The organism is Neobacillus sp. SM06 (assembly GCF_050496765.1).
GTDB lineage: Bacteria > Bacillota > Bacilli > Bacillales > Cytobacillaceae > JAEVLT01.
Genome location: NZ_JBNWEO010000015.1, coordinates 227,458 through 342,800 on the forward strand (window position 1 = coordinate 227,458; position 115,343 = coordinate 342,800).

The following is a 115,343-nucleotide window of genomic DNA, read 5'->3' on the forward strand; positions in this document are numbered from 1 at the left end:
GTAAAAATTTCATGTGATCAATAAAACAAAAGACAGGGATTCCCTGTCTTTTGTTTGCTAATCAGAATTTATAATCCATAAATTCTGATTAGCACGAAGGGCAACTATGCCTCATGAACCGCCAAGGCTCGTCAATCGGCTAGTTTTCTTTCAATTCTGCTTCATCTTTATGTTGCAAGCAGTAATCCCGTACGTACTGTTCTTCCTCGTCTTCAAGAGCAAAATCAAGGACTTTTTCGGTTTCTTTTTCGTAGAAATGGTAATGGGAAAGCTTAGTCTCATTTTGATCGATTACAAAAATAACTTTTAAGCCAATGCCGTCTGCTGAATAAAGTTCATCATCCTCATCCACTTCAATGTCAAGAAAATACTCAAACCGCTCACCCGCTAACAGTCCAAACGGATCTTCTAATTTCTCGACTGTATGTCCTGTAATATTCATCCAATCATCCTTTTTGTATAGTTTTCCTTTTCTTATTATACTCATTTAGGTAATGATTCACTGCTATTTGATGAGAAACAATCTGAACGAGTAAAGGTTACAGAATAAAATAAAAATCCGCTTTTTTAAGCGGATAAATAAACGTTTTATGTATGGCGGAGAAGGTGAGATTCGAACTCACGCGACGGTTGCCCGCCCTAACGCATTTCGAGTGCGCCCCCTTATAACCACTTGGGTACTTCTCCAACATGGAGCGGGTGAGGGGAATCGAACCCCCGCCGTCAGCTTGGGAAGCTGAAATTCTACCATTAAACCACACCCGCGTATATGTAATTGAAACGAGATCGGGAAGACAGGATTTGAACCTGCGACCCCCACGTCCCGAACGTGGTGCTCTACCAAGCTGAGCTACTTCCCGTAGGACAAAGTGCGGATGAGAGGACTTGAACCTCCACGGGGTTGCCCCCACTAGAACCTGAATCTAGCGCGTCTGCCATTCCGCCACACCCGCATATATAATATCGAACGACCTTTTCTAATATAACATATTTTAAATCATTTTTCACTATAAAAATAAAATTTTTTTGATTAATTTTTCTGGAAGGATTATTATCAAGCGGGATACGATCTCTAATGGGTTGAAAGAGTAAATAAAGAGTTCTACTCATACATTGCTTTTCTTTTTTATAGAACGATGGAGGACATCTTAAAAAAGTAAATTTCCAGAAAAGTAGATAAAGTTCCAAAAACGTTCAAAATTAATCATAATTTAATAGAAAATGAAAGAAAATGATTGATTTTTGCAATCGGTTTCAGTAAGATGGATTCAGAAACAAAAATTAAAGGTAGTGGTAAATTGTTAACGCCAGAGCGTCATCAATTAATTTTACAGCTTTTAAAAGAAAGAAATATTATCAAGATTCAGGATTTGGTAGAACTGACAAATGCTTCCGAATCAACAATTCGAAGAGATCTTTCCCAATTGGAAGAGGGGAAATACTTAAAGCGGATTCATGGAGGTGCATCCAGACTACAGGGAAAGCTCGATGAACCGAGCATGGTAGTGAAAGCTTCCAAAAACCTTCAGGAAAAAAGACTAATCGCTCAATATGCTGCAAGTTTAGTGGAAGAAGGCGACAGCATTTATCTTGATGCAGGGTCAACAATTAAAGAAATGATCAATTTTCTAACTGTAAAAGATATCGTTGTCGTTACAAACGGATTAACACATGTAACACCATTGATTAATAAAGGCATCCCTACGTATCTGATTGGCGGATTTGCAAAACATATTACAAAAGCACTCATCGGACGAGGTGCATTGGCCAGCCTTGACCAATATCGTTTTGATAAATGCTTTATGGGTGTGAATGGTATTCACCCTGAATTTGGTTTTACCACACCTGACCAAGAAGAGGCATATGTGAAACAAAAAGCAATGCAGCTTTCGCGTGAAGTATTTGTATTAGCGGATGAATCAAAATTCAATGAAATTGCTTTTGCAAAAATCGCCGATATAAAAGAAGCAGTAATCATAACGAATCAACTAGCAGATGAAATTCGGCATCAGTATGAAACAAGAACGACAGTAAAGGTAGTGACAACATGATCTATACTTTGACTTTAAATCCTTCTGTAGATTATATCGTGAAACTTGATGTGTTTCAGCTTGGAAGTTTAAACCGCACCATTGATGAGGAAAAATTTCCGGGGGGAAAAGGAATCAATGTTTCAAGAGTTTTGCAGCAATTGGGGGTGGCAAGCAAAGCGCTTGGATTTAATGGCGGATTTACCGGAAGTTATATAGATGAATATTTGCGAAGTGAAACGATTGAGACCGACTTTATTAAGGTTTCCGGCGACTCACGGATTAATATTAAATTAAAAACAGGTGAGGAAACAGAAATAAATGCAAATGGCCCGAAGATCACTGAAGCAGATTTTGAACTGTTAAAAGAAAAAATTCACCAATTAACAGTTGACGATCTATTGGTTTTAGCTGGAAGCATCCCTTCAAGCCTTCCGTCAAATACCTATGAAAAACTTGTAAAAATCTGCAATCAACAAAATGCAAGATTTGTGGCGGATGCTGAAGGAGAGCTGTTAAAAAAAGTTTTGCCATTCCGGCCATTTCTTGTTAAACCTAATCACCATGAACTAGGTGAGTTGTTTGATGCCGTTATTACCAGTCCTGAAGAGGTGATTCCTTACGCAATCCAGCTAATTGAAATGGGGGCAGAAAATGTCATTGTTTCACTAGCGGGAGAAGGAGCCGTATTTGTTAATCACAATTTCGCTTACATTGCTTCTGTACCAAAAGGAGAAGTGAAGAATTCAGTTGGGGCAGGAGATTCGATGGTCGCAGGTTTTTTGGCAGAGTATCAAAATGACGAAAATTACAAACAAGCTTTCCGGTATAGTGTCGCTGCGGGAAGCGCGACCGCATTTTCATTGGGACTTTGTACCCGTAAGAAAGTTGAGGAGCTATTGCCTCAAGTGAATATTAAAGAAATAAATCTGGGGGGGAATTGATATGAAAATTACAGAATTATTAACAAAAGATACGATTTTGCTGGATTTAAAAGGGAATCAAAAGCCCGAAGCGATTGATCAATTAGTCAATACCTTGTATCAAGCTGGAAAGATTACGAATCAAGCTGATTTTAAGGCGGCAATTGTAAAACGCGAGGAGCAAAGCACGACAGGAATTGGCGACGGGATCGCGATTCCTCACGCTAAAGTGAAAGCGGTTAAAAAAGCAGCAATTGCCTTTGGTAAATCTGAAGGCGGGGTCGATTATCAGTCATTGGATGGCCAGCCTGCCCATTTGTTCTTTATGATCGCCGCACCGGAAGGAGCTAATAATACCCATTTGGAAGCCCTTGCAAGGCTATCCGGATTGCTGATTAACAAGGAAGTACGCGAACAATTAATGGCTGCAAGATCAGCCGATGATGTCATAACGGTGTTTGACAAGTATGACCATGAAGAGGTTGAACAGCAGGATGTTTCTGCAAAACAAAATTTGATTGTTGCGGTAACAGGCTGCCCTACAGGGATTGCCCATACGTATATGGCCGCGGATTCCTTAAAGGCGAAGGCAGCGGAGATGGGCATACCGATTAAGGTGGAAACAAATGGTTCCGGTGGGGCAAAGAATGTGCTCACAACTGAAGAGATTGAAAATGCTGTAGCAGTTATCATTGCTGCCGATATCAATGTCCAAATGGATCGCTTTAAAGGAAAGCACGTGATTCAGGCGGCAGTTGCTGACGGGATTCGCAAACCGGAACAGTTAATCCATCGCGCAGTAAAACAGGATGCACCAATATATCAAGGAAGCAGTGAACAGGGAGAGTCAGGGAAAGAAAAAGAAACACGAACTGGTTTCTATAAACATTTGATGAATGGTGTTTCCAACATGCTGCCATTTGTCGTTGGCGGTGGTATCCTTATTGCGATCTCCTTTATGTTTGGCTATAATTCAGCAAAGCCTGGAGATCCTTCCTATAATCCGATTGCTGCTGCCCTCATGACCATCGGCGGCGGTAATGCGTTTGCGTTGATTGTCCCTGTGTTAGCAGGATTCATTGCGATGAGTATTGCAGACCGCCCTGGTTTTGCACCCGGTATGGTTGGCGGGATGTTGGCAGCAAGCGGCGGCGCCGGTTTCCTTGGCGGATTGATTGCCGGATTTCTTGCTGGTTACATTGTAAATCTTTTGAAAAGGACTTTTGCAAATCTGCCTCGGTCATTGGAAGGAATAAAGGCCGTTCTATTGTTTCCGTTACTCGGTATTGCGCTTACCGGATTTATTATGCACTTTGTTGTCAACCAGCCGGTTGCACTGTTAAACAAAGCAATCGCCAGTTGGCTAACCGGGCTTGGTACAGGAAATGCGATCCTTTTAGGAATTATTTTAGGCTTAATGATGGCTTTTGATATGGGTGGTCCAGTAAATAAAGCGGCATATGTTTTTGGAACAGGTTTGCTTGCTAGCGGAGTTTATCAGCCGATGGCTGCAATTATGGCTGCTGGAATGGTTCCGCCACTTGGCATTGCAATTGCAACAACTTTGTTTAAAAATAAATTCTCGAAAGAAGATCGTGATGCAGGCAAAGCATGCTATGTAATGGGGCTTTCTTTTATAACAGAAGGTGCAATTCCGTTTGCTGCAGCTGATCCGCTTCGCGTAATCCCTTCGATCATGATAGGTTCAGCCGTTTCAGGTGCTTTATCCATGGCATTCGGAATTGGACTCCGGGCACCACACGGTGGAATTTTCGTTGTACCGCTTGTTCAGGGCGGCGTCCTGCAATATGCGCTAGCCATTTTAATCGGATCCATTGTAACAGCGTTACTATTGGGATTCTTAAAAAAACCTGTTAAGTAAAAAAGTAAGAGCCGGAAAACGTCTTTAGTTTTCCGGCTTTTGCTTTTGCTGCTGCATACCGGGGTGAACGGCCAGAAGGGTAACGATGCCGGCCACAACAGAGACACTGCTGAGAATCACAAAGATCCAATGAAAAGGATAGTTCATTAACAAGGCAATAACGGGAGGTCCGGCAGCGACACCAATAAATCGCATCGAACTATAAATAGACGTAACAGTTCCCCGTTCTTCTTTTTCAATGCCTTCCGTAATTAATGAATCAAGGCAGGGCAGGCCGATTCCGATTCCGACCGCGGCAATTAAAAACATGGAAATAATAAACCAAAGTTTGATCGAGAAATACAGGCTTGCAATTGCTGAAGCAGTCAAAACAATTCCAGCCAATACTAGCCATTTCATTAAAATTTTGTTTTTCTTGATCATTTTCCCTGTTATATAGGAGGCAAGACAAAGTGCCCCTAAAGGCAAGGCTAAAAAAAAGCCTTTTTTCAGATCTTTAATTCCGTATTCTGTTTCAAAAATCTCCGATAAGTAGAAAAGAACACCAAAAAGGACAAACATAAGGATTCCGCCAATAAAAAAGATGGCGTATAGCCAATGTCCTTTTTGCTTAAAAATCGTTTTTAAATTTGCGAGAAATTGTTTAAATGGCAATGGTTTTTCAGCAGTTTTCGGACATTTGACAAGAAAGATTACCAATAGAGTCGAAATCGCACAGAAAATAGGAATCGAAAAAAACGGCAAAAACCAACTATAACCGGCCAAAAATGCTCCTAATACGGGACTTAGCACTTTGCCAAATGTATTGGACGTTTCGATCAATCCAAGTGTGCTGCTGACATCATCTTCGTTTTGAAACAGATCACCAACAAGTGGAAGAACAATCGGAAAAGCTCCCGAAGCCCCGACACCTTGCAAAGCTCTCCCAATTAAAATCACCACGTATGCGTCATTCATTTTCCAAGCTGCAAGACCGGAGATAAGCCCCCCGATCCCCGAAATGATTAGACTTGGGATAATAACTTTTTTTCTACCCAAATGGTCTGAGAGATAGCCGGCCAATGGAATAAGCAGGATGGCGACAATGGAATAGACCGTAATGATCATGCTTGTTTGAAACGATGAAATCGATAGCTTTCTTTCCATTGATGGCAATACGGGAATTAACATGGAATTCCCCAATGTCATGACAAGCGGAATCGAAGACAAGGATAGGATCGCCCATTTTTGCTTTGCGATTTCTCCAGACTTATTTTTCCCTTTTGTTCCCTGCTTTTTTGCAGTCACTGAACTCGAACATAATTGTTCAATATTTTCCATCGGAAAAATTTCACCGCTTTCTTTCGTTTTGCTAATGTTAATATTGGCTGTTTTATTTTAAAATAACAAAAGAGAACGAATCCTTTTAATGGAAGCAGGGGAGATTAAATGACAACACCGGAAATAGTTAATTTGGCAGTTGGAAAACCTCGCGAATTTGTATGGGGAAAAAACATTGAACGCTCTGGAATCGGAAAACAAACTGTTTTTTCAGCGGAATTGAAAAAAGACGGATTTATTGGTGATGGTGTAGAAAATGTGGAATTTCATGGCGGTGTCGACCGTGCCGTTTGCTTCTATCCGTTTGAACACTATTCCTTTTGGAATAAACAGTTCGGCAAGCTTTTAACACCTCCCGCACTTGGGGAAAATATTACGGCATCCGGGTTGATGGAAAAGGATGTATGCATCGGCGATATTTTTCAGATCGGTACTGCAGTTATCCAAGTAACACAAGGGAGAATCCCGTGCTTGACCATTTCAAAATTCAACTTCGAGGAGAACTTTTTAAATCGGCTAGTTGAAACAGGTTACACGGGTTATTTCTTACGGGTTCTGGAAGAAGGGAGAATAAACGCTGATTCGAAAATTGAATGGCTTGAAAAAGAGCCGAACCGGGTTTCTGTCCTATTTGCAAACCACATTCTCTTTCATGATCAAAAAAATACCGCAGGTGTGGAAAAAATCTTATCGGTTGAGGCACTTGCCGATGTATGGAGGCAAAAACTATTGAAACTACTATGATTGTTTCGAAAATTTGAAAATTAGTCTTGACAGATATCAGAATGTATTTTAAGATAAACTCATTCAGGAAGTGAATAAAAGCGTTGATGAAGAGTAGTAGCTTTCGCGAATACGAAAAGAGAGCTGATGGTTGGTGTGAATCAGTGTAGACGTGATGGTGAATGGACTTCGGAGCTCCAAACCGAACCCCCGTTTAGGCAAGTAGGCTTTGGCGAAAATCTCATCGTTACATGAGACAGGTATTCAAGCAAACAGCTTTGATACTGGTAGAGTGAGCCGTATTACGGCTAATGAAGGTGGCACCACGGGTCTTCCGTCCTTTTTGGATGGAGGGCTCTTTCTGTTTTATACGGGAAATATAAACAGTGTCCTCAGGAAACAGAGACAAAAAATGGATAACAATAAAACGTTGCGCAAGAAGAGTACACTTATTCAATCATTACAGAGAGCCGGTGATGGTGGAAATCCGGTATGAAAGAATTTGAGGAATGGGCTTGCAAGTGGCAGTTTGAACTTTTAGTAGGACTGCACGGGTCTCCGCCGTTAAAAGGATAGGACATCGGACGAAAAGCTCCCGTGTCCGAAAAAGGAAACAGGAATTCCTGCTTCGAAAAGAGGTGGCACCGCGATCAAGAATCGCCCTCTATATGCATAATTGCACTATGCATATAGAGGGCGATTTTTCTTTTATCCCAAGTAACAATCAGTGGAAAATGGAAGTAAATCCACACTGATTGAAGTTTTACTTTATAAGGAGAGCTAAGAGATGAAAACAAAAACCGATTACCTGATCAGAGAATTAAAAGGGGATACGTTGACACCCATTGCCATATTGCAAAAAATTTCCGGTGAAAAGAAATTCCTGCTGGAAAGCTCGCATAAATACAGCGAGTCCGGCCGCTTTTCCTTTATTGGCTCTAATCCGGCAAAGGAATTCTTTTCAAATGGCGATAGCTGTGAAATCGTAACTCGCTCAGGGGAACGAACAAAAGTAAAGGGAAATCCGCTAGAAATCCTTCAAAGCCTCTTGTCTTTCCGAAATTTGGATGAACTTCCAATTCCATTTCTGAGCGGTGCAGTTGGCTATATCGGATATGATGTGATTCGCCAGTTTGAACAAATTGGTGAACTTCTCCCAGATGAATTAAACATGCCGGATACCCACTTAATGATCTATGAAGAAGTAATTGTATTTGATCACCTAGAGGAAAAAGTTTTTATTGTTGCTGCTAGTGAAAACGATGAAAGTGAATCCCGGCTGGAGGCAAAGGTTCAAAAAAGGCTTGATGAATTAAAACAGCCGCTTCAACACTGTGAGCTGGAGGACGTTTCTTTTGCCGAATTTGAACCGGAAACAACCAAGGAAGAATTTATGAACGATGTTGTAAAAGCGAAGGAACATATCGTTGCCGGAGACATCTTTCAAGTTGTCTTGTCGCAGCGGATGAAATCAGCTTTTTCCGGATCGCCATTGTCTTTATACCGTAAGCATCGTGCCAATAACCCAACGCCATATATGTTTTACATTGATTTTAAAGAGTATACCGTTATTGGTTCCTCACCGGAGAGCCTTGTAAAGACTAGAGGGAAAACCGTGATCGCCAACCCCATTGCCGGAACAAGAAGACGGGGGAAGACTTGCGAAGAAGATGGCTTTTTGGAAAATGAACTGCAGAATGATGAAAAAGAATTGGCTGAACATAAAATGCTTGTTGATTTGGGACGAAATGATCTTGGTCGTGTCTGCCAATTCGGCACGGTTGCGGTTGAAAAATACAAAACAATTGAAAAGTTTCGCCATGTCATGCATCTTGTATCAGAAATCAGCGGAACGCTTTCCGATGGCAAAACGGCATTGGACGCACTAGCTGCCTGCATTCCAGCTGGAACAGTTTCCGGAGCGCCAAAGATTCGTGCAATGGAAATTATTAATCATTTAGAAAAGAAAAAACGCGGGTTGTATTCAGGCGCTATCGGCTATCTTTCTTCCAATGGGAATATGGATTTTGCACTCGCGATCCGGACGATGATTTTAAAACAAGGCACTGCTTATATTCAGGCCGGCGCCGGAATCGTTTATGACTCAAACCCGGAAATGGAATATGAAGAAACAATAAATAAAATGCGATCCTTTTTGGAGGGTGGAAAATGATTTTACTAATTGATAATTTTGATTCCTTTACCTTCAACCTTTATCAATATTTAGGAGAATTAGGCGAAGAAGTGAAGGTGTTTCGCAACAATCAAGTAACAATTGAGCAGATTAAAGAGCTAAAACCAGCAGCAATTATTCTCTCCCCGGGTCCCGGAAGACCGGAAGATGCCGGAATTTGTGTAGAAGTGATTCGAACTTTTTACAAAGAAATTCCCATACTGGGTATTTGCCTCGGACACCAGGCCATTGCATACGCGTTTGGAGCAAAAATTAAGCAAGCTTCCACAATAAAACACGGAAAAACATCTTTCATTACCCACTCTGGTCGTATGTTTGATTATTTAACAAGCCCTTTAGAAGTGATGCGCTATCATTCGCTGTCAGTCGAAAAGAGCAGTCTGCCGGAACAGTTGCAATGTACGGCGCTTTCAATGGACGACCGTGAAGTGATGGCGATTGAGCACTTGACTTACCCTGTATATGGTCTTCAGTTTCACCCGGAATCGATTGGAACTCCAACAGGAAAGCAAATGTTAAAAAACTTTATTCAATTAGCAGAAAGGATGAAGAACAATGAAGGAATATCTACTTCGATTAGCTGATCAACAATCGCTTACCGAAAACGAAATGAAAGAGGCAGTTAAAGTCATTTTGCAAGAGGATGTTTCAGAAAGTGAAATTGCCGCTTTTTTAATGGGATTGAAGGCAAAAGGGGAAACAGTCGAAGAAATTGCCGGAATTGTCCGTGCACTGAAAGAAAATACATTAAAATTTAAGAATAAGTTTCCGAATGTTCTGGATAATTGCGGAACAGGAGGGGATGGCTCCTCGAGTTTTAATATTAGCACGACATCCGCTTTTGTCATCGCGGGGGCAGGCATTCCGATAGCAAAGCATGGAAATCGAAGCATTTCAAGTAAAACGGGGAGCGCGGATGTCCTTGAATTCCTTGGCGTAAACCTAAGCTTGCCAGCAGAGGAAACAGAGGAAATTTTACAGGACATCGGAGTTGCGTTTTTATATGCCCCTCATGTTCATCCGAAATTGAAAAAAGTAATGACAGTTCGAAAACAATTAAAAATTCCAACAATCTTTAATTTTATCGGTCCACTGACAAATCCGATTGACCTTGACTATCAATTGCTTGGTGTTTACCGCCGTGATTTGCTTGAACCATTTGCTGAAGTCCTGCGAACTCTAGGACGAAAGCGGGCAACGGTGATCAACGGCGCCGGCTATATGGATGAAGCATCCCTGCAAGGTGAAAACCATCTTGCGATTTTAGACAATCAGACAATTCAATTGCGCTCTTTTTATCCTGAGGAAGTTGGTCTTTCCCGGTATAACAACGAAGCCATTAAAGGCGGGAATGCCGAAGATAATGCCAAAATTTTATTATCAGTTTTAAAAGGAGAAAAGGGTGCATATCTTGATACGGTTTTGTTAAATGCTGGAATTGGTATTTTTACAGCAATGAAGGCAGAAACGATTCAGGAGGGAATAAAAATCGCAAACGAAAGCATTGAGTCCGGTGCTGCCTATGAAAAACTCCAGCGATTGATTGAAAAATCCCAAGGACACAAAAAGGAGGCAATGTAAGTGGAGACAATCCTTGAAAAAATACTGAATGAAAAAAGAAAAGAAGTGCAGCTTTTGAAGAAAAAGAATGGATCAACTCCGCAAGCGAAAGCCGAAAAAAGATCGCTTATTAAAAAGCTGGAGGAGCCGGAAGCGTTCGGGATCATTGCGGAATTCAAGCGCGCTTCCCCTTCCAAGGGAGTCATCAACAACGAAGCGAATCCGGTTGAACAGGCGCGAAAATACGAAGAAAATGGGGCGGCAGCGATTTCCGTATTAACAGACGCCACCTTTTTCAAAGGCTCGTTTGCGGATTTAAAAGCGGTTAAAACCGCTGTTTCCCTTCCCGTATTATGCAAGGATTTTATTATTGATCCGGTGCAAATCGATGCTGCGTCTGCAAATGGAGCCGATTTGATTTTATTGATTGTTGCGGCGCTCGATGACAATCTGCTTAAAGAACTTTACAATTATGCAAAAAAGCTTGGACTTGAAGTTTTAGTTGAAGTCCATAATGAGGCAGAAGCGAAACGGGCGATCCAAACAGGTGCAAAACTAATCGGCGTTAACAATCGTGATTTGAAGACGTTTCATGTATCGCTTGAAACGGTTGAAAACGTTGCTCCTATTATTAAAGAAAGCGGCTCAATACTTATTAGCGAAAGTGGAATTCATCATCGAGAAGACGTATTTCGAGTCAAAAAAGCAGGGGCCAATGGCATTGTAGTCGGAGAAGCATTGATGAAAAGCGCAAAACTTGGCGAGCTCCTTGGCTCCTTTCGCAACTTGAACGTAAAGGAGCAGGTGAAATGAAGGTGAAAATTTGCGGAATCACAGACAGGGAAACAGCACTTGCTGCAGTCGAACAGGGTGCAGATGCTCTTGGCTTTGTGTTTGCTGACAGCAAGCGAAAAGTGGACCGCGATACAGCAAAGTCAATCATCGACCAGCTGCCGGCAAAGATTATGAAGGTTGGCGTCTTTGTAAATGAAATGAAAGAACAAATTGAGAGCACTGCAGCATCTGTTGGTTTGACCCATATTCAGCTGCACGGGGAAGAGTCGCCGGCATTTTGCAACTCCCTTTCCTTTCCGGTAATCAAAGCTTTAAGTATTGAAAAAATGGAAGACTTCAAACAGGTGAACCGATTTGATTGTTCCTTTATATTGCTGGATGGGCCAAAGGGAAAATATCGCGGTGGAAACGGCACAGCTTTCGATTGGATGATGGCCGGCCAGGCAGAACTTTCATCCAAAAAAATAATCCTTGCAGGTGGCCTGGATGAAACCAATGTCGTTTCGGCAATCGAACAGGTCCATCCGTACATGGTTGATGTCAGCAGCGGGGTAGAAACAAACGGAAAAAAAGACTTAGCTAAAATCAAACAGTTTATCGAAGCTGTTAAGGCAGTAAAATAGGAGGAAATTGAAATGAGTGCATATACATTACCGGATTCAAAAGGCCACTTTGGCATCTTTGGCGGCAGGTACGTTCCGGAAACATTAATGCGGGCAGTAACAGAACTTGAAGAAGCTTACAAAAGCGCCCGAAAGGATCCAGCCTTCCAAGCCGAGTTTGAGCGATTACTAAAAGAGTATGTTGGCCGGGAAACACCGCTTTACTTTGCTGAAAATCTGACAAAATTCGCAAACGGTGCAAAAATTTATTTAAAAAGAGAGGATTTAAACCATACAGGCGCCCACAAAATTAACAATGCGATTGGGCAGGCACTGCTTGCCGTCCGGATGGGTAAACGAAAAATTGTGGCGGAAACCGGTGCTGGCCAACACGGTGTTGCAACTGCCACTGTGTGCGCCCTGCTAAATCTTGAATGTATTATTTTTATGGGCGAGGAAGACATTAAACGGCAGGCATTGAATGTCTTTCGGATGGAACTCCTTGGAGCAAAAGTTGTAGGAGTAACAACAGGAAGCGCAACCTTAAAAGATGCAGTAAATGAGGCACTTCGCTACTGGGTTGCAAATGTGGATGATACCCACTATTTATTGGGATCGGTAATGGGTCCCCATCCGTTTCCTATGATCGTTCGCGATTTTCAAAGTGTGATCGGTAACGAAACGAAAGAGCAGTTTTATGAAAGAGAAGGCAGGCTTCCGGATGCTCTTGTTGCTTGTATTGGCGGCGGCAGCAACTCGATGGGAATGTTTTACCCATTTGTCGATGACAACGACGTGAAACTGTACGGCGTGGAGGCTGCCGGCCAAGGGATCGAAACAAATTTCCATGCAGCGTCTTTGACAAAAGGGAGTCCGGGTGTACTGCACGGCGCATTGATGTATCTTTTGCAGAATGAAGACGGGCAAGTGATGGAAGCCCACTCGATTTCCGCCGGGCTTGACTATCCGGGAGTTGGGCCAGAGCATAGCTATTTTAAAGAAATTGGCCGTGCTATTTATACCTCGGTTACTGATCAGGAGGCGCTCGAAGCATTTCAGCTTTTAACAAAACTTGAAGGTATTATCCCTGCACTTGAAAGTGCACACGCCATAGCCTATGCTACTAAGCTTGCAGCGCAAATGAAAGAATCAGAGAGCATTGTTGTCTGCCTTTCCGGAAGAGGAGATAAGGACGTCGATACCGTCAGAGCAGTGCTGGAAGGAGAGAAAACAAATGGTCAATAAACTAACGGAAACATTCGCTCAATTGAAACGAAACCAGCAAAAGGCTTTTGTTCCTTATATCATGGCCGGAGATGGGGGTCTTGACTGTCTAATTGACCGATTGGTTCTGCTGCAAAAAATGGGAGCAACGGCAATTGAAGTGGGGATTCCTTTCTCAGATCCGGTGGCAGATGGGCCGACCATTCAGAGCGCGGGCATTCGTGCACTAAAAGCAGGAACAAGCTTAAGGAACACTTTAAACGAATTGGAGAAAGGAAAAGATTTAGTAACGGTTCCAATTATTGTCATGACCTATATGAATCCGGTTTATCGTTATGGTGCAAGTTCCTTCGTTCAGGATTTGCAGAAGGCCGGAGTTGCAGCATGTATTATTCCGGATCTGCCAATTGAGGAAGAGGATTTGATCGTTTCGGAACTAACAGAAGCAAATATTGAATTGATCCGCCTCGTCACAATGACAACACCTAAAGAAAGGATCGCACAAATTGCAAACAGGGGAAACGGATTTTTGTATACCGTAACGGTAAAGGGAATTACAGGTGTACGAAATTCGTATGATGAAGAATTGATTCAATTTTTAAAAATGGTAAAGGAAGTTAGCCCGCTGCCTGTTCTTGCCGGGTTTGGGATTTCAAGTGAAAATCAAATTATTGAACTAACAAACTATTGTGACGGCGTAATTGTCGGAAGCAAAATTGTTGAGCTGTTTGCGAAAAATGATTTTGAAACAATGGAAAAACTGCTGTCCGTGTTGCAATCTGTGCCTAGATAAAAAGATTTTCAGCCACTTTCGTTTTTTCGACGAAAAGTGGTTTTTTTATGGAATAACGTGCGAATTGTTACAGCGGAATAGATGTTGGTTTTGTATAATTTGGTTATTGGCATGATCGTGCTTCCTAAATCGGTATCAAAATAAGGGTGATGAATTATGAAAGATTTTGAAACAATTATTTCAATTCTAGAAGACAATGGATCGATGACGATTTCATCAATTTGTGCTGAAGTGAATCGCAGACTTTCATCCGATCTTGAAAACCTTTTATTACCCGTACATATTCAATCAATTATCAATCGAAAAAAGGATTTATTTCAGATTCAAGAGGGAGAGATTTCAATTGCTCCTGACAAAAAGCCCTTTTTTTTAGTGGCTACTCTTGAAGTGGAGCAGGGTATCTGTTACCAAGTCAATGTCAACTTTACGAAAAAAAGATTTACCTACTTTGAATGGAGAAACCTTCCGAGGCAAGAAGGAAAAAATTCATTTTTACCAAAAAATCCAGGGGATTTTAATGAATTCAAAAGTGAAATTTTCAATATGAAAATTTGGGAATGGCAGCCATTGTATGCCACATCAGAAGGAATTCATCTTGGGGATACGAACTGGACGGTGAAATTAGTAACAAGCGAGAAAATTTATTACAGTGAGGGAACGGATTGCTATCCAGCAGAGTGGAGACGATTTTGCCGGGCGATCGAAAAATTAACCGGAGCCAATTTTGCAGCAAAAACAAAAAAAGATTAAATCTAAAGCTTAAAAAGAAAAAAATGGGAAATTCTTAATTGTAGACAGATATAAAGAAAAAGGTCTTGAAGTACAAAAATACGTTTCATTATATTATAATAAGAATTATCGATAAACAACTTCCAACAATGGAAGTTTTCTTTGTTTTAAAATAAGTAATCAAAAATGAGGAGCGTTATTTAAATTGAAAGATATAACGATTGAAGAACTTTACCAATTAGATCAGCCCGTCATTATCGATGTACGCTCTCCAATTGAATTTAAAGATGGGTCGATTCCCGGTGCGATGAATATACCATTATTTACGGATGAAGAAAGGCAAGAAATCGGTACAATCTATAAACAAGTCGGTCAAGAGGCAGCCAAATGGAGAGCGATGGAGTTTGTTTCGCCAAAAATCCCCAACATGCTGCAAACGATTAAAGACACAGGATCCAATTCTGGTGATCAGCCGATTATCCACTGCTGGCGAGGAGGAATGCGAAGCAAAGCAGTCGTCACATTTCTCGAATTTGCCGGTATTCGTGCAAAGCGCTTAGCTGGGGGATACAAAGCCTATCGCCAATACATTCTTCAAGAAATCCCGCGCATGCTGCCTGAGCGTGCGATTGTTCTTCACGGGCTTACCGGTGTGGGGAAAACGGAAATTTTAAAATTGCTGAATACGATGGGCTATCCTGTCTTAGACTTGGAAGAAATGGCAGCACACCGTGGCTCGATCTTCGGAACGGTGGGGCTTGGAGAAGGCCACAATCAAAAAACATTTGATTCGCTCTTATTTAAACGGCTGAAAGAAATCGAGGGGGCTCCATATTTTCTAATGGAAGCAGAAAGCAAGAGAATTGGTAAGGCAACACAGCCGGAAGAGCTAATGACGAAAAAATTTCACGGCATCCATATTTATTTGCAAACTTCCATGGAGGCAAGAGTACAGCATATCGCAAACGAATATATTTATCCATACGAACAGGCTCCATGGTATTATAATGAAATGAAACAAAACTTGGACCGAATCTTCCCAAGAATGAAAGATCGTGAATTGGTTCAAAAACTTCTAACCTATCTTGAAAATCGGGAATACACGAACATGATAAAAATTCTGTTGGAAGATTATTATGATCCAAAATATGATCATAAGCGTCAGGAATATGTTGGAGACTTTATCCACATATATGCTGATACGCATGAAGAGGCTGCTAAAAAGGTTGCAGAACAATTGGAGATCTTATCGATCCGTCCACAATTCGTTTGAAGACCATTTCTAATCAAATTTTAATCTGGTTCTCATTGTTCTCTTTGTAAAGGTTGCTAACATGAAGACATAGTTAAGAAGGCTTGATCATCGAGGACGGACGGCCCAATCGATTTCATTATTGCTCAGATGCCGGATTTTGTTGCTGCTATAAATCCATCTGACCAATAATGAACAGCTTTCTTTTTGAAACACATGCACTCCCTGCATGTGTTTTTCTTATTTACTATATTTGAGCTTTTATTAAATTCTCACTTGCTTTTCATTCAAACTTAATCATTTCATCTTACAATAATAGGTAAGACCAATAATGTCCGATGCAGTATTGACAGATCATTCATCCCATGATTTTACCGATGCTGGCAAAAAATCTAAAGGAGGAATGGAAAATGTTATGGGGACGATTACTAATGGTAGGCTTTTTTTCGGTAACAGCAATATCTTTGCTTTCGTTTCAATCGATTGAGATTGTTCATGCATTGTTGTCTTTGATTCAAGATAGACATCAGTTAAAATAAAGATAGTAAATTTGAGGATGAGAGTGAGCCTTATGCCGAAAGTTTTGATTATAGAGGATGAAAAAAATTTAGCAAGATTTATTGAATTGGAACTGAAGTATGAAGGGTACGATGCAAGTGTTTTTGGTGATGGCAGAAATGGTCTTAATGCAGCCTTATCAGAAAACTGGGATGCTATTCTGCTTGATCTGATGCTGCCGGAATTAAATGGTTTGGAAGTATGTCGAAGGATACGCCAAGTAAATAAAATGGTGCCGATTATCATGATTACCGCTCGGGATACTGTGCTAGACAGAGTATCCGGGCTGGATAGCGGTGCAGATGATTATATTATCAAACCGTTTGCGATTGAAGAGCTGCTCGCAAGATTAAGGTCGCTCCTCAGAAGGGTTGATGCACTGACTGGAAACCACCTTACTGTCTTGACATTTAAAGATCTATCCGTTGAGTTGGAATCGTGCATCGTTACAAAGGGAGAAAAGCAGATCGCACTAACAAAGCGGGAATATGATTTGCTTGTCGTCTTTATGAGCAATATTAATATTGTGCTATCTCGTGAAGTCCTGCTCAACAAGGTATGGGGCTATCAGACCGGTGTCGAAACAAACGTTGTCGATGTATATGTGCGCTATTTGCGTAATAAAATTGATGAACAGAACGAAGGAAGTTATATTCAAACTGTTCGCGGCACTGGATATGTGATGAGATGAAAAACCATTTATCCAACCGGTCACAAGCGATGCGTTGGCAGACAAAACTCATTTTAAGCAGCTCAACTGCCATCTTTTTAACGTTTTTTTTATTTAGTTTTCTAGAATACAATTCAGTATCGAAACTGATGATGAAACGGGAAGAACAAGTTGTTAACCGGACAATGACGGATATTGCGACATATTATAAGGATCGCGAAGACAAGCTGACTGCAACAGAGATAGTCAAAAGTGAAGATTTTTTAAGAAAAATGAATGATAAAGATCAGCTGATCCGCATTTATGACCAAAAAGGCACCGTCATTGTTTCGGACAAAAATGGTCATTTTTCTGTTCTTGAACCGGAACCTGTTACCAAAAGCAGTCTCGAGAAAATATCAACAGGGGAATATGAAGCGATTGTTGAAAAAAAACCGCTAAAGACGGTTCATTTCCAAGGTACAATTGAAATCGTCAGGGAATTGAATTCGTATCAGAAAATGATGGATCATCTTTTCTGGATTATGAGCATTTTTGGATTAGCAGCAATTCTCTTAAGTGCGATCAGTGGCTTTTTCTTGGCAAAACAACTGTTAAAGCCAGTACGCGAGTTAGCGAAAGCAATGAAAAAAATTAAAGAAAATGGGTTTCAGGAAAGAATGGTTGTTTACAAACAGAAGGATGAATTGACAGATCTTTCAAACCTCTTTAATGAAATGATGGATGAACTTGAAGCTGCGTTTACCCAGCAAAAGCAGTTCATTGAAGATGCTTCCCATGAGCTGAGAACACCTGTTTCTATTTTGGAAGGACACCTGTCGCTATTAAACCGATGGGGAAAAAAGGATCCGGCAATTCTTGATGAATCGCTTGAAGCTTCGCTGCAAGAGGTGGCAAGATTAAAGAAATTGGTTGTCGATTTACTGGATTTAACACGAGCGGAGAATGCCCGAAGTTCTCTATCCCAAGAAATGGTTGATGTCAAATCGATCCTTGAGCAGTTAGTGAAAAATCTTGATATTCTCCATCCCGATTTTCAATTTGTACTTCAGTTTTCTGATCAACTGAAACCGATTTGGATGTCGGAACAGTATTTTCAGCAAATTTTAATCATTTTGCTCGATAATGCAATTAACTATTCCGAAGATAAAAAGAAAATCGTGATCCAGGCGAACCAAACAGAAAAAGGAACTGTGATTTCCGTACAAGATCAAGGTATTGGTATTCCGTCTGAACATCTTTCCAATGTTTTTAATCGTTTTTACCGGATTGATAAAGCCAGAAGCAGGGGAAAAGGGGGAACCGGGCTTGGCCTCGCGATTGCCAAGCAGCTTATCGATAAAGCAAATGGGTCAATCAAGATTGAAAGTGAAGAAGGACGCGGAACAAAAGTAACCCTCTTTTTTCCCTATATTGGTTAAATAAAAACCAACAACGAATTCGTTGTTGGTTTTTATTTATAAATTTATTGCCTCTTTTTAAAAGGCGTTAATCCTCTTCGTTGAATTTCATCCTTTAATAGCTTAATCCATTCTTTTTCATTTCCAGACTTCAATGCATCGCGATACGTGACCACCAATTGCTCGTTTGACATAATTTTCACTTCTTGCATGCCTCCCCGGAAAATGGATTAAATATTCAGTTTTTAATATTATAATGTTTTTTGGTGTACTTGAAAAGGGAAACCACTAAATTTTTTTCTAAAAATTTATTTCGAGGTTTGAAACAACTCTGCATGGTGGTAAAGAAAAACTGCCATCATAACAGAAAGAAGGGTTTACAATGGAAATATTGATGGAAGAAGGATGTTTTGAACTTTTTTATGACAATCATTTTTACGATAATCTTGAATTCATGCGGATGGATGCAATTTGTGGCAGCACGTATATAACCATGAAGAACATTCTTACTGGAGAGTTCCTGACATTTGAACAAAACAAAATTACCTCTGTAAGAAAAAAAGCGAAGCTTACCATTGTTCCTCGGCACCCGCTGAATATGGTTGATGAAACCCAAGTTTCTTTATTATAATAAAAATGAACATGTGCTGAAAGGATGAAAAGAATGATCCATTTATCGTGGCAGGAGCGGAAAACAGCAAAAGTAGTGACCTGCGTCCATACGAATGCCAAAAAATATATCGTCGATCGCGCCTTGACTGTAGGGAAAAACTATGAAGTTAAAAATGAAACAGATGAATTTTATTTCATCATTGATAACACCGGAAAAGTGGGCGGATACTACAAGGAGTATTTTCAAGAAGCCCAAAACTAAGGAATGCCTGGCTTTTGCCAGGCATTCCTTCTATTTAGCTAATCAGAATTTATATCCATAAATTCTGAACGCACGACGGGTCCTTAGAGACTCGCCAGTCGGTTTTGTTTTCATTTATTTTACATCTGGGAAAACACGTTGAATGGTTCGGGTGAATTCATTGAAAAATCCTGAAACAGGCTTTCCTGCACGAATATCGTTACCATATGCGGTCATCCGCTTATAAAAGTCAGGATTTGCCGAAATATATACCCGATCTATATCGCGGTCAACCGATTTAACGCGGTTGGACATTGTTTTTTCCAAGCGATTGGATAATTTCTCTCCGGATGCAAGCTTCACAGCAACAAATGCATTGTTATCGGTAACAATGACATTGGCCGTATCAACTTCAGGAAGGTCGGCTAATTTCTTTGCTGCAATGTCCGCAACTTTAACACGGGGTGTGCGTGTTCCGGTATTGTTTATATTCCGGGTGTCATAGCGGACATCGGTAACATTCGGATTCGACATGTTTGGACTATACCGCCCGTCATAGCTGTCAGTCGGCGGATTATAATTAACCCTTGCAGGCTCGTTCACATTCCGGTTACGATATGCCGTATTGTCATTTACATTATTTCTTGCGCAGCCTGTTAAATAAAGGCTTACCCCAAGTGAAGCAACAAGAAGTACTTTCAAATTCATTGATGTCCATCTCCTTTTTCATAGTTGTTCACTCCTATCATTCCATATGCCGAAAAAAATATTCAAATGTAAATAGGTGTCTGTAGTCAGCTTGGTGTCTTAGGGGTTAATGCTTGAAGAGGGATAAAAAGAAGCATCCGACTAAGGATGCTTCTTGATCAGCTTATTGGTATTTTTTACTTTTGCTGCACTTTTACTTCCTCATTTTTTTGATACATTCTTCTGCTGAGCATTTGCTGAAAGATCAGAAAGGTTCCGCCGACAGCCCAATAAACCGGCAGGGCTGCTGGAGCACTTAATGAAAAGATAACAATCATGATGGGTGAAAGAAGTCCCATATATTTCATTTGTTCTTGCTGTTGGGTTGGCATTGTTGATTGTGATACTTTAAATTGTAAGTAATAAACAATTCCGGCAATCAGCGTAATCGCGATATCCGGGTGTCCCAAATTGAACCATAAAAACTTATGGGTTGCAATTTCTTTTGAGCCGCGGATCGCATAATAGAACCCGGTTAAAATAGGCATTTGGATCAAAATCGGCAGACAGCCCATGTTTAATGGATTCACACCGTGTTTTTGATAGAGGGCCATCATTTCCTGCTGGAGCTCTTGTTTCTTCTTTGCGTCTTTTTCCGTTTTTATTTTCTTTTGGATGGCATCCATTTCGGGTTTAAGAGCATCCATTTTTTCTTTCATTGCCATTTGATTTTTATATTGTTTCAACATTAAAGGCATTAAGGCAAGCCGAATGATGAGTGTAATGAGGATAATGGAAAGCCCGTAGCTGCCATTGAAAACTTTCGCAAGTGCCTGAATCGAGATCGCAAACGGATTTACAAAGTATTGGTAAAAAAATCCGCTGTTGCTCCCATTTTGCGCAGAACAAGCTGATAAAAATAAAGTACTAACAATTAATAACAATACGAGTAGAACTGAAGAACGTTTGATTTTCATATTTCCTCCTAAAAAAATAAAATAATCATGTCTAAATGAATAAGAAGGAAATAGGTTCTTCCGCATCATCCTGGGTGCACTTTTTTCTTCTAATATACATAACAATTCGAATGAGGATTACATTTGCGTTTAAGCGGCTTTTCTTTTTGTATAAAAAGTGGGGTTGAATCACATTTGCATTTGCCGGATTGGATATCGACCCGATAAAGGTGTCCTCAACGCTCCATGCCCATATATATTTGAGAGAGATCCCGATTGAGATACTTATATATAAAGCATTCAAGGCATTAATATCAGAAAAGTCAATAATCATTTGAAACAAACGAACCACCTCTCATTTATACCACTGTTAAGTATAAATGAGTTAACAGGGAGAATCAATTTATTCATTGAAAAATAGCCGTAATTTTTAGGATTCTTACAATGAAGACCGCTCCACTATTTGAAAAAGTACTGGGAGGTGCATTGCTACCAATAGGTGATTGTGTCAAGAACACCCACTAAAAGGAGCAGCACCCCTGCCGTTTTTTGGACGATTGCTCCCATTTTCTTGCTCTTTTTTACTAACGCTCCGTCGATCCCAAGATACCAAATGATGAACAGAAACAATAAAAGCGGAAACGATGTACCAATAGCGAAGATCGTAGGCAAAATGGCTCCATACGAAGAACTTAGCACAATCGGCATAAGCGTAAGGAAAAACAGTACAAACATTGTAGGGCAAAAAGCGATGGAAAAGCTGACCCCCATCAAAAAGGAGCCCCAGCGTCCTCCTTTCGTAAACAAAGGAATCCGGGAAAATAACCGGTTCACCCAATTCATTTTAAATATTCCGAGCAAAAAAAGGCCTAGAAAGATAATGAAAGGGCCGATCAATTGGCGAGAGGCGGCGAAAAAGCTTGTCATGACGGTTTGAAATTCTCTGCCGATAAGCCATACTGCAAGTCCAAGGCTGGAAAATACGAAAATTTTCCCAAGAATAAATAGCAGAGCTTCTACCCATTGCTCTCTCGATTGAAGGGTTTTATTCCCATAAAACGTAATTGCGCTTAAATTGCCTGTTAGCTGGCAAGGGGCAAGGGCTCCAACCAGTCCGAGCAAAAATGCGGCAAGCAGGGGAATTTGTCTGGAGTCATTTAAGATTGCCAAAAAAGGTGCACTTAAAAAATTGCTGATCGAACTTAAAATCGCATACACTATACTGCCCCCTTCCGTTCCATTTTTAAAAGAAAAGACATAAACATTTGCTTCAATTTATCAAAAAAATGTGCAGAAATGATGAAAAAAGAAAAAACACTGTGAATTCATCAGTGTTTTTAAGGGAAAACGATTATACTTTTCAGGTTTTGAATGGATGCAAATGAGATGAAAGCAGCGCGTAGGCTTCTGTTACTTGTTTTTCTGTAGGCGGTTCAGTATCCTTGAGCGGGTATTCATACCCAAGGTTTTCCCATTTATAGACACCCAGTTTATGATACGGCAGGATTTCGATTTTTTGAATATTCGTTAGTGTTCCGATAAATTCACCGAGTTTTTGTAAGTCCTCACCGTCGTCTGTCGTATTTGGAACAAGTACATGGCGGATCCAGACTGGTACCCTCCGGTCGGATAAAAACTTGGCAAATTCTAAAATATGCTCGTTGGTCATACCGGTCAGTTTGATATGCTTTTTACTATCGATATGTTTTAGGTCAAGTAAAATTAAATCCGTATACATTAATACTTCCTCAAGCATGTCTTGAAAATGCTTTGCTTTTGAAAAACATCCTCCAGAAGAGTCAATGGTTGTGTGGATGCCCCTTTTCTTACATTCTTTAAACAGTTCAAGCAGGAAGGGGAGCTGGAGAAGCGGTTCACCACCACTTACTGTTATACCCCCGCCCGAAGCCTGAATGAAAGGGAGATAGTCCATTAAATCGTTAATGATTTCGTGAACGGTCATTTCTTGCCCGCTGCCAATCTCCCACGTATCGGCATTATGGCAGAACTGACAGCGCAGCAGACAGCCCTGGGTAAAAATAACATACCGAATTCCCGGCCCATCGACTGTTCCGAACGTTTCGATCGAGTGAATTTTTCCGAACATTTTGGTGTTCCCCTTTCATTTACAGGCAAGGTTCCCAACTAAACGGGAGCCCGGATCTGCCGTTTTTCTTTTTATAGTGATTCGTGGAAGGTACGGTTAATTACGTCCAACTGCTGTTCTTTTGTTAATTTAATAAAGTTTACTGCATAGCCGGAAACCCGGATTGTTAATTGTGGATAAAGTTCTGGATGTTCCATTGCATCAAGCAATGTTTCTTTATTAAAGACGTTTACGTTTAAATGATGGCCGGATTTTACGGCATAGCCGTCCAGGATGGAAACAAGGTTTTGGACTCTCGTTTCTTCTTCTCTCCCCAATGCTTTCGGTACAATCGAGAACGTGTTGGAAATTCCATCCATTGCGTAGCTGTATGGCAGTTTGGCGACGGATGAAAGGGAAGCAAGCGTTCCTTTTGTATCACGGCCATGCATCGGATTTGCACCAGGGGCGAACGGTTCTCCCGCGCGGCGTCCGTCTGGCGTATTACCGGTTTTTTTGCCATAGACGACATTGGAAGTAATCGTTAAGATCGACATCGTGTGCAATGAATCGCGATACGTTTGATGTTTGCGCAGTTTTTTCATAAAGCGCTCAACGATGTCAATAGCAATGCTGTCCACACGGTCATCGTTGTTTCCGTATTTAGGGAAGTCTCCAATTGTTTCAAAATCAATCGCTATTCCGTTTTCATCACGTATTGCTTTAACGGTTGCATATTTAATTGCGCTTAATGAATCGGCTGCAACACTTAAACCGGCAATTCCAGTTGCCATCGTCCGCAGTATGGTTGTGTCGTGAAGTGCCATCTCTAATCGCTCGTAGCTGTATTTGTCATGCATATAATGGATGATGTTGAGTGTGTTAATATAAAGTCCGGCAAGCCAATCCATCATTTGGTCAAATTTTGCCATAACCTCTTCATAATCCAATTTTTCAGATGTTACCGGCTGATACTGCGGACCAACCTGGATTTTTAATCTTTCATCCACACCGCCATTAATCGCATATAGAAGTGTTTTCGCCAAATTTGCCCGGGCACCGAAAAATTGCATTTGCTTGCCGATTTCCATCGCCGAAACACAGCAGGCAATCCCGTAATCATCACCATACTCAGGACGCATAATTTCATCGTTCTCATATTGAATTGCACTGGATTTAATCGACATTTTCGCCGCATATTTCTTAAAGTTCTCAGGAAGTTGTTTAGACCATAAAATCGTTAAATTTGGTTCAGGCGCAGGTCCTAAATTGTCTAATGTATGCAAGAAGCGAAAAGAGTTTTTCGTGACAAGTGAACGTCCGTCCATTGCCATTCCGCCGATTGATTCCGTTACCCATGTTGGATCTCCGCTGAAAAGTTCATTGTAATCCGGGGTGCGTGCAAATTTTACTAAGCGAAGCTTCATAACGAAATGATCAACAAGCTCTTGGGCTTCTTGCTCCGTTAAAAATCCTTGTTTTAAATCGCGTTCAATGTAAATGTCAAGGAAAGTAGAAACGCGGCCAAGGCTCATTGCAGCGCCATTTTGTTCTTTAATCGCTGCCAAATAACCAAAGTAGAGCCATTGGAACGCTTCAGCTGCATTGCTTGCCGGCTTGGAAATGTCATACCCGTAACCCTCTGCCAGTTCTTTTAATTCTTTTAAAGCGCGGATTTGTTCAGAAATTTCTTCCCTGAGACGCATATTTGCTTCCGTCATAATCGCACTTGTATTTTGCAGATCTTTTTTTCTTTCATTAATTAGGAAATCGACACCGTATAATGCTACTCTGCGGTAGTCCCCAATGATCCGGCCGCGACCATATGCGTCAGGAAGGCCGGTAATGATTGCAGCTTTTCTCGCCAGTTTCATTTCATCCGTATAGGCATCGAATACTCCTTGGTTATGTGTTTTTCTGTAGTCGGTAAAAATTCTTTCAATCTCTGAATTTAAAGTATAGCCATATGCTTCGCATGATTGTTTTGCCATCCGGATACCGCCGAAAGGCTGGAGCGACCGCTTAAATGGTTGATCTGTTTGAAAGCCGACCACTTTTTCAAGCTGTTTGTTCAGATATCCAGGTCCATGGGATGTAATCGTTGAGACGGTTTCAGTATCCATATCCAACACGCCGCCATTTTCCCGTTCCTGTTTTGCCAACTCCATTACTTGCTCCCAAAGGCTGTTTGTTGCATCAGTTGCTGGAGTTAAAAAGGATTCATCACCGACATATTCCGAGTAATTTTTCAAAATAAAATCCCGTACATTTACTTCTCTCGTCCAAGCACCTTTCTCAAAACCAAACCATTGTTCCATCCTTTTTCACCTCGAATAATCATTGAACTTATATAACAGATTTTTGTTTATTGCATAATTAAAGTATAACAGGAAATGTAACGTGGAAAGATTGCATTTGTTAACATATTGTGAATTGTTGAGCATAATGGGTTTTTTGTGGAATCTTTATGAACAAATATTTTGATCAAAAGATCTGTACTATAAAAAATAAATAAAATAGGATTGCTGTTATATAAGAAAAACATTTTCAATAAACTGAATGATTGTAATGCGATTGTGCAACACTGCTCGTTAGCAGATTTTGTTTGCTCTTTTAGCGGAGTCACACGGAATCCGGGGTTCTATGGTTGAATTGGTTGAATTCTGTCAACACTAGTAAAGTTTTTAACAAGGATTCGAAAAATTATTTTCTTTGTTTTTCCTGAGGAAAAGGCTATATTTAAAACAGTAAAGAAAATTTAGGTGGTTATATTGTTGGGGATAAAAAAAGAAAGAATTTTTACGATAGTAAAGTTTGTTTTCCCACTTTTTTTATTAATACTTGCCATTTTCGAAATGAGGAAATTTGCCCGCGGTTTAAATGTCAATTTACTCAATCAGGAGCTAAACAACTTACAGCCGGGAACACTTGTGATTATTTTATTGATTACGCTTGTCGCCGTGTTTCCAATGTTTTTCTATGACATTATTTTAGTTCAAATTTTAGGTTTTCGCGTTCCAAAAAAAGAACTATTGGAGTATTCTTTTATCGCAAATTCATTTTCCAATCTTATTGGCTTTGGCGGCTTAATCGGGGCAATGCTTCGTACGTACTTTTATCATACATATGATCCGGATAAAAAGAGACTAGTTGGTGGGATTGCTTCTGTATCATTGTTCTATTTAACCGGAATCTCGCTTTTTTCATGGATTGTTGTTCTTTTCTACCGTCGTTTTCCACTGTTTATTGAGGAAAAGTGGCTATATTTTGCTGTTATTGGGATCAGTCTTTATTTGCCTGTTTTTATTTTGGTTCATTGGATAAAAAGCAAAAAAGAAGAACAAAATTTGATTACGTTTTCTGTCGGCAAAAAGCTTGTTCTTGTTTCACTGATGGAATGGTCGGCAATTTTTGCTGTTATTTTGCTTTTAAGCAAACTGCTAGGTATTTCAATTCAAGTGCAATCGCTTTTTCCTGTTTTTATTATTGCTTCGTGTGCCGGGATTATTAGTATGATCCCGGGAGGACTAGGTTCATTTGATTTGATTTTTATATGGGGGATGCAAGGACTGCATGCCCCTGCTGAAAAAATCCTTGTGCTGCTATTGTTTTATCGGATTGGCTATTATGTGCTTCCGTTCTTAATTAGTCTTGTTCTTTTTGTCCTTTCATTCTGGCAGAAATGGAACAAATCATGGAACAATTTGCCGAAAGCAATTTTGCAAGGATTCAGTCATATTTTGTTGACAGCCCTTGTTTTTATAGCCGGTCTGATTTTGCTCCTTTCTGCGAGTGTTCCAGGTATTTTATCAAGACTCAAAATTGCTCAGGAGTTTTTGTCGTTGCCAATCATGAATTTATCTCATCAGCTTTCCGTTGCTGCCGGCTTTCTGCTCTTAGGCTTGTCACGGGGGATCGAATACAGCGTAAAAAGGACATATGCCTTAACAATGGGTGCCCTTGTTTTAGCAGCGCTATTTTCGATTTTTAAAGGCATTGATTATGAAGAAGCAGCATTTCTTATTACAGTTGCGATTATTTTACGGCTGTCAAAAGGGCAATTTTATCGGGAGAGTTATGTAATGACATGGGGAAAGACTGTCTTTGATGTTTTGCTTGTGGTGATCATTACCTCCATGTACCTTTTGATTGGATATTCGAATTTGCCTTCTGCACGGTTTAATATGCCCCGTACTATACAGCCATATATCATTTTGGATTATCGCGATTTGTTTAACAGCGCAATCATTGGTCTGGCGATTGCATTCATTATTATGCTGTTTGGCTATTTGATCAGTCGTCCGAGGAAATGGACAATGATTCATTCCCATGGCCATGAAGTGGAAATATTGAAACATTTTAGTCATTATAAGACAGGGCAGTTGGCACATTTAGTCTTTTTACATGATAAATATATTTATTGGAACCGGAAAAAAAACGTCATTTTCATGTACAAACCATATGCAGACAAGCTTGTCGTGCTTGGTGATCCAATAGGGGAAAAAGCAGAAATCGCCAGTGCCATCCAGGAATTTCATGAGGTTGCGGATATTCACGGGTATACACCTGTTTTCTACCAAGTATCGGATGAGATGTTTGCCTATTTGCACGGCAATGGTTATGCATTTTTTAAATTGGGTGAGGAAGCTTCTGTTGACCTTGAGAAATTTCATTTATCAATAGAAAAAAAGAGGGATTCAAATCCAGTGGGCTTGAATTTTTCTTCACAAGGGTATGAGTTTGAAGTGATCAAACCGCCGTATACGAAACAACTGATAGCGGAACTGGAGGAAATTTCTGCTTCATGGCTTGAAGGAAGAATGGAAAAAGGATTCTCTGTCGGCTTTTTCGATGAATCCTATATGAACCGCGGGAATTTGGCAATTGTGAAAAATAGTGACAATAAATTGATTGCTTTTGCCGCCATTTTGCCGAATCAAGATCTACAGCGTACAGTTTCTGCAGAATTATTGCGTTTTCTCCCGTCTGTTTCCAGTGAAGCTGTCGAATGGCTATTTTTGTCTCTTTGTGCATGGGCACGAAAGCATGGATATCGCCGCTTTAATTTGGGAATGATTCCCCTTGAAAATGTTGGTTTGTCGCGCTTTTCATTTTTAAGCGAACGAATTGCAGCGCAAATTTTTTTGCATGGACATTTTATTGACCAGTCACGAAAGCTTACTGAAAAGTTTGCAGATAGATGGGAACCCAAATACTTGGCATATCGCAGAAAATCGTCATTGCCCTTAACGATGCTGCAAATTACATTATTGATTTCAAAGAAAAGGACGTAAAAACCGGTCAGCAGTAAGGATGGCCGGTTTTTAGCTAATTTATAGGTTGATTCTTTTTTGTGAAAGTGCCCCCTTTATCGTTAAGAGTATTTCTATTAACGGATTCTAAGGTTTTTCAGCGCAAAACGGTCGTTAGTGGCTATCCTAATGCCCAATCCTCCTATTTTTCAGCGCAAAACACTAGGAGCTTCCCGAATATCCGATTCTCCTATTTTTTATTGCTAATAAAATCCTTTTTCTTTACGTTTTGGTAACAGTGATGGACGGCGGCTTTAAATCTGCTAAAATCAGAGTGGGTGAAGTGAAAATTTCAATCAATGGGGATTTTGACTTCCCATAATGAGAGATAAAAGTATAGAGTAAGGTGTTGAAATGTGTTGAAATCTTTCTTTTCATTGCTGCTTATGATTCTTGTTTTTTCTTACCAGTCAACAAGTTTTGCCGCTTCAGCCACCTCGAAGATCGATGTGAAAAGTGAGGCTGCCGTACTGCTGGATTCGGATACAGGCGCGGTTCTTTTTGCAAAAAACCCAGATGAAAAAATGTACCCGGCCAGTTTAACAAAGATCGCTACAGCTATTTATGCAATCGAAAAAGGGAATTTAAATGATATCGTAACCGTCAGTGCAAATGCTGTTCGACAAGAGGGGACGAAAGTCTACTTAAATAAAGGAGAACAAGTCCCATTGAAGAAACTGCTCCAAGGGATGATCATCAATTCCGGCAATGATGCAGCAGTTGCCGTTGCGGAGCATCTTGATGGGAATGTGGATCAATTCGCCAAAAATTTAAATGCCTTTTTGAAGACGAAAATTGGAGTGAAAAACACCCATTTTACAAATCCCAATGGATTATTTAACCCAGACCATTACACAACAGCTATGGACTTAGCTTTAATAACAAATTATGCAATGAAAAATCCTGTTTTTGCAGAAATTTTTGGTACAAAAGAATTAAAGTGGAATGGGCAATCATGGAATACGACTTTAATCACCCATCATCGAATGCTTAAAGGCGAAATTCCATACCCGGGAATAACCGGCGGAAAAACAGGTTATGTGGATGAGTCGAAACAAACACTTGCAACGACAGCAAACAATGGAAAAATAAAATTAACAGCCATTGAATTAAAAGGAAAAAATAAAAAAGAAATTTATAATGATACGATCCATTTGCTTGACTATGGGTTTTCCCAGTTTCAGCACGAAACATTAACCAAAGATGATGTCTTTCAATCTGGAAAACAAACGTTTCTTCCTTCGAGTGATCTTATCATTACTGAACCGAGTCAAGGAGCAAAAAAAGTTATCAACAAAAATGGCCTGCTTTCCATTAATAATAAGGATGGACAAACGATCCAAACCATCCAGCTCTCAAAAAAGCCGGAAAAGCCAACAATGAATAGCAAATCAAATCCGACTAAAGGACCTGAGTATCATTTAAGCGCCTTTTATGGAATTGCCATTTTTGCGCTGGCGGGAATTGTCATTAGCCTTCGAAGAAAATGGAGCAGCGATCTAAATGAAAACTCGCCGACTGGCAAGTCCTTTGGACGAAGACAGAGGCGTGGTTGAATTTACCACGATCGTATACCTCCACATCCTGTGGCACTCGCCTGACTAGGACGTGTCCATCGTCCGTTCAGAATTTATATGTTGATCCTTTTTTACGATTTATGGGAAATTATGACATATAGTCTATTCGAAGGAATTTATGCCATAAGTAGGGTGTTTCCTGGCTGACTGTTTGATTTCCACTTCAGGCGGCTTCGCTTTCCGCGGGCGTGCCGGGGAGCCTCCTCAGCGCTTTTGGCGCCTGCGGGGTCTCCCCTGCCCCGTACTCCCGCAGGACATTGAACAAGCTTCTTGAATCATCACCGCACGAAGGAAATGCGATAGCATTTTCGAGGAGTCTTCGCCGCCTTCCGCTCCAATCCAAAAAGTGAGCGGAATCTACCATAAGTAAAATATAGCGATTCATTGTCAATTTTCTACGATAATAAACTTTTTGGATTGCCAAATAGGCATGTATCAGGTCTTTTCAGGCTATTCACATGCACGGTTTAGGTTAAAAATATGAGATATGCTTGCGTAAATGTCTTAAACGAAGGTCTACGTTTTCCAAACTTCAACGATTTCAATCTTGCGTGCTTCACCATTTTGTATAACGGTCTTTCTCCTTCTGCGAATTTTTTTCAACAGAGATTCCTCAGCCTTTAGCGTTTCATGACCAGCATAAGATATACAAAAGTGGTGGCATATCCGTCGTCACCATTGTAAGTACGGCTGACGATTCCTTCTTGGTATTAGAGTTATCAAATAACGAGTTTCAAAAGAGAGTTTGGAGTTAAGGAATAAAGGACCAAACTGGTAAAGACCCGATGGCCTGATCAAAGTGTTTATGTTTGTAAGAGTACAAGGGATAATGCGTATTTCGTCATTTCCAAATAAATGGAAATAAGGAAAGAAATATTTTGCAAAGGAGTACATGGCGTAGTGTACAAACTATCCGATGTCCTCTAGCAAAAGATAGCTTCGAATCCTAGGGTTCATTCGTTTAGGGCACTCTGTTGATTGGAGCGGAAGGCGCCGACTCCTGGGGGATTAGCGTTACAGGCGAGACCCCGCAGGAGCGTTAGCGACGAGGAGGCTTGGCGAACGCCCCCCGGAAAGCGAGTGCCTGGAGCGGAAATCAACAGACTCCGTTTATCAGCCAAACTAAAAAGGACCGGGCGGTTCTTGCCCGGTTTTTTTTGCTTATTTTTGTAGCAAAGTGAAGTCGGCAGAATCATAGAATGAAAATAAGGTGCCATATTTGGGCAAATGCCTGGAGTTTTTAGGAAGATAAAAAGCGGGGTGATTGTTTGGATCATGATCAATTTAAACAATGGCTTGAAATTGCTCAAAATATGAATGGCAATGATTTTTGGCACAATATATTTGACAAGGAATTTGCCCAGCAATTTATAAATGAGAAGCCTTTGCAAGAGAATCAGCAACAAGCGAGCCCACAGCATGAAAAAGCGGGAACGTTTCCGTTAATCGATATAATCGAAGGTAAGCAGAAAGTGATTATTTTAGTTGAATTGCCAGGGGTTAAAAGGGAAAATGTGGAGCTTGGATTAAAAGAGAATGTCTTGGTAGTCAAAGGGAAAGTCGAATCTTTGCATCCCAATCTTACATTAATCCACTCTGAGAGATTTCACGGTGAGTTTCAAAGAGAGATCCCATTGCCGGATAAACTCCATTCCCGTGATTTACATGCCCAATTCTGGAAAGGAATACTATTTGTCAGTTACAAACGCCAACTTGAAAAAAAGTCTGACATTCCAATTGAATAGCTTACGAAAAGAGAATGAATATAAAAAAGACTAAAGTGAAGCATCCTTTAGTCTTTGTTTCATCCATAAGTGAACCTGCCTTGCAGCAGGTTGGTCAAGGGTTACGATCCTAGTCTGTTTTCGAGTTCGTTTACCACCTGGTCAGCAGTCATCCCATCAGCATCAATGACAGAGCCGTTCGTTATTTTATCCTGCATCCCCATCACATTTGAATCCAGTCCTGTTACGACACAGCAATCACAGCCCCGGGCATCTGACTCTTGCTTTAATTCAACAACCTCATATCCTTTTTCGCGCAAAGCTTGCTGAACATTCGTAAGAGATTCTTCAACTCCAATTTTAGCCATATAAAACACCTCCTCCTAATCACTAGCATGCCAATATCGTTTTGAATTATACGGAGGCAACAGTTGAATAGGAAAGACGGGAAATTCAAAAACTAAAATTGGAGGTGGGAAAATGGGCAAACGAAAAAAGATCCATCGACAATTGGGTTAAATTCTGCGCAAGTAGAAGGACAAGGGACAACGACAACAGAAACGGGCAGTCAGATGAAATCATCTACCCGCAAAAAACAAAAACAAATTTAAGGGAAGAAACAGGGGCACATTAGCTGTGCCCCTAAAATCATTTTAGTTGGTTTATCTGTACATTTCAGCGACTTGTTTTTGCAGCTCAGCATCCTCAAGATATTCATCGTAAGTCATTTGTTTATCAACCAGACCGGCAGGTGTTAGCTCAAAAATTCGATTTGCAATTGTTTGGATGAATTGATGATCATGTGATGCAAAAATCATGGATCCTTTAAAATTCACTAAGCCATTGTTTAAGGCCGTAATTGACTCCAAGTCAAGATGATTGGTGGGTTCGTCCAACAATAACACATTTGCACCGCTTAACATCATTTTCGAAAGCATGCAGCGAACCTTTTCACCTCCGGACAGAACACTCGCTTTTTTCATTACTTCTTCTCCTGAGAAAAGCATCCGTCCCAAGAAACCTCGCAGGAAACTTTCACTTTGGTCGTTCGGGGAAAACTGCCGGAGCCAGTCAACAAGATTGAGATCGCAGTTTTCAAAATACTCTGCGTTGTCTTTAGGAAAATAGGCTTGGGAAGTAGTAATTCCCCATTTAAATATCCCGCTGTCCGCTTCCAGTTCACCTGTTAAAATTTTAAATAAGGTTGTCTTCGCTAATTCATTTGAACCAACAAGAGCAATTTTATCGTCCTTATTCATTGTAAAGCTAATATTGTCGAGAACTTTTTCACCATCAATCGTTTTTGTTAATCCTTCAACACGAAGTAAATCATTGCCAATTTCCCGCTCTGGGGTAAATCCGACATATGGATAACGGCGGGAAGATGGTTTAATATCCTCAAGGGTAATTTTTTCAAGCAATTTTTTTCGCGATGTCGCTTGTTTTGATTTCGAAGCATTGGCGCTGAAGCGGGCAATAAAGTTTTGAAGTTCCTTTATTTTTTCTTCCTTCTTTTTATTAGCATCTTGTGCCATTTTAAGCGCCAATTGGCTTGATTCATACCAGAAATCGTAGTTGCCTACATAAAGCTGAATTTTTCCAAAGTCTAAATCCGCAATATGGGTGCAGACTTTGTTAAGAAAGTGACGGTCGTGGGAAACAACAATCACCGTATTTTCAAAATTGATCAGGAATTCCTCAAGCCACTGAATCGCCTTAATATCCAGATGGTTTGTAGGCTCATCGAGCAAAAGAACATCAGGTCTACCAAACAATGCTTGAGCAAGTAGAACTTTCACTTTATCCGATCCGGATAATTCTGCCATTTTCTTATCATGCAATTCTTCCCCGATCCCTAGTCCTTTCAGAAGAATTGCAGCCTCTGACTCTGCTTCCCATCCATTTAACTCGGCAAATTCCCCTTCTAGCTCTGCTGCTTTCATTCCATCTTCATCGGTGAAATTTTCCTTCATATATATAGCATCTTTTTCTTGCATAACTTGATAAAGTCTTGCGTGCCCCATAATGACCGTTTTCAAGACTTCAACTTCTTCGTATTCAAAATGGTTTTGTTTTAAAACGGCAAGCCGTTCGTTTGGCCCTAATTGGACACTGCCAGTTTGCGGTTCAATTTCTCCTGATAAAATTTTTAAAAAAGTCGATTTCCCTGCTCCATTGGCACCAATTAAACCGTAGCAATTACCAGGTGTGAATTTGATATTGACATCTTCAAAAAGCTTTCGTTCCCCATATCGTAAACCTACATTGCTAACCGTGATCATTTATTATCCTCCATAAACAAAATATGTACAAAATTATATCATTTGCAATGGAAAAGGGCGAATGATTTCTTCAAATTCCGTTGATTCCCATTCGGTTTTTTACAATGGGGACAAAAAAGATCGAGCTGTTTGTGTTTATTTGTCAAAACAACGGGTATTGATCTATATGTTCCACATCCCCTCTATAGGCTTTTGTTCCTAATTAGGGATGTTCATAAAAATATTTTTTGGAATTAACAATTTATTCATAAATTTAATGTAAAATGGGTTTAGTCAAGCAAATAAAGAAGGTGAAATGAATGGCTAAAAAACAAATTGCCGAACTCGTAAGCAAGTTGAAAAAAGCCGGAATTAAAGCGAGTTTAACAAAACCAAAGTCAAATTACCTTTTATCTTTGCAACAAATCAAAAAATGCCCGCCAACCGTGAATTAAACCCAAAACAAAAAGCGATGATCCAAATGGATGAACCGCTTTTTTTATTTCCTATGCATCGATAAAAAGGCTTTTTTCTTCTTCCTCATTGTGAAGGAGGAAGAGAACGAGAAGGGCATCGAAACCTCGTATTGCGTTTTCCGTGACTCCTTCACTGGCAATCGATTGTTTGATTTGTTCAATGATCATTTTCATCAACTGATGATCTCTTTTTAATTTAATGATCATTTCCTCAAGCTCCGGCTCTGCCGCTAATTTTTCCACGAAAAAACCTTCTTCTTCTGCCACTGCATGGGCAAGGGTTCTCGTTTCCCAATGTTCAATTAGCGCCTCTGTTAGCTCATTGAGATGTTCAAATTGATTCTCGCTGATGACTTTTTTCAATAGGTTGGTTAAATCTCTTGCCTCTGTATAAATTCCATCATGTATGGAATGGTGTGCTTTCTTTTTTCGTAAAGATGGTCCGCTCATTCGGACTTCCTCCTTAACCATTTACTCTCTCAAGTCATTTCCATTATTAAGCCATTTTAACCAACCGTTGTATTTAGCATGATCTTTTTGTATAGATTACTAAATTATGGAGAGATTACTAATTAGCAAAAAATACAAGGCTGGTGAGGAAATGAATCGGAAGAAAACACCGTTAATGAAAAAAATAAACTTTTTTGGAAAATCCAAAGGTTTGGCTGACCATGCCGAATTGTCGCCAATGGACCGTGATACGGAAAAAATTTATCGCAGAAAGTGGCAGCACGATAAAACGGTCCGTACCACTCATGGAGTAAATTGCACGGGTTCGTGCAGCTGGAAAGTCCATGTGAAAGATGGAATTATTGCATGGGAAACACAGCAGACTGATTATCCCTCAACAGGGCCGAATATGCCTGAATACGAACCGAGAGGCTGTCCGCGCGGTGCCAGTTTTTCTTGGTACACCTACAGCCCGCTTAGGGTACGCTATCCGTATATTCGCAGTGCCCTGCTAAAACTATGGCGGAAAGAGATGGAGGAAACAAAGGATCCAGTTAAAACATGGCAGGAAATTGTCTCCAATCCGGAAAAAGTTAAACAATACAAGCAAGCGAGAGGAAAGGGAGGGATGGTTCGGGCAAACTGGGATGAGTTGAACACGATCATCTCTGCAGCACTAATTTACTCCATCAAGGAATTTGGGCCTGATCGTATTTTTGGTTTTTCGCCGATTCCGGCAATGTCGATGGTCAGCTATGCGAGCGGGGGCAGATTTTTGTCGCTGATTGGAGGATCACTTTTAAGCTTTTATGATTGGTATGCAGACTTGCCGCCAGCATCACCGCAAGTTTGGGGCGAACAGACCGATGTTCCGGAAAGTTCGGACTGGTTTAATTCATCTTATTTACTGATTTGGGGTTCCAATTTGCCGCAAACGAGGACGCCTGATGCTCATTTTATGGTCGAAGCCAGGTACCGGGGGACAAAAGTTGTTGCAGTAAGCCCCGATTATGCGGAATTTGTAAAATTTGCTGACAACTGGCTTCCGGTTCAAGCCGGGATGGACGGCGCGCTTGCAATGGCGATGACTCATGTTATTTTGAAAGAGTTTTATGTTGACAACGAAACAGAGTATTTTACCGATTATGCGAAGAAATTTACCGATCTTCCGTTTCTTGTAAAATTAAAGCCTCATGGCAAGAGTTTCCTATCCAGCACATTTTTACGGGCAAGTGAACTAAATCCATCCATTTCAAATGGTGAGTGGAAGACCGTGCTCTGGGATCAAAAAACAAACAAACCGGCAGTTCCGAACGGGTCGATTGGCCATCGTTGGGAAAATGATGGCAACTGGAATCTTCATTTAGTCGATTCGGCACAAAATTTCGAGGAAATCGAGCCGCTGCTGACTTTTTTGGGAAGTGAAGATCGTAAAGTGATGGTTGAATTCTCCCATTTCGAGGTTGAGAAGCGGGAAATTCTTAAAAGGGAAGTGCCTGTAAAGGAGATTCAGTTAGGAGAAGAAACAGTTTACGTAACGACTGTTTTTGATTTAATGCTTTCAAAATATGGAGTTTCCCGCGGTCTTACGGGAGATTTTCCTCAAGATTATAATGATCTAAAGCCATATACCCCTGCATGGCAGGAGGGGCTTACAGGGGTAGACCGAAATCTTTGCGCACAAATTGCCCGCGAGTTCGCGCAAAACGCGATCGACTCAAAAGGGCGCTCAATGATTGTAATGGGTTCCGGAATAAACCAATGGTACCATGCCGATACAACCTATCGCACTGTCTTAAACCTGATTTTGTTAACCGGGTCACAAGGAGTAAACGGCGGGGGCTGGGCTCATTATGTCGGCCAAGAAAAGGTACGTCCGCTTGAAGGTTTCCAAACGCTAGCGATGGCAAGAGACTGGGGAGGACCGCCTAGATTGCATGCGGCAACGCCGTTCTTTTATTTCACAACAGGGCAGTGGAAATACGATGACCAATCGGTTGAAGATCAAATCTCACCGCTTGTAGAAAAAGCACACTATAAACATGCAGGAGATTATTATTACTTAGCTGCCCGGCTAGGCTGGACACCGGCATACCCGCAATTTAACAAAAATCCGATCAAGTTGCTTGAGAATGCAGGGACAAGCGATAAAGACAAAGCCATTCAATCGCTTGTTGACGACATCAAACAAGGGAAAACAAAGTTTGCGATTGAAAACCCGGATGACTCAAGTTCCTTTCCAAAGGTCATGTTTGTATGGAGAGGGAATTTAATTGGCAGTTCATCGAAAGGGCATGAATATTTTCTCAAGCATTTACTTGGAACTCACCATGGAAATTTAAGCGAACCAACCGAGACGTTTCAAACAGAAGAAGTTGATTGGGGCGGAAAGGAAGCAGAAGGCAAACTTGATTTATTAGTTGGAATTGATTTTCGAATGGTGAGCACGGGACTCTATTCGGACATTTTATTGCCTGCCGCAACTTGGTATGAAAAATATGATATTTCAAGCACGGATATGCATCCATTCATCCATCCGTTTAATCCTGCGATTGCACCGCCATGGGAATCAAGATCTGATTGGGATACGTTCAGAAGCTTGGCAAAGACTTTTTCAAAAATGGCCGAGCAATATTTTAGCGGTCCTGTTCAAGATGTTGTTGCAAGCCCTCTTTTGCATGACTCAAGGGATGAGATTTCTGAAGCATGTGCCTTCGGAAAAATCCCGGATTGGTTAGACGGAAAACAGGATCCTGTACCAGGTCAAAACTTCCCGCGTCTTCATATCGTTGAGCGTGATTATACAAAAGTATACGATAAATATATTTCATTAGGTCCGTCTGTGAAAAAGCAAATCGGCGCCAAAGGGATTGGATGGGATGCAAAAGAGGAATATGAAAAACTGAAAAAGATTCTTGGACCGGCGACATTGACAAAGGAGTATAAAGATTTTCCTAGCATTTATACCGATCGAGATGCAGCCGAAGCGATTTTATCATTGTCAAGTTCGACAAATGGCTCCCTTGCAATGAAAGGCTGGGAGGCACTTGAGCGCCGAACCGGACAAAAGCTGAAAGACCTCGCGGAAGAACGGGCTGAAGAGCATTTCTCTTTTAACGAAATAACCGCCCAGCCCCGACAGGTCATTTCGACTCCTGTTTTTAGCGGAACCGAAACAGGAAACCGCCGCTATTCACCGTTTACAACGAATGTTGAACGGCTTATTCCATGGCGAACATTAACCGGACGGCAGCACTTTTATCTCGATCATGAAATCATGATGGAGTTTGGCGAGGAATTTCCAGTGTTCAAAGCACCGCTCCGCAAAGTGTCTTTTCAATCCCACGACCGCAGGCCTGAAGGATTAGGAAAAGAGATTGACCTGCGCTATTTAACGCCGCATTTCAAGTGGTCCTACCATAGTACGTATTTTGACAATTTGCTGATGCTGACCTTGTTCCGCGGGGGACCCACTGTCTGGATGAATCTGGAGGATGCTAAAGAAGTTGGGATTGAAGATAATGATTGGCTGCAATTGTATAACCGCAACGGTGCAGTGGTAGCAAGAGCAGTCGTCACGCACCGGCTGCCAAGAGGGGTTGCCTATATGTATCATGTTCAAGAGCGTCACATAAACGTCCCTGGTTCCACGATCACGAAAGAAAGGGGCGGGACGTTTAACAGCCCGACGCGGATTCAAATGAAGCCAACCCACATGATCGGGGGCTATGCGCAATTAAGTTTCGGCTTTAATTACTACGGTCCATGCGGAAGTCAGAGGGACGAAAGGGTTGTGATTAGCAAATTGGATCGAAACGAGGTGGACTGGCTTGAGGATTAAAGCACAATTTGGTATGGTGATGAATCTGGATAAATGCATTGGCTGCCACACATGCAGTGTTACCTGCAATAATACATGGACGAACCGTCCCGGAGCGGAGTACATGTGGTGGAATAATGTTGAAACGAAACCAGGGGTCGGATATCCAATTGAATGGGAAAACCAAGAAAAACAGCGGGGCGGATGGCAGCTTCGCAATGGAAAATTGGAATTAAAAGCCGGTGGACGCGTTTCGAAGTTGCTCAATATTTTTTACAATCCTGATTTAGTAAAAATTGACGATTATTATGAACCATGGACATATGATTATGAAAACTTGATCAACAGTCCGGAAAGAAATCACCAGCCAGTTGCCCGGCCAAAGTCTCAGCTAACAGGAGATTATATGGAGATTAAATGGGGGCCGAACTGGGAGGACGACCTTGCAGGGGTCTATAAGACAGGGAAAAACGATCCGAACTTAAAGGGTATCGAGGAAAAAGTAAAATTTGATTTTGAACAGACGTTTATGATGTACTTACCGCGAATTTGTGAACATTGTCTGAACCCTACCTGTGTGTCTTCTTGTCCATCCGGTGCGATTTATAAGCGGGAAGAGGACGGGATTGTCTTAGTTGACCAGGATGCTTGCCGCAGCTGGCGATTTTGTGTAACAGGCTGTCCATACAAAAAAGTGTACTTTAATTGGAAAACGCATAAGGCAGAAAAGTGCACGTTCTGTTTCCCGAGGATAGAGGCCGGGATGCCAACGGTTTGTTCGGAAACGTGTGTCGGCAGACTGAGATACATCGGTGTAGTGTTTTATGATTTGGATAAAGTTGAAGCTGCTGCTGCAATGACAGATGAAAAAGATCTCTATGAGGCACAGCTAGGGATTTTCTTAAACCCGCATGATCCCGAGGTAATAAAAGAGGCACGCAAAGCCGGGTACCGTGAGGATTGGATTGAAGCAGCGCAAAGATCACCGATTTATAAATTGGCTGTTGAACAGCGAATTGCCTTGCCCCTTCATCCAGAATTCCGGACATTGCCAATGGTATGGTATATTCCGCCACTCAGTCCGATTATGAGTGCATTTAATGGCGGTTTGGACGGCATTAACCCACATGTGATTTTCCCGGCGATTGATGAGCTCCGAATTCCAATCGAATATTTAGCCAATTTACTTAGTGCTGGTGATTCGGGAGTGATTCGCAAAGTGTTAAAGAAAATGGTCGCCATGCGTAGTTACATGCGCTCAATTAATCTTGGAAATCAGCCGGACACAACCATTTTGACTGCTGTTGGAATGACGGAAGAAACAATGCATGAAATGTATGAATTAGCGGCGATTGCTAAATATGATGACCGTTATGTAATCCCATCCTCTCACAGGGAAGATGCAGCCAATATGTACCTCGCCCAAGGTACTGCTGGATTTGATTTTATGGAAGCGTGTTCAGGTTGTTCGGTTAATCCGCATATTCCAGAGGATTATAAATTTGGTGATGATTACTGGGGTGAAATCAATGGATGAGCATCAAAGAATTTTTAAACTTGCATCGATCCTGCTGCAGCATCCCGATGAAGAATGGTTTGAATCTGGTGAACTAACCGAAGAAATTGCGAAAGTGAACGATAAGCTTACGAGTCTGTTGTTTAAACAATTTCTTCAAGAAGTAAAAGCAATAACGTTTATAGAACTCTGTGAAAAGTATGTTCGCACATTTGATTTCAATGAAAAAACAACTCTTTATTTGACGTATCCTCTTTTCGCAGAAACTCCGGACAGGGGAAAAGGGCTTGTAAAGTTAAAGGAAGAATATTTAAAAGCCGGCTTTCCGTTAGAAAGTGATGAGCTTCCTGACTATTTGCCATTGCTTTTAGAGTTTTGTTCCTTTGCCCCATTAAATGCAGTCAAAAAAATGATTCTAATTCACCGAAAATCAATGGATCTTTTAGTAAAAGAACTTGCTCTTGTTAATAGTCCGTACCAGTTAATTGTTCAAGCGTGCATTCAAACAGCGGAAAATCTTTTAAGCAAACAGAAAGCTTCATAGGGGGAATTCGATGACGTTTTTAGAAATCTTTTTATGGGTCGTTTTTCCATATATAATGCTGACAATGTTTATTGTTGGGCATATTTATCGATACAATGTTGATCAATTCGGCTGGTCCGCAAAATCAAGTGAGATTCTTGAAAAAAAGCAATTGAAATGGGGAAGCATATTGTTTCACTATGGGATCATTTTTGTTTTTTTCGGACATGTTGCAGGCATTTTAATTCCGAAAGCTTTTTATGATACTGTCGGAATTACGACCGAAATGTACCATTTTGGAGCTGTCTGGATTGGGGGGATAGCCGGGCTGGCTACCATTATCGGTATCCTGCTGCTAATGGTTCGCCGATTTACTGTGAAGCGCATCTTTATTCACAGCACCTATCGCGACATTCTCGTTCTGATACTGCTCACTCTCACAACTGTTACGGGTTTTGTCAATACGGTTTGGTATACGGGGCGCGGTGTTGCCTTTGAATACCGTGAAACGATTAGTCCGTGGTTTCGGGGTATTCTTGGCTTTCGCCCAATGCCCGAATTAATGGACGGTGCGCCGTTAGGATTTCAGATTCATATTGTGTCTGCCTTTTTGCTGTTCGGAATTTGGCCTTTTACAAGGCTTGTTCACGTGTGGAGTTTGCCGTTGGAGTATTTGAACCGCCGCTTTGTTGTCTACCGGGCAGTTTTAGCAAGAAAATCATTACATTTTTCTTCTAATCGTCTGAAAAAATAATTGGCTAAACATTCGCTTGAATGGTAAGGTTAATCCATTTTCGCTAAAAAAAGAAAGGTGGAGATCCCTATTTTTTATGGTAAAAGAGCAAATGATGACAAAATTGAAACCATTATGATGGATACGGAAGTATATTCTTGCAGTTCTGACAATTGCAATGGATGGATGCGCAAAGATTTTGCCACTGCCGACTTGCATTGCCCAATTTGCGGTCATGAAACCGTAAAAGAAATCCGCGCCCTGCCGAAAATATAAAAAGAATCAAACCCAGCTAAACTGAAACGGAATAGGAACAAAAAGACTGCGAAATTTGCAGTCTTTTTGTTTAAAGGTTTTTGTTTTGCTGGCGTATTTCATCTCCGGCAATAAGAGCATTTGCTTCTTCCAAATATTTATGTTCTTCAACTGAATCACCAGGCAGATGCTTTTGATTGGGATACGCTCCGCCAGTTTGAATGGTGATTTCTGTTTGCTTTGGAGCATTTGTCAGATAATTGTCTTTTTTGCCCATTGGCACACCTCCCGTTTTTATCGTTTGTTACAAGTTGAAACTTTATCCCTGCTTAACACAAAAGCCCCTTCCGTTGCCGGGAGGGGCTTTTCAGGGCTGACCAAGGTGCTTCCGCTTTTTGTTCTTCTATTCTTCTTTTTTTGCTAGACAGCGGTCGCATTCCATCATATAAGACTCAGCCTGTTCCTGCATTTGTTCGCCACATTCTGGACATACTTTCTTTGGCATATTACGGAAAAATTCAACTGGACTCATTAACATTTAAAACGCCTCCTTATTTAATACAGTTTATTTTAATTGGTTCTGTTATAATACAGTATAATCGAAGAAAGTAAATTTGTATAGACTTTTTTGAAAAATAAAGTGAAATTTCAATCAGTGGGGTCTTACTGCCCGTTAATGCGGGATAAATTTTTTATTTTTAGACATTGGTGAGGGAGTTAAAATCAACAGGACTAAATTCATTGATCGAAACTTAAATCATGATTGCCAACAATTAATGCTTTTCAATAAGAAGACTTTCCATTACAATCATAGTAGAAATATATAGAAATACTGGGAGGGACGTTCTAATGAGTGAACTGGTCAGCTCCTTTCAGCCTATTTTCATTTTGATTGCTATAGGATTAACCATTATGGCTTCCTATACAGCATTGGACATGTTTATCCTGGTAAAAACCGCAGAGCGCCGCAAACAACTTTTGTTTATTGGCGGAAGCTTTTCAATGGGAATTGGCATGTGGGTCATGAATTTTATAGGGCTGATCTCTGTTGACATAAGCCGGTTTGCCCAATACCAAATACCAATGACAATCCTTTCAATCGTAATTGGGGTTGTTTTTTCGGCCATGGCATTTTTAGGTATGATCGGTAAATCAGTTCGTTTGTATCAAATGCTTCTCGGCAGTTTGATCCTTACGATTGCAGTCATTTCAATAAATATCGTAAGTATCAATGCAATGAATTTGACTGTTCATTTACACTATGGCCTGCTTGCATTCTCAGGATTGCTTATGACGGCATCTTTCTTCTTTTCCTTGTGGCTGCTCTTTTACTCGAAAAACTTCACATACAGCCAGCATATTTGGCTCAAACCGCTAAGTGCATTGATCATTACAGGCGCAATTGTTGAGGGTCATTTTTTGTTAAAAAGGGCCGCAATCCTATCAACTGCAAGTGATAGCATCAGTGCTTCCGATTCAATGGATATTTTTGTGATTTATCTTGTTTTGTTTGTCTCTGTTGTGATTTCAGCAGGGCTGATTGGCTCAAGTGCGTTGATCAGCAAAAAACTAGCCATATCTGACACGAATTTAAAAGATATTAAGTCGGCATTGGACGAATCAGCGATTGTTGCGATCACTGACCCAAAAGGTAACATCGTTTATGTAAATGACAAATTTGAGAAAATTTCCAAATACAAACGGGAAGAAATCATTGGAGAAAATCATCGAATATTAAATTCAGGCTATCATCCGCCGGAGTTTTTTCAAAATATGTGGAAAACCATCTATTCCGGACAAGTTTGGACAGGCGAAATTCGAAACAAAGCAAAGGATGGCAGCTTTTATTGGGTAGACACAACGATTGTTCCGTTTCTAAATAAAGCAGGAAAACCGACGCAATTTATTGCGATTCGATCGGATATTTCGAAACGAAAAAAAGCGGAACAGGATCTTCTTGCCTCAATCAAGGAAAATCAGGATATTAAGTTTGCACTCGATCAATCATCGATCGTTGCCATTACTGATCAAAGAGGGATCATCACGAGTGTGAACGAAAAGTTTTGCGAAATCTCAAAGTACAGCCGCGAAGAATTACTAGGTAGGGATCACCGAATCGTAAACTCGGGCGTCCATTCGAAGGAGTTCTTCAAGGATTTGTGGAGAACGATTGGGGAAGGGAAGGTTTGGAAGGGAGAAATTTGCAATCGGACAAAAGATGATGCGCACTATTGGGTTCACACAACGATTGTTCCGTTTCTAAACGCGAAAGGAAAACCTTACCAATATGTTGCCATCCGTACAGATATTACCCAGCGGAAACGTGCCGAAGAAGAATTGAAACAAACATTGAAAGAAAATGCAGATATACGGTTTGCCCTTGACCAGTCAACGATTGTTGCTTTTACAGATGCAAAAGGCATTATTACGGGTGTAAATGAAAAATTCTGTGAGATTTCTAAATACAGCCGCGAGGAAATTATCGGAAAAACGCATCGAGTATTGAATTCCGGCCATCATTCCAAGGAATTTTTCCGCCAGCTTTGGAAAACGATTGAGGAAGGAAAAGTATGGAAAGGGGAAATTCAAAACAAAGCCAAGGATGGCACCCTTTATTGGGTAGATACCACGATTGTTCCTTTCCTGGATGAACATGGGGTTCCGTATCAATATTTGGCGATTCGAAACGATATTACGGAGCGCAAAAAAACAGAGGAAATCTTGCATCGTCAAGATAAACTAGCGGCAGTTGGCCAATTGGCAGCAGGCGTTGCCCATGAAATTCGCAATCCGCTTACCTCAATGAAAGGATATACCGAGTTCCTGCAATTGGACGAAAAAGACCCGGAAAGACAAGAGTTTTTAAACATCATTTTAGATGAAATTGAACGAGTAAATGGAATCGTTGAAGACTTTATGGTGCTTGCGAAGCCAAAAGCGGTCGAGCTAGAAGAGAAGAATGTCGTTCCGGTAATGATGAATGTTCTTTCCTTGCTGGAATTTGAAGCAAGGAAAAAAAATGTTCACCTGCATTTTGACTGTGAGCAAGAAATTATTCAAATTGAGTGCGATGAGAATCGCTTAAAGCAAGTGTTTCTTAATTTTATTAAAAATGGTATTGAAGCCATGCCAAATGGCGGCGACCTTACTGTGTCAATTGAAATTCGGGAGAACAATGTGCATATTTCCATTCAAGACACAGGAGTCGGGATTCCCGCTGAAAAACTGGAAAAACTGGGTGAACCTTTTTTTACTACAAAGAAAAATGGCAACGGCCTCGGATTGATGGTCAGCTTTAAGATCATTGAGAGCCATAATGGCAAAGTATATGTTGAAAGTGAGCCGAATAAGGGAACCACGTTTAATATTCTCTTACCAGCCAAAACGGCTTAAAGCAAAACCTGAATTTTACACAGTGTAAAATTCAGGTTTTTATTTTTCAAAAAATAGACACACTTTTTTGTAAATAGTCGTCAATCATTTATGTCGGATCGTTTAATATATTTATATAGGCAATATGTTTTTAAAGGGAGGGGAAAAAATGGCTGAGACAAGTTATGTAAAGACAGTCTGCGGTTATTGCGGAACGGGCTGCGGACTGATTTTGGAAGTAAAAGACAATCGTATTGTCAAAATTCGCGGGGATAAAGAAGCTCCAGTCAACAAAGGCCAGACATGTGTGAAGGGGGCGTTTGCCTATGAATATGTCCATGCCGAAAAAAGGTTAACAACACCAATGATCCGCAAAGCAGGAAAATTGGTTGAATCAACATGGGATGAGGCTTATACGTTTATGGCAGAAAAATTGGCTGCAATCAGGAATACCTTTGGTCCAAACGCGATTTCCATGTTTGCCTGTGCCCGGACGACAAATGAATCAAACTATATCACCCAGAAATTTATGCGTACAGCAATTGGCAGCAACAATATTGACGGCTGCAACCGAACGTGACACGCTCCAAGTGTTGCCGGTCTGGCAACTGTTTTTGGAAGCGGTTTCCCAACGAATACGCTTGATGATTTTGACAAAGCAGAAGTATTGCTGCTAATGGGCTCTAATACATCAGAAGCCCATCCAATTATCGCCAACAGAATTAAGAAAGCAGCTAAGTCGGGTTTGAAAGTAATTGTGATTGATCCGAGAAAAATTGAGATGGCAAAAATTGCTCACCGTCATTTGCAAATTAATATAGGAACAGATATTGCTCTGATCAATGCAATGATTCGCGTCATTTTAAAAGAAGGCTTGTACAGACATGAGTTTATCAGTCAGTTTACGCATGATTTTGACGCACTTGAAAAGCAAGTCGATCCATTTACGCCGGAAGTTGCTGCCGGAATTACTGGGATAGCAGCTGAGGATATTATTGAAACAGCCCGTGAGTATGCAAATGCAAGTGCTGCAATGATTGCCTATACCCTTGGTATCACGGAACACCATTGCGGTGTTAACAATGTTTTTGATATAGCAAACTTGGCTTTATTAACAGGAAATATCGGTAAAGAAGGTTCAGGAATCATGCCTTTGCGCGGTCAAAACAATGTGCAAGGTGCAGGGGATATGGGCTGTCTGCCGAATCAGCTGCCAGGAGCAATGAGCCTAGTAAAGGCTGAATACCGCAGCCGTTTTGAAAAGGCATGGAATGTTAGCCTAAACCCGGAAAGTGGAGACACTCAGACGCGAACTTTCGACCGTATTGAGGAAGAAAAAGTAAAAGCACTTTATGTCATTGGCGAAAACCCCCTGCTTGCGGATGTTCACATGAATCATACAAGAAAACTGCTAGAAAAGCTTGATCTATTGATTGTTCAGGATATTTTTCTGACGGAAATGGCTGAAATGGCTGACGTCGTACTCCCCGCAAGATCATGGGGTGAAGTAGACGGCACGTATACGAACACAGACAGAAGAATTCAGCGCGTCCGTACGGCAGTAAAGGCTCACCCGAATACGAAAGAAGATTGGGAGATTCTGTGTGAACTGTCGACAAAGATGGGGTATAAAATGAGCTATCAAAGCAGTGAGGAAATTTGGGATGAAGTCCGAACCATCGCCTGGGAGATGTATGGCGGGATGTCATATCAGCGACTTGAGAAAGAGTATAGCTTGCACTACCCTTGTCCTAATGAAAGCCATCAAGGTACTTTTATCTTGCATGACCGTTTTCATCAGCCTGCCGAAAAGAAGGGAATGTCCAAGTCTCCGTTCATTCCTGTTGATTATACGCCTCCGCTGGAACGGCCAGATGCCGAGTACCCGTTTATGTTAACGACAGGAAGGCGATATGAATCCTATAATACTCATACTCAAACAAGATACTATGCGCCTGGCGTAAAAATTAAACAAACGGAAGAAACGATCGATCTTCATCCGGAGGATGCCCTAATGCTCGGCATAGCTGACGGCGAACGGGTGCAGGTTCGTTCACGGAGAGGTGAATTGACAGTAAAAGCAAAAATTACGGAACAGGTTGTGCCAGGACTAGTTTTTATGAGCTTTCATTGGAGTGAGGTTCCAACGAATGTTTTGACATTAAATGAATTTGATCCTATTTCGGGAACAGCCGAATTCAAAGCGTGCGCCGTCGCCATTTCGAAACTGAACTAGTGTGAAAAGAGCCGCCAAATCACCAAGATGATTTGGCGGCTCGCTTTATTTTTACCCGATACATCGTGTTCATTTAGGTCGAAAGCGAGTATATAATAGTCAAATACTTCTGTCTATTAGTCATCTTCTCGTAATATGAATGCATTATCTGTAAAGGATTATTAATCTCCCTGTTCTTTCGATTGAGAGAATTCATGTTATGATTGTTTCTGTTAGCTGCTAAGAGAACATGGGAGGTAGAACAATGATCAAAACGATTAAAACTTTGCTTGCAGTTGCTGCACTCTCAGGAACTGTAGGTGCTAATGTACAGGCGGCAGAAATTACAGTACAAAAAGGTGATACGCTCTGGAATCTATCACAAGTACATAATACGTCTGTAGAAAACTTAAAAAATTGGAATAAACTTACAACCGATGTCATTCACCCTGGGGATGTGTTAACGGTCCAAGAAGAATCCCATTATACAGTAAAACAGGGTGACACTTTATGGGCGATAGCGGAAAACTATAACGTAACTGTTGCTCAATTAAAAGAGTGGAATCGACTTCATTCAGACTTAATTCGTCCAGGTTTAAATCTTGTCATTCTTGATCATAAAGTTGCAAACAATTTAACAAGCCAATCCGAACGTAAAACGGAATCCGCAATCAGTACAAGTGCCAACACTCAAAGCCGAGCGGAGGTTCAAACTGTCCCAGCTGTGGCACCTAGCCAGTCAGAGGTGAAAGCACAAAGCAAGACTGTACAACCAATTCCAGTAAACAATCAAATCAGCTCAAAAGAAATGACGGTAAAAGCTACAGCTTACACAGCTTCATGTGCCGGATGCTCGGGCGTAACAGCAACCGGCGTCAACCTGAAAGCAAACCCCGATGCAAAAGTTATATCGGTTGATCCATCGGTCATTCCACTTGGATCGAAAGTATATGTGGAAGGATATGGTGTTGCCACAGCAGCTGACACTGGCGGCAGCATTAAGGGAAATCGAATCGATGTCTTTATTTCCTCAAAACAGGATGCTATTAACTGGGGAACAAAAGAAGTTAAAGTAAAAATATTAAACTAAAAAACAAGCTGGATATTATCCAGCTTGTTTTATGTTTTCAGGTATTACCGTTGTTTTCCGTTGATAATAAAACCAATTTAGTAGGATAGAAACAAAATAAAACGCAATAAAGAAATAAAAAGCGGTAACGGGTGTTCCAGTAGCTTTTACAGACCAGCCGAAAAGCTTAGGAATAAAAAAAGAACCGTAGGCTGCAAATGCGGCGGAAAAACCGATTACAGGTGCAGCTTCTTTTGGAATAAAGATGGTTGGAATCATTTGGAACGTTGATCCGGAACCAACACCTGAAGCTAAAAATAGGACAAGGAATGCTGCTAAGAAACCAGCAAACTGTTTGCTGCTTAGAAAGAAGATGACTCCGCCGGCACCGATTCCCATAATGACCAGGACATAGGCCGTAATTTTTGCCCCACCAATTTTATCGGAAAGCCAGCCGCCGACAGGACGGGCAGCAGCGGCAACAAGCGCACCTAAAAAGGCCAATGAAATATGTTCCGGAAATTGCGATTTTAGTAAAAGCGGGAAGGCTGCCGAATAGCCAATAAATGAACCGAACGTTGCAACATACAGTACGGTCATGATCCACGTATGTTTTCTTTTGACGATTACAAATTGATCAGCAACAGATTGTTTTGCATTTGGAACATTGTCCATCCCAAATAAGGCAAGAATCGTCAGAATAGCAATTGGAATAACCCATATGAACGCAGCATTTTGCAGCCAGATTTTTTGGCCGTTCGCTATAACTTGATTTCCGCCAATGAATGCAAAAGTTCCAGAAGTAATAATTAACGGTGTAACAAATTGAACAACAGACACGCCCATATTTCCTAAACCGCCATTAATCCCAAGCGCTGTTCCTTTTTCTTTTTTTGGAAAAAAGAAACTGATATTTGCAGATGAAGAGGAGAAGTTGCCTCCGCCTAATCCGCAAAGGGCTGCAAGCAAAAGCATTACCGAAAAAGGCGTTTCAGGATTTTGAACAGCAAAGCCTATTCCGATCGCCGGAATCGCCAAAATGGCAGTTGAAATCACTGTCCAGTTTTTTCCCCCGATTGTTCCAACTGCAAAAGTATAGACAAAACGCAAGGTTGCGCCAACGAGACCGGGAATTGCTGCTAGGGTAAATAATTGCTCTTCGGAAAAATGGAAGCCGATATCATTCAACCGAACTGCGACAACTGACCAGATTTGCCAAACGACAAAAGCCAACATCAGGCTTGGAACAGAAATCCATAGATTCCGATTGGCATGTTTTTTCCCTTCTTTATTCCAGAACTTTTCATCCTCTGGATTCCAATAACTTAGTCTTGCCATATTGTTTCCTCCAAATTTTTAAAGTATCAAATGATTCGCGATTTACATTGTTAATCTTAAAAGAGAGAAACACTGAAAGATTGTGAGGTACGTCACATTTTAAGTGAACGAACTGTGAACGGAGAGAAATGGACATAAAGTTGTAAAAATATCTTCTCAGAGGGATGGATCAATTAAAAAAAGGTCCTCAAGAAGAAGACCTTTTTGCAGATGGTTTTAAATCCTTTACTACGTCTTGTTTTAACTCATTAAACATACCCACAAAATTTTTAGTTTCGCCTGCATCATTTTTAATAGCGGAAATGGTTAACCATTCTAAATAAACGTCTTGATTTTTTCGCTTATTCCAAATTGGTCCTTGCCATGAGCCATTGCTTCGTAAATTTTCCCACATTTTGTGATAAAACTCATTAGTATGCTCACCTGACTGAAGAACGCTTGGCGTTTTTCCTACAACCTCATCCTGCGAGTAGCCGGTAATTTTAGAAAATGCAGGATTGACCATTTGAATGACACCGTTAGCATCTGTGACGATAATTCCTTCTGTGGTTGATTTAATAATTTTTGCTGAGATTTCAAGCTTTTCCTGATAAAACAGCCATACAACCAAAATTAAACTTGCGAGGGAAAACTCTGACAATGACATAAACCCTATCGCATAATGACCAGTTAAATTAAATAGGATGGTCAGAATCAATGGCGGGAAGAATCCGCCCAACCCTCCCATTGCAGCAACGATTCCGTTAACAATTCCTGCTTGTTTCGTAAAATAAAAAGGTACCAATTTAAAAATCGCCCCATTGCCGATTCCTGCACAAAAAGAAACGAGCAGGCTGCCGAACGAATAAATGGGCAGGGAAGGTGTAAAGGATAACAAAAATCCTGCAAAAGTCAGCCCAAAAAAGACGCCTATTAATATAAGAAAAGGGTTAATTTTGTCCCCAAGCCAGCCCCCGACTGGACGGAATAGTGTCGCGACAACGATAAATCCCGCAGTCCGCAGCCCGGCATCGACTTTTGACAATTCAAAATGATTCACCAAGAAAGACGGCAGATAAATCGTGAATGCAACAAATGCTCCAAAAGTAATGAAGTAAAACAAGCTTAAAAACCACAGTTTTGGATTTTTGTATACCTCTTTTATTTGCTCTGTTAATGGATTATTGACTTTTTTCTCATGCCGGTCTCCGAAAAGAAAATTTATAAGAGCAAAAACAAGAACAAGAACAAGAAAAATTTTAATCGTTGATCTCCATCCGAAAGCATTTGCGATAACAGGTGCGGCAAACGAGGTTACAGCTGTACCGATATTTCCGGCACCGTAAATGCCATTAATGAAACCATGCCTTTCTTTCGGGTAGTATTTAGGCAAGGAAGTTACCCCGACCGAAAAGATTGCACCGCCGACACCCAGAAGAAATCCCCCTAGCAATAGCAAAAGTAAAGTGTTGGCGAAGCTAATGATAAAAATGGGGGCAAGCATAACTAAAAAGCTGATTGTAAATAATGTACGCGCCCCAAAGCGGTTAGTCCAGTACCCGATTGGCACTCGAAGAATGGAACCGAGAATGACTGGAACTGCTGTCACCCAAGCTTGCTGGGGAGATGTTAACTGGATATCCGATTTTATAAAAGGCATTAATGAAGACAGAAGCACCCAAACCATAAATCCTGCAATTAGACTCGATGTTTGAATGACTAATTGTTTTGTTCCTTGATTCATGAAAATCCTCCTTTTAACCCGATTAATCGTAGATTGCCCAATCAAAAAGGGATCATCCAATGCTTGAAGGTGATTTTATTATAAAGAGAAAACCAAATGGAAAGATGTGAAGTATGATACAAATTTGTACACATTGCCGCTATTTACATTCGGCGCTATTAAAATTTTGGTCAACACAGTCTTTGTATAAATCATATAGGTAGAGCGGAAAAAATTTTTTCAATAAATAAGGCTTTAATGTGTGAAGGGATTGTTTACATTCGTTCATTGGAGTAGTATATTTTTCCTTGTACATATGAAATGATCGCTGAATCAAATTTGAGCGGGGGAACCACATTGGCTAATTTTTAGCCGGTTTGGGGCGAATCCTTTTTAAGGTAGGGTTTGTTGAGAATCCGAGTCCGTCAGCTAACCTCGTAAGCGCAGGGAAATGGTTTTCTTAGTTTTAGACACTAAGGGGTTCCCTAGTGTTTTTTTGCTTTATGGATGGAAAGAATACAACTTCCTAGAACAGCAAGATTTAGAAACAGGAGTGAAATGAATGGGAACACAGGAACTAATTGCTTTAGTCATTTTTCTATTTACTTATGCCATGATCATTTCAGAACAAATTCATCGAACGACGATTGCGATGCTCGGTGGCTTGCTAATGGTTGCACTAGGAATTCTTGATCAAAAAGCAGCCATTCACTATATTGATTTCAATACAATTGGCTTGCTTGTCGGAATGATGGTGATCGTTGGAATAACCGCTCAAACTGGCGTTTTTGAGTATATCGCCATCTGGTCAGCACAAAAAGTGAAGGGGGATCCAATTAAAATTTTAGTGGCATTAAGTGTTTTTACAGCTATTGCTTCCGCCTTTTTAGACAATGTAACAACGGTTTTACTTGTTGTCCCGGTGACATTAAGCATTACAAACCAACTGAAAGTAGGTCCGATTCCGTATTTGTTATCGGAAGTATTTGCGTCAAATATTGGTGGAACGGCGACTATGATTGGCGATCCGCCTAATATTATGATCGGCAGTGCGGTAAAGGGACTAACATTTAATGCGTTTATCAAGAATTTAACGCTCATTAATCTATTGATCTTGATTGTCACGATCGCTCTTTTAGTTGTTTTTTATCGCAAACAGCTGCGTACAACAATGAAGTACAAAGAAGAGCTACTAAAAAAAGATGCCCACAAAGAATTAAAGGATCCGGTTTTGCTGAAAAAAAGTTTGCTCATTATTTTTCTAACGTTGGTCGGATTTTTTAGCCACCAGTTTACCCATCTGGAAACGGCGACCATTGCGTTAATTGGCGCATTTTTATTACTCCTTGTCACCGGTGACAAATATTTGGCAGTTGCCTTGGAAAAAATAGAATGGACGACCCTTTTCTTTTTTATTGGATTGTTTGTGATTGTAGGGGGACTCGTCGAAACCGGTTTAATTGGGGCGCTGGCGAAAAAAGCGATGTCCTTAACAGGTGGAGAATTAAAATCGACCACTTTTCTTGTACTGTGGATGAGCGCGCTCATTTCTGCTTTTGTCGACAATATTCCATTTGTCGCTACAATGATACCGCTCATAAAAGAAATGGGGACTCTAGGAATTACGAATTTGGATCCGCTTTGGTGGAGTTTGTCCCTTGGTGCGTGCTTGGGCGGGAATGGCACATTAATCGGCGCCAGCGCCAATCTAGTTGTTGCTGGGATTGCTTCAAAGAATGGCCATCATATTTCATTTATGCGATTTTTGGTGATCGGTTTTCCAATCATGATTGTTTCCATTTTAATTTCAACGGTTTATGTTTATTTTCGTTATTTGATGTAAATGTATAGGGTAAATGAAAATTGCTGGGAGGAAAAATAGTGAGGAAAAAATTTTATTTTGACCCTCCTAAAATACTCGTTTTGGGATTTGGTGCGATTATTCTTATAGGTGCAACCTTGTTAACTTTGCCGATATCGACAGTAGATGGCAAAGGCTTATCATTTTTAAATGCGCTTTTTACAGCAACCTCTGCCACTTGTGTTACAGGGCTCGTTGTTGTCGATACTGGATCAACGTTTACCATCTTCGGCCAAGTGGTTATTTTATCGATGATTCAAATAGGCGGACTTGGATTTATGACATTTGCCACTTTGTTTGCTTTCCTTTTGGGAAAAAGAATTTCCTTAAAAGAAAGAATCCTGCTGCAAGAGTCATTGAATAATTTGTCCATGGAAGGCGTGGTTCGATTAGCAAGACGGATTCTAATTTTTACTGCGGTTATTGAACTTACTGGAGCCATGTTGCTTTCTATTCGTTTTTCTTTTGATATGCCCATTGGAAAAGCAATCTATTTTGGCATTTTCCACTCAATCTCACTTTTTAACAATGCCGGTTTTGATATTATGGGTGACTTTCGCAGTTTAACAGGTTATGTTCAAGACCCGGTCGTTAACTTAACAGTTGATGCATTGATTGTTCTTGGCGGAATTGGGTTTATTGTTTTGAACGAATTATTTGAGTACAGGCAAGTGCGGAAATTATCGCTGCATACGAAAGTAGTACTGCTGACGACAGCTGTGTTAATCATTGCAGGAACAATTGGCATTTTTGCACTGGAATACATGAATCCCAAAACATTAAAGCCATTGTCCTTTTTAGGAAAAATTCTTGCATCCTCTTTTCAAGCTATCACACCGAGAACTGCGGGTGCCAATACACTGAATATTGGAGACATGACGCAATCATCACTCTTTTTAATCATTTTTTTAATGTTTGTCGGTGCATCACCTGGTTCGACAGGCGGCGGTATCAAAACAACGACTTTTATTACGTTAATTGGTGCAGTATGGTCGCAAATTCGAGGAAAAGAAGATGTCATTTTCTACCGCCAGCGAATTGTCTATGAGACCATTTACAAAGCGTTAACTGTTACGATCAGCGGATTATTTATTGTCATGCTGGTAACGATGTTATTGACAATTACCGAACATGGGAAAGATTTTTTAATGATCTTATTTGAAGCGACATCTGCTTTTGGAACAGTGGGGCTATCGATGGGATTGACACCAGATCTATCGCCGATTGGCAGGCTACTCATTATCTTTGCAATGTTTGCTGGACGAGTAGGTCCTTTAACCATCGCGTTTGCGGTAACCATTCGCCGAAATCCAGATGCATTCCGCTATCCTAAAGGCAAAATCATGATTGGTTAATGAAACGGAAAGAAAGGTGAAAATATAGTGGTAACAACTTATGCAATAATTGGCCTTGGCCGCTTTGGATTAAGCTTGGCCTCAAAGTTATTTGAAGCAGGACAGGAAGTTTTGGGTGTCGATATGAATGAAGAAAGGGTGGAGGACGCCCATCCATATGTCACCCATGCCTTAATTGCGGATTCAACGGATGCCGAAGCGTTAAAATCGATTGCGATTCGGAATATCGATACAGTCATTGTGGCAATTGGAAACGACATTCAAGCAAGTATTTTAACGGTACTATTATTAAAAGAACTCGGCGTTCGTAAGGTAATTGCGAAAGCTGTCAACAAGCTTCACGGACAAGTTTTATATAAAGTTGGGGCTGATTGGGTCATCCACCCTGAGAGGGATATGGGAATCCGTGTAGCCCATCAGCTTCTATCTCCCAATGTGCTTAATTTTATTGAGTTATCGAAAGATTATAGTGTTGAAGAAATAAAAATTCCTGATAATATGACCAAGAAATCATTAAGGGAAATTGATCTTCGAGCCCGATTTAATTTAAGTGTCATTGCCATTCGACGTAATCATGATATTAATATATCGCCTTCGCCAGACGAAACAATGGATAAAGGGGATGTATTGGTTGTAATTGGTAAAAATAAAGATTTAGAGCGTTTCGCAAATGTAGATAGTCTCATGAAATGAGTGTAATTCCAACCAGCTGTTGTTCAATCAGCTGGTTGGTTGATTTTTTGGGTCTAATGAACTAATTTTTAATTTTAATGATTTTCGAAAAAAGATTATTTTTTTCTATGCTACAATATATCCAATGCACTCTCACATAATGAGTCGTTGTTATCGCACCATGAAAGCATGAAAGAGGGTAATTGGATGGGAGACGGTTATGTAAATGTGATGGAGGAAATTGTCTCAACGATTGTGACTGTATGGCTAAATAGTCCTGATTACCAGACCTTTTGCCAATGTAAGAAATGCAGGAACGATATTATCGCATTAAGTCTAAATCACCTGCCGTGTCATTATGTAACAACGGAAGAGGGGAGAAAGCGTGTTTTTGAGCATCTAAATACGAGTGAAAATCGCAAATGGATCAATAAGCGAATTATCACTGCTATTCATACAGTAGGCAAATATCCAAAACATTAATACGAAGGAACCCCAATGGGTTTCTTTTTTTATAACTTTAGGAATAGCGGGTATCGGATGGCAAAAAAGGCTTGAAATTTTTTAAAAAATTGTTATTCTATATTTAGATAATTAACTAAATAATAAAGAAGGGAAGAATATGAACGAAGTTTTTAAAGCACTTGCAGATCCAACAAGACGGAAGATCCTTGATCTTTTAAAGGATCAGGATTTAACTGCCGGAGAAATCGCCAGCAATTTTGATATGAGCAAACCGTCCATCAGCAATCACTTGAAAATTTTAAAATCTGCAGATCTGGTACTTGATGAAAAAAAAGGCCAATATATTTACTATTCGCTCAATTCAACTATTTTTCAGGATGTTATCAAATGGCTGCTAGACAAAAAAAAATAGGGGGAAATTTTTTATGAAAAAAAAGCTTTTTTATGTTTCGCTGAGTATTGCTATTCTTGTAATGCTGATTAATTTGATTGCCTTTCCATATTTGCCAAACAAAATTCCTGTGCATTGGGGATTAAATGGTGAAGTGGATCGCTACGGATCGAAGCTTGAACAACTGTTGATGAGTGCGCTTCCGATTGTCTTATTATTTGTATTTTACTATGTTCCGTCCATTGATCCAAAAAAAGAATCTTTTCGCAAGCATTCGAAAGCATACTCAACGATAAATCTGATGATTATTGTATTTTTATCGGGCATTAACCTCATTGCACTAATCAATGCACTTGGGGTACCTATCCAATTTTCAATTGTGTTGCCTGTTCTTCTTGGAATTTTGTTCATCGGCATTGGCAACTATACGTCACAAATCCGGCCGAATTATTTTGTTGGATTTCGGACACCATGGGCGCTTGCTTCAGAACATGTTTGGCGGAAAACACACCGTTTTGGTGGATATGTGTTTATTATCTCAGGCCTCGTTCCTTTCTTATCGATTATCATCGGAGGCAAGGCAATGATCTTGTTTTTGGTGGTATTGTTTATCGGAATTGCCAGTATTTATCTGTACTCCTACTGGGTATTCAAAACGAATAAATAGAAAAAACCGGGTGAATTTGCCCGGTTTTTTAGCGGAGAAAGGGGTAATCGATGGTATTTCCATTGATGGTTCCGGCTGCTGTTTCGTCTTGGAGCGCTTGCAAATATTGCTCCAATTCTGTCTGCATTTCCTTTGGTGCGCCCTCCTTTAAATGCCAATTACCAGGTTCATCAACAAAATATGGACTACTCATAAAATTTGGCCGAATACGCGGCATATCAACCATTCCTTTCTAACAATTTATGATCGATTTTTTTTAAAAAAAGATCTTGCGATCGGAAAATTTCCGGTTTAATATAGCAAAAGAAAGGGTAGTAACTGCATTAGTCACTGCTAATTACCTTCTGAAAGAAGATGAGCGAGTGCTGGTTGATCAACAAACAAACCAACTAAATGAAAAATACAGTATTAAAAATGGAATTGCAGCCACGATGGTTTTAAACATGAGCACAAATTACTTTCCTTTGTTTGCGATCGGTGTTTTAAGTGCATCCAATTATCAAGTTAGCTTGATTAGTTCGCTTCCGCAATTTGTCGGGATGTTTGCAGTCATTCTCGGCTCTATTTTTTTAAATCAACAAAACAACAAAAAGAAATTCACTGCCTATTCTATTTTTTATACAAGGCTTTTTTTGGTTTTTATGCTTTTTTCTCTATTCGTGCCAAAAGACTACCGAAGCTGGGTTTTTGTTATTCTCGTTGGACTCATGAATTTTCCTGGTTCTTTTGCAAACCTGAGCTGGCAGGCATTTATCGGCGACCTGATACCCGAACAGAGAAGAAGTCTTTTTTTTAGCGAACGCAATAAAGTCCTAACGATTGTTGGTGTGGTGACGACGTTTTTAATAGGTCTTATCTTACAGCAATTTCATAAGGATAACCCGCTTCCATATGAATTTTTGTTTGCTTTTTCATTTGCTGCAGGAATAATGGAAGTCTTTTATTTAATGAAGCATGTTGAGCCAGAGAAAAAGAAGGAACTCAAACAAAAGAAGCTATTTTCACGTGCGAATTGGCAAATCTTTCGTGATAAGCCATTTCGTTACTTTCTTTTTTGCGGCTTGTTTTTTAATTTTGCCTGGCAAATGTCATGGCCTTTATTCAGTATCTACCAAATTCGCGATGCACATGCAAATGGATTGTGGATTAGTTTATTTTCAGTTGCGAATCAGATTGCCCAAATTATTAGTTTTAAATGGTGGGGGAAAATGGCTGATAAACATGGAAATGCAAAAATGATGATTTTAGTGTCTATCGGTATGGCCACAACACCGGTTTTAACGGTGCTATCCAGCAATCTGATTTATTTAACAATTGTCAACGCCTCATCTGGTTTATTTGTTTCTGGAACCGTGCTTTTACTATTTAATCAGCTGCTTGAGGTAACAAATGAAAAAACCCGCAGCACGTATATTTCCAGTTATAATATCTTTTTGGCGATTGTTGGCTTTGTTTCACCCCAGTTCGGAGTGTATTTGCTTGATCAAACAAACATGAATCTATCCATGTCCATTTCAACCTTGTTGCGCTTCGTCAGCGGATTGATGTTCTTCTTTTTATATCGCTATTTGAAAAGGAGCAAGATTGAACAGCCGGCTGCTTTGAAAAAAGACATTAAAAACAGTTTGATGCAGTTGTAAAAATTTTCTTATATCTTGTGGGAAACAGCGGTTTTTTATTTTCATAAAAAATTTGAAACTTTTTCTGTATATGCTCGTCTAGTACAGAGTAAGTTTTGATATATTCAAAAACTTTTTTCATACTGATCAGGAAAATGGCAGGATCGAGTGAAGGAAATTAAAGGAAAACTGTCAGGTTCACCATGAATTGGAACGATTTTTGTTTTAACTTTTTAAAAAAATATGGTATAGTAAATGATGTTCGTTTACCGCAGTTTTTTGGTAAGTGAGAGGAGAATTAAAAGATGGAGAAACTTAGACTGTCACAGAGATTGAGCAACAATTACCTTGCATTTTTTGCGATTGCAATTGTTCTATTTTGGATCAAAACGTATGTAACGTACCAAACCGTATTTAAGCTGGGAATTGATAATAGCATGCAGAAATTTTTGCTTGCCATCAATCCAGTCAGCTCTGCCTTATTCTTTTTTGGTTTTGCATTGCTTTTTAAAAAACGGACAAAACTTGCCTTAATTCTGATCAACTTCGTTTTATCATTCTTGCTTTATGCAAACGTCGTTTATTACCGGTTCTTTAATGATTTTATTACGGTTCCTGTTCTGATGCAGGCCAAAATGAATACAGGGCAGTTAGGTGACAGCGTCATTTCGTTAATGTCGCCGACAGATATTTTCTTTTTTACCGATACCATTATTCTCATTATTCTTGCTTTAAAAGTTTTTAATAAGGTAACGGAAACAAACCGGAAATCGTTCAAAATAGTCCTGCTGTTTGCAATCACAACCTTCCTATTTAATCTTGGCTTGGCAGAGAAGGATCGTCCGCAGCTGTTGTCCCGGACGTTTGACCGAAATTACCTTGTTAAATATCTTGGAGCATATAACTTCACGATATATGATATCATTCAAAATATTAAATCTTCGAGTCAGCGGGCTCTTGCTGATAGCAGTGATGTTACCGATGTAGAAAACTACCGGAAAGCAAACTACGCTAGTCCGAATCCTGAATATTTTGGTAAAGCAAGAGGTATGAACGTTATTTATGTATCACTGGAATCTTTCCAAAATTTCATGATTGGCTACAAGTTGAACGGCCAGGAAGTAACACCGTTTTTAAATTCGTTAACCCGAGACCCGAATACATTCTATTTTGATAACTTTTATCACCAAACAGGACAGGGGAAAACATCGGATGCTGAATTCCTAATGGAAAATTCACTATATCCATTGTCACAAGGCGCTGTTTTTGTGAACAAAGCACAGAATACGTATCAAGCAGCACCGGCAATTTTAAAGGGATATGGATATACTTCTGCAGTTTTCCATGGAAACTACAAAACATTCTGGAATCGAAATGTCATGTACAAAGCTCTTGGCTATGATCAATTTTTTGATGCAGAGTATTATGACATGTCTTCGGCAAATACGAAAAACTATGGTATGAAAGATAAGCCGTTCTGGGAAGAATCAATGCCGCTTCTAAAAAGCTTGAAGCAGCCGTTCTATACGAAGTTTATTACATTATCGAACCATTTCCCATTTGAAATGGATCCGGGAGATACCCCTTTTCCTGCAGGAGATTTTGGAGACACCGTTGTCAATCAGTATTTCCAATCAGCCAATTATATGGATCAGGCATTGGAGCAGTTCTTTAATTACTTGAAGGAATCTGGATTGTATGATAACACTGTAATTGTATTGTATGGTGACCATTACGGAATTTCAGAAAACCATAATGAAGCAATGAAAAAGGTATTGGGTGTGCCGGAAATTACACCAACGATTAACGCTGAACTACAAGAAGTGCCACTGTTCATTCGTGTTCCGGGCGTTAAAGGCGGCGTTCAGCATCAATACGGTGGTGAAGTAGATGTTCGTCCAACTCTGCTCCATTTGCTCGGAATTGATACGAAGGATTATATCGAATTTGGTTCAGATTTGCTTTCAAAAGATCATCGTAATTGGGTCGCGTTTAGAAATGGAGATTTCGTGTCACCAACCGTTACGTCTGTAAATGGTAAATACTACACAACCGGAACAAACAACCTTGTAACAGATCCGAGTGTTGGCAAAGAAATCGAGAACAAAGTGAAAACCGAATTAACGATGTCCGACGAAGTCGTGACCAAAGATCTGCTGCGATTCTATAAGCCTGCTGGTTACAAGCCAATCAATCCGGATGATTACGAATACCTTGGTCCAAAAGCTTCTAAATCAAAAGCAGCGAAAACAACGAATACAAACCAATGAAGCAGAAAAAGAGTGAAGTTTATCTTCACTCTTTTTTGTGTCATTAAATCTGGTGTTCATCAATAGAAACCAATGTAAGCAGATCCAACAATGATCAATAAGATGAACAGAACGACGATTAATGCGAAGCCATTATTTCCTCCTTGACCCATGGAAAACACCTCCTTTGCAATCCTACATTACTATATGAATACATCTGTCTATCAGTATGGACGAATTCCCAAAGCCCTTTTTTCCAAAGGAAAAAAGGGCATCGCCCTAAAGAAAATGTTCTTTTGACTTCTTTTATAAACAGATAGTAAATTCCCCTAATCAGGGATACGGTATAAATGATTAAAAAAACTGGTAAATCGTATACTACCCCCATAAGAAAACCAACATTGCCGAACGGTTATAGTAAGATGAGCCAACCATCAATTCATAGGGAGGTTGAACAGGATGACAATTGATATCGATCGGCTGCTTGAAGCAACTATTGAACTGAAAATAGAACAAATTGATTTTCCTTTGAAAAAAATCGAAATTGACACATTTCTTGAAAATACTCGCGAGATACCAAAAATAAGAAATTAAAACATCCTGTAAAAAATGAACAGGATGTTTTTTTATTCTGCATTATTATTTTTCTAAAATAGTATTGACTTTTTAAGTATAAAAATACTAATATAATTTTCAAATATATAAAATTTTTTGACTCCTTTTTCTCTTTAAAGCAGATTAGTGGTAAAATGGTCTTAGCGACTAAACCAAATTGAAAAGGAAGAAAGGAATCGAGTATTTACTTTATTTTAGGGGGATTTTGGTCTATGAAGAAACTTGCGAAAATGGGATCAATTTTGCTCGCCGGAGCGATTTTACTTGCGGGATGTGCAAGCAAAGACACTTCGGGAAGTGGGCAGAAAGCAGGAGAGAAAAAAGAGTTTAAAATCGGAATTACTCAGTTTGCTGTTCATCCATCGTTAGATGCGGCTACAAAAGGGTTTAAACAGGCACTAAAAGATAAAGGCATCATTGCTAAATACGATGAGCAAAACGCACAGGCAGATATGAATAATACACAAACGATTGCGAAAAATTTTGTTGGCAATAAGGTAGATCTTATTTTTGCAAATGCTACGCCAAGCGCTGTTGCCGCATTAAATGCAACAAAAGAAATTCCGATTGTTTTCACTTCAGTGACCGATCCAGTTGGCGCCGGTCTTGTGAAATCGTTTGACAAACCTGGAAAAAATATAACAGGTACAACAGATAACCATCCAGATGCTACAGGAAAAACGATTGGCTTTATAACCGATGAGGTAAAGGCGAAAAAGATTGGGGTAATCTACAATTCCGGTGAGCAAAATTCAGTCGTACAGGTAAAACAAGTTAAGTCATTGGTGGAGAAAAAGAATGCTCAACTTGTTGAAGTTTCCGTTTCCACATCTGCAGAAGTGAAGCAGGCAGCCGAGTCGCTTGTCGGGCGGGTCGATGCGATTTACATTCCAACAGACAACACGGTCGTTTCGGCTCTTGAATCGGTTATTTCGGTCGCCAATAGCAAAAAGATACCTCTTTTTGTTGGGGAACTGGATTCAATGAAAAAAGGCGCTGTTGCCGCAAGCGGTTTTAACTACTATGATATTGGCTATCAATCCGGTGTTATGGCGGCAGATATTTTAACAGGCAAGAAGAAACCATCGGAAATTCCGGTTGAGTTGCCAAAAACCTTAAAGCTTGTGATCAATAAAAAAGCTGCCGAGGCTCAAGGACTTAAGGTAAATCCAGATTGGGAAAAGCTCGGAGAATTTTATAATGGAAAATAAGTTGAACTAAAAGGAACGGAGGGAGGGAATCACGATATTCCTTCTTCCCAGCTCTTTATCTTTGGTAAAATTGATTTTAGAAAGGATGAAGGTATTGTTTACCTCGATATTTGGATCATTTGAATCGGGGATTATTTATGCGATCATGGCACTGGGTGTTTACTTGTCCTTTCGCATTTTGGATTTTCCCGACCTAACGGTTGATGGCAGTTTTGTAACAGGTGCAGCGATATCTGCAACAATCATTGCGGGCGGTGGCAATCCAATTGTTGCAACAATGGCTGCGCTGATTGCCGGCTTTATTGCAGGTGGGTTAACAGGAATCATTCATACAGCGGGCAAAATTAATAACTTGCTGTCGGGAATTTTAATGATGATTACGCTTTACTCGATCAATCTTCGTATAATGGGAAAATCAAATATACCGCTATTAAATACCGATACAATTTTTACAAAAATTTCACAAATATCACAGCAAAGCGGAATTGATTCGTTTCTCAATTCGCTTTTGGATGCAATTGGTTTAACCGATAGCCATCCGGATACATGGGGAATCCTCCTGTTTATGATTGCTGTTACCTTTGTGTTCAAGCTGTTGACAGATTGGTTTTTGAAAACGGAAATTGGTTTAGCTTTAAGAGCAACTGGCGACAATCAGCGAATGATTCGCAGTTTATCAGCCAATACGAATCTTCTCATTGTTCTTGGTCTTGGTCTTTCAAACGCATTGGTTGCTTTTGCCGGCGCTTTGATTGCCCAACAAGGGGGTTTTGCAGATGTGGGCATGGGGATAGGAATGATCATTATTGGTCTCGCATCCGTTATTATTGGTGAGGCAATCTTCGGTACAAAAACAATTGCGCGAACAACTCTCGCTGTCATCGGCGGATCCATTATTTATCGGCTTGTTGTCACGCTTGCATTACGAGTAGAATTTTTGGAACCCGGCGATATGAAACTAATAACGGCTGTTATCGTCATTCTTGCACTCACTATGCCGAAAATATGGAACAGCTCGCGTGAAAAAAAGGTAAAGGCACGCAAAAAGGCAGAAAGAAAGCAAAACATTTTATTATCGGCACAACGAAAGGGTGAAAGCCATGCTGCAATTAAATCAGATTCATAAAGTGTTTAATGAAGGAACGCCGGATGAAAAAACGGCAATCGATCATGTGCAATTAACCCTTAAGCCGGGCGATTTTGTTACGGTAATTGGCAGTAATGGAGCCGGAAAATCCACATTAATGAATATTATATCCGGTGTCCTTTTACCTGATGATGGTGAAATTTATTTGGATGGCAAAAATGTGACTCAGCTTCCCGAGTTTAAACGCTCGAGGATGATCGGCCGCGTCTTCCAAGATCCTATGGCTGGAACTGCTCCCTCCATGACGATTGAAGAGAATTTAGCAATGGCCTATTCCCGCAATCAAGTGAGAGGTCTCGGTAGAGGGGTAACAAAAAAGCGGCGCGAATATTTTCGTGAGGTGCTTGAATCATTGCACCTTGGTTTAGAGGATCGTCTAAGTGCAAAGGTGGGTCTTTTATCCGGCGGAGAGCGTCAGGCTCTTTCGTTGCTGATGGCGACCTTCACAGAACCGTCCATCCTGCTTTTGGATGAACATACAGCGGCGCTTGATCCTGCAAGAGCAGAGCTGATTACGGAATTGACGAAAAATATTGTTGCAAACTTTCAGTTGACGACCTTAATGGTTACGCACAATATGCAACAGGCGATCGATTTAGGCAACCGATTAATTATGATGGATAAAGGCCAAATTATTCTGGAAGTGGATGAGACTGAGAAGAAAAAACTGACGATTGAAAGCTTGCTTTCAGAGTTTCAGAGAATTCGCGGCACCCAAATGGCCAGTGATCGAGCTCTTTTATCCTAATCGTTTTATAGATCATTTCGAACGGAGATGGTCTTTTTCTATTTTAAAAAAAATCATATAGTGAAGGTGATATGGGTATGGTAAACCGAGGTTTAACCAGTTTGCTAGGGGTCAACTATCCGGTTATTCAGGCGCCGATGGCTGGGGGACCGACAACCACTGAGTTGGTTGCAGCCGTTTCCAACGCTGGCGGTTTAGGAATGATTGGAGCGGGATATTTGAAACCCGATCAAATTCGGGAACAAATTCGCGAAATCAAACAGTTAACTGGCCAGCCATTTGGCGTCAATTTGTTTGTTCCCACTCCGTACAAGAATGATGAGACCGTTTTAGAAAAGGCAAGGCATTGGTTGGAGCCGTTTAAAGAACTGTTAAAAGTACAAGTAGATGATTTGCAAATTCCAAATTATCAGCATGATTTGGCGATTTTTGCCCAGCAGATTGAGGTAATAATGGAAGAGAGAATCTCAGTCTGTTCATTTACCTTTGGGATCCCTTCGGCAAACATCCTTTCTTCACTGAAACAAAACTCCATTTTTACCATTGGTACGGCAACGACAGTCACAGAAGCAACCCTTATTGAAGCGGCCGGTTTTGATGCAGTTGTTCTTCAAGGAAGTGAAGCAGGGGGACATCGCGGCACTTTTCTTAAAGGGGAATCGGAAAGTTTGATTGGACTGATGTCTTTGATTCCTCAGGCAGCAGATCAAATCCACATCCCAATTATTGCAGCTGGGGGGATCATGGATGGAAGGGGATTGATTGCAGCACAGTCACTTGGAGCACAAGCAGTTCAAATGGGGACAGCTTTTCTTGTTTGTGAGGAAAGCGGTGCGAGCCAGGAATATAAATTGGCTATTTTGGAAGCTGGAGATGATCAAACGGAACTAACAAAAGCTTTTTCCGGTAAACTGGCGCGGGGAATCCGCAATAAATTGATCACCGGAATGAAAGCGGTTGAATATCAGCTTCCGCCGTATCCCGTTCAAAATGAATTGACAAAAGGAATTCGAAAAGAAGCAGCCCGTCAAAAGAATCGCGAATATATGTCACTTTGGTCTGGCCAAAGCCCAAGATTGTCTAACCATCAATCCGTTCAAGAACTGATGGTTAAAATAATCCGCGAAGCAGCACAAACAAAAGCTCTGCTCTTCAAACAGCAATGATAACTTTCGTAAGTTTAAAAAAATATTTAGTTGGATTGAACTTTTTTCTCTTTTCTCAGTCTTTTCTATTAGATTCACTAATTCGGCAACGTTGTAGTGTTTCGAAAAGAAATTGGATGAAAAGGGTGTTCATATGTTTTTTCAATGGGATTTTAAAATGTTTCAATTGATTAACCATCTTGCGATTTCAGATGCTGTTCTAAATCCGGTAATGAAGTTTTTGTCCGAAGATGGGGCATATCTTTTTTACCTTGCTGTCATTGTTTACTGGTTCATTCGGACGAAATCCAACCGCAGAATGGTTGTTGAGAGTTTAGCCGCGGCCAGCGTCGCTCTAGGGATCAATGCGATCGTCGGGTTGGTGCTTTATCGCAATCGTCCATTTGTGGATCATCACGTTATCCAATTAATACAGCATGCTGCAAATGCTTCGTTTCCAAGCGACCATGCGACAGGCGCGTTTGTCATTGCCACCTCGATTTGGATTTGGCGAAAACGTGATGGCTGGTTTTGGCTTTTGTTAGCAGCAGCGATATCACTGTCACGTGTTTGGACTGGTGTTCATTATCCTTCAGATGTCATTGCAGGTTTGATAATTGGAATTTCCATTGCCTTTTTGGTTCACGCCGTTTTAACGCGCTGGAAGCTTGCGGATCAAATTGTTAATTCGTTGGTTGGATTCTATGAAAAAATCGAGAGTAAAGTGTGGAGAAGAAACAGCGCCTCCCGCTTTTAAAGAATAATGAATAAATGGATAAAAAAATACGCCGCGGATCCTCGGGGTCCGCTCGACTATTTTTTCTTTTATGGATTATGAACCTAAACGAAAAATCGCCCGAACTGTAGGGCGATTTTTTTGTGAAAAAATCCCCTTGGATAAGGATTGCCCAAGGGGATTGATTTAATAAGATAGTACAGCCTCATTTTTCATGTAGGTAGATTCTACATTTAAGATAAATTGCAAGATATCTTCTGCTGCATGTGCATTGATAAATTTGCGCTGGCTATTTATAATATGGTTTAACTTTTCACTGTTGTTTTCCAGTAAACCATTGATGGTTTTTACAATATCCTCTGGATGCTTGCAAACGACACCCAGATTGTACTTTTCAGCAAATGCGGGGTTGCTTTCTTCTTGACCCGGCAATGCACCTGTAATGATAATTGGCAGGTTGGCAGCAACGGCTTCAAACATGACATTGGGACTTCCTCTTGTAAAGGCGATATCGGACGCAAGCATAAGATCTTGAATGTCTTTTGTAAAACCATAAATTTCAACTTTATCACCATATTTATCTTGAAGGGATTTTTCTAGTGCTGCTTTTAGTTTGGCATTTCTGCCTGCAACAATTTTGATTCTGCATTCAAAATGTTCAAGCAGATTCTCGGCAATTTCTTTCATGTTTCCGACTCCTTCACCGCCGCTCATGATCAGACATTTTAAAGGAGCATCCTCGGGATAGTGGAAAGCCTCTTTTTTATTTTGCGGTTTACGGTAGAAACGCGAGCGGACAGGAAAGCCCAGCACTTTGATTTTTTCACTTGGGATTCCATATTGCAAACACTTTTCTCTCGCTTCCATGGTCGGACTTATAATATAATCAGCCCTGTGGTCTACCCAAAGAGGATAAATATTAACAATATCCGCAATTAAAATGACAAAAGAAATATTTAGTCCGTGTTTTTCTAAAATATTTAGAACAGGACCGTTAAAATTTGGATGAACGGATAAAATTAAATCAGGTTTAAATTCATCAACAAGTTTTAAAAAATTTTTTTTAATCAAAATTTCAATCATATCATTTACAATTGATGGTTTAACAGCAGATAAATTCCAGATCACTTTCCATAAATTTTCTGCTTTACGAGTGATTGGACCGTAGGACTTTCCGATATTCAGAAGGACTTGTCCTCCTAGTGAAAAGCCATCCACTACATGGATATTTACATCGTGTTTCGTGCCAATCTTTTCGTATATTGCTTCTGTTATACTTTTATGACCATGACCAGTATTATCAGAAGAAATAACAAGTATATTTTTACTCATCCTACAATTACCAAGCCTTTCTTGAGTACGTATTGTATAATTATATCAAAATAAATGCATTTTGAAGATAGATTCACCAATTATTATAAAATTTTAATGTTACTTTAAAACATTTTTCATAAATGGATGAAGACATGTTCAAAATCACCGTAAAGGAGCTATAGATTTTTTGAAAACAATTAACTGGAGAGTCATTTATACAATTTTTGTTTTTACCGCCCTAGCGGCATTTGACAATATTATTATTGGCCTGTTTCCGCCACTTTTTCAATCCATTTCGAAAGATATCCATACGAGTATTGCAAAAATGGGTGTTGTCTCGGCCTTGAATATTTTGGCAACAGCCATATCGTCAATTTATTGGGGGTACCTTTCTGGAAAATATAAGCGGAAAATCCTCATTATCATTGGTACATTGATATGGGTATTATCCGTATTTTTAACATCCATTAGTGCAAATTATGTACAGCTCATCGTATTTCAAATCTTAACAGGAATTGGTCTTGGCTGCATTGCATCGATCGGTTTTAGTGTCTTGACAGATTCTATTCCCTATCGCCTCCGCGGTATGATTTTAAGCTTATGGGGGATGACCCAGGGTCTCGGCGGAATCATTGGATCTTTAATGGCTTCATTAATTGCCACGGCAACTGATTGGAGAAGACCGTTTGAAATCGTCGGGTTTATCGGCTTTTTCCTCATTATTCTCTATCTTTTTGTAAAAGAACCAAATCGGGGGGAAGCTGATCCCGAGCTAAAGAATCTGATGCAAAAAGGCCAGTCATATAACTATATTATCGAACCAAGGCAAATAGTTGCAATTATTTTAAAAAGAAGTAATTTATATTTATTTCTACAGGCTTTTTTTATGAATATTGCCACAGGAAGTTTAATTTGGCTGCCAACGCTTTACATATTTAAAATCGAAGAGCAAGGGTATGATATCAAAACAGCGATCGTGGCTTCGGGTTATCTTTATGCTATTTTCCAGCTTGGCGGTATTACTTCGATGTACTTTGGGCATCTTGGCGATCGGCTGCAAAGCAAAACATACAGAGGCAGAGCGTATTTAACCGCACTTTTTGTGTTTTTAACGTTGCCATTTTATATTTTCATGTTTGTTATCCCAATGACAAACTTGTCATTGCCAGCAGGAAATCATGCTTTGGGCATACTTATTGCCTTATTGAAACAAGTTCTGTTAAATCCTTGGGTCACCTTATTGTTTGTCCTATCGTTTTTGGCGTCTGCTGCCCAATCTGCCAACACGCCAAACTGGCTTGCACTGATTACCGACGTCAATCTGCCTGAACATCGCGGAACAGCCTTTAGTGTAGCTAATCTTTCAAATAGCCTTGGCAGAACTATTGGCAATGTCGGGGTCGGGATTTTGCTTGGAATTGTCTCAAGCTATGCGAAAGAGCCAAATTCTTATATTATTACGCTATCGTTGCTGCAATTATTCTTGATTCCATCGGCATGGTGTTATATCAAAATGGCAAAAAGCAATGTGACAGATATCCGAAAGGTAAAAGCAACCCTTAAACGTAGAGCAAGGGGAGAACGCGTCAAAAGTTAAATTCTTTCCATAAGCGGAATAGCATACAGCTTTCCGTTTGTTTTTTTTTTGAGCAATTTTCAATCATTCTTTATTTTAAAAAAATATATAATTAGTATATACTAAACATGTGGAATATTTCGAAAAAAACGTATATTCTTCATACATCCAGTAAGGGGGAAATTTGGTGAAACTTCTACAATTTTTTAAAGACGGTGAAATTCGACTAGGATTGAAAACGGATTCAGGGATTTTGGATGTAAAGGAAGCTGCCTCAAAGCTAGAGGAATCGATACCAGTAGAGCTTCAAGCTCTCATACATAGCGGTGAAGGTCTAGATGGCTTATCACGGCTCCTTAAACAAGCAGTTGAACAAGAAGAAAAACAATTATTTATAGCAGAAGAAGAACTCAAGTATGCACCTGCTATTACAAATCCTGAAAAAATTCTGTGCATTGGTTTAAATTACATTGACCATGCCAAAGAAACAAATATGGATATCCCAACTTCACCAATTTTATTTAGTAAATTTAACAATGCACTTGCTGCTCATAATGAGACAGTGGAAATTCCCCAAGGAACGGAACGAATGGATTATGAGGCGGAATTGGTTATTGTAATCGGAAAAACAGCGAAGAACGTTACAGAAGAGGAAGCATTGTCCTATGTTTTTGGCTACACGGTTGGGAACGATATTTCTGCCCGCGACTTGCAATTGAAAACCCATCAATGGTTGTTGGGAAAAACACCAGATGGGTTTGCACCGATTGGACCATATATTGTAACAGCAGATGAAATTCCTAATCCCAATGAACTGAAAGTGGAGTGCCGCATCAATGGGAAAATTCGCCAAAATGGAAATACAAATAATATGATTTTTACTTGTGCTTCACTCATTCATTACATTTCAACCTATATGACATTAAAGCCGGGAGATATTATTTTTACAGGTACTCCAGCCGGCGTAATTCTAGGCTACCCAAAAGAGAAGCAGGTTTGGCTAAAATCTGGAGATGAAATGGTCATTTCAATTGAATCGATTGGTGAATTGAGGAATGTATTAAAGTAAGAAAAATTGAGAAGTTTTCCTGATGAAAGCAAAAGCAGACCCTTGTCCGAAATAAAGGTCTGCTTTCTTTATATAGAATAAATTTAGGAAATTAAGATAAAAACTCTGCCGGGTTTAAACCAAGTTCGCGGCAAATGTCCGTGACCATTTGTTTTTCGCTCGGATCAAAATGGCCATCCGCATAACCGATTGCAATGCAATAGCGGGCAATAAGCCTAGAAATTTCAGGTTTTGTTCTTATTTTCCCTAAGGCTCTGAATGCTTCAGCACGTCCCATTGCATGGTCATACTCCATCTTGGAAATAAATTGATTAAACTTCTGGATTACCTTTTGTGAATCAAATACGCGCAACTCTTCGCTTTGATTAACGAATTCGAGCATTTTTTCGCGTTCTGAAGGGTCTAGCTGGCCATCTGCCATGGACACCAATGCACAGCCTGCCACGACTGCTTCTAGCACGTCTTGACTTTTATAGCGCTGAAATAGTTCTTGTGCTCGTCTCTTTTGGTTATGAGCCCATTCAACATAATCCGTTTGTGAAGGCGACCAAGAGTTCCCACAGCTATTACAGGTGAATTTCAATTGATTTTTTCCAATAAACCCGCCAAGTAACCCAACCGGGCCTAGAATTAACCCCCCAATAGCGGCTTTTCCTAAACCAAAGCCCTTTTGACCTGTCCGTACATTGCTTGAATGGCAGCGGGGACAAACGATGTTCTCGCCCCCGTATGTAGGATGTGAATGTGAGGCAGATGGCGATGGCTGCACTGGATAGCCATACGATGGCTGTTGGTTTGACTGCAGATTGTACTGATGTTGATTTTGATTGAATCCATTTGGCTGATGTTGATTCTCATTTCGACTTAATTGATATTGTGGAAATCCAGGTGGTATTGTTGTTCCGCTTGCCGGTGGGTCATCAACTGTGACACCAAAATTTTGGCATAAAGCGGCCAAGCCTCCTTGAAAGCCGCTTGCAATCGCATTGAATTTCCATTCTCCATTGTGACGGTAAAGCTCAGCTGCCACAATCGCAGTCTCAATGGTGAAATCTCTGCCAAGATTGAACAGAATCAGCTCTTCATTCGTTTGTTCATTAAAGATCCGGACATGAGAATCTGCAATTTGTCCAAAATTTTGCCCCTTCAAATGAGCATCGTGAATCGTAATCGTGAACGCAATCCGGTGAATAGGTTGCGGAACTTTAGTTAAATCAATCTTGATTTGTTCATCATCTTGATTGCCTGAACCTACCCGCGAATCACCGCTATAGAGGACTGAACCATTTCCACCTGTTGGATTGTTATAAAAAACAAAATCCAAATCATTTTGAACCTTGCCTGTTTCATTTAATAAAAAAGCCGATGCATCTAAATCAAAATTCGAACTGAGGCCGCCTCCGTTCCAGCCTAATCCGACAACTACATTTTTCAAGCCGGGATACGATTTTGTTAAATCTACTTTTTGCCCTTTGCTAAGTGTTACACCCACAAGCTTCCCTCCCATTAATCGTACAGAATCTTTCCATTTCATTGCTCCAATAATCAATACGGAAAAAATGGTGAAAAAGTTTCAACTGAAAAACGATATTATGGGAATATAGAGAGGAAAAGTATGTATGCACGCAGTAAAAAGCATGCATACATGCTCGTTTTATAGATGGAAGAACTGCTCGATCCGATTTTTCTGAAGAAGTTGTCCAATATAGAATGATCCAAACACACCGTAAACTGCACTTACTTCATCAAATCTTGTCTCATAGATTAATTTTTTGAATTGCAGGGCATCATCCGAAAATAAGGAAACACCCCACTCATAGTCATCGAAACCGACAGAGCCAGTTATAATTCGTTTTATTTTATCTGAATACGGACGACCTGTTTCAATATGTTCAAACATCAATCTTTTTCGATCCCTTATTGGTAACATAAACCAATTCGCTTGCTCCCCACGCAGTTTACTCATTGGATAAAAACAAATATATTCCGTTTTTGGAATCGTAGGAAACAGCTTGGACCGCAAAACCGGGTCTTCATATGGGTTCTCTGGCATATCAGAAAAACTGCTTTTTTCGATTACTGCTAAGTAAGAATAAGCGGGAAGAGTGTAATCAGCCAGCAGTGTTTTTGAAAACGCCGTTTCTGCTTCATGTATTTCCTTTATCGTCGGCCTTAAAATCATAAACAGAAAGTCGGCTTTTTGACCAACAACCGTATAAACACAATGACTTCCTTGACCGTTCGTTTCTGTCAATTCCCATTTATTTAATAATGTTTTCCATTCGTTGAGCGCTTTGGAACGTTCTTGCTCCGAAGCATTTCTCCACTTTTGCCAATCCATACGGCGAAAATCGTGCAGGCTGTACCAGCCTTCAATTGTTTGCATTGCCTGGTTCATCTTTATACCTCCAAACGAATCTTTTCAATTATAATGATAATTATTTTCATTTAAAAAGTAGTGACCGTCATCACATTTCTATGTATAGCAAATCTGCCTATCAGTAAAAATAAATTGTATACTCAGGGGGGAATATGCTAAAATTTACTCGTGAAAAGCTTATTGGAATACTGTGAAAAGGCGGTTTATTGAATGAAAATCTATCATTCCATTCTTGACTTAATTGGTAATACACCAATTGTAAAATTAAATAAAATTCCTGATCCAAACGGGGCAGAAGTATTTATCAAATTGGAATCGTTTAATCCTGGAGGAAGTGTAAAGGATCGGGCAGCCATGAACATGATTCAAACGGCAGAGGAGCAGGGGATGATTAATCCGGCTGACAGCACGATTATCGAGCCGACATCTGGCAATACCGGAATCGGTTTAGCAATGGTTTGTGCGGCAAAAGGATACCGATGCATCATCACGATGCCTGATAATGCAACGGAAGAGCGGGTGAAAATTTTAAAAGCGTACGGCGCCGAAGTTCACTTGACGCCAGCGAAATACCGCATGCAAGGGGCGATTGACGAGGCCAATAAATTAGCGGAAAAGATAGCGAATAGCTTTATTCCAATGCAATTCGTCAATAAAGCAAATGCAGATGCCCACCGGAAGACGACTGCAGTTGAAATTTTAGAATCATTTGATGGCAAGTTGGACGCATTTGTTTTGACGGCCGGAACTGGCGGGACAATTACCGGCACAGGAGAAGAATTGAAAAAGCAGATCCCTAATTTGAAAATATATGTTGTTGAGCCTTATGGATCTCCGGTTATATCTGGCGGAAAACCAGGACCTCATAAAATTCCCGGAACAGGACCAGGATTTGTTCCCGAATTGCTCAATCGGGAAATCTACGATGAAATTTTGTTGATTAAGGACGAAGACGCACAGGAAATGGCTCGTCTGTTAGCAAGAAAAGAAGGAATTTTCGTTGGTGCTTCGGCCGCTGCATCGGCTCATTTTGCTGTTGAGATCGCGAAAAAGCTTCCGGCTGGAGCCAGAGTGCTTTGCATGGCACCGGATACTGGAGAGCGCTATTTATCTTCCGACTTATTTGCCAACTAACCCATTTAAAAGACATTAAGAACCTCTTAATGTCTTTTTTTTGCACATTTTTTCTTCCCATTGCATAATTGGCGTTTTTACTTTCAATTTTTCATGTTTATGAATTCGTTCACAAAGTTGACAAATGTATGCAAAAATTTTTCTTTTTTATTCGACAATAAAGAGGAAAGTCATCATGTTTTTTATTCCAATATAATTTTTAAACCTAAAAATGAAGAAGAAAATGTCGATAAACGTGTGAAATCGTCGGATTTTTTTGATTTTTAATAAATCTCTCATTTGATAAAATGAAAAACATAGTTGCTGGAAAACAACATGAAAGGAGTTTAAAAGATGCCGAACCAACTAGACACAAAAACTGCGGAAGATAGTTGCCCGATTCATGAAAAAGATGAGTTAGAGTTTGAAGAGTTATATTACAAACTCTGGGAAGATGATCGTTTATAAAAAATTACAATAAATTTTAATAAAATAGGAGGAAACAATGATCAAAAAACAATGTATTGCCATGCTCCTAGCAGGAGGAAGAGGTACTCGTTTAAAAGAACTAACACAACATATAGCAAAACCAGCAGTTCCGTTTGGTGGAAAATATCGAATTATTGATTTTACCTTAAGCAATTGCAGTAATTCAGGCATCGACACAGTCGGTGTTTTGACCCAATATCAGCCGCATACCCTTCAAAACTATATTAGCGACGGTAAACATTGGGATTTAGACCGAAAAAATGGCGGCATCACCTTTCTTCCTCCATATGAGTCGGAGCAGGGTGAAAGATGGTATGAAGGCACAGCCCATGCTGTTTATCAAAACCTTCAATATATTGAAAATTATAATCCCGAATATGTTCTGATCATCTCTGGTGATCATATCTATAAAATGGATTATAGTAAAATGTTGGATCAGCATAAACAAACAAAAGCTGATGCTACTATTTCGGTTATCAATGTTCCTTGGAGCGAAGCAAGCAGATTTGGAATCATGAATATTGATGACGATTCAAAGAGAATAACTGATTTTGATGAAAAGCCAAAACAGCCAAAATCCAATCTTGCATCAATGGGAATCTACATTTTTAATTGGAAACTGTTAAAAAAATACCTTGAAAAAGAAGAACAGAATCCGTTCTCATCAAAAGATTTTGGCAAAGATATCATTCCTTCTATGCTTCAGGATCATTGCAAAATGTTTGCCTATCAATTTAAAGGATATTGGAAAGATGTTGGTACCATTCAAAGCCTTTGGGAAGCAAATATGGACTTGCTTTCCGCTGATACGAATCCAATCTTGCAAAATGAGGATTGGGCGGTCTATACGAATGAATCGGCACAGCCTCCTTTGTATTTAGATGGAAATGCTACATTAAAGCGATCATTGGTTTGTGAAGGGTGCAAAGTGTATGGAAAAGTTGAAAACTCTGTTCTTTTTTACGGTGTAACCATAGGAAAAGGTACGGTAATTAAGGATTCTGTTATTATGCCGAATACAAAAATTGGTGAAAATGTGGTTGTGAACCGAGCCGTTATCGGAAGCGGCACATTCATTGAATCAGGAGCTCAAGTTGGTGATGCCAATCCGTTCAGCGAAATCACCTTAATCGGAAATAGCGAAACAATCAAAAACGAAAGACAGGAAAAGTTAAAAGAAAGAGTGGTTTAAGGATAACATTTTAAAATGGAAGAAACCCAACTTTCAATCATGATTTCGAATGGTATGGACTATTTTTGATAGTCTTGATTATAAAATCCAGATGCTGTTTTAAGAAGCATCTGGATTTTTTTGCTCATCAGAATCAAAATGTGCATTTTTTATGAAGTTTATCAGTAGATTGATGTGGAAAGAATAAAGCGTATGCCACTATACAAAGGTGAAAGTACACAGATAGAAGGGAGATTACAGGTTTGAACCAACATTCAGGGCATGAGATGCATGGAGAAAAGCACGTAACTTTGCAGGATTCGACAACAATGGTTGAGTGGAAAGTAAACCCGGAGCGTCCCATGGCAGAAAGGCAATCGATCATTCGAATGAAAGTAACGGATGCAGTAGGTAATGCGATTGCTTCCTTTGCAACAGTGCATGAAAAACAAATGCATCTTTTAGCGATCAGCCGCGATTTATCCATTTTTCAACATTTGCACCCTATATATCAAGGTGAGGGGATTTTCACGGTGACAGCTACTTTTCCAAAAGGTGGTGAGTATCGTTTATTTGCTGATTTCACACCAGGGGGAGGGACTCAGCAGCTAGCTACTTTCGAATTATATGTGGAGGGAAAAGGTACGGAGGAAATTGTCCATCCCGATAAAAAACTCGTAAAAACAGTTGATGATCTTAATTTTTCCCTTGAAATTCCAAAATTGCAATTAAAAGAACATATACCGATGATCTTTTCGGTAAAAGATCAAGCTGGAAATCCGATTCATACGTTGGAGCCTTACTTGGGATCTGTCGGTCATGTGGTGATTGTAAGTCAGGATTTAACCCAATTTCTCCATGCCCATCCAGTCGATGAGTCGGTTACTGGTCCGTCAGTTGAGTATATGACAAGCTTTCCAGCCGCAGGCGTATATAAAATTTGGGGACAATTTAAAAAGAATGGGCAAGTCTATACCGTTCCTTTTACGATTCTCGTACCGGACAATGTAGAAGGTTAATGCCATGATGAAACTAGGTAAAGGGGATTTAACCGATTCCCCAACACGATGGAACCGCCTAAAACTGATTGCGTTCTTGGCGATTCCAGCAGTCATTGAAAATTTTTTTCAAACGATTCTCGGTTTTGTTGATACGTTTTTCGTTTCAAAAATCGGTTTGGCTGAAGTGTCTGCTGTAGGAGTAACCAATGCACTGCTCGCCATTTATTTTGCATTGTTTATGGCGATCGGGGTTGCTGCCAATGTTCGAATTGCGAATTTTCTCGGAGCCAATTTACCAGAAAAAGCGCGCCATATTTCGCAACAGGCCATTATCCTCGCTGTACTTTTTGGACTCTTTACAGGGGTTGTCACATTGTTTTTTGCCGAGCCACTTTTGAAGTTAATGGGAATCAAAGACAATGTTCTTAGGGCTGGAGCACTTTATTTCCGCATTGTCGGAATCCCATCCATCTTTATGTCGCTAATGTTTGTCCTTAGTGCGATCCTGCGGGGTGCAGGTGATACGAAATCTCCAATGAAAGTTAGCATCGGCATTAATATTATCCATGCGTTTTTAGACTATCTTCTTATTTTTGGCTTTTTCTTTATTCCAAAGCTTGGAATTGTCGGGGCTGCACTGGCGACGGTAATTGCAAGACTTCTTGGCAGCATGGCACTGTTTTATTATCTTAAGCGTTCAACGTCCCTTGCTTTTAGAAGGGACTACTGGAAGCCTGATAAAGGCCATTTGCTTGAACTTTCAACACTTGGAGCACCTGCAGCTGGAGAACGTCTTGTAATGAGGGCAGGGCAAATTGTTTACTTTGGCTTTATAGTAGCGCTTGGAACTAAGGCATTTGCTGCACATCAAATCGCAGGTAATATTGAAGTATTTTCCTTTATGATCGGTTATGGTTTCGCTACAGCTGCTACGATTCTCGTTGGTCAAAAAATTGGTGCAGGAAAATTAAACGAAGCGAAAGAATATGCAAAACTTGCTACTTATTTATCCTTTGCCGCCATGAGTATATTAGGTGCAATGCTCTTTTTCTTTGGAAACTGGGCAGGAAGTTTTTTTACAAATGATCAACAGGTGATTGGCAATATTGGAACAGCTTTAAAAATTTCGGGTGTTTTTCAGCCATTTTTGGCTGTGCTCCTCGTTTTAACTGGAGCCTACCAGGGAGCCAACAATACAAAGTTTCCTATGTATCTTACCGGAGTTGGAATGTGGGCGATTCGAACAGTGCTTGTATACTTATTAGGGATACGGTTCGGTTGGGGTTTAGCTGGTGTATGGCTTGCAATTGGAATTGATATTGCTGTTCGCGCTGTCGTTCTTGTTGTTCAGTTTCAAAGAGGAAAATGGATGGCCCTCGATAAAGCGCCAGAAGCGGAAAGTAAGTGTCATCCGCAATCTTCAAAAGAAAATCGCTCAGCATGTGTAAATAATTATTAGTCAGCTACCTTTTTTATAATGAAGAGCAGCAGATCACTGCTCTTCATTCATTTATATCAGTAAACTTATTTTTGGCTGGAGGGGTGCTGCATTTCAACAGTGGTTTTACTTTTACTATCTGGCATAAACGGTTTATTGCTTGTTTGCGCTCCATATAAAAGATAGAAAGCAACCAATAAAAGGGTAAAAATCGGTTTTAAGAACCATTTTTTCGAGCGGATTGTTGAATCATTATCAGGTATATGCGGAACAATCAGGTACAGAAGCAAACTGCTGACAGTCAATGTTAAAAATATGTTTACCATTGTTTCGGCTTGTGCGGCAGTGATCATTGCGCCAAGCATGGCCCCCATCATTGCGCCCATTATTCCTGCCATAAAACCTTCTAACCATCCCATGATCCCAAAACCAATAGCACTGACAATTCCGCCAGTCATTCCAATGACGACCGAGATCAATGTTGATTGAAATAAATTACCACTGAAAGCTGCCCCAAATAAAATGCCAATCGTTAAGCCGATATTTGTACCTAAACTCATTGGGATCATCATACTATAGGAATGTTTAAGCTTTTTCCTCATTTTAAAAGAAAGGAACGCGGAAGCAATTAAAACGAAAGAAATCGTTAGGAACACAAAAGTTTGAAATGAAGCCAAATGATCCACCACCTCCTGATAGCTAAATCATATGATGGCACCAACCCGGACATGCATAGAAAATTTACCAGCCTATTCATAAAAGAATGGATTGGATTTTACATTTAGATTAAAATCGCTTAAGCAAAAATAAAAAAATCCTAAATATAAATTTAGGATTTATTACCTGCTTTGAAAGCAAATGATACTTTGGGCTCCCACAAGCAAGGACAAAATGGAAACATGCAATAGGACAGCACCAAGACTTAGCTGAGTATAGATTAACAGGCCTCCGCTTAATGCTTGAAGGAGAATGAAGAAAATATTAATTTGGCTAATTCGATAAATATCAGGTCTGGATGTACGCGTTTTTTTTGCCAGTCGATTGATCGCAATGAACAGAATGACTAAACCAAGGGCAAATAACCGATGGGTAACATCAACCCAGAACGCATTTCCCACCTCTGCCAGACTTTCTGTTGGGATCGGGAAGCCCCGAAAGGCTCCTCCGGCACCTGTTTTGGCTACATAGCCTCCAAAATAGATAGCCGCGTATAGAAATACAAAAACAAACCAAGAAAAAAGGGTGAAAGAAGAGGGCAATTTTTCTAAACTTTGAATTTTTCTTTCCTCTACGTAAATGACATATGCAATATTAACCAATGCCGCAAACGAAATAAGCGCAATACCCAAATGGGCTGCCAAAAGCATTGGAGAGAGCGGCATCAATACGGTTAATGCACCCAATGTTGATTCGCCGAGTATTCCCACAATCGCAAATAGCACAAGCCATTTAATTTTTTTCGTTTTATAACGGAACCAGGCAATTGCCGAAACGACAAATAGCAAAATACTTGCAAGTCCAACAAAAATACGATGAGTATACTCGATAACGGAATGATAATCAGAAAAATCTGGGAGGAAGCTTCCATTACATAAAGGATAACCACGTCCGCACCCTAGAGCAGAATTAGTCAACGTATCAATAAAACCGATAATATTTACCAAAAAGATTGTCGCAGCCCCAGCAACAGCGAGCCAAAAATAACGCATTCCCATGCCTCCTATAAGATGCCAGCAACCATAGCCGAAAACATCCCAAGAATATAAAATAAAGAACAAACAAATGTTCGTTTTGCCCAAATGAATTGATCATCTGATTCTTTCCACATTTTCCATGTGCAATAGAGTAGCGCACTATTAAAAAGAACAGCAAAAGTCAAATAAATATAATTAAAATGTCCGCTTACAAACAGGGTAACAGAACAGGCGAAAAGCAGCAACATATAAAGTAAGCTCTGGAATTTAGTTGACCTTGCACCTTTTACAACTGGCATCATTGGAATGCCTGCTTTTGTGTATTCATCGTTTTTGTACAAAGCAAGAGCCCAAGAATGCGGGGGAGTCCATAAAAAAACGACCATGAACATCAACAGTGCGGTTACATTTAAACTACCAGTGACCGATGCCCACCCGATTAAAATCGGAAATGCTCCAGCTCCGCCTCCAATGACAATGTTTAACGGTGTTCGGCGTTTTAACCACATCGTGTAGGCAACCGCATAATATAAATAGCCTGCTGCATTTAAAAAAGCAGTAAGAGGGTTTACGAAAGCGAAGGCAATGACGATCGACAAGATCCCCAGGATGATACCAAACCGTAAAACAGACTGAGGTTCGATCATTCCTGTTGGAATGGGGCGTTTGGCTGTCCGTTCCATAATTCTATCAATATCGCGATCATACCACATATTGATAGCGGCCGATCCGCCTGCGGACAAAGAAGCACTTAAAAGCATGAAAAACATTGTAGAAATGGTAGGAATCCCTTTTTCCGCAACAATTGCAGCACAAAGAGAGGTGAACACAAGCATCACCAATATCTTTGGCTTTGTGACTTCAATATATGCGGAAACGAGTTGAGTTAATTGTTGTAACTGAGAGGGAGACTCCTGGCGAACTTCATTTAAAACTGACACAGAACTCAAACTCCTTTTTTGCAAATCGAAATTTGCATAAATTCAGTCATGCCACTAACACTTTACTTGCAAACTTATCAACTGGCATTTTTTTCATAACTTCAGCGCCCAGCGAGTAGGGAACTTCGCTGGGCGCCAAGGATCTCGAAACTTTATTGTACTTGCGAATTGAATGTCATAATCCAAATAGATCCAATGATAATCGTTAAAGCAAAGACAAGTCCTAAAACTAGCGCCATTGCATTGTATCTTGGACCTTCCCCGTCACGAATATGCATGAAGAAGAAGAGCTGAATCACAAATTGCAGCGCAGCAGCAATTAAGATGCTGGCAACAAGTGCAGTTTTTGAGAGTAAATGCTCTAAAACCAGTACGAGCGGAATAATGGTTAAAACAATCGAAAGGATGAAGCCAATCAAGTATGCTTTTATCGAACCATGTTGTTCATGCATTTACATCACCCCCATTAAATAAACGATCGTGAAGATGAAAATCCATACGGCGTCCAGAAAGTGCCAATACAGGCTGATGATTGAAACTTTTCTTTTCGTAACAGCCGTGATGCCTCTTTTAGAAAGTTGAACAATCAATCCGATCATCCACAGGATACCAAATGAAACGTGAAGGCCGTGCGTACCAACAAGAGAAAAGAAAGAGGTTAGAAACGCACTTTTCGTAATCGTAGCTCCATCAGCAGCCATCCGTGTGAATTCGCTAATCTCAAGGCCGACAAACACTGCACCAAGAGCAGCGGTAACTACCAGCCAAGAAATAAGCCCTTTTTTATCATTTTTATGCATCGAAAGAACAGCCAACCCGCTTGTAAACGAGCTAATCAAAAGAATGAACGTTTCAATAACGAAAGTAGGGATTTCGAACTCTTTTGCAGTAAATCCGCCGTTTGTATGGGTGCGTAAAACTGAATAGGCAGCAAACAATGTCGCAAACAATAAAACGTCGGTAACAAGGAAGATCCAAAATCCTAATATTTTTAATCCTTCCTGATCAACGTGACCATGATCATGACCATGGTCAGAAACATGAGCAGAAGCGCTTTGTTGCATGTTTTATACCCCCCTTAAGCATTCTTTCCAACAGAAATATATCGTCCAAGTGCTTTTTCCGTACCGATCACTTCATCAACTGGAATGTAATAGTCAGTATCGTATTGGAAGGAACGAACGAACAGCGTAACCGCTACCCCGATTAAACCTGCAATTCCCATCCAAATCCATTCAAACGTAAAGCCAAAGCCGGCGATAAACCAAAATACGGACATGATGAACGGAACGCCGGTGTTTTTCGGCATATGAATTGCCTCATACTTCACTGGTTCTTGTTTAAATGTTCCAGCTTTAACTTCTTCTTTATGATACCACCAAGCATCGCGTCCTTTTACATTCGGTAAAATCGCGAAGTTATAGACAGGCGGCGGGGAAGGAATTGACCACTCTAATGTACGGCCATCCCAAGCATCACCAGTCGTATCGCGCTCACCATATTTAATGCTGTAAAGAATTTGCCATACCTGGAATATAAATCCAATTCCCATTAAGAAGGCACCGATCGTTGAGATCAAGTTGAGCGGAGCCCAGCCCATATCCCAACCCATCGTTTGGTTATAAGTGTAAATTCTTCTCGTCATTCCCATAAAACCAAGGGCATATTGTGGCATGAATGTTACATAGAAACCAATTTGCCATAACCAGAATGCCCATTTGCCAAGGCGGTCATTTAATTTAAATCCAAACAGTTTTGGCCACCAGTAGTACAGACCAGCAAGATATCCGAATACAACACCGCCGATTAATACTTGGTGGAAGTGGGCGATTAAGAAATAGCTATTATGGTACTGATAGTCTGCAGGAGCAGCAGCAAGCATTACCCCAGTAGCACCACCGACCAGGAATGTTGGGATAAACGCGTTAAACCAAAGCAATGGCTGTGTTACGCGAATGCGTCCGCGGAACATCGTAAACAGCCAGTTAAACACTTTAACACCAGTTGGAATCGCAATAATCATTGTTGCAATCGCAAAGACAATGTTTACATCTGCACCAGCACCCATTGTAAAGAAGTGGTGTGCCCATGTGAAGTAGGAAACAACACTGATGGCAATCATCGAGAAAACCATTGAACTATAACCGAAAATACGTTTTCTTGAGAAGGTAGCAACAATCTCAGAAAAGACGCCAAATGCAGGCAAGACAACGATATAAACTTCCGGGTGACCCCACATCCAGATCAAGTTGATCCACATCATTGGGTTACCGCCGGCATCCATTGTAAAGAAATGGCCGCCAAGTAAACGGTCGATTGTTAACATTGCCAAAGATACCGTTAGGATTGGGAATACACCTAAAATAGCGATAGACGATGACAATACAGACCATGTAAACAATGGCATATCGCGTAAACGCATTGATGGCGTGCGCATTTTCAGAATGGTTACAACAAAGTTGATACCTGTTGCCAAACTACCGATACCGGAGATCTGAATGCCCCAGATCCAAAAGTTCTGGCCTGGACCAGGACTAAATTGATTTTCCGATAAAGGCGGATAGGAAAGCCAACCTGCGCTTGCTGAGCCGCCGATAACAAACGAAATGTTAAACAACATTGCCCCGATAAAGAACAGCCAGAAACTAACAGCGTTCAAAAATGGATAGGCAACATCTCTTGCTCCAATTTGCAATGGAACGACCATATTAAATAAAGCAAACATAAATGGCATAGCCATAAATAGGATCATAATGGTTCCATGCGTTGTAAAAATTTCATTATAGTGCTGTGATGCCAGAAATTTGTTATCCGGCATTGCTAATTGAAGACGCATTAAGACTGCGTCCACACCACCGCGGAAAAGCATCAATAAAGACGCAATCAAATACATGATTCCGATTTTTTTATGGTCAACAGTTGTAATCCATTCACGCCATAGCCAGCCCCATTTTTTAAAATAGGTGAGATAAAAGATGATCGCAACGCTGACCAATACAATGGAAACATCTGCACCATAAATCATCGGATCGCCTGTCACGAAAAAACCAGATGTATTCATCGAAAAAATTTCCTCCCAATTTTTGGCTTATCAGAATTTATACCGATAAATTCTGAATGCATCATTTCAACTACGCCCCAGGAACCTTCCAAAGGATTCACCAGTAGGCGAGTTCTCATTTCATTTACTTCTGTTACTTCTTAGTATCCATACTTGTCATGGCATTATTATCGCCCATGTTGTTCATGTGTTGGTAATATTCGCCGCCATTTTTGTTTACAATATCTTGGAACAGCCCCTTCGGATAAGAAGAAAAGCTAAGTTCTTTTTCTAGGCTTGGCGCTGAGAGTTTTTTATACCCATCTTTTGTTAAAACAGGGGAGCTTTTCTTAACATCTGCAGCCCATTTGTCAAAATCAGCCTGGCTTACAGACTTCACTCTGAATTGCATATGAGCAAACCCTTTTCCAGTAAAGTTCGCCCCTGATCCGAAGTATTCACCTGTTTTATCAGCTTGCAGCCATAATCCGAGCGACATACCTGGCATTGTGTATTCTTGGCCACCGAGCTGCGGAACCCAGAATGAATTGATATTCGAATCCGATGTCAAAATAAATTGTACAGGTACACCTGCAGGAATTTCAGCATAGTTGACCGTTGCAATGTTTTTTTCTGGATACGTAAACATCCATTTCCAGTTCATTGAAGTTACTTGAACAACCATTGGCTTTACATCTTTAACTGGTGGTTTTGTTAAATTCAAAGTTGTTTGTGCAGTAAAATATCCAAGAATTGCAATGATTACTACAGGAATACCCCACCAAATAATTTCCAGCACCTTGCTATCTGCCCATTCAGGCTGATAAGGAGCTTTATTGCCTGGTTTATCGCGATAACGAACAAGAATATAAACAAATATCGCGATAACCGGGAGGATGACAATTGCCGTTAAAATAACCGAAATAATAATTAGACGCAGCTCTTCTTGAGCAACAGGACCTTGCGGGTTTAGTACAAGGTAGTTGTTTTTTTCACAACCAGCCAGCAATACCATGCCCAATAAAGCTAAATAAGAAAGTTTAGCAGACCGGATCCATTTTCTCAATGTAAGTTCCCCTTTCAGTTTATTAGATTTCACTATAGAAACTATGATGATAGTAGAAAAGCTATATAAATATACCAAAAAAAACGGAAAATGAGAATAGGTTTCAGGGCAAATTCACAAATCGTCACAAAAAGTTCGATTTTAATAAAATATTTGCAGTTTGTGGGTGATTTTGGTAATCGGTTTTTCTTTTCTAAAAATTTAAATGACGAAATAGTTAAATGCAACAAACCCATAATCTTTTTAATATGTAAAACTCTTTATTCTCATTTTTGCCAAAAAAACAAATTGTTAAACAAAAACAAAAAAATGACCACATAGAAAGTGGTCATTTTTTCATTGAGTTGTAGTCCCAATATCGTAAAGTATCTGTTTTTGATGTGGGGACGCTTTTGGTTACATTTCCATTAGAATCCTTATATACTTCATATTCACGGTATGTTTCAACAATGTAGCCATTCTCTTTTGTTCGCTTTTCTAATTTTTCAACTGTGTCGGGTTGTTTTGTTGAAGGAATTTGATCATTTGGTGTGGGAACAGCTGTAACCGGTTCGCTCGCTGAATAAGTAAAATCTCGATTTAAAAACGAATAGGGAGAGTCCAGATATGCCATGAAACCCAATGTCAACACAAGAAAGAAAACGGCAGAAACTTTCGTTTTCATTTGATCGGCTCCTTTAAAAAAGAAATCTCTGGATACATTGTATGCATGTCCGAAAAGGATATGCCAGCAGTGATGAAGTGAAACTGCAAAGTACTCATGCGAATAAAAGCGTAGGCACAGAAAAAGACAGACATATTTAAATGCCTGTCTTGTTTAAAAGAGTTAAACGGTTTGCTTTGACCATTCTTCAACGTTCCAAATTTTTGTTACCCAATCTTCGTAAAAATCCGGTTCATGGGAAACGAGGACAATTGTGCCTTTATAGGCCTTTAAGGCTCGTTTTAGCTCTTCTTTGGCCACAACATCAAGATGGTTGGTCGGCTCATCGAAAACAAGCCAGTTACTTTCGTTCATTAACAATTTACATAGTCGAACCTTTGCCTGTTCACCGCCGCTAAGCTGGTTCAGTGGCCGGGAAATATGTTCATTTTTCAAGCCGCAGCGCGCTAATGTTGCCCGTACTTGATGCTGATCCAAATGGGGGAATTCCGCCCAAACGTCATCAATAGGCGTAATACCTTGCGCTTTTACTTCCTGTTCAAAATAGGCAGGGTAGAGAAAATCACCGTGTTCAATTGAGCCAGACAGCGGCTTGATTTTCCCCAACATCGTTTTAAGCAATGTTGATTTTCCGACCCCGTTGCAGCCGATAATGGCGACCTTTTCACCGCGTTCAATCGTCCTATTCATCTTGGGGAGAAGCGGGTGTGTGTAGCCGATTTCCAATTCTTGCGCTTCAAAGACATACCGGCTGCTTGAGCGCGATTCTTTAAATTCAAAGGTTGGCTTTAGTGCCGTCTCTGGCCGGTCAATCCGTTCCATTCGGTCGAGTTGTTTTTGCCGGCTTTTGGCTCGCCCGGTTGTCGAGTACCGCGCTTTATTTTTTGCGATGAATTCTTCCTGTTTTTTGATAAATTCCTGTTGCTTCTCATACGCATTGATATGCTGATTCTTATTAATCTCTGCAAGTTCAAGGAATTTTTCATAGCTGGCGGTATATCGGGTCAGCTTGGAGAATTCTAAGTGAAAAATCACATTTGATACAGAATTCATAAATTCGGTATCGTGCGAAATTAAGATAAAGGCATACGGATATTCTTTCAGATAAGATGTAAGCCAGCGAATATGTTCCACGTCCAAGTAGTTTGTCGGCTCATCTAAGAGCAGAACCTTTGGCTGCTCTAGAAGCAGCTTGGCAAGCAGGACTTTTGTACGCTGTCCGCCGCTAAGGGCACTGACATCCCGATCCAAGCCGATTACGTCAAGACCTAAACCTCTGGCGGCATCTTCAACCTTGATATCGAGAGAATAAAACCCTCCAGCATCCAGGACATCTTGAATTTCTCCCATTTTTTCAAGCAATTCTTCAAGCTCTTCAGGAGTGGCATCTGCCATTTTCTCAGTAATTTCATTTAATTCTTTTTCTTTTTCAAAAAGGGAAAGAAATGCACTGCGCAGTACGTCGCGAATCGACTTCCCTGTAGTTAAAACAGTATGTTGATCCAAATAGCCGTACTGAATGCTAGGTGTCCATTCAACCCGTCCATGGTCGTGGATTAGCTGCCCGGTAATAATATTCATTAAAGTGGATTTTCCAACGCCGTTCGCTCCGACAAGACCAACGTGATCTTCTGCCAACAGACGGAAGGAGACATCCTTAAATAAAGTTCGATCACCAAACGTATGACTTAAATTTTCAACAGAAAGTAAGCTCATTTTTTTCTGAATCCTCGCTTTGTTCTAGTTTAAACTCGTCTCTCCATCATACTAAATTTTGACCGGTTCGGCTAGAGATAAAGAAACCCAGGCTTGACACTTGAGCAACAGCATGAAGGCAGCATACTTTCGGACAAATTCTCATATAATGAAGCGAATTGGGGGGGGAAGCATGGTCAATAAATATATAATCCGCTTTTTTAATGTAGATGAACAACCGATTACGCTGCCTGTGAAAGCTGAAAGCGCGGAAATTGTTTCAGATAAAATAATCGCTCTATACAAACAACGCTGGCTGTCATTTCCGGTTACCGATAAGTATACCCGCACGTTTGGTTCCGAACGAATGACTGTGAATTTGGAAAAAGTAAAATATTTTAAAGTTGAAAAACCAACGAAAGTGATGTTGGAGACGTACAGCGAAAATGATTTTATTTTATTTGAATAGAAGCTGGAATTGAGCTGCAATCGAAATCCGTACCAGTCCTAAACAAGAAAAAACTCGCTTTCGGCGAATTTTTTCTTAAATATGAACACGGGTTTCGGGAACCATTTTTTCGCCCATCAGGGATTCAATTTCAGTTGCATGCAGGGGTTTGCTGTAAAGATAGCCTTGGCCGATATTGCATTTCTTTTCTTGTAAAAATCGCTCTTGGTGCTTATCTTCAATTCCTTCAGCAACAATTTGCAGCTCAAGGTTTTGCCCCATATCAATAATACTTGTAATCAGCGACTTTGATGCTGAATTTGTATAAATGCCATCAACAAATGATTTATCGATTTTTAGCTGATCAATCGGCAACCGGTGCAAATAACTCAACGAAGAGAAGCCTGTACCGAAATCGTCGATCGAAACTTTAATGCCCATCTGTTTTAATTGACGAATGATATCCATCACTTCATTCGTATTTTGCATAACATTTTCAGTGATTTCAAGTACTAAATAGCGGGGGTCCATTCCGGTTTCTCTAAGAACTTCTTGTACGGTTTCCAAAAAAGACGTATCTTGAAATTGAACAGGTGAAACATTGACCCCAATTTGAACAGGAGGAAAACCAGAAGCTTGCCATGCTTGATTTTGCCTGCAGGCTTCTTCCATCACCCATTTTCCTAATGGGATAATTAAACCTGTTTCTTCTGCCAATGGTATGAAATGGATTGGTGAAATGATTCCGCGATCAGGATGTTCCCAGCGGATTAATGCCTCCAATCCTTCAATCGCACCAGATGAAAGATCGATTTGCGGCTGATAGTGCAAAATAAACGATTTTTCTCTGATTGCTTCACGCAACTGTTCCTCAAGCAGAACCTTCTCAGCAAGTTCAATGCTGAATCTTGTGTTGTAAAAACAGAAGCCGCCTTTGCCATTTTTCTTTACATCATACATAGCAAGATCTGCGTATTGAACTAGCTTTTCACCATTGGATCCATTATTCGGAAACAAACTAATTCCAATGCTGACAGAAGTATGGCTAATAAAACCATCAATCTGAATGGGCTCCGCAAAAGCTGCATTGATATGCTTCGCTAACTGTGTTACTTCGACCACATCTTTATAATCTTCAAGCAAAACAATAAATTCATCACCGCCAAAGCGAAAAAGCCGGCCATTTGCTGTAAGAATGCTGTTCATCTTTTCAACTGCTTTTTGAATATATAGATCTCCAAAGCTGTGACCTTTAGCATCGTTAATTTGCTTAAAACCATCAAGATCAACAAAAAGGACAGCCAGGTTTTGCTTTTTCCGTTTAAAAGAATCAAGCTCGCGGGCAAAATAATTTTTTAGGGAAGCGCGATTGGGTATACCAGTTAATGAATCAAAAAATGCTAAATAGTTTAGCTGGTTCTCTGCTTTTCTGGCACGGTAAAACAAAAAACTGACAAAAATGGCGATAACAATGGAGGCAAGAACGGCAATGAAGATAACCGTTTTTGCAATGGCCAGCGATTTCGCTCGTGCATTGCTTTCATCCCTGGAAATATTCAACAATGTATTTTGAAGTTGGCTATTTAAAATTCTTAACTGATCCATTTGTTTTTTGCCATTATTAATATTTGTTTCTGCTTCTGCCGTTTTTCCTTGCTGAACGAGTTGAATTTCCGTTTGAAAGAAATTGTCAATCTTTTTCATCTGCGGGTGGAATAATTTTTCGATATTTGTGTCCACGGTCGAATATTTTTTTTCGTACTGATCCAATTTCTCCATGTCCCTTGAAATGGCTTTTCTTGCATTGTAATAAGGAGCGAGATGTTTTGCTTCGCTCGTTAAGACATAACCTCGGACACTGGTTTCCTCATTTAAAACATTTGTCCATAAATCGTCAACTGTTTGGATCAATGGAAGGGTTTCGTTCAAGATTTTTTTGCTGGAGTTCTCTTCTTTTAAAATAAGAAAATAGCTGGAAAAAATTATATACAAGAGAAGGACAAAAACCACAATCAGGTTCACGTAAATAATCCTCTTTTTATCCATTGACTGCACCTACTTTTAACTATTGTAGCTTAATAATAGCGTACATTTTTCCTTTCACAACTAATTTGCTTTTTTGGAGCAAAAAAAGGACAGCAGGTGGCAGATTTCCATTGTTGAAAGATGATTTTTAATTTCGAAGGGGGATGGATTAGGATGTTTTTTTCGAAACATGCGAGGTGAATAAACGAAACGGCATGTGTTTGTAAAAAAAGCCAAATGAAAGGGGGGAGTCCCCATTCACATGGCTTTTGACATTTTAGAATCCTTTAAGGTTTGGAGTTTTTGCGACTGGTTTACCGGCTTTAAAATATTGAAAACAATGTTTAGGAAAACCGCTGTTAAACTTCCGGCAACAATACCATTGTTTGTTAAAATTTTAACGGCATCTGGCATTTGAGAGAATAAATTTGGTACAGCTGTTACGCCAAGCCCCATGCCTATCGAACATGCGATAATTAATAAGTTTTCCTGGGAAGCCATTTCAACATGGCTGAGCATTTTTATTCCATAGGCAATGACCATGCCAAACATCGCTACCATTGCACCACCTAGAACAGAAGCAGGGATGACTGTTGTCAGGGCGCCAATCTTTGGAACAAAACCAAGGAAAATTAAGATTCCGCCCATTGTATAAATGACATTTTTCCCTTTTACGCCGGAAAGCTGTACAAGTCCGACATTTTGGGAATAGGTCGTGTAAGGGAAAGAATTGAAAATGGATCCAAGAATAATGGCAAGCCCTTCTGCGCGATAGCCTTTCGCCAAATCCGATTCTGTCAGTTTGCGGCCGGTTATATCGCTAAGTGCAAAGTATACGCCTGTTGATTCTACTAAACTAACGATTGCGACAAGCGTCATAATTAAAATGGGTGTGAGCTCAAACGATGGAGTACCAAAATAAAACGGTTTAATCATATGAAACCACGAAGCGTCGGCAACAGCAGAAAAATTCACTTTTCCCATCAGATAGCCGGCAATCGTCCCGGCAGCTAAGCCCAGCAAAATCGAAATCGAGCGGATGAACCCATTAAAAAATCGGTATAGAAAAATAATAAACAGCAGAGTGCCAAAAGCAAGCGCAATATTGGAAGCGGAGCCGAAATCAGGACTTCCCTGGCCGCCGGCAATATTGTTCATCGCAACTGGAATAAGGGTAATGCCGATAATGGTAACGACAGAACCAGTTACAACGGGTGGAAAAAATTTAATCAATTTACCAAAATATTTAGCGATTAGGATAACAATGACACCGGAAGCTAAAAGAGAACCATAGATGGCTGAAATACCATATTGGCCTCCAATTGCGATTATGGGTCCTACGGCAGTGAATGTACAACCTAGTACGATTGGCAAACCGACACCAAAAAAGCGATTTTGCCAAACTTGCAAAATCGTTGCAAGCCCGGACATCATAATATCAATCGAAACAAGGTAGGTTAATTGTTCGCCTGAAAATTTAAGTGCTCCACCTACAATAAGCGGGACAATGACGGCGCCGGCATACATAGCCAACACATGTTGTATCCCTAAGGAAGCGACCTTAAAAGGGTTTTGTTTCATTTTACAGATTCCTCCAATTTTTATATTCAGAATGTATCTCCCTATTTAAAGACTGCCTTGCCATCCGCAAGTGATGCAATTTGAGCAAGTGATTCTACGCGGTAATTTTCCTTTCGCAAAATCTCTGCACCGCCTTGAAAAGACTTTTCAATAACAATACCAATTCCCGCGACATTTGCCTTTGCTTCCGTAACGATTTTTGCTAAAGCGAGTGCAGCTTGGCCATTGGCTAAGAAGTCATCGATAATTAAAACAGTGTCATTTTCGGAAATGTATTTTTTGGCAATAGAAATCTCATTGGATTCTTGCTTTGTAAAGGAATAAACCTTTGCAGTTAAAAGGTGATCAACAAGTGTCAAAGATTTCTGTTTCCGGGCAAAAATTACGGGTACATTTAAATGAAGTCCAGCCATGACTGCTGGTGCAATTCCGGAAGATTCAATCGTAACAATTTTGCTTATCGAATCATTTGCAAACCGTCTGGCGAATTCAATGCCAATCTCATTCATGAGTTGGGGGTCAATTTGGTGGTTTAAAAAGGAATCGACTTTTAATATTGCTTCAGATAAAACTTTTCCATCCTTTTTAATTCTTTCTTCCAATAATTTCATTCGGGATCCTCCTTAAAAATAAAAACCCAAAGGCCATTGTTCACATGAAATGAGTGAGGCAAAGGCCTTTGGGTTTTGCAACCGAAAGGAATCGAAAACCAACAGAAAAAATCCTGTTGTTTTCTAATTTACCCACCCATAGTCGAATTGTTTACGGCAATCCGGTAGAAACTTGCAGGCCTTATTCCTGCGATTATATGAGCGATAGCTTATGAATTTAGTATCATTATAGCAATTTTTTTAGATAAATCAATTGTTTTTTACAAATTAACGAATAATTATAATGAAAATAATTAGAATTGTTCGTATTTCATGGAGTCAACCAAGAGTTACCCTATGTTGAATAATATACTAAGATCAAGTAAGATAATTATGAATGACTATTCAGAAAATTATTATTTTTAAAACTGGAGGGTTAGCATGAACAGGAAAATCCCAACAAGCTGGTGGGAGCAGCTACGGCTCCCGGTCATTTCTGCTCCAATGTTTTTAGTTTCGGGCCCTGATTTGGTGAAAAATTGTTGTTTGAATGGCATTATTGGCTCTTTTCCGGCTCCAAATGCAAGGCCAATTGAAGTGTTGGATCAGTGGATGGGGCAATTAAATGCTGAATTAAATGCGGCAAGATCAACTAACCCTGAGCGAAAAATTGCACCATGGGCGATGAATATGGTTGTCCATCGTTCGTATAGCCGCTTGCAGGAAGAGCTTGCATTGATTGAAAAACATCAGCCGCAATTGGTTATTACATCGTTAGGAAGTCCAAGGGCTGTTGTTGAAATCGTCCATCGATATGGCGGACTTGTTTTCTCGGATGTGAGCGATCTTACGTTTGCGAAAAAAGCTGCTGAGACAGGTGTTGACGGACTGATTCTCGTTGCCAGCGGCGCTGGTGGTCATGCCGGCCAAATTAATGGATTTGCGTTCGTGGACATGGTGAGAGATTTTTGGGATGGCGTACTTGTTCTCGCTGGGTCGATTTCAACGGGGAAAAGCATTTTGGCCGCTCAAGCTGCTGGTGCGGATCTTGCTTATATGGGTACCCGCTTTATTGTCGCGAAAGAAAGCATGGCAAAAGATGAGTATCGGCAAATGTTGGTTGATGCCACACAGGAAGATATTCTTTTAACGGACGCTTTTTCAGGTGTAAAAGCCAATATGCTGATTCCAAGCATCAAAAAAGCTGGCTTGGATCCGGAAAAGTTAGTAAAAAAAGAAAAAGTTGATTTTGACCACATGCAAAAAGGAGAGAATGCAAGGGCATGGCGTGATATTTGGTCAGCAGGACATGGAGTGGGGGCTATCCATGAAATTCATTCCGTTTCTGAGATTGTCAGTCAATTGGAATTAGAATATCGCGAGGCGCTTCGGAAGATTAATCAGAACGCCGAGAAATTAACAGCGATAAAGCTGAAAGAATTGTAAGCGATTTAAAAAAGAACCATCACCATGACCGGATGGTTCTTTTTTGCTAAAAAGCTTATGGCTTTATGGGAAATAAACTTAAAATTTGGTCAACAGAAAGAAAATAAAGAATATGATAAAGATGAACTACAATGGAGGTGGCTCGGGTGGCGGTCGTTAAAGCAAGACAATCGGATGTAAATTTATTGGCAAGATTACTGCGGGCAGAAGCGGAAGGCGAAGGAACACTTGGAATGTTGTTAGTTGGGAATGTGGGCATCAATCGGATCCGGGCTAACTGTTCCGATTTTAAAGGCCTTCGTACAATCCCGCAAATGATCTTCCAGCCGCACGCATTTGAAGCGGTTACAAAAGGCTATTTTTATCAGAGAGCAAGAGAAAAGGAGAAGCGCTTAGCGCGAAAGTCAATCAATGGTGAACGCTATTGGCCAGCCAAATACAGCTTATGGTATTTCAGGCCGCCAGGCAATTGTCCGTCTACATGGTATAACCAGCCGCTGGTTGCACGCTATAAGCTGCATTGTTTTTATGAACCAACAGCCGAAACATGCGATAATGTTTACAACACTTTTTAGCAGTTTTTTAGAACCGTCAATCAAAACGGTTCTATTTTTTTGCCTTTTACCGGAATGATTCGGTAGATTATAATAGATACAAAGGGTAAAAAGGGTGATGACTGTGACTTTAGTTTATTTTTCAGGACTTGAGCTTGCACTTCTTCTGTTGACAACTTTGACGGGAGTACTAGTATCAGTTGCTTTTACCATTCCACTTGCAGTTGGATTTCTTCCCGGTTTTAAAGCAAAACATGAATCGCAATACCACTCATGTTTTGCTCTTAATCTGTTTCAAACTTTTGCTTGTAGTGCGATAAAGCTAGCACTGGGAAGATAAAGCGGTAACTGTGGTAGTGAATATAAAACCCGCCCGCCATTGCTTGGCCTTCCGGATATTCAGTTGTCCAGTCGTTTTTTTGCAGGTTTTTTAACAAATAGCTAATTCCCCCCTTGATTACAGGTGTCGGATATTCTGACGCAGCGATTAGGGCATCAAGAGCCCATGCCGTTTGAGTCAAAGTACTTTCTTGAAGTGCTGTGTACTTCCTTTGCTGATCGCTAAGGCACGATTCGCCCCAGCCCCCATCTGAATTTTGAATGGAACGGATCCACTTTACCGCTTTTTGAATGGAAGAATGGCTTGCCGGGATGCCTGATGCCCGCAAGCCGGTGATAGCGGCCCAGGTTCCGTAAAGGTAGCAAATCCCCCATCTGCCATACCAGGATCCATTTTCTTCCTGATGGTCGATCAGCCAGCGATTGCTATCTTGAATGAGTGGATGAGTTCTTTGAAGAGTTGTATAACGACCGAAAAACTCAAGGGTTCTTCCCGTTAAATCTGCACTTGAAGGATCATTGAACAAAAATTCTCCTTTTTCAATCGGCAGTAGTGAAAACCATTTATGATCGGTATTTTTTTCAAAACTAGGCCAGCCGCCATCATTGTTCTGCATTGTAACAAGCCATTTTAGCCCTCTGTTCCACGCCTCTTGGCTTTTATTTCGGGTGGGTACATCTTGCGCAAGAGCCCGTAATGAAGCGGTTGTGTCATCAATATCTGGGTTGATCGTATTGACATTGGAAAACCCCCACCCCCCAGGTTGACCGGCAGGATTGTGAATCACCCAATCGCCAAACTTATCATGCTGATGATCCAGCAGATAGTGATTGGCTCGCTGAATCATGTGGTCTTTTGGAGACAGACCTGCCTCCTGTAAAGAAAAGCTGATTAACGATGTATTCCAAACACTTGCCGTTGTGTACTGAATATGGGGCAGCCCGCCAATGTCCGTTCTCATTGCTTTCAATCCATTCACAGCATTTATGATAATTGCATCATCTTTTCGATAACCCAGCGCCAATAAAGCGTAGATCATTAAAAATGTCGAACTGAAATAGCTGTATAGGGTACCATCGGGTTCGATATGATCAAGCATGTATTTTTTTGCTCTTTCCATTGCCAAATCGTGAAGCTGCCCAGGCAGGCCAATTAATTGATTGACTCCTGCTTTTATTGAAGAAAAAACGGATTCAAGATCGGGATCTCTTGCCCAGTTAGCCACTCTCTGTTGTTGCAAAAATAAATCCGATAAATTTGGCCTATTTTTACCCGTTAAAGTGAATTTTTTATCCGCTGCAATGAGGATAGGCGCAAGATTGGCCCTTCCGAATACCGAAAATTCATAAAAATTGATCGGGAATGAGAGGGGGAGAAGTACGATTTCGACCGGTATTGGGAAGTATGTCGGCCAATGATATTGTCCAGTCAAAGCAAGCATGATCTTTGTAAACATGTTTGCTCCTTCAATTCCCCCTTTCGTTAAAATAAATTTCCTAGCCAGTTGTAGGCGTTGATCTTCTTTTGGGAAATAGCCTGAATATAGAAGACTGTAATACGCTTCAATCGTTGCACTTAAGTTTCCTGAAGGTTCATCATAGAACAATTTCCATGACCCATTTTTTTCTTGTTTGTTGATAACTCTCCGCGCAAGATCTTTGATTAATTGTTCATCATCGAACTGCAAACTCCGTAATAAAATGATCATATACGCATCCGTTGCGAGTCCTGTTTCAAAAGGGTAGTTCCATGAACCATCACGGGATTGATCTTTCCGAAGCACCTCAACAATCCAATTGATTCCTTCCCTGATGTTTTTCATTCCTACTGCTCATCCTCTCTGATCATGATCCTTTACCCATTCATATTCCCGACAGGCTTGGACGAATTCATTAGTGCAGGGGGTGAAGGCGATTTTTTTCCGAAATCGAGCAAGAAACCCAATTGATATCATTAAAAATGAATTGAAAAAAAGAGAAAAATCGGGAAAAAAAGTCCCGTTGACAAGGGAAGAGGCGAGACTGCTTCAAGAGGTGCGCAAAAAAACGGCAGAACGAAACAAAAACAATGTAGCGAGGACACAAGCCTATTTCGATTTTTACCAGCAGCATCCCGAGGTTCACTGGGCGTTTCTCGGCCATATGGTGTCTCGAAATGGCGGGTGGAATATGACAGATTTAAAAGGCGAACTGTTGATGCATCTACTGACAAAGCAAGAAAAAGAATCGTTCTTTTTATTTCTGGAACGCGGGAATTGGCTAATTTTTCAAGATGCCTATCCGCAATTTTTGCTTTACGAGGAGAGTAAAAAAAGAAATGAGCCTTTCTTTTACTTATGCCCCTATTTAAATATTTCTCTTTTTATGGAGGTGATCTGGCAGTATTTTTGGAAAAAACAAGACTTTGCTATTTTGACGATTGCATTAATTATTAACGAACAAAACTATTTGGAAAAGCGGGTAGTCCAAAACACCGGATTTCAAAAAGCTGTGTTAAATACGCCCGAATTTAAGCTCCAGGAGTTTTTTTCATTTAACCAAATTCTTTTTCCTTACCACAAAAATGATCAAGTCATGCTAATCGGGCAAACATTAAAGCAGTTCGGCTCATTAACCGAACGGATTCAATTAGGAAAAAGGTTGTATGCATTATTGTTTCAAGATCAGGAACGTTTACGATGTGTCGAAAATTGGGCGGCTCGGAATCCTCACACAGGTTCAAGGAAAGATTATTGGCCGGAAATTTTCCATCCGATTCGGGAGGGATTGCCAGGAAAATATCAGCTCCATTTAAAGGGCTGCAAGCTTCGTCCCGGGGCAAGCCGGATTTATAGTCCCTATCTTGAAAATGCGTGGAAAAACGTTGAACATCTCGAAGTGGAACAAGGTGATTGGTATGAAAATGGGCTGGTTGCCGATATGCTTGATCCATATCATGAAAAAGTAAATGGAGAGATTGAAAGTGAGTATTGTAAAACCCTCGAAAGGCTTGAACTCGCAGCACTCGCCAAAAAAGCAATGTCACTTATTGATTAAAAAAATGCTTCCAGCGCTGTTGTTTTCAGTTCTGTTTGGAACATATCTTGACCTATTAATGTCTGGAAAGCACCTGTACGTTTTCCTAAATCGGCCATTTCCAGACATCTTCTCAATCAATATTTTCTACCTATTGATTATACTTCCGGTAGTTACAGCGATTTTTTTGTCGTTTATGGAAAGATGGAACCGACTAGCTGTCTTGCTAATTGCCGGTTGGATCATGCAATTTATGGAACAATTCGCCGAGTTGCTGGGACTTTTTCGCCATTCAGAATCATGGATCCATGCGAATACGTTTGTCGGATCTTTGTTTTTTTTAACTGCCGTCTATGCATTTCACCGCTGGATTAACGCATGATAGGAATCGCAGCACTTTTCATATCATGATAAAAAATGGTATGATATAGACTGTTGATTTGACAGAAAAGGAGATGTTGCAAAATGGCGAAAAAAGGATACATACTAATGGAAAATGGAGACAAAATTGAGTTTGATTTATTTCCCAACGAAGCACCGGGAACGGTTGCCAATTTTGAAAAATTAGCCAATGAAGGCTTTTACAATGGGGTTATTTTTCACCGCGTGATTCCTGGATTTGTCAGCCAGGGTGGAGATCCAACCGGCACTGGAATGGGCGGACCGGGCTACACGATCAAATGCGAAACTGAAGGAAATCCGCACAAACATCAGCCTGGGGCAATCTCAATGGCACATGCTGGAAAAGATACAGGCGGGAGCCAGTTCTTTATTGTTCATGAGTCCCAGCCGCATCTGGATGGAGTCCACACTGTCTTCGCTCAAGTAACTTCCGGACTTGAAGCCGTAAAGGCAATGAAAAACGGCGACACAATGAAAGAAGTAAAAGTGTTTGATGCTGAATAACTGCAATCGGAGGGCCGTTTTTAGGAGGCTCTCTTTTTTGGTTCAGTCAATCGATCTCAGCAAACTTCAGGCAGTGCCTAGCATCAAGGAGAATAGACAATGAAATTTGTATCTTGGAATGTGAATGGATTACGGGCATGTGTGAAAAAAGGTTTTTTGGAGTATTTTCACAATCTCAATGCAGATATTTTTTGTATACAAGAGACAAAACTGCAAGAAGGTCAAATCGACCTTCATTTGGAGGGTTACCACCAATTTTGGAACTATGCCGAAAAGAAAGGTTATTCGGGAACAGCGATATTTTCAAAAGTAAAGCCAATTTCGGTATCTTATGGTTTTGAAGCGGATGTTTCGGAGCCGGAAGGAAGAATTATAACTTTAGAGTTTGAAAGTTTTTATGTAGTGAATGTTTACACACCAAATTCGCAGCGGGATTTAGCCAGGCTGGCCTACCGCCTTCTTTGGGAAGATCAAATACGAGCATATTTAGTGGAATTGGATAGAGTAAAACCAGTTGTATTTTGCGGCGATCTTAATGTCGCCCACAAGGAAATCGATTTGAAAAACCCAAAATCGAATTTGGGTAATTCCGGCTTTACACCAGAAGAACGCGGGAAAATAAATGAACTGCTGGAATCCGGATTTATTGACAGTTTTCGCTATTTTTATCCGGAAAAGGAAGGAGCCTATAGCTGGTGGTCCTACATGAACAAAGTTCGCGAGCGGAATATTGGCTGGCGGATTGATTATTTTCTTGTCTCTGCAAAACTGAAAGAGAAGCTGTTGGATGCCCAAATCCATTCAGAGATTTTGGGCAGCGATCATTGCCCAGTATATCTGGAAATCGGTTTTTAAAGAAAAACTCTTTGCAAAATAGCAAAGAGTTTTTGTTTTGACCTACAATTCATTTAATGCTGTTCCCATTATGTCGTACTCTGTTTCCGCCTTTTGCTCGTCCCATTTTTCATTGCGAATGAGGTTTGATTCAGTGGTAAGCACCTCTTGCTCCGTTTCACCGCTTTCTTTTCGATTTACCATACGAAAACCTCCTCGTCCATTTTTTATTTTACTTTTTCCTATTTTTCATTTTCTAAACCTTTTCTGTGGGCAGTTTGTAAAAAACGGTTAAAAAAAGCGAAATTTCCGTTGACGTGATATTTGTCACAGGCTTAAAATAGGAAAGTAACATTTTACGTTAACGTTAATTTATGAAGAGAGGAACAATTGTATGTATCAGAAAATTTTAGTGGCCATCGATGGATCTGAACATTCAAAACGAGCTTTAAAACAAGCTGTACAGCTCACAAAAAATTTGCAAACGACGAGTGCACTTACCATTTTTCATGTTAACCAGAATGTCCCCGTCGTTGACCCAACGGTTTCGGAGGAAGTAAATATTGAGGAATTAATCAATGAAGAAGGTGGGAAAATCTTAAAGCTGGCTGAAGCCCTGTTAGCAGGCGCGGAAGTGAAATATACACCGAGAACTGTTTTCGGTGATCCGGCTGAAGAGATAACGAAAGCAGCAAAAGACTATGACCTCATTATTATGGGAAGCAGAGGGCTTAATGCAATTAGCGAAATCGTCCTGGGAAGCGTCAGCCACAAAGTGATTAAACACGCGACATGTCCGGTACTAATTGTGAAATAATAAAAGTTCATAGATTATGCAAGGGGGGCAGACAATGCATTTAGTGAAAATCGATGAAGTGGCAAAGCAAACGGGACTGACGAAAAGAACCATTCGCTATTATGAAGAAATCGGCATTCTACCTGAACCGCAGCGTACAGAAAGAGGAACAAGGCTTTATTCCGAAAAGGATATTGATTTATTAAAAAAAATTGTGAATGCCAAAGAAGTGCTGGGGTTTTCGCTCCAAGAACTGCAAAAATACATTGCAATTAGCGAAGTTCTTGAATCGAAAAAGGTAGTCTACCGCAGTGCCAATAATGAACAAGAACAGAAAGAGAAATTGGCCCAAATCATTAACGTAGTGAATGAACAACTAGGGCTAATCGAAGTCAAACTCGACAAAATTCAAAAGGTCAAACAAGAATTAGAAGAACTGCGAACAAGAGCAGCTAATAAGGTAAAACAACTGGAAGAATAAAAATTGAATAAATTAGAAGGCAGGGGTATTTTTAAAGATGGAATTACAAAAACAACAGGGGAGACAGCCAAAAGCGGTATGGGCTGTGGCATTTGCATGTGTGATTTCTTTTATGGGTCTGGGATTGGTCGATCCAATTCTGCCGGCGATAGCCGAAAACTTAAAGGCGACACCAAGCCAAGTGTCGTTACTGTTTACAAGCTATAATTTAATTACAGGGATCGCTATGTTGATCACCGGCTTTGTTTCCAGCCGTGTTGGTTCTAAATTGACGTTAATGATCGGCCTGATCTTTATTATTGTCTTTTCGGCATTAGGCGGTTTTTCAGATGGCATCTCTCAGCTAGTTGGATTTCGCGGCGGCTGGGGGCTTGGAAACGCTTTGTTTATTGCGACGGCACTCGCAGTTATTGTCGGGGTGTCAACAGGCGGTACGGCAAAAGCAATCATTTTATATGAAGCAGCCTTGGGGCTTGGAATTTCAGTTGGACCGCTGCTTGGCGGTGAACTCGGTTCAATTTCTTGGCGGGGACCGTTTTTAGGTGTTGCTGTTTTAATGGCAATAGCCTTTGTTGCAATCATGATTTTATTGCCAAACATTCCAAAACCCGCAAGGAAAAGCTCGATATTAGACCCGTTTCGTGCTTTAAAACACCGTGGATTATTAACACTTGGAATTACGGCATTTTTATATAATTTTGGCTTTTTTACGTTAATGGCTTATACGCCATTTGTCATGAAATTGGATGAACATGGATTAGGATACGTCTTTTTTGGCTGGGGAATGTTGTTGGCGATAACTTCGGTTTTTGTTGCTCCCGTGCTTGAAAAGAGGATCGGCACGTTAAAGTCTATGGTTATTGTTCTGCTTCTGTTTGCAGCTGACTTGCTTGTTATGGGAATTTGGACATCATCGCTTGTAACCGTTATTCTAGCAGTCATCATTGCAGGAGCCTTCTCGGGTACAAACAATACGTTAATCACAACGGCTGTTATGGAAGTATCCCCAGTAGAACGTTCGATTGCGTCGGCTTCCTATAGCTTTGTTCGTTTTATTGGCGGGGCGGCGGCACCTTTTTTGGCCGGAAAATTAGCTGAATGGTTTAACCCGCATGTACCATTTTATTTTGGTGCATTCGCGGTTGTACTAGGTGTCCTCGTCGCAGCAACCGGCAAAAATTACTTGAAAATCCCAAAAACAGCAGCGCACTAAGAAAAGGTGGTCTTATAAAGGCCGCCTTTTTTTAGCTGTATTTAATGAAGCACAATTAAAAATGATGATTATTTCTGCTTTTTCACTATAAAAGTGTTTCATTTTTTGATAAATGTAGTATACTAAATAAAAATAAGTATAACACATTTGACGATTAGCCAAGAAGGGAGTGAGAATGATTAAACTGACAAAGCGCCAGGAGGAAATTTTAAATATTGTTAAGACGAACGGTCCGATTACAGGAAAGCAAATTGCTGAACAGCTTTCCCTTACGAGAGCAGCACTGCGTTCCGACTTGGCGATTCTGACAATGGCAGGAAATTTAGATGCCAGACCGCGTGTAGGCTATTTTTTGAATGATGACCAAGTCCAACAGGAACGTGCAAAAAAATTGGTTCAACAAAAAGTTGCTGATTACAAAGCCCATCCAATTGTCATTCAAAAATCGGCATGCGTGTATGATGCAATTGTCCAGTTATTTTTGGAAGATGTCGGAACCCTTTATGCGGTTGATTCGAATGGATGCCTAGCTGGTGTGGTATCGAGAAAAGACTTGCTGCGAACGACGATTGGCAAGCGCAGCCTCTATGACTTGCCTGTAAGCGTTATTATGACAAGGATGCCGAATATTATCATGATCGAGCCGAATCAAACTTTATACGAAGCAGCGAAAATAATGATTGAGAACCATATTGATTCCCTGCCTGTTGTAAAGAAACTTGATGCAAAGACCCATACATACCTCGTTATCGGCCGGATTACAAAAACAACCATAACACGGGTGTATATTGAAATGTACAGTGAATCATAAGGGAGTGAAATTTTGAAGCCAAATGAAGTAGTATATGTTATCTCTGACTCTGTCGGGGAAACAGCTGAATTTGTTGTCAAAGCTGTAGCCACTCAATTTAATGGCGGCCATGTGGAAATTCGCCGCAGTTCCTATGTTGAAGAAATTGAAGATATCGAGGATGCTATTTTACTAGCTAAAAAGAATCAATCCATCATTGCCTACACACTTGTCATACCGTATTTAAAAGCGTATTTGGATGCGAGAGCATCAGAGGAAAACATTCCTGCTGTCGACTTACTCAACCCATTAATGGAAGCATTTATGAAAAAATTCAATTTGCAGCCAAACCAAAAGCCAGGATTAATGAGAAAGCTGGATGATGACTATTTTCGCAAGATTGAAGCGATTGAGTTTGCCGTTAAATATGATGACGGCCGCGATCCGCGTGGAATCTTGCGGGCAGATATTGTTTTGATTGGCGTCTCCCGTACTTCGAAAACACCATTATCGATGTATTTGGCGCACCATCGGTACAAAGTAGCCAATGTCCCACTTGTTCCAGAAGTTCCACCATCAGAAGAGTTGTTTACGATTCCAAGGAAAAAATGCTTCGGTCTGATTATCTCGCCAGAAAAATTGAATGAAATTAGAAAAGAGAGATTGCGCGCCCTTGGTTTGGCATCTGAGGCTAATTATGCAAGCTTTGAACGAATTCTCGAAGAATTGGATTATGCTGAAAAAATCATGAAGCGGGTCGGATGTCCGATCATCGATGTTTCCAATAAGGCAGTTGAAGAAACAGCTAGTTTTATTTTAGAGGTAGTAAAAAAAAGAGAGGGGATTTGAAAGATGCAAAAATATGTGTATTTATTTAATGAAGGCAACAGCGGAATGCGAGATGTTTTAGGCGGAAAAGGGGCGAATCTGGCGGAAATGACAAAAATCGGTCTGCCAGTTCCGTTCGGTTTTACCATTTCAACGCAAGCCTGCAATGCTTATTATCAGGCAGGAAAAAAGATACCAAGCGAAGTGGAAAAGCAAACTCTTGCATCATTAGCAAGGTTGGAGGAACGAATGGGCAAGAAACTTGGTGATCCGAAAGATCCCCTCCTCGTTTCGGTTCGCTCTGGCGCCGTTTTTTCTATGCCGGGTATGATGGATACGATTTTAAACCTTGGGATGAATGACGAAACGGTCGAAGCGGTTGCAACACTTACGAATAACCCGCGTTTTGCTTACGATTCTTATCGCCGTTTTATCCAAATGTTCAGCGATGTGGTTTTACAAGTTGATGTTTTCTATTTTGAACAATTTCTTGAAGAATTACGGGAAGAAAAAGGCTATGCAGCTGATCCAGAGCTGACTGCAGAAGATTGGCAGCAAGTCGTTGCAGCGTATAAAGAAATTGTTCGAAAACATACAAAAAAAGAATTTCCGCAAAACCCAAAGGATCAGCTTTTTTTGGCAATCAATGCCGTATTTGATTCTTGGAACAATCAGCGGGCGATTGTTTACCGCCGCTTAAACAAAATTCCTGATCATTTGGGCACTGCTGTTAATGTTCAAAGTATGGTTTTTGGCAATATGGGTAACGACTGTGGTACGGGAGTTGCTTTTACAAGAAATCCATCGACAGGGGAAGCAGTGCTTTACGGTGAGTACTTAGTGAATGCGCAAGGGGAAGATGTGGTCGCCGGAATCCGGACACCGCAGCCGATTGCTACCTTAGAAGATGAAATGCCAGAGGTGTACAGGCAATTTACCGAAACATGCCGTCAGTTGGAACAGCACTATAATGATATGCAGGACATTGAATTTACGGTCGAGCGAGGCAAGCTGTTTATTTTACAAACCCGCACAGGAAAACGAACTGCACAAGCTGCCATACAAATTGCCGTTGATATGGTGGAAGAAGGGATTATAGATAAGAAAACTGCATTGCTTCGCGTTGATCCTGATCAATTAAACCAACTGCTGCATCGCCGCATTGATGAAAAACATGAACGGGTGCTGTTAACAAAAGGGCTTCCGGCATCACCCGGTGCGGCAACAGGGCAGGTTGTGTTTGATGCAGATGAAGCAGAACAGTTAAGCAATAAAGGCAAGAAAGTCATCCTTGTGCGCCCGGAAACAACCCCGGATGATATTCACGGGATCGTCGCTGCCCAAGCGGTTGTAACGAGCCGTGGAGGAATGACAAGCCATGCGGCAGTCGTGGCAAGAGGAATGGGCAAAGCATGCATTTGCGGCTGCGAAGCGTTAAAGATAGATCTGCATGGTAAAAAGTTTAGTGTTGGCGATACGGTCATCCACTATGGGGATGTGCTGACAATTGATGGTTCAACAGGAGAAATCATGTCAGGAGAAATCCCAATGATTGAGCCTGAACTTTCGGATGAATTCCAGCTTCTCCTTGCCTGGGCAGATCAAGAACGGAAAATGGGGGTCCGAGCGAATGCCGATAATCCGGAGGATGCAAGGAAGGCGTTTGAGTTCGGTGCAGAGGGGGTTGGCCTCTGTCGGACGGAGCATATGTTTATGGATAGTAAACGAATTCCGATTGTACAAAAAATGATTTTAGCCGAAGATAGTGAAGAAAGGATGGCAGCCCTCGATCAACTCCTTCCAATGCAGCAAGGGGATTTTGAAGGAATTTTTGAAGCAATGAAGGGACACCCGGTTACGATTCGGTTGCTTGATCCGCCGCTTCATGAATTTTTACCGGATAAAGAAGAATTAATTATCGATGTGACTAGGCTGCAATTAACCGAACCGGATTCACCAGAATTACACAAGAAAGAACAGCTGTTGAGAAAAGTAAGGCAGTTGGATGAGTTTAATCCGATGCTTGGACATCGCGGTTGCCGTCTTGGTATGATTCACCCGGAAATATATGAAATGCAGGCAAAAGCCATTTTTTATGCTGCGGCAAAGATGGCGGAAAAAGGGATGAACGTAAATCCTGAGATTATGATTCCGCTTGTCGGCCATGTAAATGAATTAAAGAAAATGCGCCAATTGGTCACTGTTTGTGGCAAACGGGTACAAGATGAAACAGGAATCGAAATAAATTATACGATTGGTACAATGATTGAAGTTCCGAGGGCAGCATTAACAGCTGATCAAATTGCCGAAGAAGCGGATTTCTTTTCTTTTGGAACAAATGATTTAACACAAACAACCTTTGGCTATAGCCGTGATGATGCTGAAGGAAAGTTTTTGCAAGCGTATATTGAACAAAAGGTCTTGCAGGAAAACCCATTTGCCGTTCTTGACCAAGAAGGTGTAGGCAAGCTTGTGGAAACCGGTGTTCAGCTTGGCCGTAAAACAAACCCTCAATTAAAGGCAGGAATTTGTGGCGAGCATGGCGGTGAAAAAAACTCAATTGAATTTTGCTACAAAACGGGACTTGATTATGTCAGCTGTTCCCCATACAGGGTTCCACTCGCCCGTCTCGCTGCCGCGCAAGCAACAATCAAACAGAATAAAGCAGTGTATTCAACCTTCTAAAAAGGTAAAAAAGAGATTGTGCTTACAAGCACAGTCTCTTTTATTTTGGAATTTGCCGGCTTTTTTCAGCCATACTAATGAAGACTAAGGTACTAGGAGGTCTGAACTTGGGAGCAATTGAACGAAGCGGCTACAGGTTTATCCCTGAATATAGTGTGATTAGCCAAAACGGTGCTATTCACGTTTATAATAAGGAAAGATTTATTGAAGAAATTCCATTTTCATTTTCAGGAAAATTTCCAGAAACGGATCAAATTGAAGAATTAGTGAACAAGTATTGTCAAAACCATAATTTATAAACAGAACGCTTGTTCCTGCTGGATGTAAGTGATAAAATAAGGTAACAACCTGGTTTGAAAAATGGTGGTGTACATTTTGAGTAAATTGGCATCTGTTTATCCCCTTGCCATTGAACAGACAAAACGAAAAATTTTGGAAGACATTTATGCGTATTTAGAGTGTGCAGAAACACTGCCGCCTTTTGAGCAATATCTTGAAGACCGTAGCCTCTATATCGAGCAGTTATGGTTAAACGTATGGCTGAACAAAGTTACGAATGATGTCCCTCGAAGCGAGAAGAAGGACTTTTTAAAGAATCAGGGGTTAGAAATTGAGGGAATGGATCGAAAGCGAATCAATCGCTTGTTCCGCAATGAGATGCGCTCATATAGTCCGTTTGATGCAAGAACATGGCTATTAAAAAAATTTCAAGAAAAGCGGGAAGATTGGGAAAATCGCTATATAGAAGCACGTGAAAATTATAAAAAATGGCAGCTGGAAGAGAGAAAAAGAGAAGAACTATTGCTTTTTCAAGAAAAGATTGAACAAGCAGCGGAGTTTATGGTAGATGAAGAAAGTATGCTCCTCTACTTGCACGTCAGGGATTTTGCAGCAAAACAATTACAAACAGATTTCAATTCGAAGGTAAAATATCAGGATATTGATGATCTTTTGGCATTGGAAGAAAAACTGGAAGAGCAAGGACCGTTCCAGGTGGAAAATTATACTACTATGGATTCTTTTTTCGATGAAGTAACAGGTGGTATTCACCAAACAATTGATTGGGACAGAACCTTTTTTGAATATGAAACCTACTACGATCTTTATGTAGAACTCATTTTCAACTTCCTTAATGATTTTTTGCCAAAATTTGTTTTAGGAAAGCTTCCGCGGGAAATTTTTAACCAATTTGAAGATACGTTTTATGAAGAAATAACGGAGGATTTTGTCCGTGAAAGTATAACAGATCGAGTTTATAACCTTTCATTAGAAATACTCGAGGAAGTAAGGGCGGAATATGTATCTGATTTATTGGCGCTCGCAACCGTCCCATTTGATCCACGTCTGCATCAAGAAATTTTTGAAAAAAATGTAATAGAAAGAGAGAAAAAGAAAGCGGAAGAATTGGCGGAGCGTAAACGGCGTGAAGAGGCGGAAGCCCGGATGCTGGAAGATATCTTTGGTCAGGAGTACAATCCATCACTAAGGTTTCAGCATACACGCTATATGGTGCTACAAGAAGTCAAGACAGTTTTTTTGAAAAATTAAGGTGTATACAAGATTAAATTACTTAGATATTTCTATAATACAAGGGTCTTGATCTCCTCTTCCTGTATGGAAATTGAGGGGAATAGCGCCAATTAGATATTGTCCACAGGTGGAGGACATAGTATAAGCGAAGGCGTGGGAGAAATGGTTTCCTCCTACACCCAAGATCACCCCAAAGCGCTGAAATGTTGGTAAAATTTCATCCTCTTCATAAAAGATTGGTTCGTTAGAACGAATCTTTTATGAAGAGGGCAGCAAGCGAAGCGCGGTAGGATTTTTTAAGTTTAGATATAAATATAAGACAACTTTCTTGACGAACACCGCTACTGTTATTCACATGTGGATAACAGTACAACATCCCGGTTATACACAGCAGCTGGTGTATGGTTATCCAATGACTGGTGTGGTAAGTAGTGGTTGTGTAGATGGATATAGCGTTCCACACCTTGCCTCGTTTCTCGCGGGCTAGTATAGTCGTTGATATAAATCTCATTGTACTTCAGGCTACGCCAGAACCGTTCTATAACGATGTTGTCCTTTGCACGGCCTTTGCCATCCATGCTGATGCGGATTTCGTTCTCCTTTAGCAAATCTGTGTACTGTGGGCTGGTAAAGTGGCTCCCTTGATCACTGTTAATAATGGCGGGTTTGCGTTTGGCTAGCGCCCTTCTCATAGTCTCTAATACGAACCCGATTTCAAGGCTTTGATCCAATTGCCAATCCACAATGAAGCGAGAATACCAATCCATGATGGCGTAGAGGTACATCCAGCCTTGCTTCATCCGGATATACGTGATATCCACACTCCAAACCTGGTCGGGCTGAGTAATGTTTAGCCCTCGAAGTAGGTAGGGGTAGATCCGGTGCTGGAGATCCCGTTTGCTAAGGTTCGGACCGGGATAGATAGCCATAATACCCATCTCTCGCATGTACTTTCTTACTGTATTTTCGTGAATAAGATCCCCTTCTCGATTCATAATGGCAGCTATCTTTCGATAGCCCAGAAAAGAATGCTTTGTGTATAGCTCATCAATCCGGTGCTTGAGGCGAATTTCCTCCGGAGAGGGAGGGACCGGCTTATAGTAAAGACTGGTGCGGTTTAGATTAAGTAAATCCGCTTGTACGAGGATGGAGTGTTCGGAGCAATCCCATTCTATGAGATCAATACGCTCTTCACGAGTAAAGTTAGAGGCCAGATTTTTTTTTAAGCCACGACAATTGGGTGGTTAACTTACCAACCTCGGCGTAGAGTTCATTGATTTGTTGTTCATATTCTTTTTTCATTTTGGTGATACCTTTACGATCATCAACAAACAGCTGTGAGAGGTTTTGTACCACCTCGGATTTCCACCGGTTGAGGACATTGGTATGGATCCCATGCTCAGAAGCGAGCTGTGAAACTGACTTTTCTTCCTTTAGGATTTCCAGTACAATTTGCGCTTTTTCTTCTGGGTTAAACTTTCTTCGAGTGGTTGACATACAACTAAGAAACTCCTTTTTTATTGTCTAGTTTATATGTAGCATTATAGCTGGATACCCGTTCCTTTCTCAAATGTTATGTACATAGAGGCAAAAGACCGCAAAACGTTTGTCTACGCTGATAACATAACCGGGACACATAAATACCCTTTATCAGAATTTGAATATCTTTTGCCAAAGGATTTTTTCATTCGATGTCACCGTTCCTTTATTGTCAACGTCCACTTTATAAAAGAGATATTTCCGGATACTCACTCAACTTTTCTGTTGGAAATAAATAATGGAGCTCGAATCCCAGTTAGCCAATCCTATTCAGCTTATTTTAGAAAATTGCTCGGATTCTGAATTTTCCTGCTTTAAGGTTAAATTTCTCTGTTTTACCCGTTTTTTCTTTAATTTTATCCTTTTTTTTCTTCGATCTGCATGAAATCGTTTACAATGTCTGCAAAGGGGAAGAAAGAGGGATGAAAAGTGGAGAAACAATACAGTCGTATAAGGGATCGACGTCTTTATGACCGGATCGTATCTGCTGAAGAGGCAGCTTCCTGGATTCATGATGGGATGACACTGGGGTTGAGCGGATTTACACGCTCAGGTGATGCAAAAGCAGTTCCTTTTGCACTCGTAAAAAAAGCGGAGAAAGAACCGCTAAAAGTGAACATTTATACTGGAGCTTCGTTGGGATCCGACATTGACAAAATATTTGCTGAAGCTGGAATGATTAACAAACGCCTTCCATTTCAGGCAGATTCGACAATGCGGAAAAAAATCAATCAGGGAGAGCTGTATTTTACGGATCACCATTTATCCCAAACCGCTGAGTGGCTGCGTGCGGATGTATTGGAGCCTATTGACTTCGCAATATTGGAAGCGGTTTCGATTACGGAGGATGGCGTAGTAATACCGACAACCTCAGTTGGAAATTCCAGTGTGTTTGCAAAGCATGCAAAATCAGTTATTATCGAAATCAATATGGCACAATCGGAAATGCTAGAAGGGGTTCATGATATTTATGATCCGGGAAAACAGGGGGAACGCAAGCCGATCCCGTTACTGAAGCCAGAGGACAGAATTGGAACGATTGGGATCCCTGTTGATAGCGAGAAAATCAAAGGCATTGTATTTACAAACCAGCTCGACTCTCCGTCGACAATTGTCCCGCCTGATGAAGAAACGGTTACAATGGCCAGTCATTTGATTCATTTCTTGCGGAAAGAGATTGTTGCTGGCAGGCTGACGAATCGGCTGGCACCGCTGCAATCGGGGATTGGTTCGGTGGCAAATGCGGTTTTCCACGGACTGTTGGATTCGGAATTTGAAGAGTTGCAAGTGTATTCTGAAGTTCTTCAGGATGCAGTATTTGATCTTTTTGATGCAGGCAAAGTCAACTTTGCTTCTTGCTGCTCGATTACTTTGTCCGAGGAAAAAATGAAACAGGTTCTTGGTAACTTCGAAAAATACCGTGACCGGATTGTTCTTCGTCCTCAAGAAATTTCGAATCATCCAGAAATCATACGCCGCTTAGGGCTTATTTCAATTAATACTGCGTTGGAAGCGGATATTTACGGAAATGTGAATTCTACTCATGTGCTCGGAACGCAAATGATGAATGGGATTGGTGGATCAGGTGACTTTGCTCGAAATGCCCGTCTGGCAATTTTCGTGACCAAGTCAATAGCAAAAGGCGGTAAAATTTCTAGCATTGTACCATTTGTTTCCCATGTTGATCATACAGAACACGATGTCGATGTGCTTGTCACTGAACAAGGATACGCTGATTTGCGTGGCTTAGCTCCAAGAGAACGTGTTGAGTTGATCATTGAGAACTGCGCCCATCCACTGTACCGTTCACAATTAAGAGAATATTACTATGAAGCGCTTAACCGAGGTGGTCAAACCCCTCATATTTTGGAAAAAGCATTTTCATGGCATATCAACTATGCAAAAGAAGGAACAATGCTTCAGAAAGCGTTGCAGCCACATGAAAAGTAAAGATGTTTCATCCGACCTTGTCCATCTTGGGTAAGGTCTTATTCAATTAATCTAGAAAATATATGTAAATTCGAGTATGATAGTATTTGGGTCTCTATGGGATCCAATTTTGCTGTTATTTTGAGGAGTTTACGATGGTGCAGACATATACGCTACGTGAGAAGTTGAAGCAAATTATTATTTTATTAATCCCCATTTTAATAACACAGCTCGGGATGTTTTCGATGGTATTTTTTAATACGACGATGTCAGGTAGATACAGCTCTACAGATTTAGCAGGAGTTGCCATTGGCTCTTCGATTTGGAATCCTGTTTTTACCGGATTAAGCGGAATTTTGCTTGCTGTGTCCCCAATTGCTGCACAGCGTTTTGGTCAAAAACAGCACAAGGAAGTTTCTTCTGTCCTAGTACATGGAATTTACCTGGCGATCGCCATTTCCGCCATCGTTCTATTTGGCGGGTTTTTACTGTTAAATTCCATTTTTGCAACAATGAATTTAGCAGTGGGCGTTCAAACAGTCGCAAAAAACTATTTGCTTGGACTGGCTTTAGGGGTTCTTCCGCTTTTTATTTTTAATGCATTACGGTCATTCATTTATGCGTTAGGAAAAACCCGGATCGTTATGTTTATTTTATTGAGTTCACTGCCAATTGATTTATTTCTGAACTATGTATTGATTTTTGGCCACTGGGGTTTTCCTGAGCTTGGCGGGGCAGGTGCAGGCTATGCCACTTCATTCACCTATTGGGTCATTCTAATGATTACGATCATCATTGTAAAAACGAAAGAACCGTTTGCGGGTTATGTAAAATTCTTGTATTTTAAAAATTTTTCATTTGCAAAATGCATGGAAATTTTAAAAATTGGTGTACCGATGGGTTTATCGATTTTTTTTGAAACAAGCATCTTTGCGATTGTTACGATTCTCATCAGCCGGTATGATGTTACCACAATTGCAGCCTATCAATCCGCGTTAAACATTGTGTCTTTTCTTTATATGATCCCCTATAGCATTTCGCTTGCATTAACCGTTTTGGTTGGCTATGAGGTTGGTGCAAAGCGTTTTCGCGATGCTAGGGACTACAGCTGGCTTGGTTTGTTCCTTGCCGTAGTGATTGCCATCGTTACCGGTGTGTTTGTTGTTTTATTTCGCAATCAGGTCGCAGGTCTGTATTCGAACGAAGCAGCAGTCATTGCATTAACAGGTCAATTTCTTATTTACGCCTTATTTTTCCAAATTTCGGATGCTATTCAAGTAACCGCTCAAGCGGCATTGAGGGGCTACAAAGACGTTAATCTGGCATTTATCATGACATTAATTGCCTATTGGTTAATCTGTTTACCAGTTGGGTATCTGTTAGCCAACGTAGTGAATCTCGGTGCATCGGGGTATTGGATCGGCCTTACGATTGGCTTGCTGGCAGCCGGCATTGGGCTTTCCTCCCGGTTGATTTTTATCCAAAAGCGAAAATTCAGCCGGGAAACGACTTGATTTAAGATGGTGGCTAAAAAGCTTTTGGTTTTCAAAGCTTTTTAGCCTACTTTCCATACTCTTAAAACATATCCGCCGCATCCGCATTGATCAATAAATTTTGTTCGTATCGCTGAACCAAATTGGTAGTTTAATACATCTGTCAAATATTCGTCGGGATTGCCATATACAGCAGGGGTGACGAGGTTTACATAAAAACCGCCGGATGTCTCGGCTACAGCATTAAGTGCATCCTCTAGCACAAGCTCAATGTTTGTTTCATATTCGTCATGTTCAAGAGAAATTGACCAATTCTTTTTCATGTTTGTAATCACCTCTCTTTCATTGTAAGGGGAAAATCCTGTAAATGTTGTGAGTGCCATCACAGCAAATGGAAACTATTTTTTCGGAAGTTCTTGAATTAAAAAATCTTATATTAAAACGGTGCCCATCGTACGGGCACCGTTTTGTTTCTGTTGAATCGGCTTCACATATCCTATTATTTAGCCGAAGTGTTTGCCTGCGGTTCAATTAGCCTTCCATGATATGCGGCGTTGTATATTGCATATATATCCTCTTTGCCAAGCGGGAGCGGACTGCGGTTTAACAGCCGCTTTTGCTTCACTCCATCCTCAGTAAGCTTTGGTAGAGCAGCTTCGGGAATGCCAAATTCAGCTATCGTATTCGGAATGCCGACATCGCGAACCAATTGTTTCAATTCCTGCACACATTTTCTAGATGCTTCATCTTCCGATAAATTTGCAATGTCTCCGCCTAATGCAATGAAAATATCCACCATTCGCTTTTCGCAGCTTTCCCGAATATAACCCATTACATACGGCAGAAGCACAGCATTAGAGTCCCCATGGGCAAGATGGAACTGGCCGCCAAGTGGATAGGCGAGAGCATGGACACCGGCAACCCCGGCATTAAAGAAAGCTAAGCCCGCAATATAACTCCCATAGCTCATATCGATCCGCGCCTGCCGGCTGCTTCCGTCCAGTACTGCTGTTCGGATAGCACTGCTGATTAAACGAATCGCCTGCAGTGCAAGACCATCGGTTGCCGGATTCGCGTTTACAGAAACATAGGCTTCAATCGCATGAGTAAGCGCATCAACCCCAGTTGCAGCCGTTACTTTTGCTGGAAGGGATACTGTCAACTCTGCGTCAACAATTGCAGCATCTGCCAGCAAGTAATCATGCGTGACAACATCCTTTGTGCTTTCAAGCGATAGAACCGCAATATTGGTGACTTCCGAACCTGTCCCGGATGTAGTAGGGATTAAAATTTTCGGCAGGCCTTTTTTTGTAATTTGATTTGTCCCAGTTAAGTTCAAATAGCTAGCTACATTCCCTTCATGGCCTGCGAGAACAGCTGCCAACTTCGCTAGATCCAAAGCACTCCCGCCGCCGATACCAATCACCATGTCAAAATGACCTTCCCGTGTGAATTGCACGAGTTTTTCCCCTGTTTCAAGCGGCGGTTCCGGAACAATGTCCGCATAGATTGTCACAGAAATGCCTTTCTGTTCAAGTGGATCGATTACTCGGCTGACGATACCAAGTGAAACAAGGACCGGATCGGTGACAATGAGAATTTTACCGGGCTTGTATTTCATTGTTTCCGGAACTAAATGCTTTAGGGATCCCCAGCCAGTATAGCTTAATGGAGTGAAAATAAGCTTTGAAACAGTCAATTGGATTCCTCCTTTATTTAGATTGACGTTTTAATCGTCACAAATTTTAATTCGGTCATTTCTTCAACAGCATATTTGATGCCTTCACGACCGTAGCCGCTTTCCTTTACTCCTCCGTAAGGCATATGGTCCACTCTAAACGTTGGAATATCGTTAATAATGATTCCCCCAGACTCGATTTTTTTCGCTGCATATAAGGCTTTATTGATGTCTTCGGTAAAAATCCCAACGTTTAATCCATAGTTGGAGTCGTTGACCAGGCTAATTGCTTGATCGAGATTTTGATATGGAATCATCGTAACGACAGGGGCAAATACTTCTTGACAGCATACTTTCATGTTTTTTGACACATTGACTAGTGCAGTCGGTGCGAAGCTGGCACCGCTTCGTTTTCCTCCTGAAGCAATTTTTGCTCCTTCACCAACAGCTTCCGCCACCCATGATTCAATCCGTTCCGCTTCCTTGGCATGGATCATCGCACTGACCATCGTTTCTTCATCGAGTGGATCGCCTACTTTAACTTGACTGGTCAACTGGCTGAAGCGTTTGCTGAATTCTCCGTAAATTGATTCATGAATAAAAATCCGCTGCAGCGAGATACAGACTTGGCCTGCATAAGCGTACGCCCCCTCAACACAGCGGGCAAGAATCGGTTCCAAGTTTGCTGCAGGTTCAACAATTACCGCAGAGTTGGATCCAAGTTCAAGCGTTACTTTGCGCAAGCCGGCTTTTGCTTTGATCTCTTTTCCAACTTCCGGGCTACCAGTGAAGGTAACTTTTTTAATCAGCGGGTGGGTAGCAAGAATATCCCCTAATTCACTGCCGCTGCCTGTAACCACTTGAAGCGCACCGTCTGGAAGACCTGCTTGCTGGAAGATTTCTGCAATTTTTAAAGCGCTTAACGGTGTTTGGTTCGCTGGTTTTAGAACAACGGTATTGCCAACAGCGAAAGCAGGCCCCAATTTATGGGCGACTAAATTGAATGGAAAATTAAAAGGGGTAATCGCAGCCACAACGCCAAGCGGTTCGCGCCATGTCATTCCAAGCCGATTTTCGCCTCCGGGAGCAGCATCCATTGGAACGGTTTCACCGTAAATCCGCTTTGCTTCTTCGCCAGCAAATTGATAGGTGGCAACTGTTCGGTCTATTTCTGCGCGTGCTGCGCGAATCGGTTTACCAGCTTCAAGCGCAATGATTTTGGCCAGTTCTTCTTTGTTTTTTTTCACTAACTCCGCAACCCGGTACAAGATTTCCGCTCTTTTGTATGCTGGTATTTCCCGCAGTTCTTGAAAAGCCTGATGTGCAGATTGGATTGCTTCCTCTACATCATTGGCATCCGCTTTGCTAATTTCAGCAAGCTGTTCACCGCTATACGGTGCATACAAGGGATAGGTCCGTTCTTTTAACATCCATTTACCATTTAAAAATAATCCTTTTGTTTCCACAACTTCTCCTCCTTGTTCCGATTTGCGTTGGCAAATAAATTATTGTCACCATTTTAATTCGTGCT

Annotated in this window: 107 protein-coding genes, 4 tRNA genes, 3 pseudogenes, 2 riboswitches and 2 other annotated features (1 of these 118 running past the window's edge); of the genes and pseudogenes, 71 read left to right on the top strand and 43 right to left on the bottom strand. The window is 40.5% G+C overall.

Annotated elements, in window-relative coordinates:
* Positions 1–17: the end of a cold-shock protein gene (locus ACQYAD_RS10705; RefSeq protein WP_430238044.1), read on the top strand. 187 nt of this gene lie to the left of the window's left edge; only the last 17 of its 204 coding nucleotides appear in the window; the start codon falls outside the window, past its left edge; the stop codon is at positions 15–17.
* Positions 18–139: 122 nt separating this feature from the next.
* Here ACQYAD_RS10705 and ACQYAD_RS10710 read toward each other — a convergent pair whose 3' ends face one another.
* From ACQYAD_RS10710 to ACQYAD_RS10730, 5 genes are all read right to left on the bottom strand, one after another.
* Positions 140–442, bottom strand: coding sequence for a DUF6509 family protein (locus ACQYAD_RS10710; RefSeq protein ID WP_430238046.1), 303 nt, complete (start codon positions 440–442; stop codon positions 140–142).
* Positions 443–595: 153 nt separating this feature from the next.
* Positions 596–687: transfer RNA gene (locus tag ACQYAD_RS10715), tRNA-Ser, on the bottom strand.
* Positions 688–691: 4 nt separating this feature from the next.
* Positions 692–765: transfer RNA gene (locus tag ACQYAD_RS10720), tRNA-Gly, on the bottom strand.
* Between the two features lie 21 nt (positions 766–786).
* Positions 787–860: transfer RNA gene (locus ACQYAD_RS10725), tRNA-Pro, on the bottom strand.
* A gap of 10 nt (positions 861–870) precedes the next feature.
* A tRNA-Leu gene (locus ACQYAD_RS10730) sits at positions 871–953 on the bottom strand.
* Between the two features lie 345 nt (positions 954–1,298).
* Between ACQYAD_RS10730 and ACQYAD_RS10735 the strand changes: the two genes are divergently transcribed.
* The 3 genes from ACQYAD_RS10735 to ACQYAD_RS10745 are packed head-to-tail and all read left to right on the top strand — an operon-like array spanning position 1,299 to position 4,835.
* Entirely contained in the window at positions 1,299–2,051 is a 753-nt protein-coding gene (locus tag ACQYAD_RS10735; protein ID WP_430238785.1) for a DeoR/GlpR family DNA-binding transcription regulator, read from the top strand.
* On the top strand, positions 2,048–2,974 hold the full coding sequence (gene pfkB / locus ACQYAD_RS10740) for a 1-phosphofructokinase (protein ID WP_430238047.1): 927 nt from the start codon (positions 2,048–2,050) through the stop codon (positions 2,972–2,974). The genes ACQYAD_RS10735 and pfkB overlap by 4 nt, the downstream gene beginning before the upstream one ends.
* Before the next feature lies 1 nt (position 2,975).
* Positions 2,976–4,835, top strand: coding sequence for a PTS fructose transporter subunit IIABC (locus tag ACQYAD_RS10745; RefSeq protein ID WP_430238048.1), 1,860 nt, complete (start codon positions 2,976–2,978; stop codon positions 4,833–4,835).
* A 24-nt stretch (positions 4,836–4,859) separates the two neighbouring features.
* Here the strand turns inward: ACQYAD_RS10745 and ACQYAD_RS10750 are convergent, their stop codons facing one another.
* On the bottom strand, positions 4,860–6,155 hold the full coding sequence (locus ACQYAD_RS10750) for an MFS transporter (protein ID WP_430238050.1): 1,296 nt from the start codon (positions 6,153–6,155) through the stop codon (positions 4,860–4,862).
* Between the two features lie 108 nt (positions 6,156–6,263).
* Between ACQYAD_RS10750 and ACQYAD_RS10755 the strand changes: the two genes are divergently transcribed.
* From ACQYAD_RS10755 to ACQYAD_RS10815, 13 genes are all read left to right on the top strand, one after another.
* Positions 6,264–6,899: an MOSC domain-containing protein gene (locus ACQYAD_RS10755; RefSeq protein WP_430238051.1), complete on the top strand. Its 636-nt coding sequence runs from the start codon at positions 6,264–6,266 to the stop codon at positions 6,897–6,899.
* Between the two features lie 74 nt (positions 6,900–6,973).
* Positions 6,974–7,223, top strand: a binding site (T-box leader).
* 76 nt (positions 7,224–7,299) lie between these two features.
* Positions 7,300–7,546, top strand: a binding site (T-box leader).
* Between the two features lie 119 nt (positions 7,547–7,665).
* Complete coding sequence (gene trpE, locus ACQYAD_RS10760) at positions 7,666–9,051, top strand: anthranilate synthase component I (RefSeq protein ID WP_430238053.1); 1,386 nt, start codon at positions 7,666–7,668, stop codon at positions 9,049–9,051.
* The gene (locus tag ACQYAD_RS10765) at positions 9,048–9,656 is read left to right on the top strand and encodes an anthranilate synthase component II (protein WP_430238054.1); all 609 of its coding nucleotides are present in this window, start codon (positions 9,048–9,050) and stop codon (positions 9,654–9,656) included. The genes trpE and ACQYAD_RS10765 overlap by 4 nt, the downstream gene beginning before the upstream one ends.
* Complete coding sequence (gene trpD, locus ACQYAD_RS10770) at positions 9,628–10,653, top strand: anthranilate phosphoribosyltransferase (RefSeq protein ID WP_430238055.1); 1,026 nt, start codon at positions 9,628–9,630, stop codon at positions 10,651–10,653. The genes ACQYAD_RS10765 and trpD overlap by 29 nt, the downstream gene beginning before the upstream one ends.
* Positions 10,654–11,445 (top strand): indole-3-glycerol phosphate synthase TrpC, encoded by a 792-nt coding sequence (gene trpC / locus ACQYAD_RS10775; RefSeq protein WP_430238056.1) that lies wholly within the window; start codon positions 10,654–10,656, stop codon positions 11,443–11,445.
* Positions 11,442–12,050, top strand: a complete 609-nt coding sequence (locus ACQYAD_RS10780; RefSeq protein ID WP_430238058.1) for a phosphoribosylanthranilate isomerase — start codon at positions 11,442–11,444, stop codon at positions 12,048–12,050. The genes trpC and ACQYAD_RS10780 overlap by 4 nt, the downstream gene beginning before the upstream one ends.
* A gap of 12 nt (positions 12,051–12,062) precedes the next feature.
* Positions 12,063–13,274, top strand: a complete 1,212-nt coding sequence (gene trpB / locus ACQYAD_RS10785; protein WP_430238059.1) for a tryptophan synthase subunit beta — start codon at positions 12,063–12,065, stop codon at positions 13,272–13,274.
* Entirely contained in the window at positions 13,264–14,046 is a 783-nt protein-coding gene (gene trpA / locus ACQYAD_RS10790; RefSeq protein ID WP_430238060.1) for a tryptophan synthase subunit alpha, read from the top strand. Before trpB ends, trpA begins: the two co-directional genes overlap by 11 nt.
* Before the next feature lie 156 nt (positions 14,047–14,202).
* Positions 14,203–14,796 (top strand): hypothetical protein, encoded by a 594-nt coding sequence (locus tag ACQYAD_RS10795; protein WP_430238061.1) that lies wholly within the window; start codon positions 14,203–14,205, stop codon positions 14,794–14,796.
* 184 nt (positions 14,797–14,980) lie between these two features.
* Positions 14,981–16,048 carry a tRNA 2-selenouridine(34) synthase MnmH gene (mnmH, locus tag ACQYAD_RS10800; protein WP_430238062.1) on the top strand — a complete coding sequence of 356 codons (1,068 nt, stop codon included), beginning with the start codon at positions 14,981–14,983 and terminating at the stop codon, positions 16,046–16,048.
* A gap of 389 nt (positions 16,049–16,437) precedes the next feature.
* On the top strand, positions 16,438–16,566 hold the full coding sequence (locus ACQYAD_RS10805; RefSeq protein ID WP_430238063.1) for a hypothetical protein: 129 nt from the start codon (positions 16,438–16,440) through the stop codon (positions 16,564–16,566).
* 32 nt (positions 16,567–16,598) lie between these two features.
* On the top strand, positions 16,599–17,276 hold the full coding sequence (locus ACQYAD_RS10810; protein ID WP_430238065.1) for a response regulator transcription factor: 678 nt from the start codon (positions 16,599–16,601) through the stop codon (positions 17,274–17,276).
* A complete protein-coding gene (locus ACQYAD_RS10815) occupies positions 17,273–18,676 on the top strand; it encodes a HAMP domain-containing sensor histidine kinase (protein WP_430238067.1) in 1,404 nt (467 codons plus the stop codon). The genes ACQYAD_RS10810 and ACQYAD_RS10815 overlap by 4 nt, the downstream gene beginning before the upstream one ends.
* A 44-nt stretch (positions 18,677–18,720) precedes the next feature.
* Here ACQYAD_RS10815 and sda read toward each other — a convergent pair whose 3' ends face one another.
* Complete coding sequence (sda, locus tag ACQYAD_RS10820) at positions 18,721–18,849, bottom strand: sporulation histidine kinase inhibitor Sda (RefSeq protein WP_430238786.1); 129 nt, start codon at positions 18,847–18,849, stop codon at positions 18,721–18,723.
* 188 nt (positions 18,850–19,037) lie between these two features.
* Here sda and ACQYAD_RS10825 point away from each other — a divergent pair, with 188 nt between their 5' ends.
* Together ACQYAD_RS10825 and ACQYAD_RS10830 are read left to right on the top strand one after the other, a co-directional pair.
* Positions 19,038–19,286, top strand: a complete 249-nt coding sequence (locus ACQYAD_RS10825; protein ID WP_430238069.1) for a hypothetical protein — start codon at positions 19,038–19,040, stop codon at positions 19,284–19,286.
* A gap of 33 nt (positions 19,287–19,319) precedes the next feature.
* Complete coding sequence (locus ACQYAD_RS10830; RefSeq protein WP_430238070.1) at positions 19,320–19,529, top strand: DUF6501 family protein; 210 nt, start codon at positions 19,320–19,322, stop codon at positions 19,527–19,529.
* Positions 19,530–19,643: 114 nt separating this feature from the next.
* Here the strand turns inward: ACQYAD_RS10830 and ACQYAD_RS10835 are convergent, their stop codons facing one another.
* The 6 genes from ACQYAD_RS10835 to pflB form a co-directional block, all read right to left on the bottom strand.
* Positions 19,644–20,216 carry a YhcN/YlaJ family sporulation lipoprotein gene (locus ACQYAD_RS10835; protein ID WP_430238072.1) on the bottom strand — a complete coding sequence of 191 codons (573 nt, stop codon included), beginning with the start codon at positions 20,214–20,216 and terminating at the stop codon, positions 19,644–19,646.
* 176 nt (positions 20,217–20,392) lie between these two features.
* Entirely contained in the window at positions 20,393–21,172 is a 780-nt protein-coding gene (gene yidC, locus ACQYAD_RS10840; protein WP_430238074.1) for a membrane protein insertase YidC, read from the bottom strand.
* A 31-nt stretch (positions 21,173–21,203) separates the two neighbouring features.
* Positions 21,204–21,494 carry a hypothetical protein gene (locus ACQYAD_RS10845; RefSeq protein ID WP_430238076.1) on the bottom strand — a complete coding sequence of 97 codons (291 nt, stop codon included), beginning with the start codon at positions 21,492–21,494 and terminating at the stop codon, positions 21,204–21,206.
* A gap of 146 nt (positions 21,495–21,640) precedes the next feature.
* A complete protein-coding gene (locus tag ACQYAD_RS10850) occupies positions 21,641–22,369 on the bottom strand; it encodes a sulfite exporter TauE/SafE family protein (protein ID WP_430238078.1) in 729 nt (242 codons plus the stop codon).
* Positions 22,370–22,511: 142 nt separating this feature from the next.
* Positions 22,512–23,258, bottom strand: coding sequence for a pyruvate formate-lyase-activating protein (gene pflA, locus ACQYAD_RS10855; protein WP_430238080.1), 747 nt, complete (start codon positions 23,256–23,258; stop codon positions 22,512–22,514).
* Between the two features lie 71 nt (positions 23,259–23,329).
* Complete coding sequence (pflB, locus tag ACQYAD_RS10860; RefSeq protein ID WP_430238082.1) at positions 23,330–25,555, bottom strand: formate C-acetyltransferase; 2,226 nt, start codon at positions 25,553–25,555, stop codon at positions 23,330–23,332.
* A gap of 456 nt (positions 25,556–26,011) precedes the next feature.
* Between pflB and mprF the strand changes: the two genes are divergently transcribed.
* The 3 genes from mprF (at position 26,012) to ACQYAD_RS10875 (ending at position 31,871) form a co-directional block, all read left to right on the top strand.
* Positions 26,012–28,531, top strand: a complete 2,520-nt coding sequence (mprF, locus tag ACQYAD_RS10865) for a bifunctional lysylphosphatidylglycerol flippase/synthetase MprF (RefSeq protein ID WP_430238083.1) — start codon at positions 26,012–26,014, stop codon at positions 28,529–28,531.
* Between the two features lie 374 nt (positions 28,532–28,905).
* The gene (locus ACQYAD_RS10870) at positions 28,906–30,105 is read left to right on the top strand and encodes a D-alanyl-D-alanine carboxypeptidase family protein (protein WP_430238084.1); all 1,200 of its coding nucleotides are present in this window, start codon (positions 28,906–28,908) and stop codon (positions 30,103–30,105) included.
* 1,289 nt (positions 30,106–31,394) lie between these two features.
* Entirely contained in the window at positions 31,395–31,871 is a 477-nt protein-coding gene (locus ACQYAD_RS10875) for an Hsp20/alpha crystallin family protein (protein WP_430238086.1), read from the top strand.
* Between the two features lie 101 nt (positions 31,872–31,972).
* Here the strand turns inward: ACQYAD_RS10875 and ACQYAD_RS10880 are convergent, their stop codons facing one another.
* The gene (locus ACQYAD_RS10880) at positions 31,973–32,218 is read right to left on the bottom strand and encodes a YkuS family protein (RefSeq protein WP_430238087.1); all 246 of its coding nucleotides are present in this window, start codon (positions 32,216–32,218) and stop codon (positions 31,973–31,975) included.
* Between the two features lie 117 nt (positions 32,219–32,335).
* On the opposite strand from ACQYAD_RS10880, the pseudogene ACQYAD_RS10885 reads away from it, so the two are divergent.
* Positions 32,336–32,461: pseudogene (locus tag ACQYAD_RS10885) on the top strand (YuzL family protein); the annotation flags it as partial.
* A 51-nt stretch (positions 32,462–32,512) separates the two neighbouring features.
* Here ACQYAD_RS10885 and ACQYAD_RS10890 read toward each other — a convergent pair.
* Positions 32,513–34,132, bottom strand: coding sequence for an ABC-F family ATP-binding cassette domain-containing protein (locus ACQYAD_RS10890; protein WP_430238089.1), 1,620 nt, complete (start codon positions 34,130–34,132; stop codon positions 32,513–32,515).
* Positions 34,133–34,431: 299 nt separating this feature from the next.
* Between ACQYAD_RS10890 and ACQYAD_RS10895 the strand changes: the two genes are divergently transcribed.
* Positions 34,432–34,566 (top strand): hypothetical protein, encoded by a 135-nt coding sequence (locus tag ACQYAD_RS10895; protein WP_430238091.1) that lies wholly within the window; start codon positions 34,432–34,434, stop codon positions 34,564–34,566.
* 51 nt (positions 34,567–34,617) lie between these two features.
* On the opposite strand, the gene ACQYAD_RS10900 is transcribed toward ACQYAD_RS10895, so the two are convergent.
* Positions 34,618–35,037, bottom strand: a complete 420-nt coding sequence (locus ACQYAD_RS10900) for a hemerythrin domain-containing protein (RefSeq protein ID WP_430238093.1) — start codon at positions 35,035–35,037, stop codon at positions 34,618–34,620.
* Between the two features lie 151 nt (positions 35,038–35,188).
* On the opposite strand from ACQYAD_RS10900, the gene ACQYAD_RS10905 reads away from it, so the two are divergent.
* Genes ACQYAD_RS10905 through ACQYAD_RS10925 form a run of 5 tightly spaced genes read left to right on the top strand, consistent with a single transcriptional unit; the run spans position 35,189 to position 41,905 of the window.
* Entirely contained in the window at positions 35,189–38,878 is a 3,690-nt protein-coding gene (locus ACQYAD_RS10905) for a nitrate reductase subunit alpha (RefSeq protein ID WP_430238095.1), read from the top strand.
* Positions 38,868–40,394 (top strand): nitrate reductase subunit beta, encoded by a 1,527-nt coding sequence (gene narH, locus ACQYAD_RS10910; protein WP_430238096.1) that lies wholly within the window; start codon positions 38,868–38,870, stop codon positions 40,392–40,394. Before ACQYAD_RS10905 ends, narH begins: the two co-directional genes overlap by 11 nt.
* Positions 40,387–40,917 carry a nitrate reductase molybdenum cofactor assembly chaperone gene (narJ, locus tag ACQYAD_RS10915; protein WP_430238098.1) on the top strand — a complete coding sequence of 177 codons (531 nt, stop codon included), beginning with the start codon at positions 40,387–40,389 and terminating at the stop codon, positions 40,915–40,917. Before narH ends, narJ begins: the two co-directional genes overlap by 8 nt.
* A gap of 10 nt (positions 40,918–40,927) precedes the next feature.
* The gene (narI, locus tag ACQYAD_RS10920; protein ID WP_430238100.1) at positions 40,928–41,650 is read left to right on the top strand and encodes a respiratory nitrate reductase subunit gamma; all 723 of its coding nucleotides are present in this window, start codon (positions 40,928–40,930) and stop codon (positions 41,648–41,650) included.
* Between the two features lie 57 nt (positions 41,651–41,707).
* Complete coding sequence (locus ACQYAD_RS10925) at positions 41,708–41,905, top strand: cold-inducible protein YdjO-related protein (protein WP_430238102.1); 198 nt, start codon at positions 41,708–41,710, stop codon at positions 41,903–41,905.
* A 70-nt stretch (positions 41,906–41,975) separates the two neighbouring features.
* Here ACQYAD_RS10925 and ACQYAD_RS10930 read toward each other — a convergent pair whose 3' ends face one another.
* Positions 41,976–42,161, bottom strand: coding sequence for a hypothetical protein (locus ACQYAD_RS10930; RefSeq protein WP_430238104.1), 186 nt, complete (start codon positions 42,159–42,161; stop codon positions 41,976–41,978).
* A 126-nt stretch (positions 42,162–42,287) separates the two neighbouring features.
* On the bottom strand, positions 42,288–42,422 hold the full coding sequence (gene yhfH / locus ACQYAD_RS10935) for a protein YhfH (RefSeq protein WP_430238105.1): 135 nt from the start codon (positions 42,420–42,422) through the stop codon (positions 42,288–42,290).
* 311 nt (positions 42,423–42,733) lie between these two features.
* On the opposite strand from yhfH, the gene ACQYAD_RS10940 reads away from it, so the two are divergent.
* The 4 genes and pseudogenes from ACQYAD_RS10940 to ACQYAD_RS10955 all read left to right on the top strand — a co-directional run bounded on the left by ACQYAD_RS10940 (position 42,734) and on the right by ACQYAD_RS10955 (position 48,561).
* Positions 42,734–45,277 (top strand): PAS domain S-box protein, encoded by a 2,544-nt coding sequence (locus ACQYAD_RS10940; protein WP_430238106.1) that lies wholly within the window; start codon positions 42,734–42,736, stop codon positions 45,275–45,277.
* Between the two features lie 148 nt (positions 45,278–45,425).
* A pseudogene (locus tag ACQYAD_RS10945) lies at positions 45,426–45,584 on the top strand (hypothetical protein); the annotation flags it as partial.
* Positions 45,564–47,492: a formate dehydrogenase subunit alpha gene (gene fdhF / locus ACQYAD_RS10950; RefSeq protein WP_430238788.1), complete on the top strand. Its 1,929-nt coding sequence runs from the start codon at positions 45,564–45,566 to the stop codon at positions 47,490–47,492. The pseudogene ACQYAD_RS10945 and the gene fdhF, both read left to right, overlap by 21 nt.
* Before the next feature lie 244 nt (positions 47,493–47,736).
* Positions 47,737–48,561, top strand: a complete 825-nt coding sequence (locus ACQYAD_RS10955; protein ID WP_430238108.1) for a LysM peptidoglycan-binding domain-containing protein — start codon at positions 47,737–47,739, stop codon at positions 48,559–48,561.
* Positions 48,562–48,576: 15 nt separating this feature from the next.
* Here the strand turns inward: ACQYAD_RS10955 and ACQYAD_RS10960 are convergent, their stop codons facing one another.
* Positions 48,577–49,878 (bottom strand): NarK family nitrate/nitrite MFS transporter, encoded by a 1,302-nt coding sequence (locus ACQYAD_RS10960; protein ID WP_430238109.1) that lies wholly within the window; start codon positions 49,876–49,878, stop codon positions 48,577–48,579.
* Positions 49,879–50,065: 187 nt separating this feature from the next.
* Positions 50,066–51,601, bottom strand: a complete 1,536-nt coding sequence (locus tag ACQYAD_RS10965) for a nitrate/nitrite transporter (RefSeq protein WP_430238111.1) — start codon at positions 51,599–51,601, stop codon at positions 50,066–50,068.
* A gap of 295 nt (positions 51,602–51,896) precedes the next feature.
* Positions 51,897–52,039, top strand: a riboswitch (cyclic di-AMP (ydaO/yuaA leader).
* A gap of 103 nt (positions 52,040–52,142) precedes the next feature.
* Here ACQYAD_RS10965 and ACQYAD_RS10970 point away from each other — a divergent pair.
* The 6 genes from ACQYAD_RS10970 to ACQYAD_RS10995 all read left to right on the top strand — a co-directional run bounded on the left by ACQYAD_RS10970 (position 52,143) and on the right by ACQYAD_RS10995 (position 56,991).
* Entirely contained in the window at positions 52,143–53,423 is a 1,281-nt protein-coding gene (locus ACQYAD_RS10970) for an SLC13 family permease (RefSeq protein ID WP_430238112.1), read from the top strand.
* A gap of 38 nt (positions 53,424–53,461) precedes the next feature.
* Positions 53,462–54,796: a TrkH family potassium uptake protein gene (locus ACQYAD_RS10975; protein ID WP_430238113.1), complete on the top strand. Its 1,335-nt coding sequence runs from the start codon at positions 53,462–53,464 to the stop codon at positions 54,794–54,796.
* A gap of 27 nt (positions 54,797–54,823) precedes the next feature.
* On the top strand, positions 54,824–55,489 hold the full coding sequence (locus ACQYAD_RS10980; RefSeq protein WP_430238114.1) for a potassium channel family protein: 666 nt from the start codon (positions 54,824–54,826) through the stop codon (positions 55,487–55,489).
* 186 nt (positions 55,490–55,675) lie between these two features.
* A complete protein-coding gene (locus ACQYAD_RS10985) occupies positions 55,676–55,951 on the top strand; it encodes a late competence development ComFB family protein (RefSeq protein ID WP_430238116.1) in 276 nt (91 codons plus the stop codon).
* A 139-nt stretch (positions 55,952–56,090) separates the two neighbouring features.
* The gene (locus tag ACQYAD_RS10990; RefSeq protein ID WP_430238118.1) at positions 56,091–56,345 is read left to right on the top strand and encodes an autorepressor SdpR family transcription factor; all 255 of its coding nucleotides are present in this window, start codon (positions 56,091–56,093) and stop codon (positions 56,343–56,345) included.
* 13 nt (positions 56,346–56,358) lie between these two features.
* Positions 56,359–56,991 (top strand): SdpI family protein, encoded by a 633-nt coding sequence (locus tag ACQYAD_RS10995; RefSeq protein ID WP_430238120.1) that lies wholly within the window; start codon positions 56,359–56,361, stop codon positions 56,989–56,991.
* A gap of 28 nt (positions 56,992–57,019) precedes the next feature.
* Here the strand turns inward: ACQYAD_RS10995 and ACQYAD_RS11000 are convergent, their stop codons facing one another.
* On the bottom strand, positions 57,020–57,208 hold the full coding sequence (locus ACQYAD_RS11000) for a hypothetical protein (RefSeq protein WP_430238121.1): 189 nt from the start codon (positions 57,206–57,208) through the stop codon (positions 57,020–57,022).
* A gap of 145 nt (positions 57,209–57,353) precedes the next feature.
* On the opposite strand from ACQYAD_RS11000, the gene ACQYAD_RS11005 reads away from it, so the two are divergent.
* A complete protein-coding gene (locus tag ACQYAD_RS11005; protein WP_430238122.1) occupies positions 57,354–58,631 on the top strand; it encodes an MFS transporter in 1,278 nt (425 codons plus the stop codon).
* Between the two features lie 284 nt (positions 58,632–58,915).
* Entirely contained in the window at positions 58,916–60,880 is a 1,965-nt protein-coding gene (locus ACQYAD_RS11010; protein ID WP_430238124.1) for an LTA synthase family protein, read from the top strand.
* A 59-nt stretch (positions 60,881–60,939) separates the two neighbouring features.
* On the opposite strand, the gene ACQYAD_RS11015 is transcribed toward ACQYAD_RS11010, so the two are convergent.
* Positions 60,940–61,032: a YjcZ family sporulation protein gene (locus ACQYAD_RS11015; RefSeq protein ID WP_430238125.1), complete on the bottom strand. Its 93-nt coding sequence runs from the start codon at positions 61,030–61,032 to the stop codon at positions 60,940–60,942.
* A 286-nt stretch (positions 61,033–61,318) separates the two neighbouring features.
* Here ACQYAD_RS11015 and ACQYAD_RS11020 point away from each other — a divergent pair, with 286 nt between their 5' ends.
* The 6 genes from ACQYAD_RS11020 (at position 61,319) to ACQYAD_RS11045 (ending at position 66,482) form a co-directional block, all read left to right on the top strand.
* Positions 61,319–61,453, top strand: a complete 135-nt coding sequence (locus ACQYAD_RS11020) for a hypothetical protein (protein ID WP_430238127.1) — start codon at positions 61,319–61,321, stop codon at positions 61,451–61,453.
* A gap of 233 nt (positions 61,454–61,686) precedes the next feature.
* On the top strand, positions 61,687–62,685 hold the full coding sequence (locus ACQYAD_RS11025; protein ID WP_430238129.1) for an ABC transporter substrate binding protein: 999 nt from the start codon (positions 61,687–61,689) through the stop codon (positions 62,683–62,685).
* Between the two features lie 94 nt (positions 62,686–62,779).
* Positions 62,780–63,811 carry an ABC transporter permease gene (locus tag ACQYAD_RS11030; RefSeq protein WP_430238131.1) on the top strand — a complete coding sequence of 344 codons (1,032 nt, stop codon included), beginning with the start codon at positions 62,780–62,782 and terminating at the stop codon, positions 63,809–63,811.
* Positions 63,786–64,580 carry an ABC transporter ATP-binding protein gene (locus ACQYAD_RS11035; protein ID WP_430238133.1) on the top strand — a complete coding sequence of 265 codons (795 nt, stop codon included), beginning with the start codon at positions 63,786–63,788 and terminating at the stop codon, positions 64,578–64,580. Before ACQYAD_RS11030 ends, ACQYAD_RS11035 begins: the two co-directional genes overlap by 26 nt.
* A gap of 77 nt (positions 64,581–64,657) precedes the next feature.
* Entirely contained in the window at positions 64,658–65,746 is a 1,089-nt protein-coding gene (locus tag ACQYAD_RS11040) for an NAD(P)H-dependent flavin oxidoreductase (protein WP_430238135.1), read from the top strand.
* A 133-nt stretch (positions 65,747–65,879) separates the two neighbouring features.
* The gene (locus ACQYAD_RS11045; protein WP_430238137.1) at positions 65,880–66,482 is read left to right on the top strand and encodes an undecaprenyl-diphosphatase; all 603 of its coding nucleotides are present in this window, start codon (positions 65,880–65,882) and stop codon (positions 66,480–66,482) included.
* A gap of 165 nt (positions 66,483–66,647) precedes the next feature.
* On the opposite strand, the gene ACQYAD_RS11050 is transcribed toward ACQYAD_RS11045, so the two are convergent.
* Positions 66,648–67,793, bottom strand: a complete 1,146-nt coding sequence (locus tag ACQYAD_RS11050) for an MGDG synthase family glycosyltransferase (RefSeq protein WP_430238139.1) — start codon at positions 67,791–67,793, stop codon at positions 66,648–66,650.
* A gap of 169 nt (positions 67,794–67,962) precedes the next feature.
* Between ACQYAD_RS11050 and ACQYAD_RS11055 the strand changes: the two genes are divergently transcribed.
* Both ACQYAD_RS11055 and ACQYAD_RS11060 read left to right on the top strand, forming a co-directional pair.
* Positions 67,963–69,372: an MFS transporter gene (locus ACQYAD_RS11055; protein WP_430238141.1), complete on the top strand. Its 1,410-nt coding sequence runs from the start codon at positions 67,963–67,965 to the stop codon at positions 69,370–69,372.
* A gap of 166 nt (positions 69,373–69,538) precedes the next feature.
* Entirely contained in the window at positions 69,539–70,420 is an 882-nt protein-coding gene (locus ACQYAD_RS11060; RefSeq protein WP_430238143.1) for a fumarylacetoacetate hydrolase family protein, read from the top strand.
* A 91-nt stretch (positions 70,421–70,511) separates the two neighbouring features.
* Here the strand turns inward: ACQYAD_RS11060 and ACQYAD_RS11065 are convergent, their stop codons facing one another.
* Entirely contained in the window at positions 70,512–71,912 is a 1,401-nt protein-coding gene (locus ACQYAD_RS11065; protein ID WP_430238145.1) for a TerD family protein, read from the bottom strand.
* Between the two features lie 162 nt (positions 71,913–72,074).
* Complete coding sequence (gene hemQ, locus ACQYAD_RS11070; protein WP_430238147.1) at positions 72,075–72,818, bottom strand: hydrogen peroxide-dependent heme synthase; 744 nt, start codon at positions 72,816–72,818, stop codon at positions 72,075–72,077.
* 192 nt (positions 72,819–73,010) lie between these two features.
* Here hemQ and cysK point away from each other — a divergent pair, with 192 nt between their 5' ends.
* From cysK to ACQYAD_RS11090, 4 genes are all read left to right on the top strand, one after another.
* Positions 73,011–73,934, top strand: a complete 924-nt coding sequence (cysK, locus tag ACQYAD_RS11075; protein ID WP_430238149.1) for a cysteine synthase A — start codon at positions 73,011–73,013, stop codon at positions 73,932–73,934.
* A gap of 487 nt (positions 73,935–74,421) precedes the next feature.
* The gene (locus ACQYAD_RS11080) at positions 74,422–75,594 is read left to right on the top strand and encodes a glucose-1-phosphate adenylyltransferase (protein WP_430238790.1); all 1,173 of its coding nucleotides are present in this window, start codon (positions 74,422–74,424) and stop codon (positions 75,592–75,594) included.
* Positions 75,595–75,836: 242 nt separating this feature from the next.
* Entirely contained in the window at positions 75,837–76,592 is a 756-nt protein-coding gene (locus ACQYAD_RS11085) for a hypothetical protein (protein ID WP_430238151.1), read from the top strand.
* 7 nt (positions 76,593–76,599) lie between these two features.
* Positions 76,600–78,033: an MATE family efflux transporter gene (locus ACQYAD_RS11090; protein ID WP_430238791.1), complete on the top strand. Its 1,434-nt coding sequence runs from the start codon at positions 76,600–76,602 to the stop codon at positions 78,031–78,033.
* Between the two features lie 65 nt (positions 78,034–78,098).
* Here ACQYAD_RS11090 and ACQYAD_RS11095 read toward each other — a convergent pair whose 3' ends face one another.
* The 9 genes from ACQYAD_RS11095 to ACQYAD_RS11135 all read right to left on the bottom strand — a co-directional run bounded on the left by ACQYAD_RS11095 (position 78,099) and on the right by ACQYAD_RS11135 (position 87,133).
* Positions 78,099–78,689 carry a hypothetical protein gene (locus ACQYAD_RS11095; RefSeq protein ID WP_430238153.1) on the bottom strand — a complete coding sequence of 197 codons (591 nt, stop codon included), beginning with the start codon at positions 78,687–78,689 and terminating at the stop codon, positions 78,099–78,101.
* Positions 78,690–78,851: 162 nt separating this feature from the next.
* Entirely contained in the window at positions 78,852–79,721 is an 870-nt protein-coding gene (locus tag ACQYAD_RS11100) for a COX15/CtaA family protein (protein ID WP_430238155.1), read from the bottom strand.
* 11 nt (positions 79,722–79,732) lie between these two features.
* Entirely contained in the window at positions 79,733–80,647 is a 915-nt protein-coding gene (locus ACQYAD_RS11105) for a heme o synthase (protein WP_430238157.1), read from the bottom strand.
* 152 nt (positions 80,648–80,799) lie between these two features.
* The gene (gene cyoD, locus ACQYAD_RS11110) at positions 80,800–81,099 is read right to left on the bottom strand and encodes a cytochrome o ubiquinol oxidase subunit IV (protein WP_430238159.1); all 300 of its coding nucleotides are present in this window, start codon (positions 81,097–81,099) and stop codon (positions 80,800–80,802) included.
* Entirely contained in the window at positions 81,100–81,711 is a 612-nt protein-coding gene (locus ACQYAD_RS11115; RefSeq protein WP_430238161.1) for a cytochrome (ubi)quinol oxidase subunit III, read from the bottom strand.
* Positions 81,712–81,725: 14 nt separating this feature from the next.
* On the bottom strand, positions 81,726–83,708 hold the full coding sequence (locus ACQYAD_RS11120; RefSeq protein ID WP_430238163.1) for a cbb3-type cytochrome c oxidase subunit I: 1,983 nt from the start codon (positions 83,706–83,708) through the stop codon (positions 81,726–81,728).
* Between the two features lie 133 nt (positions 83,709–83,841).
* On the bottom strand, positions 83,842–84,753 hold the full coding sequence (locus ACQYAD_RS11125) for a ubiquinol oxidase subunit II (protein WP_430238164.1): 912 nt from the start codon (positions 84,751–84,753) through the stop codon (positions 83,842–83,844).
* Between the two features lie 328 nt (positions 84,754–85,081).
* Positions 85,082–85,417, bottom strand: a complete 336-nt coding sequence (locus ACQYAD_RS11130; protein ID WP_430238166.1) for a hypothetical protein — start codon at positions 85,415–85,417, stop codon at positions 85,082–85,084.
* A gap of 162 nt (positions 85,418–85,579) precedes the next feature.
* A complete protein-coding gene (locus ACQYAD_RS11135) occupies positions 85,580–87,133 on the bottom strand; it encodes an ABC-F family ATP-binding cassette domain-containing protein (RefSeq protein WP_430238168.1) in 1,554 nt (517 codons plus the stop codon).
* Between the two features lie 172 nt (positions 87,134–87,305).
* Here ACQYAD_RS11135 and ACQYAD_RS11140 point away from each other — a divergent pair, with 172 nt between their 5' ends.
* Positions 87,306–87,581, top strand: a complete 276-nt coding sequence (locus ACQYAD_RS11140; protein WP_430238170.1) for a hypothetical protein — start codon at positions 87,306–87,308, stop codon at positions 87,579–87,581.
* Between the two features lie 75 nt (positions 87,582–87,656).
* On the opposite strand, the gene ACQYAD_RS11145 is transcribed toward ACQYAD_RS11140, so the two are convergent.
* From ACQYAD_RS11145 to ACQYAD_RS11155, 3 genes are all read right to left on the bottom strand, one after another.
* Positions 87,657–89,582: an EAL domain-containing protein gene (locus tag ACQYAD_RS11145; RefSeq protein ID WP_430238171.1), complete on the bottom strand. Its 1,926-nt coding sequence runs from the start codon at positions 89,580–89,582 to the stop codon at positions 87,657–87,659.
* 261 nt (positions 89,583–89,843) lie between these two features.
* Positions 89,844–91,166: a nucleobase:cation symporter-2 family protein gene (locus ACQYAD_RS11150; protein WP_430238172.1), complete on the bottom strand. Its 1,323-nt coding sequence runs from the start codon at positions 91,164–91,166 to the stop codon at positions 89,844–89,846.
* Positions 91,167–91,207: 41 nt separating this feature from the next.
* Positions 91,208–91,777, bottom strand: coding sequence for a xanthine phosphoribosyltransferase (locus tag ACQYAD_RS11155; RefSeq protein WP_430238174.1), 570 nt, complete (start codon positions 91,775–91,777; stop codon positions 91,208–91,210).
* Between the two features lie 119 nt (positions 91,778–91,896).
* A riboswitch (purine riboswitch) is annotated at positions 91,897–91,998 on the bottom strand.
* Between the two features lie 199 nt (positions 91,999–92,197).
* Here ACQYAD_RS11155 and ACQYAD_RS11160 point away from each other — a divergent pair.
* Both ACQYAD_RS11160 and ACQYAD_RS11165 read left to right on the top strand, forming a co-directional pair.
* Positions 92,198–93,202 (top strand): NAD(P)H-dependent flavin oxidoreductase, encoded by a 1,005-nt coding sequence (locus tag ACQYAD_RS11160; protein WP_430238175.1) that lies wholly within the window; start codon positions 92,198–92,200, stop codon positions 93,200–93,202.
* Positions 93,203–93,348: 146 nt separating this feature from the next.
* Positions 93,349–93,777 (top strand): cell wall hydrolase, encoded by a 429-nt coding sequence (locus ACQYAD_RS11165; RefSeq protein WP_430238177.1) that lies wholly within the window; start codon positions 93,349–93,351, stop codon positions 93,775–93,777.
* Positions 93,778–94,040: 263 nt separating this feature from the next.
* Here the strand turns inward: ACQYAD_RS11165 and shc are convergent, their stop codons facing one another.
* Positions 94,041–95,918 (bottom strand): squalene--hopene cyclase, encoded by a 1,878-nt coding sequence (gene shc, locus ACQYAD_RS11170; RefSeq protein ID WP_430238179.1) that lies wholly within the window; start codon positions 95,916–95,918, stop codon positions 94,041–94,043.
* Between the two features lie 82 nt (positions 95,919–96,000).
* Between shc and ACQYAD_RS11175 the strand changes: the two genes are divergently transcribed.
* The 4 genes from ACQYAD_RS11175 (at position 96,001) to ACQYAD_RS11190 (ending at position 98,871) form a co-directional block, all read left to right on the top strand.
* Complete coding sequence (locus ACQYAD_RS11175) at positions 96,001–97,131, top strand: DUF2515 family protein (RefSeq protein ID WP_430238181.1); 1,131 nt, start codon at positions 96,001–96,003, stop codon at positions 97,129–97,131.
* A 4-nt stretch (positions 97,132–97,135) separates the two neighbouring features.
* Positions 97,136–97,492 carry a CBO0543 family protein gene (locus tag ACQYAD_RS11180; protein ID WP_430238792.1) on the top strand — a complete coding sequence of 119 codons (357 nt, stop codon included), beginning with the start codon at positions 97,136–97,138 and terminating at the stop codon, positions 97,490–97,492.
* Between the two features lie 83 nt (positions 97,493–97,575).
* The gene (locus ACQYAD_RS11185) at positions 97,576–98,016 is read left to right on the top strand and encodes a peptidylprolyl isomerase (RefSeq protein WP_430238183.1); all 441 of its coding nucleotides are present in this window, start codon (positions 97,576–97,578) and stop codon (positions 98,014–98,016) included.
* 99 nt (positions 98,017–98,115) lie between these two features.
* A complete protein-coding gene (locus tag ACQYAD_RS11190; protein WP_430238185.1) occupies positions 98,116–98,871 on the top strand; it encodes an exodeoxyribonuclease III in 756 nt (251 codons plus the stop codon).
* 42 nt (positions 98,872–98,913) lie between these two features.
* Here ACQYAD_RS11190 and ACQYAD_RS11195 read toward each other — a convergent pair whose 3' ends face one another.
* On the bottom strand, positions 98,914–99,054 hold the full coding sequence (locus tag ACQYAD_RS11195) for a hypothetical protein (protein ID WP_430238187.1): 141 nt from the start codon (positions 99,052–99,054) through the stop codon (positions 98,914–98,916).
* A gap of 190 nt (positions 99,055–99,244) precedes the next feature.
* Between ACQYAD_RS11195 and ACQYAD_RS11200 the strand changes: the two genes are divergently transcribed.
* From ACQYAD_RS11200 to ACQYAD_RS11235, 8 genes are all read left to right on the top strand, one after another.
* Positions 99,245–99,667, top strand: a complete 423-nt coding sequence (locus tag ACQYAD_RS11200; protein ID WP_430238189.1) for a universal stress protein — start codon at positions 99,245–99,247, stop codon at positions 99,665–99,667.
* A 34-nt stretch (positions 99,668–99,701) separates the two neighbouring features.
* Positions 99,702–100,127, top strand: coding sequence for a MerR family transcriptional regulator (locus ACQYAD_RS11205; protein ID WP_430238191.1), 426 nt, complete (start codon positions 99,702–99,704; stop codon positions 100,125–100,127).
* A 37-nt stretch (positions 100,128–100,164) separates the two neighbouring features.
* Positions 100,165–101,340 (top strand): MFS transporter, encoded by a 1,176-nt coding sequence (locus tag ACQYAD_RS11210; protein WP_430238193.1) that lies wholly within the window; start codon positions 100,165–100,167, stop codon positions 101,338–101,340.
* A gap of 175 nt (positions 101,341–101,515) precedes the next feature.
* A complete protein-coding gene (locus ACQYAD_RS11215; protein WP_430238195.1) occupies positions 101,516–102,151 on the top strand; it encodes a helix-turn-helix transcriptional regulator in 636 nt (211 codons plus the stop codon).
* A gap of 12 nt (positions 102,152–102,163) precedes the next feature.
* A complete protein-coding gene (locus ACQYAD_RS11220) occupies positions 102,164–102,979 on the top strand; it encodes a pyruvate, water dikinase regulatory protein (protein ID WP_430238196.1) in 816 nt (271 codons plus the stop codon).
* 3 nt (positions 102,980–102,982) lie between these two features.
* On the top strand, positions 102,983–105,643 hold the full coding sequence (ppdK, locus tag ACQYAD_RS11225) for a pyruvate, phosphate dikinase (protein WP_430238198.1): 2,661 nt from the start codon (positions 102,983–102,985) through the stop codon (positions 105,641–105,643).
* 107 nt (positions 105,644–105,750) lie between these two features.
* Positions 105,751–105,942, top strand: a complete 192-nt coding sequence (locus ACQYAD_RS11230; RefSeq protein ID WP_430238200.1) for a YbxH family protein — start codon at positions 105,751–105,753, stop codon at positions 105,940–105,942.
* Positions 105,943–106,018: 76 nt separating this feature from the next.
* Entirely contained in the window at positions 106,019–107,191 is a 1,173-nt protein-coding gene (locus tag ACQYAD_RS11235) for a hypothetical protein (protein WP_430238202.1), read from the top strand.
* A 329-nt stretch (positions 107,192–107,520) separates the two neighbouring features.
* Here the strand turns inward: ACQYAD_RS11235 and ACQYAD_RS11240 are convergent.
* Positions 107,521–108,670, bottom strand: a protein-coding gene (locus ACQYAD_RS11240) for an IS3 family transposase (RefSeq protein ID WP_430234555.1) whose coding sequence is annotated in 2 segments (ribosomal slippage) — positions 107,521–108,397 and positions 108,396–108,670 — 1,152 coding nt in all. Because the reading frame shifts where the segments join, the coding sequence is not laid out codon by codon here.
* 51 nt (positions 108,671–108,721) lie between these two features.
* On the opposite strand from ACQYAD_RS11240, the pseudogene ACQYAD_RS11245 reads away from it, so the two are divergent.
* From ACQYAD_RS11245 to ACQYAD_RS11255, 3 genes and pseudogenes are all read left to right on the top strand, one after another.
* Positions 108,722–109,015 (top strand): annotated as a pseudogene (locus tag ACQYAD_RS11245) (LytTR family DNA-binding domain-containing protein); the annotation flags it as partial.
* Positions 109,016–109,141: 126 nt separating this feature from the next.
* Complete coding sequence (locus ACQYAD_RS11250) at positions 109,142–110,662, top strand: acetyl-CoA hydrolase/transferase family protein (RefSeq protein WP_430238203.1); 1,521 nt, start codon at positions 109,142–109,144, stop codon at positions 110,660–110,662.
* Between the two features lie 134 nt (positions 110,663–110,796).
* Positions 110,797–112,155, top strand: coding sequence for an MATE family efflux transporter (locus ACQYAD_RS11255; protein ID WP_430238204.1), 1,359 nt, complete (start codon positions 110,797–110,799; stop codon positions 112,153–112,155).
* A gap of 41 nt (positions 112,156–112,196) precedes the next feature.
* Here the strand turns inward: ACQYAD_RS11255 and ACQYAD_RS11260 are convergent, their stop codons facing one another.
* The 3 genes from ACQYAD_RS11260 to ACQYAD_RS11270 all read right to left on the bottom strand — a co-directional run bounded on the left by ACQYAD_RS11260 (position 112,197) and on the right by ACQYAD_RS11270 (position 115,278).
* The gene (locus tag ACQYAD_RS11260) at positions 112,197–112,457 is read right to left on the bottom strand and encodes a CGCGG family rSAM-modified RiPP protein (RefSeq protein ID WP_430238206.1); all 261 of its coding nucleotides are present in this window, start codon (positions 112,455–112,457) and stop codon (positions 112,197–112,199) included.
* 176 nt (positions 112,458–112,633) lie between these two features.
* Positions 112,634–113,833, bottom strand: coding sequence for an iron-containing alcohol dehydrogenase (locus tag ACQYAD_RS11265; RefSeq protein WP_430238208.1), 1,200 nt, complete (start codon positions 113,831–113,833; stop codon positions 112,634–112,636).
* A 17-nt stretch (positions 113,834–113,850) separates the two neighbouring features.
* A complete protein-coding gene (locus ACQYAD_RS11270; RefSeq protein ID WP_430238209.1) occupies positions 113,851–115,278 on the bottom strand; it encodes an aldehyde dehydrogenase family protein in 1,428 nt (475 codons plus the stop codon).
* Positions 115,279–115,343 lie beyond the last annotated feature (65 nt).

Bases quoted from the DNA above. Each gene is read 5' to 3' on its own strand.
- yidC (WP_430238074.1), bottom strand. From the start codon at position 21,172: ATGAAAATCAAACGTTCTTCAGTTCTACTCGTATTGTTATTAATTGTT.
- ACQYAD_RS11100 (WP_430238155.1), bottom strand. From the start codon at position 79,721: ATGCGTTATTTTTGGCTCGCTGTTGCTGGGGCTGCGACAATCTTTTTG.
- ACQYAD_RS10880 (WP_430238087.1), bottom strand. From the start codon at position 32,218: ATGGCTAAAATTGGAGTTGAAGAATCTCTTACGAATGTTCAGCAAGCT.
- ACQYAD_RS11120 (WP_430238163.1), bottom strand. From the start codon at position 83,708: ATGAATACATCTGGTTTTTTCGTGACAGGCGATCCGATGATTTATGGT.
- ACQYAD_RS11010 (WP_430238124.1), top strand. From the start codon at position 58,916: ATGGAGAAACTTAGACTGTCACAGAGATTGAGCAACAATTACCTTGCA.
- ACQYAD_RS11200 (WP_430238189.1), top strand. From the start codon at position 99,245: ATGTATCAGAAAATTTTAGTGGCCATCGATGGATCTGAACATTCAAAA.
- ACQYAD_RS10710 (WP_430238046.1), bottom strand. From the start codon at position 442: ATGAATATTACAGGACATACAGTCGAGAAATTAGAAGATCCGTTTGGA.
- ACQYAD_RS10995 (WP_430238120.1), top strand. From the start codon at position 56,359: ATGAAAAAAAAGCTTTTTTATGTTTCGCTGAGTATTGCTATTCTTGTA.
- ACQYAD_RS11205 (WP_430238191.1), top strand. From the start codon at position 99,702: ATGCATTTAGTGAAAATCGATGAAGTGGCAAAGCAAACGGGACTGACG.
- ACQYAD_RS11050 (WP_430238139.1), bottom strand. From the start codon at position 67,793: ATGAGTAAAAATATACTTGTTATTTCTTCTGATAATACTGGTCATGGT.
- ACQYAD_RS11215 (WP_430238195.1), top strand. From the start codon at position 101,516: ATGATTAAACTGACAAAGCGCCAGGAGGAAATTTTAAATATTGTTAAG.
- ACQYAD_RS10990 (WP_430238118.1), top strand. From the start codon at position 56,091: ATGAACGAAGTTTTTAAAGCACTTGCAGATCCAACAAGACGGAAGATC.
- ACQYAD_RS11020 (WP_430238127.1), top strand. From the start codon at position 61,319: ATGACAATTGATATCGATCGGCTGCTTGAAGCAACTATTGAACTGAAA.
- pflA (WP_430238080.1), bottom strand. From the start codon at position 23,258: ATGTTCGGAAAAATTCACTCGATCGAAACGTTCGGAACAGTCGATGGG.
- ACQYAD_RS11255 (WP_430238204.1), top strand. From the start codon at position 110,797: ATGGTGCAGACATATACGCTACGTGAGAAGTTGAAGCAAATTATTATT.
- ACQYAD_RS11035 (WP_430238133.1), top strand. From the start codon at position 63,786: ATGCTGCAATTAAATCAGATTCATAAAGTGTTTAATGAAGGAACGCCG.
- ACQYAD_RS11190 (WP_430238185.1), top strand. From the start codon at position 98,116: ATGAAATTTGTATCTTGGAATGTGAATGGATTACGGGCATGTGTGAAA.
- trpB (WP_430238059.1), top strand. From the start codon at position 12,063: ATGAGTGCATATACATTACCGGATTCAAAAGGCCACTTTGGCATCTTT.
- ACQYAD_RS10765 (WP_430238054.1), top strand. From the start codon at position 9,048: ATGATTTTACTAATTGATAATTTTGATTCCTTTACCTTCAACCTTTAT.
- ACQYAD_RS10895 (WP_430238091.1), top strand. From the start codon at position 34,432: ATGGCTAAAAAACAAATTGCCGAACTCGTAAGCAAGTTGAAAAAAGCC.
- cysK (WP_430238149.1), top strand. From the start codon at position 73,011: ATGAAAATCTATCATTCCATTCTTGACTTAATTGGTAATACACCAATT.
- yhfH (WP_430238105.1), bottom strand. From the start codon at position 42,422: ATGTTAATGAGTCCAGTTGAATTTTTCCGTAATATGCCAAAGAAAGTA.
- ACQYAD_RS10900 (WP_430238093.1), bottom strand. From the start codon at position 35,037: ATGAGCGGACCATCTTTACGAAAAAAGAAAGCACACCATTCCATACAT.
- ACQYAD_RS11045 (WP_430238137.1), top strand. From the start codon at position 65,880: ATGTTTTTTCAATGGGATTTTAAAATGTTTCAATTGATTAACCATCTT.
- ACQYAD_RS10985 (WP_430238116.1), top strand. From the start codon at position 55,676: ATGGGAGACGGTTATGTAAATGTGATGGAGGAAATTGTCTCAACGATT.
- ACQYAD_RS10955 (WP_430238108.1), top strand. From the start codon at position 47,737: ATGATCAAAACGATTAAAACTTTGCTTGCAGTTGCTGCACTCTCAGGA.
- ACQYAD_RS10825 (WP_430238069.1), top strand. From the start codon at position 19,038: ATGGAAATATTGATGGAAGAAGGATGTTTTGAACTTTTTTATGACAAT.
- narJ (WP_430238098.1), top strand. From the start codon at position 40,387: ATGGATGAGCATCAAAGAATTTTTAAACTTGCATCGATCCTGCTGCAG.
- ACQYAD_RS10795 (WP_430238061.1), top strand. From the start codon at position 14,203: ATGAAAGATTTTGAAACAATTATTTCAATTCTAGAAGACAATGGATCG.
- ACQYAD_RS10780 (WP_430238058.1), top strand. From the start codon at position 11,442: ATGAAGGTGAAAATTTGCGGAATCACAGACAGGGAAACAGCACTTGCT.
- ACQYAD_RS10755 (WP_430238051.1), top strand. From the start codon at position 6,264: ATGACAACACCGGAAATAGTTAATTTGGCAGTTGGAAAACCTCGCGAA.
- ACQYAD_RS10830 (WP_430238070.1), top strand. From the start codon at position 19,320: ATGATCCATTTATCGTGGCAGGAGCGGAAAACAGCAAAAGTAGTGACC.
- ACQYAD_RS11260 (WP_430238206.1), bottom strand. From the start codon at position 112,457: ATGAAAAAGAATTGGTCAATTTCTCTTGAACATGACGAATATGAAACA.
- ACQYAD_RS10930 (WP_430238104.1), bottom strand. From the start codon at position 42,161: ATGGGCAAAAAAGACAATTATCTGACAAATGCTCCAAAGCAAACAGAA.
- ACQYAD_RS11115 (WP_430238161.1), bottom strand. From the start codon at position 81,711: ATGCAACAAAGCGCTTCTGCTCATGTTTCTGACCATGGTCATGATCAT.
- hemQ (WP_430238147.1), bottom strand. From the start codon at position 72,818: ATGAACCAGGCAATGCAAACAATTGAAGGCTGGTACAGCCTGCACGAT.
- ACQYAD_RS11000 (WP_430238121.1), bottom strand. From the start codon at position 57,208: ATGCCGCGTATTCGGCCAAATTTTATGAGTAGTCCATATTTTGTTGAT.
- trpD (WP_430238055.1), top strand. From the start codon at position 9,628: ATGAAGGAATATCTACTTCGATTAGCTGATCAACAATCGCTTACCGAA.
- narI (WP_430238100.1), top strand. From the start codon at position 40,928: ATGACGTTTTTAGAAATCTTTTTATGGGTCGTTTTTCCATATATAATG.
- ACQYAD_RS10965 (WP_430238111.1), bottom strand. From the start codon at position 51,601: ATGAATCAAGGAACAAAACAATTAGTCATTCAAACATCGAGTCTAATT.
- ACQYAD_RS10970 (WP_430238112.1), top strand. From the start codon at position 52,143: ATGGGAACACAGGAACTAATTGCTTTAGTCATTTTTCTATTTACTTAT.
- ACQYAD_RS11025 (WP_430238129.1), top strand. From the start codon at position 61,687: ATGAAGAAACTTGCGAAAATGGGATCAATTTTGCTCGCCGGAGCGATT.
- ACQYAD_RS11150 (WP_430238172.1), bottom strand. From the start codon at position 91,166: ATGAAACAAAACCCTTTTAAGGTCGCTTCCTTAGGGATACAACATGTG.
- ACQYAD_RS10815 (WP_430238067.1), top strand. From the start codon at position 17,273: ATGAAAAACCATTTATCCAACCGGTCACAAGCGATGCGTTGGCAGACA.
- ACQYAD_RS11130 (WP_430238166.1), bottom strand. From the start codon at position 85,417: ATGAAAACGAAAGTTTCTGCCGTTTTCTTTCTTGTGTTGACATTGGGT.
- ACQYAD_RS10750 (WP_430238050.1), bottom strand. From the start codon at position 6,155: ATGGAAAATATTGAACAATTATGTTCGAGTTCAGTGACTGCAAAAAAG.
- ACQYAD_RS10835 (WP_430238072.1), bottom strand. From the start codon at position 20,216: ATGAATTTGAAAGTACTTCTTGTTGCTTCACTTGGGGTAAGCCTTTAT.
- ACQYAD_RS11195 (WP_430238187.1), bottom strand. From the start codon at position 99,054: ATGGTAAATCGAAAAGAAAGCGGTGAAACGGAGCAAGAGGTGCTTACC.
- ACQYAD_RS10890 (WP_430238089.1), bottom strand. From the start codon at position 34,132: ATGATCACGGTTAGCAATGTAGGTTTACGATATGGGGAACGAAAGCTT.
- ACQYAD_RS11160 (WP_430238175.1), top strand. From the start codon at position 92,198: ATGAACAGGAAAATCCCAACAAGCTGGTGGGAGCAGCTACGGCTCCCG.
- ACQYAD_RS11180 (WP_430238792.1), top strand. From the start codon at position 97,136: ATGCTTCCAGCGCTGTTGTTTTCAGTTCTGTTTGGAACATATCTTGAC.
- ACQYAD_RS11185 (WP_430238183.1), top strand. From the start codon at position 97,576: ATGGCGAAAAAAGGATACATACTAATGGAAAATGGAGACAAAATTGAG.
- ACQYAD_RS11135 (WP_430238168.1), bottom strand. From the start codon at position 87,133: ATGAGCTTACTTTCTGTTGAAAATTTAAGTCATACGTTTGGTGATCGA.
- ACQYAD_RS10745 (WP_430238048.1), top strand. From the start codon at position 2,976: ATGAAAATTACAGAATTATTAACAAAAGATACGATTTTGCTGGATTTA.
- pflB (WP_430238082.1), bottom strand. From the start codon at position 25,555: ATGGAACAATGGTTTGGTTTTGAGAAAGGTGCTTGGACGAGAGAAGTA.
- ACQYAD_RS10810 (WP_430238065.1), top strand. From the start codon at position 16,599: ATGCCGAAAGTTTTGATTATAGAGGATGAAAAAAATTTAGCAAGATTT.
- ACQYAD_RS11040 (WP_430238135.1), top strand. From the start codon at position 64,658: ATGGTAAACCGAGGTTTAACCAGTTTGCTAGGGGTCAACTATCCGGTT.
- pfkB (WP_430238047.1), top strand. From the start codon at position 2,048: ATGATCTATACTTTGACTTTAAATCCTTCTGTAGATTATATCGTGAAA.
- ACQYAD_RS11155 (WP_430238174.1), bottom strand. From the start codon at position 91,777: ATGAAATTATTGGAAGAAAGAATTAAAAAGGATGGAAAAGTTTTATCT.
- ppdK (WP_430238198.1), top strand. From the start codon at position 102,983: ATGCAAAAATATGTGTATTTATTTAATGAAGGCAACAGCGGAATGCGA.
- ACQYAD_RS11090 (WP_430238791.1), top strand. From the start codon at position 76,600: ATGAAACTAGGTAAAGGGGATTTAACCGATTCCCCAACACGATGGAAC.
- ACQYAD_RS11140 (WP_430238170.1), top strand. From the start codon at position 87,306: ATGGTCAATAAATATATAATCCGCTTTTTTAATGTAGATGAACAACCG.
- ACQYAD_RS11210 (WP_430238193.1), top strand. From the start codon at position 100,165: ATGGAATTACAAAAACAACAGGGGAGACAGCCAAAAGCGGTATGGGCT.
- trpE (WP_430238053.1), top strand. From the start codon at position 7,666: ATGAAAACAAAAACCGATTACCTGATCAGAGAATTAAAAGGGGATACG.
- sda (WP_430238786.1), bottom strand. From the start codon at position 18,849: ATGTCAAACGAGCAATTGGTGGTCACGTATCGCGATGCATTGAAGTCT.
- ACQYAD_RS10960 (WP_430238109.1), bottom strand. From the start codon at position 49,878: ATGGCAAGACTAAGTTATTGGAATCCAGAGGATGAAAAGTTCTGGAAT.
- cyoD (WP_430238159.1), bottom strand. From the start codon at position 81,099: ATGCATGAACAACATGGTTCGATAAAAGCATACTTGATTGGCTTCATC.
- shc (WP_430238179.1), bottom strand. From the start codon at position 95,918: ATGAAAAACATCAGGGAAGGAATCAATTGGATTGTTGAGGTGCTTCGG.
- ACQYAD_RS10905 (WP_430238095.1), top strand. From the start codon at position 35,189: ATGAATCGGAAGAAAACACCGTTAATGAAAAAAATAAACTTTTTTGGA.
- ACQYAD_RS11015 (WP_430238125.1), bottom strand. From the start codon at position 61,032: ATGGGTCAAGGAGGAAATAATGGCTTCGCATTAATCGTCGTTCTGTTC.
- ACQYAD_RS10805 (WP_430238063.1), top strand. From the start codon at position 16,438: ATGTTATGGGGACGATTACTAATGGTAGGCTTTTTTTCGGTAACAGCA.
- ACQYAD_RS10940 (WP_430238106.1), top strand. From the start codon at position 42,734: ATGAGTGAACTGGTCAGCTCCTTTCAGCCTATTTTCATTTTGATTGCT.
- trpA (WP_430238060.1), top strand. From the start codon at position 13,264: ATGGTCAATAAACTAACGGAAACATTCGCTCAATTGAAACGAAACCAG.